Below are 112,859 nucleotides of genomic sequence, written 5' to 3'. Positions count from 1 at the left end.
GTGCACCATGGCAATCACCACGCCCGTGCGGTTGAACAGTAGCGCCAACGGCTCCTCGATCAGGCCCAGGCCCATCAACCCCCGGTTGACGAGGCCTTCGGACTGCAGCAGCACGATCCATGCGGCAACCCGCACCAGGATCGACGTCCAGAACGGCACCAGCACCAGAATCATGAGCACATTGGCCTGGCGTGCGGGCAGCGAGGCCAGCCACCAGGCCAGCGGGTAGCCCAGCAGCAGGCACAGCACCGTAACCACAAAGCTGATGTGAAAGGTGCGCAGCAGGATGCCGCCAAACGCGCGCTGCTCCTCGGGCATGCGTTCGACCTGGCCCAGCGCATCGCGCTGCAGGTCCACCGAGGCGAGCAGGTAGTCGGGCGTCCAGCGCGCCCCGTTTTTGGCAATGGCACGCCAGAAAGGCGCTTCGCCCCAGCGTGCATCCTTGTCGATCAGCTGGTCGCGGATGGACTCGGGCGTGCCCTGCAGGGGCAGGGCGCGGAAAGCGCCCATCACCATCGAACGTGCTCCAGGCACTTCCGAGTTCAGCCGGCGCGCCAGGGCGCCTGCATCAGAGCTGTCGGGCAGGCGGGCCAGGTCTTTGATCAGCGCGGCATAGGCAGCGGGGTTTGGTGCCTCGTGGCGGTCCCAGCCATGCAAGGCCTCGATGGTCGCGGGCAGCGTGTTGGCGACCTCGGGGTTCTCCACGCCGCGCTGCAGCAGCGCGGCAATGGGGACCAGCAGCGTGAGCAGCAAGAACACCAGCAAGGGCAGGGTCAGGGCAAAGGCCCGCCATTTGCGCCGCGCTTCGGCACGCGACAGCGCCTTGCGCAGTGCGCCGGGTGCGTGGGCGTCCAGCGCAAGCGCGGCGGGGGCGATGGCAGAAGAGGCTTGCATGGTGTCTTGTGCTCCGAGGGTGCGGTTTACTGACTTATTGGGTGGCCCAGGCGGCGAAGCGTTTCTCCAGCGCCTCGCCCTGGTCGGCCCAGAAGCTCACGCCGAACTGGATGGCTTCCTTGGCGTTGCTCGCCGAGGTAGGCAGGTCGTCGAGCACCTTCTTGTCCAGCTTGGCGAGGGCCGTGGTGTTGGCCGGGCCATAGGCGATGTTCTGCGCGTAAGCAGCCTGGTTGGCCGTCTGCATGGTGTAGGCAATGAACTTCACCGCCGCGTCCTTGTTCGGCGTGCCCTTGGGGATGGCCCAGTAGTCCAGGTCATAGATGCCGCCGGGCCAGTAGATCTTGAGATTGCGGCCTTCGCGGTTGGCCGCGTCGATGCGGCCGTTGAACACGGTGGTCAGCACCACGTCGCCCGCCACCAGGAACTGCGGCGCCTGGGCACCTGCTTCCCACCATTGAATGTTGGGCTTGAGTTCGGTCAGCTTCTTGAAGGCGCGGTCGGCACCGTCCTTCGTGGCCAGCACCTTGTAAACATCGGCGGGCTTCACGCCATCGGCCATCAGCGCGAATTCGAGGTTGTAGCGCGCACCCTTGCGCATGCCGCGCTTGCCAGGGATCTTCTTGGTGTCCCAGAAGTCGGCCCAGCTCGTGGGGGCGGTCTTGAGCTTGTCGCCGTTGTAGGCCATGACGGTGGACCACACGAAGATGCCCACGGCGCAGTCGGACACCGCAGCGGGAAGCAGGTCGGCCTTGTTCACGATCTTGCTGTAGTCGAGTTTTTCATACAGGCCCTCGTCGCAGCCGCGTGCAGCGTCTGGCGACTCCAGCTCCACCACGTCCCAGGTCACCTTCTTGGCCTCGACCATGGCCTTGACCTTGGCCTGCTCGCCGTTGTATTCCACGGCCACGATCTTGTTGCCCAGCTTTTCATAAGGCTCGTAGAACGCCTTTTTCTGCGCGTTGGCGTTGGCGCCACCAAAGTTCACGACGGTGAGTTGCTGCTGCGCGAAGCTGGGAAGTGCCAGGCAGGCGGCCAGAGAGGCGCAGGCGATAAGGCTCTTTTTCATGGTGCAGTTTTTCCTTAGGGTTATGGAGGAACAGGGGACGGGAAAAGGGTGTGGCTGTGCCGGTGGTCAGACCGCGTAAATGCGCGTGGAGACCGGGGGGAACTCCAGCAGCACGGCATCACCCGGCTGTGGATGGGGGTTGCTAGCGGACGAAGCCAGCGCCACCTTCACCGTGGCGGGCTCTTGGCCATGGCCCAGGTCGCACATCAGGCGCAGGTGGTCGCCGTAGTAGATGGCGCGCGCCACCGTGGCGGGAATCGCCGAGGTTTTGGGGTACTCGGAAGGCGCATGCAGCACGATGCGTTCGGGCCGAACACAGGCGTGCACGGCAGAGCCCAGTGCGGCCTGGTTCACGTTCACACCCGGCAACAGGTAGCCGCCTGGCAGCTGGATGGCGGTGTCGGCGCCCGCGCCTTGCAGGGTGCCCGAAAGCACCGTGTTGTCGCCCACAAAGCCGGCCACGAATCGGTTGGATGGCGCTTCGTACAGGGTTTCCACATCGGCGAGTTGCTGAATGACCCCTTCGTTGAACACCGCCACGCGGTCGCTCATGGTCAGGGCCTCGCCCTGGTCGTGGGTCACGTAGACAAAGGTCACGCCCAGCTGGCGGTGCAGTTCTTTCAGCTCGATCTGCATATGCTCGCGCAGCTGCTTGTCCAACGCGCCCAGGGGCTCGTCCATCAGCACCAGCTGGGGGTTGAACACCAGGGCGCGGGCCAGCGCCACGCGCTGCTGCTGGCCGCCCGACAGGCGCGTGGGCAAGCGGTCGGCCATGCCGGTCAGGCGAACCATGTCCAGCGCCTTCTTCACACGCTCGGCCTGTTCGGCCTTGGGCACCTTGCGCACGGTGAGCGGGTAAGCCACGTTCTGACCCACGGTGAGGTGGGGGAACAGCGCGTAGTTCTGGAACACCATGCCAAAGTTGCGCTTGTGGGGCGGCGTGCCGGTGATCTGCTTGCCATCGAGCAGGATGTCGCCCGCAGTAGGGGACTCAAACCCCGCCAGCATCATCAGTGTGGTGGTCTTGCCCGAGCCCGAGGGACCGAGCAGGCTCAGGAATTCACCGCGCTGGATGTCCAGGTCCAGCGAGCGCACCACCAGTTGTTCACCGTCGTACGTCTTTTGCACACCGCTGAAGCGGACCAGGGGCTCTGCTGATGGGTTCATGGTTGGGGGCACCTTGTAAGCAGAATGAAGGTCGGGTCGCATGTCAGCCCAGCGCGGCAAAGCTGTCGGCCAGGATGGCCAGGCCCTCTTCGAGCAACTCGTTGGAGGCGGTCAGCGGCACCAAGATGCGGATCACGTTGCCATACGTGCCGCACGACAGCAGGATGAGCCCGCGCTTGGCGGCTTCGGCGACGACTTTCTTGGTCAGTGCGGCGTCGGGGCGGTGGACATCACCGTCTTCGAACAGCTCGATCGCCACCATGGCACCCAGGCCGCGCACATCGCCGATGGCGGGGACTGTGGCGGCCATTTCTTTCAGTGCCCTGACCAGCAGCGCACCCATGTCCTGGCTGCGGGCCAGCAGGTTTTCCTTTTCAAACGCATCGATCACCGCCAGCGCTGCGGCACAGGCCACGGGGCTGCCCGCATAGGTGCCACCCAGGCCACCGGCTGCAGGGGCGTCGATGACGTCGGCGCGGCCCACCACGCCAGACAAGGGGAAGCCGCCTGCCAGTGATTTGGCAGTGGTGATGAGGTCGGGTGCCACGGGCCATTGCTCGCATGCAAACCAGGTGCCGGTGCGGCCAGCGCCGGTCTGCACTTCGTCAGCGATCAGCAGGATGCCGTAGCGGTCTGCCAGGGCCTTGAGGCCGGTGACGAATTCGGGTGGCGCCACGTAGAAGCCGCCTTCGCCCTGCACGGGCTCAAGGATGAAGGCTGCCACACGCTCGGGCTCGATGTCGTTCTTGAAGATCAGCTCCACTGAATGCAGGGCCTGCTCCACGCTGACGCCATGCAGCGCGTTGGGGAACAGGGCGTGGTACATCTCGCCAGGGAAGGGGCCGAACCCGATCTTGTAAGGCGCGACCTTGCCGGTAAGGCCCAGCGTGAGGTTGGTGCGGCCGTGGTAGCCGCCCGTGAAGGCGATCACGCCGGGGCGTTTGGTGTAGGCGCGGGCGATCTTGATGGCGTTTTCCACGGCCTCGGCGCCCGTGGTGAGCAGCAGGCTCTTCTTGGCAAACGCGCCGGGGGCCAGGGTGTTCAGGCGCTCGCACACTTCCACGTAGGGCTCGTACGCCACCACCTGGAAGCAGGTGTGGGTGTACAGCTCCAGCTGGGCTTTGACTGCAGAGATCACTCCGGCGTGCAGGTGGCCGGTGTTGAGCACGGCGATGCCACCGGCAAAGTCGATGAAGCGGCGGCCCTCCACATCCCACAGCTCGGCGTTAAGCGCCTTCTGGACGAAGAGTTCATGGGCCTGACCCACGCCCCGGGCCACAGCGGCATGGCGGCGGGTTAGGAGGGCGGCGTTGGTGAAGTGGCGGTCTTGCTGCATGGCGGTGGGCGGGTGGGTTGAACACGAAATGAAGGAATGGGCGAATTCTGGAATTCGCGCCACGGCCCGTCCATGTACACCGGCATGCTGTTTTGCGCGCACTGTGCAGGTCCTCGATCCTGTACAGGCAATCCCTGATTTGGTGTGCGCCAACACGGTGCACAATGCAGACCCTTTTGCGTAGCCGTAGCGCAATCCCCCACGCTGATCTGCAGGAAAACCGGGCACTCGGGGGATTGAAGGGTCTTGTATCGGTATGCCGCGGCAGGCCGCTTGCCATCTTCCAAAACGGTGCGTAAAAACGAAAAAAGGCCTCGCAGCGTGCTGCGAGGCCTCTGCCGGCCGAAACTTGAACGCTCTGCTACCGGGCGCACACCCCGGTCGTTGCAGCCGCCCCGGTCACCATGGAGTTGTTCGTGACCACACTGTTCGGTGCAATCACGCGCACCACCGTGCTGCCCGCGTGGGGTGTGGGGAAACACGCAATGTTGTTACGCACCACAGCGTTTCCATCGGGTACATCGCCATTCTGGAATTCGGTGTGGCCCACATTGATGGCTGTCTGAAACGTCGTCTGCGTGTTGATGATGACGTTGCCTTCAATCACGATACCGGGTGCCGACTGCACTGCCATGCCCGTGTTGCCGGCGTTGATGAGTGTGTTGTTGCGCACCACGAAGTTGCGGAACCATTCGGCCGAGTCATACCCCTGCGTGATCGACATCTCCCAGCAGCCATCCGTCGCAGCATCCTGCTCAATCCGGTTGCCCTCAATCAGTACGCCGTCCATCTGGCCGTGGAAGGTCATGTTGCCCCCTTGGCAGATGCCATTGACCACCGAGTTGCGGATGTAGCGGTTGTTGCGCAAGGTGACGTTGGTTCCACTCAGTCCATGGCTGCCCGACAGGTAGGTGCCATGGTTGAAGCCGCTGCCGCTGAAGTTGTTGGCCTCGATCAGGTTGCCTTCGATCACGCTGTTGCGGAACTGGCCCAGGATGCCCATGCTCCCGTTGTGATGGATGTGGTTGTTGCGGATCAGCACGTTGTTCACGCCATGCGGTGCGCGCGCCTGCGAGTGGATGGCAATCTGGAAGCCGGATATCTCCACGTTCTCAATCACGATGTCGCGGACATTGCCACTCAGCCAGAAGCCCCATGCCGAGTTGTTGGAGCCGTGGATCCGCAAATTGCGGAACACGTAGCCGCCGTCGTTGGAGGTGTTGGCGTAACGCCCTCCCAGCTCAAAGGGCGCGATGGCATTGTTGTTGGTGTTGAGGAGGGGGGCGGGCCCTGCGCCATACGCATCGAGGGTGAGGGGCGCGTCTGCGCGGACGTTCATGTTCTCGAACGTGGTGACACCCACTACCCAGGCACCGCCGCGCGCAAAAAGCAGTGCTGTGCCCGCAGGCAGTGTGTTGACATTGATCCCCGTGAGGTTCTGCTTGGGTGCCGCCTGCGTGCCGGGGTTGGAATTGCTCCCTGGCACGCAACCGGTGGCGGCGCCCGCCTGGCAGTCCGAGAAGTAGTACGTTACGGAGCCACCGGGCGTCGGTGCTGGCGGAGGCGCCGGTGGAGCCGGCGGTGCCGGAGGCGTTGGCGGTGGGGCGGGCGGGGCGGGCGTTGGGACGGGGCTGCTGACGTAGCACGCCTTTTTCACCTGCCGCAGGGGGTCGCCAAAGGTGGCGTTGTTGCACATCACGTTGTTGGTGAATGCGCGCGCGGCAGTCCAGGTGGTGCCAGCCCCATAGACCACCTTGGCCGTACCGGTAAAGCTGCATTGCTGCCCCTCGACGGCACACAAGGTGTAGCCCGGTGGCGGTGCTGTCAGCACGGGATCGGGCGCAGGAGCTGGCGACGGTGCGCTGGCATAACAAGCCTTTTGCACACCCCACAGGGGGTCGCCAAAGGTGGCGTTGCTGCAACTGACACCGTTGGTGAAACTGCGGGGGCTGGTCCAGGTCGTGCCTGCTCCATAGACCACGTTGGCTGCGCCGCTGAAGCTGCATTTCTGTCCCTCGACGGCGCACGGCTTGTAGCCTGCCGGTGGGGTGTGGGCCGCCTGCGCCAGTGCAGGGCCTGTGGCTGTGCCCAGGCATAGACCCAAGGCAATGGCCCATGGCCTGGGTTGAAAAATCCGTGAAGAGTTGAGTTCAGATGTTCGTTTCAGCATGGGTGTCCCTCGGTGTGTTGGGTATTGGTTTTCAAACCCGATTTGCGGTCACCGATGCCAATCGAGTTGGGGGGCAAGCCTATCGCTGGGGCATGGGTGTGTGCGCATTGCGGCGGCGGAAAAGGGACGGGCGGTGGATGCAATCCGACAGCCGCTGCATCGGACAAAAGACTGAATACCGCCCATCGGTTGGGCACTACCGTTCACGGTCTGCGGGCCTTTTCGAGCGCGGCATCATCAACGCGCAAGACATCCCACAGCCCTGCAAATCGCTGGAGACCGCTGCCCCAGGGTAGGTGGGGCTGACGGACAATAGGGGCATCCCGGCCGGACCGGATGCGGGCTCAGCGGTGGTACCTCCAGGCACGCGTCGCTGTTGACGGGAGCACACTGTGCAGGTGTCCCGTCCTGTACAAGCAATCCCTGAGTTCGCGGGTGTTGGCCCGGTGCACAATTTGGCCCCTTTCCCTGTTCTTTTGATGCTCACTCTCAGCCCGGATCTTCAGACACCGCTGGTCAGCCAGATCGTTGATGGCCTGCGGGGTCTCATCGCTGGCCAGGTGCTCAAACCTGGTGCCAAGCTCCCCTCCATCCGCGCCTTTGCGGCAGCCCACGGCGTGAGCGTGTTCACCGTGGTCGAGGCCTACGACCGCCTGGTGGCGCAGGGCTGGCTGGTGTCGCGCGCCAATGCAGGTTTTTTTGTGAAGCGACGGGGCGATGAGGGCGCGTCGCCCGGTACTGGTGCGCCCGAGCGGCCGGTGCCCCGTTTTGATGCGCGCTGGTACCTCAAACAAATTTTTGAAAACCGCAACCTGCCCATGAAACCCGGCTGCGGCTGGTTACCTCACGACTGGCTGTTTGGCGATGCGGTCAAACGCAGCATGCGTCAGCTGTCGTCCGACGGGCCCGAGCTGGATGGCTATGGCCTGCCCCACGGCCACATGGCGCTGCGCATGGTGGTGGCCGAGTCGCTGGCCGAACACCATCTGGCGGTGGACGCCGACCAGGTGCTGCTGACCCAGGGCTCCAGCCAGGCACTGGACCTGGTGGCGCGCCGCATGGTCAAGCCTGGTGACGTGGTGCTGGTGGACGACCCGGGTTACCCCAACCTGCTGTTCATGCTGCGCTTTGCAGGAGCCCAGGTGGTGGGTGTGCCGCGCACCGCCACCGGCTACGACCTGCCGGCGCTAGAGACCCTGCTGGCCGAGCACAAACCCACGGTGTTTTTCACCCAACCGCGCCTGCAAAGCCCGACCTGCTCGGTGGCATCGGTGGCGCACCTGCACCGGCTGCTGCAACTGGCCGAGCAGCACCACTTCATGCTCGTGGAGAACGACATCTATGCCGACATGGACCCCGGTGTGCGCCCCTCGCTGGCCAGCCTGGACCAGCTCAACCGTGTGATCTACCTGGGCAGTTTCTCCAAGACGATTTCGCCCAACCTGCGCACCGGATTTCTGGCGGCGCGGCGCGATCTGCTCGATGAGCTGGTGCAGCTCAAGATGATCTCGGGCCTGACCTCGTCAGAGATCACCGAGCGCATCACCTTTGGCGTGGTGACCGACGGGCGCTGGCGCAAGCACCTCAAGTCCCTGCGCGAGCGGCTGGCCGAGGCGCACCGCACGGTGGGGCGGCGCTTGCTGAACCTGGGGTTCGAGCTGTTTCACGAGCCCGAGGCGGGCATGTACCTGTGGGCGCGCCATCCTGATCTGCCCGACAGTGCCGAGCTGTCGAAGGAAGCCACGGGTGCGGGCATCATGCTCGGCCCCGGTCAGCTGTTTCTGGTGGAGCCGCGCCCCACGGGCTGGCTGCGGTTTAACGTGGCGTTCAGCCAGGACGAGCGTCTGTGGCGCTTTCTGGAGCAGCGCATTCTGCTGGGCCAGCAAGTGTCGGAATAGGCCTGTTGTTGCCGCTGCTGGGGTGAAAAATTTAGGCCATTTTGGTCGCTAGCGCCTATTGGTAAAGCGCAATAAGCTATAAAAATTAGAGCAATTGCCCTTTGGAACTGAGGCTGTCCATGCGGTTGCAGGCGCTGTGTGCATGGTGGCGCGTGCTACCGGTCAATGATGCGCCGCGCAAACCGCTCCAGATACTCCATCAACTGCTCCGCGCCGGCAATGGCCTGGGCTTCGTCGCCACTGGCAATGCCCTGCGCCAGTTGCATGTGCGCGCGGGCGCCTTCTGACACTTCGCCTTCGTGCTGGTAGGCGTACCAGAAGCGGCGGCACTGCACGATGAGCGGTTGCACGCATTTGACGGCCGAGTGGTTCTGGCTGGCCTGGTGGGTGACGAGGTCCAGTTCATGGTCGGCCAGCATGTAGTCGTCGAGGTGGCCGCGCGCTGCGGCTTGCACCATGTTTTCCGCACAACGCACGATGGCCTGGCGCTGCGGCGCCGTGGCGCGGCGTGCGGCGTTGGAGGCCAGCAGGCGCTCCAGCACGCGGCGGGTCTGGATCACGTCCAGGTGATCGGCCAGGTCGATGTGCGACACCAGCAGCCCGCGCCGGGGCTGCTGCACGATGAGCCCGATGGACACCATGCGCAGCAGCGCCTCGCGCACCGGCGTGCGGCCCAGGCCTGTGCTTTCGGCGATCTCGGCCTCCACCACGGGGCTGCCGGGCTGCAGCTGCAGCGTGGAGATCATGGTCTCGATGGCGTCGTAGGCCACGTCCGCCGCGCGCCGCTTGGGCGCGGGGTCTTGCTGGGGGGAGGGGCGGCGGAGTGTCATCGGGCGTGAAGGACGTTGCGGGAGGCCGCATCTTATGGGATGCGGCCCCGGTGACCCTTGCGGACTGTCAGAGACTTGCGCCCGCCTTGCGCAGCTCGGCAATCTGCGGCGCCTTGGGCAGCCACAGCTTGTCGAACTCCTGGATGATGCCGTCGGGGTTGAACGACGATGCCGTCTTGAAGGCGATGGACGTGCCCTTGAACTTCTCGATCAGCCCTGCCTCGGTGGTCACGATGTCATTGATCTGCGCATCCAGCGACTGGGCCACCAGCTTGCGGATGATGTCCTTGTCCTTGGCGTCCAGCCCTTGCCAGATGCGGCCGGAGACCAGCGGCGCGAACGGCATGAACAGGGCGTTCATCTGCAGCAGGGTCTTGGCTACCTTGTCGAAGCGCTGGTTCCACGAGAACTCGATGTCCGCCTCCAGCCCGTCGACCTGGCCGTTGCTCATGGCATCAAACACCTGCGGCGTGGGGATGGGTGTGGGCGCGGCGCCGAGCATTTGGTAGAAGTCGCGGTACACCGGCGTGGGGTTGATGCGCAGCTTCATGCCCTTGATGTCGGTGGGCACGGCGATGTCCTTGGTGGAGAACACGGCGCGCATGCCGGTGATGCCCCAGCCCAGGCCGATGGTGCCGGTCTCGCGCGGCAGCACTTCGAGCAGTTTGGTGGCAGATGGGTGTTTGACGAGTTTGGCCACGGCAGGCGTGGAGCGCACCAGGTACGGAGCATTGATCGCCGCGATGCTGGACACGCGCGAGCCCAGCTCGGCCGCCTGGATCCAGCCCATGTCGAGCGCGCCAGACTGCAGCTGCTGCATCATCGCAGCCTCGTTGCCCAGCTGGCCCGAGTGGAAGACCGTGACGCTCAGTCGGCCATCAGTTTCCTTCTTGAGTGCCTCGCCAAACTGCAGCGCGGCGCGGTTCCAGGAGTGGCCCGCAGGCGTGATCAGCCCCAGGCGAAACTCCTTGGCATCGGCTGCACGTACCAGCGCGGGAAAGCCCAGCCCCGTGACGGTGGCAGCGGCCACGGCGTGGCGCTGGATGAAATGGCGGCGGGTGACAGTGTGGGCGGGCGTGGTCGTCATGGTGAACTCCGTGTGAAAGAACCTTGGGAGGGGGACGGGGGATCTGTTGCTCGACGGGCTACTTGAGCAAACCGAGCGACAGGCTGGGGAACAGCGACAACATCACCAGCGCCACGCAGCTGATGATGAAAAACGGCAGCGTGACGATGAACATCTTTCCGGGCTTGGCCCCGGTGACGGCCGACGCGACAAAGAAGCTCAGGCCCACGGGCGGAGTCATCAGCCCCAGCACCAGGTTGACGACGATCACCACACCAAAGTGGCGCGGGTCAATGTGATAAACCTCGGTGGCAATCGGCAGCAGGATGGGCGCAGTCATGATGAGACCGGGGATGCCGTCGATCACCGTGCCGATGACCAGCAGGATCACGTTGGTGAGCAGCAAAAAGGTGACCGGATCGTGTGCCACGGTCTGCACCCAGGCGGCCACCATCTGCGGCACCTTGCCGTAGATCAGCAGCCACGAGAACACGGCCGCCGCCGCCACCAGAAACAGCACGATGGCCGAGTAAATGGCTGAGCGCAGCAGGATGGCGGGCATCGCGTTGAAGCGGAACTCCTTGGTCACATAGCGACCCACCAGCGCCGATACCAGCGCACCCACGGCGGCAGATTCGGTCGGGTTGGCCAGGCCACTGAGGATGGAGCCCACGATGATGATGGGGATCAGCAGCGTGGGGCTGGCCTGCACCACGGTGCGCGCGCGCTGGGCCAGCGTGCGCTTTTCGCTGCGCGGGTAGTTGTAGACAAAGCCCATGAGCGCGATCACGACAAAGAACAGCACGGTGAGCAGCACGCCGGGCAGGATGCCTGCAATCAGCATGTCGCCCACGGCCACCTGGGCCAGCACGCTGTAGACCACAAACATCACCGAGGGCGGAATGATGGGCCCCAGCATGCCGCCATACACCGTGAGGCCGGCTGCAAAGGTCTTGTCGTAGCCCTGCTTTTCCATCTCGGGCACCATCACCTGCGACATGATGGCCACCTGCGCCGTGGCGGAGCCGATGATGGACGACACCAGCATGTTGGCCAGGATGTTCACGTAGGCCAGCCCGCCTTTGACCGAGCCAACAAAGGCCATGGCCAGGTCTACCAGCCGCCGCGTGATGCCGCCGCTGTTCATGATCTCGCCGATCAGGATGAACAGCGGAATCGCGATGAGCCCGTAGCTGTCCACTCCGCCGAACATCTGCATCGGAAACGACTGGAACAGCACCGGGCTTCCGATGCTGACGATGTAGACCATGCCTGCCAGACACAGGCAGACCCCGATGGGCACACCCACCAGCAACGCGGCAAGGAAAAACAGGGTGGTGATCATGGTGGGGTCCTGGTGTAGAGGTCAGTCAGTTCACGGCGTCGGCGCTGACCACGTCGAAACCTGCGTGCGTCACACGCTCTGCAACACCCATGTCTTCGAGCAGGTTGGCCAGTGCATGCAAACTGAAGGTGGCGGAGAAGATCGGCAGGATGAGTTGCAGCACCCAGGTGGGCCAGTTCAGCGTCTGGGTGCGCTCGGTGTAGATGAAGTTGAAGCTCTCGGCCGCAAACTCTTTGGCATCAAAGCCGTAGCGCGCAATGCCGATGGGGTCCATCCACATCCAGCACATCACCAGCATGGCCAGGCCAAACAGCAGCACGCCGCAGGTGGCTACCACCTTGAACGCCTGGGCACCCCGCGCGCCGAGGTGGTCGGTCAGCATGGTCACGGCAAAGTCCATGCGCAGCCGCGTCATGACCGAAGCGCCCACAAAGGTCAGCCAGACCACGGTGTAGACCGCCGCCTCGTCCACCCAGTAGATCGGCATGCCGGTGTAGCGCGTGACCACGTTGAGCAGGATCAGCAGCACCAGCAACGTCATGAGTGCGGTGAGCAGATGCCGCTCCATGCGCAGAACCTGCGTGGACAGCGCCAGCACCCAGCGGACGGGAGCGCGCGGCGCCGGAGATTGCGGGGCGGGTGGACTGTTGGGCGTGGGCATGATGGGGTTCCTGGGGAGGAGAGCGCGGCGATGAAAGAAAAAGCCTTGTACTTTTTAATATCTAATAAATATATTTAAAAGCAAGATGGATGCCTGCTGGGTGCGGGTAAGCCCTGAAAGGAAGGACCGGGGAAAACGGCCGCGCGCCTGTCAGCCCGAGGGAGCTGCGGGCCCGCGCTGAGCGCTGGTGGTGGGCGCGGGCGTGCAGGCGGCCAGCGTGCCAATGCGTGTGGGCGCCAGCAGATGCCGTGGGGGCGCAGGCGTCCAGCCAAACAGGTGCTGTGCGGCCGCGCCGCAAATGCGGCCCTGGCACGCGCCCATGCCACAGCGGGTGTGGAGCTTGGCATCGATCCAGCCATCGCGATCGGCCAGTGCAGCGTAGGGCACGTCTTCGCAGCGGCACACCAGGGTGCCGGGTTGCGCCAGGGTTTTGAGTGCTTTGTTCAGTGGAAAAGAAGCGTGCAACGCCTGCGCAAAGCCCTCCCAGCGTGCCAGTTGCGGGCGCAGCGCCTGGGCCTGTTGCACCTTTCCCGCTGCCACATGTCCTGCCATGGCGCCCTGAACCAGTGCACGTTCGCTGCCGCCAAAGCCGGTGGCTTCACCCGCGGCGAACACACCGGCCACGCTGGTGCGCATCTGTGCATCGACAGCCAGGCCCTGGCCACCGCTGAGCGGTCCGCCCAGGGGGCAGCCCAGCATCTGCCCCAGGTGGGTGTTGGGCACCAGCCCGAACCCGCAGGCCACGCGGTCGCAGGCCATGGTTTCTTCGGCGTGTTGGCCTTTGCGCAGCCTCACTGCTTGCACCTGCGTGGTGCCTTGGACTTCCAGCATATGGCTGCTGGCGCGCAACTGCGGGTGAAGCAGCGTGAGGGCTTGCAGCGCCTTGGCAGGCCAGCGCGGCAGTTGCGCTGCAAAGCCAGCGAGCGCGCTCCACGGCGCCTGCTCGGCCACGCGCACCACGGTGGCACCCGCTTTGTTGGCGGTGGCGGCAGCGGCCAGCAGCAGAGGGCCTGTGCCTGCAATGACGATGCGCTGGCCGCGCACGTCGAGCCCTGCCTTGATGAGGGCCTGCAAGGCGCCTGCACCCGTCACACCGGGCAACGTCCAGCCCGGGAAGGGCAGCAGCAGCTCGCGGGCTCCGGTGCACAGGATGATGCGGTGGCTATGCTGGGTCCAGCCCCGGTCTGCGTCTTCCAGCAGCAGGGCCGGGGCCTTGTCGCCGGGTTGGGAATCACCCAGGCCCACCACGCGGGTGCCAGGCAGCAGGCGGATGTTGGTGTGCCGGGCCAGCGCCGCACGGTGCTGCTGCGCCAGGGCGGGCAAGACCACCTGGGGGCCATCGCGCCAGATTTGCCCACCGGGCTGCGGGTTGTCGTCCACGATGGTGATCGCTGCCCCGCTGGGCGCGGCAGCGAGGGCAGCCGCCAAACCTGCGGGGCCCGCGCCGATGATGAGGATGTCGCAGCGCTCGTGCGCCGAGTGTTGCTCGGTCATGGGTGGGGTCACGGGCTGGTTCATGGTGTGGCGCTCCCGGGTGCTGTGCCGACATCGGTGTGAATCGACATGCCCTCGGTGCAGACCGTCTGGCACGCCAGGCGGGTGCGGCCGTGGATGCGGACCCTGCATTCGTGGCACACCCCCATGCCACACAGTGGTGCCCGCGCCGCGCCGGTGACCGAGGTGCGTGTGGTGCCGGGTGTTTGCTGCGCCAGCGCGGCGGCGACGCTGGTCCCTGCGGGCACCTGCAGGGGGGTGCCATTCACCACGATGTGCACCAGGGCGGGTGTTCTGGATGCGGTCATGGTGCGCTCAGGCCTGCAAAGCGGGCAGGTGCAAAGGGCGTGGGGTCGATCGCTGGGGTGCCCCCAGCGATCTGGGCCGCCAGCAACTGCGCGGTGGCCGGGGCGGTGGTCACCCCCAATCCTTCATGTCCCAAGGCCAGCCACAGGTGCGGGTGTTCGGGGTGCGCGCCAATCAGCGGCAGGCTGTCTGGCGTGGCGGCGCGAAAGCCGGTCCAGGTGCGGATGGCGTTGAGGTCGGCCAGGCCTGGCAGGTAGTCGAGTGCCCGTTGCAGCATGCGCGCCATCACGGCGTTGTTGACGGCGGGGTCGGTGGTGTCGAACTCGCGCGACGAGCCGATCAGCAACTGCCCTGTGGGCCGGGGCTGCACGTTGAAGGCTACCGAGGTACCGTCGCTGTGGTGCGCGCTGGTGATGTAGCCCAGCTCCACCAGCTGGTGGTGCACGGTGCCTGGGTAGCGGTCGGTGATGACGAGGTGGCCCTTTTTGGGGCGCAGCGGCAGGCCGGGGCACAGCTGCGGGGCGTGGATGCCGCTGGCCAGCACGATGGCGCCTGCGCTGCGCTGGCTTCCGTCGCGCAGGGTGATGGTGTGGCCGTCGATCTGCATCGCTTCAGCCTGCTCCAACACAAGGTGTCCGTGGGCTGCGGCCTGGTCCAGCAGCCACTGGGCTGCGCGCGGGGCGTAGACCACGCTGTCCCCCTGCACCTTGAGCGCGCCCGCCAGACCGGTGCGCAGTGCGGGTTCTGCGCGGGACAGGGCGGCCGCGTCGAGCATGTCGCAGGCGATTCCGTGTGCTTGCAGGGTGCTGCGTTTGTCATGGGCCGCCTGCAGCTCTGCATCGTTGGCGGCCAGCCAGAGCGTGCCGCAGGGCGTGAAAGCACAGCCCGCATCCATGTGGGGTGCCCAGGTGTGCCAGAGGTCCAGCGACGTCTGGCTCAGCGCCAGCTCGGCCGGGTTGTCATCCATCACCACCAGATGGCCCATGCCCGCTGCCGTGGCACCGCCGAGGCGCGCATCGATGACGTGTACGGACAGCCCGGCCAACACCAGCGCATGGGCGCAGGCGGCACCCACGATGCCAGCGCCAATCACAAGGACATCGGTGTGTTGCATGGGGCGCGGGTGCAGCAGCAGGGTCGGGTTAAAGCCGGATGCCCCAGCCAAAGGGGTCCTTGTCTTCAATCAGCAAAGTAGCGTCGGCGCTCATGTGCGCGCGGCCCCGCAAGGTGGGGATGGCCTTGCCATCGTCCTGCAGCGTGTAGCTGGCCTCGAACTGGCTGCCGATGATGCTGGCCTGGCGCCAGAGTGCGCCCGGTGCCAGCTTGCCGTCAGCCGCCAGGCAGGCCACCTTGGCGCTGGTGCCCGTGCCACAGGGCGAGCGGTCATAGGCCTTGCCGGGACACAGCACATAGTTACGGCTGTCGGCCTGGTCATCGTCGGCAAACAGCTCGATGTGGTCAATCTCGCCGCCGTCGTCGCCCCGAATGCCCTGGTCTTTGAGGGCTTGCTGCACGGCGCAGCTGTAGGCCATCAACGCCTCCAGGTTGTCACTGGCTACACGCTGGCCGTGGTCGGAGATCAGGAAGAACCAGTTGCCGCCCCAGGCCACATCGCCCACCACGCGGCCATAGCCGGGCACGTCCACCGCCAGCTCATGGTGCAGGCGGTAGGCCGGCACGTTGCGCACGCTGACAGAGCCATCGGTGTGCAGGGTGGTGGTGACGGTGCCCACCGGGGTTTCGATGCGGTGCTCGCCAGGGGTGATGCGGCCCAGGTAGGCGAGCGATGCGATCAGCCCGATGGTGCCGTGGCCACACATGCCCAGGTAGCCGCTGTTGTTGAAGAAGATCACGCCCGCTGCATTGGCCGGGTCCTGCGGCGCGCAGAGCAGCGCCCCCACCACCACGTCGCTGCCACGCGGTTCCAGCACGGTGGCGGCCCGCCAGGCATCGTGGCGCTCGGCCAGCAGCGCACGCCGTTCGGCCATGGTGCCGGTGCCCAGGTCCGGAAAACCGTCGATGACAAGCCGGGTCGGCTCGCCGCCCGTGTGGGAGTCGATCACGTGGATGCGTTGCATGGTGCTGTGGTGGTGGTGGAGTAGGGCGCTCAGTGTCTCAGGCGGCAGACTGGTATTTTGTAGGGCGCGTGGCCAGGGCCTTGCGCACCACACTCTCGACAAATGCGCGTTCGTCGCCCACCAGGGGCAGGCGGGGGCGGCGCATGTGTTCGGTGCCTACACCCACCAGCGCATCGATGAGCTTGAGGTTCTGCACGAGCTTGTTGGACACATCCAGGTGCAGCATGGGCGTCATCCACTGGTAGAGCGGCAGCGCCTCGGCAAACTTGCCCGCTTTCATCAGGTCGTACAGCGCCACGGTTTCGCGCGGGAAGGCGCAGCCCACGCCGGCCAGCAGGCCGTCGCATCCCAGGGCCAGGCCTTCGTAGGCCAGGTCGTCCACGCCGAGGAAGAGCTGGTAGCGGTCACCCACGGTGTTGCGCAGGTCGGTGATGCGGCGGATGTCGCCGGTGCTTTCCTTGATGGCGGCGATCCACTCGCAGTCGGCCAGCTCCACCATGTGCTCGGGTTTCAGGTCCACGCGGTAGGCCACAGGGTTGTTGTAGACCATCAGGGGGCGCTGGGCGGCACCCGCCATGGCGCGCACATTGGCCATGGCCTCGCGGGCGTCGGCCACGTAGATCACCGAGGGCATGACCATGTAGCCGGCCACGCCGAGCTTGTTGCCGCCGTCGATGTACCGCAGGGCTTCGCGGGTGCTGGTTTCGGACACGTTGGCGAGTACGGGCACGCGGCCATCGGCGGCTTCGAGGGCGATCTTGGCGACCTGGAGCTTTTCCTCCAGCGTGAGGGTGCTGGCCTCGCCGAGAGAACCGCAGGTGACCAGCCCGTGGATGCCGTTGCGGATCTGGAAGTCGATGTGGCGGGCTGTGCCTTCGGCGTCGATGGACTCGTCGGCGTGGAACTTGGTGGTGATGGCGGGGAAGATGCCTTGCCAGCGGGGTTGTGGGTTCACGAGGGGCTCCTTGGATGAGTGGGAGGGTTGTAATTATTAATATATTAACAAGATATTTAAAGCGCGCAAGCGGATTTTTCCGCATCCGTTGGCGCATGGAGTGGAGGCGTCTATCCCCGCCCTGTCGCCCTCCCGCCACGGACCGCCAGACTGCAAACCTATAATGAAAGGTTGGTCCCCATAGGGGCAGCGACAGGCAGCGCGCAGGCGTGGGTCCTGCGGCCTGCCTGCTGCGTGCAACCACTCCACAACACCATGAGCACTCCCACTTTTTCTGTCGCTGACATCCGCAAGTCCTTCCTGGACTTCTTCGTCTCCAAGGGCCACACCGTGGTGCCGTCGAGCCCTCTGGTGCCTGGCAACGACCCCACGCTGATGTTCACCAACTCGGGCATGGTGCAGTTCAAGGACGTGTTCCTGGGCACCGACAAGCGCTCGTACAACCGGGCGGTGTCGGTTCAGGCCTGCCTGCGTGCGGGTGGCAAGCACAACGACCTGGAAAACGTGGGCTACACCGCGCGCCACCACACCTTCTTTGAGATGCTGGGCAACTGGTCGTTTGGCGACTACTTCAAGCGCGAATCGCTCAAGTGGGCCTGGGAGCTGCTGACCGAGGTCTACAAGTTGCCGCCAGAGCGCCTGCTGGCCACGGTCTACCAGGAAGACGACGAGGCCTACGACATCTGGACCAAGGAAATCGGCTTGCCACCCGAGCGCGTGATCCGCATCGGCGACAACAAGGGCGGCCGCTACAAGTCCGACAACTTCTGGATGATGGCCGACACCGGCCCTTGCGGCCCCTGCAGCGAAATCTTCTACGACCATGGCCCGCACATTGCGGGTGGCCCTCCCGGCAGCCCCGATGAAGACGGCGACCGCTTCATCGAGATCTGGAACAACGTGTTCATGCAGTTCAACATGGACGAAACCGGCGCCGTCACGCCGCTGCCCGCGCCCTGCGTGGACACGGGCATGGGCCTGGAGCGCCTGGCCGCCATCCTGCAGCACGTGCACAGCAACTACGAGATCGACCTGTTCGACGCGCTCATCAAGGCCGCTGGCCGTGAGACCGGCGTGACGGACCTGAACAACAAGAGCCTGCGCGTGATCGCTGACCACATCCGCGCCACAGCGTTTTTGGTGAGCGACGGTGTGATCCCCAGCAACGAAGGCCGTGGCTACGTGCAGCGCCGCATCGTGCGCCGCGCCATCCGCCACGGCTACAAGCTGGGCAAGAAGACGCCGTTCTTCCACAAGCTGGTGGCCGACCTGGTGCGCCTGATGGGCGATGCCTACCCATCCCTGCGCGAGCAGGAACAGCGCATCACCGAGGTGCTCAAGGTGGAAGAAGAGCGCTTCTTCGAGACGCTGGCCAACGGCATGGAAATCCTGGACGCTACCCTGGACGGCGGTGCCAAGGTGCTGCCCGGCGACGTGGCCTTCAAGCTGCACGACACCTACGGCTTCCCGCTCGACCTGACCAATGACGTCTGCCGCGAGCGCGACGTGGAAGTGGACGAGGCCGGCTTCAAGACCGCCATGGAAAAGCAGAAGGCCCAGGCCCGCGCGGCCGGCAAGTTCAAGATGGACAAGGCGCTGGAGTACACCGGTGCCGCCAACCAGTTCACGGGCTACGAACAGCTCGCAGAGACTGCAAAAATCGTAGCAATCTATGTAGATGGAACAAGCGCTGCGGCCCTGAAAGCCGGCCAAAACGGCGTGGTGGTGCTGGACACCACCCCGTTCTATGCCGAAAGCGGCGGCCAGGTGGGTGACGAAGGTGTCATCACCAGCGGCTCGGCACGCTTTGCGGTGGGTGACACGCTCAAGATCAAGGCCGATGTGTTTGGCCACCACGGCACGCTCGAAGAGGGCACGCTGAACGTGGGCGACACCGTGCAGGCCCAGGTCAACACCGCCGTGCGCGCTGCCACCATGCGCAACCACTCGGTCACGCATATCATGCACAAGGCCCTGCGCGAAGTGCTGGGCAGCCATGTGCAGCAAAAGGGCAGCTTGGTCAATGCCGACCGCACGCGTTTTGACTTCACGCACAACGGAGCCGTGACGGCGGACGAGATCCGCGAGATCGAGCGCCGCGTCAACGAAGAAATCCTGGCCAACCAGCCCACCCAGGCCCGTGTGATGGACATCGAATCGGCCCAGAAGACTGGCGCCATGATGTTGTTTGGCGAGAAGTACGGCGAAACCGTGCGCGTGCTCGACATCGGCACCAGCCGTGAACTGTGCGGCGGCACGCACGTGCAGCGCACGGGCGACATCGGCCTGTTCAAGGTGGTGGGCGAGGGCGGGGTGGCTGCTGGCATCCGCCGTATCGAGGCGGTGACGGGCGCCAACGCGCTGGCCTATCTGCAGAACCTGGAAGACACCGTTAACCAAGCCGCCAGCACCCTCAAGGCGCCCGTGGCCGAACTCAACGGCCGCATCAGCCAGGCACTGGACAATGCGCGTGCACTGGAAAAGGAAGTGGCGGCCCTCAAGGGCAAGCTGGCCTCCAGCCAGGGCGACGAACTGGTGAACCAGGCTGTGGATGTGAAGGGCCTCAAGGTTCTGGCTGCCGCGCTGCCGGGTGCAGACGCCAAGACCCTGCGCGACACCATGGACAAGCTCAAGGACAAGCTCAAGACCGCTGCCATCGTGCTGGCCGCCGTGGATGGCGACAAGGTGCAGATCGCTGCAGGCGTGACGGCCGACAGCGTGGGCAAGGTCAAGGCCGGCGAGCTGGTCAACTTTGTGGCCCAGCAAGTGGGTGGCAAAGGCGGCGGCAAGCCCGACATGGCCATGGCCGGCGGCACCGATGCCTCCAAGCTGCCCGCAGCACTGGCTTCGGTGACAGGCTGGGTCACGCAGCAACTGGGCTGATGTACCGGTCACCACAGCGGCACCAGCCGCTGTGGTGTGGCAGCCATTTCTGCCAAAAATAGGGTGACGGAAAACCGGCTTTCCCCCTACATTCAAGCGCATGGACCCCCTGCGCGAAAGTCCGCAAGAGCCGGTGCCCGCCCACGGCATCCGTTCCGGTTCGCCTGATTCAGGAGGGGCCGAACTGCCCTGGTGGCGGCGCATCACCGTTCCGTTCGAGGTGGTGATTGCCTCGGTGGTGGTATCTGCCATGCTGCTGCTCACGGTGCTTTTGGTCTACCAGGTAGGCACCAGCGCGCGGCAGGCCATCATCGCGGCGTCGGACGACAGTGCGCAGCACATCAGCTTGTTGATCAGCGAGCGGGTGCACCATATCGTGGACCCGGCGGATGCCACGCTGCGGTTGCTGGCGTTTGATCCCATTGCTTCGGCCACCACCCTCCAGGCGCGGCTGCGCCGCCTGCCGGTGTTTGTGCGCCTGCTGGAGCAAAACGCTTTGCTGTCGGCGGTCTTCATCGGGTATTCCGACGGGCAGTTTTTGCTCATGCGTCCGCTGCGCAACGCGGCGCTGCGGGCACGGCTTCAGGCGCCTGCGGAGGCTGTATTCCTGGTGCAGTCGATGGCGCGGGAGCGCAGCGCGGCGGGTCTGATGGGCCTGGTGGGTCGCTGGAACTATTACGACGCACAGCTGCGTCTCATCGATTCCTCCGTGCGCCCCGGCTACCGCTATGACCCCCGGTCCCGCCCGTGGTATGCCGAGGCGGCTGAAAAGAACACGCAGGTCCTCACTGCCCCCTATGTGTTCTTCACCACGCAGGAGGTCGGCGTTACGCTGAGCCAGCCCAGCGAAGACGGCCGTGCTGTGATCGGCCTGGATGTGGCGCTCACCGACCTGGGCCGCGAGATCGGCGAGCTGCGGCTGATGCCGCGCACCGAGATCGCTGTGGTGGACCAGGACCAGCGCGTGCTGGCCTACCCGGACATGTCCCGCGTGCTGGTGCGTGAGGACGGCGACCAGCCCAGCCTCAAGCTGCGCACACTCGACGGCCTGGGGGTGCCAAGCCTGCAGGCCCTGCACAGCTTGGACATGAAAGAGGGGCCTTCGCGTCGCTTTGTGGCAGGTGGCGAGGAGTGGCTGGCCAAGGTCATGTCACTCAAGTCGCAGCGCTGGGAGGGGCTGCACATCCTGATGGCCATTCCCACCCGGGAGCTGCTGGCGGATGTGAACCAAAACCTGCAGCGCCAGGTATGGCTGTCCCTGGGGCTCATCGCGCTGATGCTGCCTTTTGGGTGGCTGGCCGGGAGGCGTGTGGGGCGCAGCCTGTCGGGGCTGGCCACGCAGGCGCAGGCCTTGGCACGGTTTGATTTCCGGCGGCCGACACAACACCACATGTCGCGCGTGCGCGAGGTGCGCGCACTGGGTCAGGTGATGGACCGCATGTCCGACACCATCCAGGAGTTCCTGCACATCACGCACCACATCAGCGCCGAGTCGCGCCTGGACCTCATGCTGTCGAGCGTGCTCTACGAGCTGGTGCGCGCCACCAGCTGCACCGGCGGTGCGGTGTACCTGGTAGAGGCACAGCGCGCGGGCTTGCTGCGCACGGCAAGGTATTGCGAAGATCCTGAGCACCAGTCGCTCTACCCGGAGCACCTGCCCATGGTGTTTTTCATCAACCCTGCCGAGCCGCAGGACGGCGACCAGCACCCTGATGACGACCAGGCCACGCCCCAGCGCGTGCTGCGCGTGCAGCTACGCACGCGCGACGGCCAACCGCTGGGCCTGCTGGTGCTGCGCTACCGTGCGGACCAGCAGCAGGACGATGTCCACTTCCGGGCGTTTGTCGAGAAACTCTCGGGCACGTTGTCGGTCGCCATCGAGACGCGCAGTTTGATCGAAGGGCAAAAGAAGCTGTTCGATGCCGTCATCCGCCTGCTGGCCGACGCGATCGACGCCAAGAGCCCTTACACCGGCGGCCATTGCGAGCGGGTGCCCCAGTTGGCGGAATCCCTGATGCAGCGCCTGTGCGAGGCCGAGGAAGGTCCATTTGCCCATGTCGCCATGACGGATGCCGAGCGCTACGAATTCCGCCTGGGCGCGTGGCTGCACGACTGTGGCAAGGTCACCAGCCCCGAGCACATCATTGACAAGGCGACCAAGCTGGAGGCGCTCTACAACCGCATCCATGAGGTGCGCATGCGCTTTGAGGTGCTGTGGCGCGACGCGGAACTGGACTACTGGAAGCAGCACGTGTCCGGCGTGGACCCGGTGCGGCTGCAGCGCGAGCTTTTGCAGCGGCGTGACCGCCTGCAGGAAGAGTTTGCCTTTGTGGCCCGCAGCAATGTGGGCGGTGAGTTCATGGCCGATGCCGACATCAAGCGGCTGGCCACCATCGGGCGCCAGGTGTGGCAGCGGCATTTTGATGACCGGCTGGGCTTGTCAGCAGCCGAATTGGGGCGGCTGGCGAATGTGCCGACGCGCCCCTTGCCCGCCAATGAGCCCCTGCTGGCAGATCGGCCTGAACACATCGTGCCCTGGGGTGCCCGCAAACCGCCGGTGGAGGTTGGCAACCCGGCCAACCTGTGGAGCTTTGACATGGTGCTGCCACCGCAACAAGCCCACCTCGGCGAGCTGCACAATCTGTCGATCCAGCGCGGCACGCTCACTGCAGAAGACCGTTTCAAGATCAACGATCACATCGTGCAGACCATCGTCATGCTCAGCGGCCTGCCGTTCCCGCCGCATCTGGCGCGCGTACCGTCGATTGCGGGCTCGCACCATGAAAAACTGGACGGTACGGGCTACCCCCGGCGCCTGAAGGCTTCAGAGCTGACGCTGGCAGACAGGGTGATGACACTGGCCGATATCTTCGAGGCCTTGACGGCGGCAGACCGGCCCTACAAGCCGCCCAAGACTTTGTCGGAATCGCTCAAGATCATGGGCCACATGGTGCGTGAACGCCATATCGATGCCGAGGTGTTCTGCTTCTTCCTGCGCAGCGGGGTCTGGCGTGAGTATGCGGAGCAGTTCTTGCCTGCTGCGCAGCGGGACGCAGTGGATGTGGAGGCGATCCTGGAGTCGTTGAGCCAATGAGCCAATGAGCCAATGAGCCAATGCGCTGAAGGCGGGCATTGGTGCCCTTTCGCTGCGCCTGGGTAGCTTCAGAACAGCTCGACGTCGTCGTTGGCCACCTTGGCGGCCAGCTGGCCGCTGGCCACCAGGTCGTCATAAAAGCAGACTTGGTTGCGTCCGTGCTCTTTGGCGTAATACAGCGCCTGGTCGGCCTGCCCCAGTATCTCCACGGGCGAACCCTGCATGGTGCTCACAAAACCCAGGCTCACCGTGACCTGGCCCACCTGAGGGAAGTTGTATTCCTGCACCGCAAGCCGGAAGCGGTTGAACACCTTGTGGGCGGTGCTGAGCGTCGTGGAGCGCAGCAGCACCACGAATTCTTCGCCGCCAAATCGGAAGATGCGGTCGTGGCTGCGAAACGAGCTGCGCAGGATGTTGGCAATCAGGATCAGCACTTCGTCGCCATACAGGTGGCCAAAGCGGTCGTTGACCTGCTTGAAGTGATCGATATCCACCACCGCCAGCCATTGCTGAACGGGCTCGCCGGGCTGTGAGCCTTCTTCGGGGGGAAGAGATTCGGTAACAGTGCCCGGGCGGCCACTGGAAAGGCCATTGAGCGCATGGCGCGAGAACTGCTCGTCGAAGGTCTTGCGGTTGAACAGGCCGGTGAGGGCGTCGCGTTCGCTGTAGTCCAGCAGGCTCTGGTAGTTCTGGTAGACCTGGAATACGCCCTTGAGCACTTCCAGCTTGTGCGCCGAGAACGCGCGCGACTGCGTGATCTCCAGACAGGTGGTGACCTTGTCATGCATCCACACCGGTAGCCAGAGCACATGGCGCCCCCTGCGGGGCGATGCGAGGGCGCTGTCCCCCTGGCTGGCTACGCAATCGCGAAGTGCGGGGTATTTTTCCAGCGTTTCGCGGCGAGGGTCTGCGGCGGCTTCGGAATCGGTCGAGACGAGCTGTCCGTCCTCAACCCAGGAACGGGGGCGTACATGGGCCACGCCGTCAACGGTGAAAAGCTCCAGCGCGCGCACTTCAACGATGCCACTGAGCGTTTGCAGCGTGGACAGCACCGACACCTCCAACCGCAAGTGGTCGCGGTGGCCAGTCATTTCCACCAGGTTCTGGAGAATGGGCTTCATTGGGATGTACGGTGGAGCACTAGGCACAGCTTGTCAATGTCGTCGCACGAACACAACATCCCACACGCCATGCCCCAGCCGCAGGCCCCGGTTCTCGAACTTGGTCAGGGGCCGGTAGTCGGGCTGCGGGGCAAAGTCCGTGGCGGTGTTCTGCAACAGGGGTTCGGCGCTCAGCACCTGCAGCATCTGCTCGGCATAGGGCTGCCAGTCGGTTGCGCAGTGCAGGTAGCCACCGGGCTTGAGGCGGGCCGCCAGCTTGGCCACCAGCGGGCCCTGAATCAGGCGGCGCTTGTTGTGTTTGGTCTTGTGCCAGGGGTCGGGAAAGAAGATGTGCACACCGTCCAGGCTGCCCTCGGGCAGCATGTGGTCGATGACCTCCACGGCGTCGTGCTGCAGGATGCGGATGTTGGTCAGCTCCTGTTCGCCAATGCGCTTGAGCAGTGCGCCCACCCCCGGCTCGTGCACCTCGCAGCACAGGAAGTTGTCATCGGGGCGCACGCGGGCGATGTGGGCCGTGGCCTCGCCCATGCCAAAGCCAATTTCGAGAATCAGCGGTGCCGTGCGGCCAAAGGCCGAAGCGGCGTCGAGCGGCGCCGGGGCATACGGCAGGACAAAGCGGGGGCCGAAGTCTTCAAAGGCCTTGGCCTGGCCCGTGGTGGTGCGGCCAGCACGGCGCACAAAGCTTTTGATGGTCTTGGGGTGGGTCACGCCAGCGGGAACCCCGCCAGATGTCGTCGCGGGGGCTGCAGCGGGCGCAGCGGTGGGGGCGGAAGCGGTAGGGGTCAGTTCGGTCACGGTGCGCCATTGTAGTTTCGTCGCCACGCGGCGACCCACAGGGTCAGTGCGTCAGAGATGCCAGGGCTGTGCGGGGCAGGCAGCGATGGCAGGCCCAGCACCCGCGCGGCATCGTTTAGAGCCTGCAGCGGGTGGGACAGGTCCAGCGCGCGGGCGCCGTTCTGCTTGGAGAGTTTTTCGCCGTTGTCGCCACACACCAGCGGGGTGTGCAGGTAGCGGGGCGTGGGCACGCCCAGGGCCTGCTGCAGCAGGATCTGGCGCGGGGTGTTGTCGGCCAGGTCTTCGCCGCGCACCACATCGGTGACGCCCTGGTCGGCGTCGTCCACCACCACGGCGAGCTGATAGGCCCAGAGCCCGTCGGCCCGGCGCAGGATGAAATCACCCACCGCTTGTTCCACGTCCTGCTGCTGCAGACCCAGGCGGCGGTCCTCCCACTGCAGGAGATGATTTGCTATGATTTTTGCAGCTACTGGCGCTTTGCCGTCAAGCGCCAGGGCCTGTTTTTGCTTGAAATCTGTGACATTGAACCGCCATGCGCGCCCGGCGCGGCCCTGCAGCCCGTGGCGGCAGGTGCCTGGGTAAGGCAGCGCGGCATGGCGCTCACGCGTGTGGCCCTGGGCGGCATGGGCGTCTTCGATGTCCTTGCGCGAGCAGGCGCAGGGGTAGGCGTGGCCTTGGGCTACCAATTGGTCCAGCGCCCGCTGGTAGAGCGGGCTGCGGGTGGACTGCCATTGGGGGGGAGCGTCGGGCACCATGCCGCAGCTGGCCAGCTGTTGCAGGATGAGCCGATCCGCCCCCGGCACGCAGCGGGGTGTGTCCACATCTTCAATGCGAACAAGCCACTGGCCCCGGTGCGCCCGCGCGTCCAGCCAGCTGGCGAGGGCCGCTACCAGGGAGCCCGCATGCAACGGCCCCGTGGGCGAAGGGGCAAACCGGCCCACGTAGCGCCGTGCAGCGCCCACCTCGGCCGTCATGCCACGGCAAGTGCCAGTTCCAGTCCCGACACGAAGGCGTCTTCAACCCGGTGCCCCAGGCACCAGTCACCGCATGCACCCAGGCCCATGGATTTGTCCCACAGGTGGCTCTTGCCCAGCGGGTGGGTGGTCTGGGCATAGCGCCAGCGGCGTGTGTCCGCATGGGCGGGGGCGGCACGAATGCCCGTGACTTCGGCAAAGGCCTTGATGAGCTTGGCCTGCACGCGGGCTTCGTCGTCTTCGAGGTGTTCGGCAGACCAGGCGGGGCTGGCCTGCACCGTCCAGCGTTCGACCACATTGCGGCCGGGCTTGGACGACTCGCGCGCCAGCCAGGCGATGCGGTGGTGTGTGCTGCGTGCCGCATTCCACTGCGGGCCCAGCGTGGTCAGGCCGGGGCGCACGGCCTGCGGGTAGGCCAGCATCAGTGTCCAGCAGGGGGCAATGGCCACCTTGGACAGGGCGTCGGTCAGCGGGGTGTCCACCGCCGAGCTGGCCAGCAGGGCCTGGGCGGGCACCGAAGGCTGGGCCAGCAGCACAGCGTCGAAACCGGCATAGACGTGCTGGCTGCCCGCAGGCCCTTCGGTGCGCAGTTGCCAGCCAGGGGCGTTCAACGAATCGGGCTCGATGGAGGTGACGCGGGTGTGGGTGATGAGCTGGCCGGCCTTGAGCAGCGGCTCGGCCCAGGCGCCCACCAGGGACTGCATGCCTGGGCTGGCCACCCAGTGTGCTTCGCGGTGGGGCAGGCCCGCAGCGGCCACGCGGCCTGCGGCGTCCAGCACCTGCACCGAATTGGCGCTCCAGCGCTTGCAGGTGCCGGGCACGGTGTCGATGGCGCGGGCAAAACGCGGGTCGCGCACGGTGAAGTACTGGGCACCCGCATCAAAGTTGCCAAAAGGGGTGTCGATGGTGGCAGTGCGGCCGCCCGCCTGGGAGGATTTCTCGAACACCGTCACGCGGTGCCCGGCCTGCACCAGGGTGCGTGCACAGGCAATACCAGCCATGCCAGCGCCGATGATGGCGAAGTGGCGCTGGGGTTTGCCAGAGAACGTGGTGGGGGCTGCGGGGGCTGCAACGGGGGGGGTTGCCAGTGCAGTGTTGCGTCGGAGCCGTTTGGCGGGAAGAGGATCGGGTTTGCTCATGGGAGGCCTTTCGGTGACGGTCGGCAAGCGAGATGCAATACAAAACCAACAGGAACCACTCTACACGCGGTATCACCCTGTCGGGACTTGATCGGGATCAGAAATGATGGTGGTTTTCCAGCAGAGCGCGGCGTGTGGTGGGGCTTTGCAGCTGGTTCAGCCACCATTGCAGCGCGCGGCCTGGTGCGGTGAAGCCCGGGCCGCCCCAGGCGTAGTGCACACGCACGTTGCGTTCCGGGCGGGCCACGCGGCGCTCGACCAGGCGGCCGGCCTCCAGGTAGGGGCGCACCATGGGCTCGGGCAGAAAACCGCCGCCCAGGCCACGCAGCTGCACGCGCACCTTGGCCTGCATGGTGTCCACCGTCAGCACGTCCTGCCCACCGAGCAGGCCCATGGTGGCGCCGCCACGTGTGGCCGAATCAGCCACGGCCACGGCCCGGTGTTCCAGCAAGGTGGCGTCTGAGATCGGTTCGGCAGCCGCCGCAAGCGGGTGGTGGGGCGCTACTACGTAGATGAACAAGACATCGCCCAGCGTGCCCTGCTGCAGGCCCGCCACGTTGTTGCCCGCCACGGATACGCCGATGGCCAAGTCTGCCCGGCCGGAGGTCAGCGCCTCCAGCGTGCCGGTCATGATGCCGTCGCGCAACTTCAGCCGCGTCGGGGGTTTCATGGCGTAAAACGCATCCACCAGCTCCAGCATGGTGTGGGGCGAAATGATGCCGTCGATGGACAGCGTGAGCTGCGGCTCCCAGCCCGTGGCCACGCGGCGCACGCGGTGGGCCACGGCGTCAATGTCCTGCAACAGGCGCGCGCCTTCGCGCAACAGCTCCACTCCGGCCTCCGTGGGGCGGGCCTGGCGTGCGCTGCGGTCAAACAGCAGCACGTCGAGCGCGTCTTCAATCTGCCGCACGCGGTAGGTGAGGGCGCTGGGCACCAGGCCCAATTGCCGGGCGGCGGCGGCAAAGCTGCCCGCCTCGGCAATCACCTGCAGCATGGTCAGCGCATCGGGGGTCAGGACATCGCGTGCGTTTTGCATGGTGGTGCCATGTTAATTCAGATTATTTGAACATTGCCATCAATTCATCTGCCCCTGCAGGGCGCACTGCAGTCCTACAGTCGAGTCTTGAAAGGAGCACTCACATGCTGACTGTTCGTAAATCGCAAGACCGGGGCCACGCCGACCATGGCTGGCTCAATTCCTTCCACAGCTTCTCGTTTGCCGGGTACTACGACCCTGCCCACATGGGCTTTGGCAACCTGCGGGTCATCAACGAAGACCGCATCGCCCCGGGCACCGGGTTTGGCACCCATGGCCACCGCGACATGGAAATCATCAGCTATGTGCTGTCGGGCGAACTGGCCCACAAGGACAGCATGGGCAACATCAAGGGCATTCCGCCCGGTGATGTGCAGCGCATGAGTGCAGGCACGGGCGTGCAGCACAGCGAGTTCAACCACGCTGCAGGCCAGACCACGCACTTCCTGCAGATATGGATCGAGCCCAACGTGCGCGGCATCCCGCCGAGCTACGAGCAAAAGACCTTTGCCGAGGCGGAAAAGCGCGGCGCCCTGCGCCTGGTGGCATCGCCCGACGGCGCCCAGGGCTCGGTCAAGATCCATGCCGATGCGGCCCTGTACGCAGGCTTGCTGGATGGCGCTGAATCCGCCACGCTGGCGCTGAACCCCGCCCGCAAGGCCTATGTGCACCTGGTGCGCGGTGCACTCAGCGCCAATGGGCAAGCCCTGTCGGGCGGCGATGCGCTGCTGATGGAAAAGGAAACCACCTTGTCGTTGACCGATGGCCACGACGCCGAGGTGCTGGTGTTTGATCTGGCCGCCTGACATTCGACGTTCATTCTTCAACCCACTTTCACCCGGAGTTCTTCACCATGTTCACATCCCTGCAACACCCCCTGGCTCTCGCATCGCGCCTGTTGCTGGCCGCCCTGTTTCTGCCTGCGGGCATCAGCAAGCTCACCGGCTTTGCTGGCACTGTCGGTTACATCACGTCGGTAGGGTTGCCTATGCCCACCGTGGCCGCCGCCGTGGCCGCTGCGGTTGAAGTGCTGGGCAGCCTGGCGCTGATCTTCGGCTTTGGCACGCGTCTGGCAGCGCTCGCGCTGGCATTCTTCACGCTGGCGGCCAGCTTCTTCTTTCATGCGTTCTGGGACCTGCCCGCTGACAAGCAAATGATGCAGCAGCTCATGTTCTTCAAGAACGTGGGCGTGACCGGCGGCCTGCTGGCGCTGGCAGCATTTGGTGCAGGCGGCTGGAGCCTGGATGCGCGCCAGTCGGGCCGCTGAGCGATTCCCTCAAAAGGCCTGCTGACCGCAGGGCTGTGGTTTCAAGCATTCAATCCGTTCTTCCGCCGTTCTCGCTTTCCTTGTCCCCCCCTCGTTTCAACAGGAGTTTTCTCATGGCACACATCGCAGTTGTTTACCACTCGGGTTACGGTCACACACAGCGCCTGGCGCAGGCCGTGGCAGAGGGTGCTGGCGCCCAGTTGATCGCCATCGATGCCGAGGGCAACCTGCCCGAAGGCGGCTGGGAAACGCTGGCCGCTGCCAGCGCCATCATCTTTGGCTCGCCCACCTACATGGCCGGCCCCAGCTGGCAGTTCAAGAAGTTTGCCGACGCCTCGTCCAAGCCCTGGTTCAGCCAGGCGTGGAAGAACAAGCTGTTCGCAGGCTTTACCAACAGCGCCAGCACCAATGGCGACAAGCAGATCACACTGGACTACATGTTCCACTTGGCCATGCAGCACGGCGGCCTGTGGGTGGGCAACGGCATGATGCCCGCCAACTCCAAGGCCGCCACGCGCAACGATGTGAACTGGATCGGCTCGTTCAGTGGCGCCATGGCGCAGTCGCCATCGGACGCCTCGGCCGCCGAGATGTTCCCTGGCGACCTGGAAACGGGCAAGCAGTTTGGCCAGCGTGTGGCAGAGATGGCTGCCAAGCTGGGCAGCTGAACCGCTGAAGCTGGTAGGCTGGTGGCGTTGTTGTCCAGCCCTCAAGGAGCCACCCGATGAATCACCTTTTTGACCTTGTCTCTGTCGTTGAAGCGATGGGAGTGCTGTCATGAACGCTTCCCTGCGTCTGTCGGGCCAAGCCAAGGACCTGGGTGGTGGCTTCACGGTACGGCGCCTGCTGCCCGCCGTGCAGCGCCAGGCGGTGGGGCCTTTCCTGTTTTTTGACCACTTCGGCCCGGTGACGGTGGAGCCCGATGCGGGCCACGATGTGCGGCCTCACCCCCATATCGGCCTGGCCACCGTGACCTACCTGTTCTCTGGCGCCATCATGCACCGCGACAGCCTGGGCTATGTGCAGCAGATTGAGCCCGGTGCCATCAACTGGATGACGGCGGGGCGCGGCATCGTGCATTCCGAGCGCCGCCCGGAGAGTCTCGCAAACCAGGCCTACGTGAACCATGGCATTCAGCTGTGGGCTGCTTTGCCGGTGGCCCATGAAGAAGCAGAGCCTTCGTTTGTGCACACGCCTGCCGCTGCCATTCCGCAAGTGCAGGTGGGAGATGCCACGGTACGGGTGCTGATTGGAGAAGCCTTCGGGCAGACTTCTCCGGTCGCCACCTATTCGCGCACGCTGTACCTTGATGTCCAGTTGCCCGCCGGTGCCACGTTGAAGATTCCGGCGCTGGTGCCAGAGATGGCGGTCTATACCGTGGATGCTCCGGTCCAGCTCAACGGAGACACCGTGGCTGCGCAACTTCTGGCAGTGGCGGAGCCCGGGCAGGCCACACACCTTGCTGCAGTTGATACCCCGGTGCGGTTGATGGTGATCGGTGGCGACGCGCTGGATGCGCCGCGCCACATGTGGTGGAACTTTGTCTCCAGCCGCAAGGACCGCATCGTGCAGGCAGCCTCTGACTGGGATGCCCAGGCCATGGGGCAGGTGCCGGGGGAGGTGGAGTGGATTCCGCTGCCAGAGCGCCGCTTCAAGGCCTGACTTGGCCAAATTGTTGGCTTTGAATGCCTGAAATTTCAAGCAAAATTGGCATCTAGCGCTTGATGGATGAGCGCTATAAGCTCACTTATTGATAGCGTTTTCGTTGTTGGTGGGTAAGGGGTCGGTAGACAGGTCTGCCGCCAGCACCCTGCGTTCATCGAACACAAAACAGCCGCCGTGGTAGTGCGCGCCATCGGTCAGTTCAAAGTATTTGAGGATGCCGCCTTCGAGCTGGTAGACATGCGAGAGGCCTTCTTCGCGCATCAGGATCGCGGCCTTCTCGCACCGGATGCCTCCGGTGCAGAAGCTCACCACGGTCTTGTCCTGCAGCTCGGTCTTGTGCGCGCGCAGGGCTGGCGGGAATTCGGTGAACTTGTCGATGCGCCAGTCGATGGCGTTGTCGAAGGTGCCAGCGTCCACCTCGAAGGCGTTGCGGGTATCCAGTGTGACCACTTCGCGCCCCTCATCGTCATGGCCTTGCGCCAGCCAGCGTCGCAGGGTGGCCGGGTCCACCGAGGGCGCGCGGCCCTGGGCGGGGCGGATGGTGGGGTGGTCCATGCGGATGATCTCGCGCTTGACCTTGACCAGCATCTTGCGAAACGGCACCGTGGCCGACCAGCTTTCCTTGGGCTCCAGATCAGCAAAACGGGCATCGGCGCGCAGTGCATCGACAAACCCGCGCACGGCCTCGGCCACGCCCGCCAGAAAGAAGTTGATGCCTTCCTCGGCCAGCAGGATGGTGCCCTTGAGGCCCGCCGCCGTGGCGCGTGCATGCAGCAGCTCGCGCAGGGCCGCCGCATCGGGCAAAGGCACGAACTTGTAGCAGGAGATGTTCAGGACGGTGTCGATGGGGTTCACGGTAAATCAAATGAGCGCAGCGAGGGGCGCGCTTTCACTTCGGTCAAGGCAACTCGCTGAGGCCAGCGGGAGCACCGCGCTGCTGCCGGGCTGTGGCGCCTGCGGGCGTCTCAGGCGGCCGGGGTCAGCAGCGTGGTTTCGATCTTGTTGGCCAACTGGGCAATCGCCAGGGCCGCAGGGCAGCCCGGGGTTTGCAGCAGCAGCAACTGGCGGCGCATGACGGCGTCGCGTACCGAGGGATCGGCCGGGATGTCGCCCATGTGGATCAAGCGCATCGGGCGACCGGATTCAGTGGTGACAAAGCGGTCCAGCACCTGCTGCAGCTGGCTGGTGATGGCGCGGCCGTCGCCTGGACGCGCGGCCTGGTTGATGACCATGCGCACATGCTGGCGCTTTTGCTGCATGGCCAGCACCTTGATGGCGGCGTAGGCATCGGTCAGCGAGGTGGGCTCGGGCGTGGCCACGATGAGCACCTCGGAGGCCAGCGAAATGGAAAACAGCACCACGTCGGAAATGCCGGCGCCGGTGTCCAGCAGCACCACGTCGTACTGGGGCGTGAGCGCCTGGATCACGCTCAGGAATTGATTGCGCACCTCGGGCGTGAGGCGCGAATACTCGACCATGCCCGAGCCTGCCAGCAGCACGTTGAAGCCACCCGGGGCCTGGATCACGGCCTCTTCGAGCGTGGCCTTGCCGGTGAAGACGTCGTGCAGGGTGATCTTGGGGTGCAGGTTCAGCACCACGTCCAGGTTGGCCAGGCCCAGGTCGGCGTCGAGCACCAGCACGCGCTGGCCACGGCGGGTGAGGGCCGCAGCCAGGTTGGCCGACACAAAGGTCTTGCCAACCCCGCCTTTGCCGCTGGTGATGGCAATGATGCGGGCACCCGTTGCAGAGTGCGAGGGTGAGGCGGCGCCAGCAGGAGCCGCTGGCGATGTGGGTGGGGGAGGGGACAGCGCGTCGCTCATCTTCTAACTTTCAGTAGGCGCTGCCTGTTGGGTTGGGGTCCACCGGAGGCAGGTCGCCCCAACCCGAGGGGGTGTAGAGCGGGCCAAACAACAGGCTTTTCTCTTCGGCACTGACAGTGCTGTCGGGTTGCTCCTCAATGCTGACGCGGTTGCGGCCTGCCGCCTTGGCCTGGTAGAGCTGGTGGTCGGCACGGTCGGTCCACAGCAAGGTGGTGGAGCGGATCCACTGCAGGGCAAAGGCGCCGCCAATGCTCACCGTGACGTGGAGTTCCACCGAGCCCGAGACCTTGATGGGCGTGTTGGCAACGGCACGCCGGATACGTTCGGCCACCACGCTGCCAAAGCCGGCCTGGCATGCGGGGAGCACCACGGCGAACTCCTCGCCACCGTAGCGCGCCAGCGTGTCCATGGGGCGCACGCAGGCACTGAGCGTGCGCGCCACCGACTGCAGCACGATGTCGCCAGCCAGATGGCCATGCGTGTCGTTGACCTTCTTGAAATGGTCAATGTCGAGCATCAGCAGCAATGCTGCCTCTCCCGAGCGGGTGACGCGGTCGATTTCGCGTTCCAGCACGGCGCGGAAGTGCCGGCGGTTGGCCAGACCGGTGAGCGGGTCTTTGAGGGAGAGTTCACACAGTCCGTCGATCAGGCCCTGCAGGTAGCGCGAGGGCACCTCGCGGTGCAACGCTGCTTCGCTGCCGCCAGCCTGAGCCACCAGCGCGTGGGCAGTATCCAGGCGAAGGTCGCGCAGATCTACCAGATGAGAGGCCGCAGAGTCAGACACAAATGGAGCAAAAAGAGTTTGTGCAGTGTACCAGTGCGCCAGCGGGAGGGCCCCCTGCCTCAGGTCTAGGTGAAACCCGCAGCGGTACTCGGAAAAGGGGGGTGAAAGGCTCCAGCATCACACCCGTTCCACCGGCTGCGGAAGCTGCTGCAGCGCTACCAGTGCTTCTGCGTCGGTGCGGTACATCGCCAGGCCCGTTCCGGGCTCCAGCAAACCGGCTTGGCGCAGAACCTGCTCTACGGGAAGCTTGAGGCCGCTGAGGTGCAATGTGCCCCCCCGTGATTGCAGCAGGGCCAACAGCTGCGCGAAGGTCTCTACGCCCGTCACGTCGATCCGGTTGATGGGCTGGGCCATCAGGCACAGGTGCACCACGTCGGGATGGGCGGCCAGGTGTTCGATAACGCGCCGCTCCAGGGCGCTGGCCGAGGCAAAGTCCAGCTCGGCATCCATGCGCAGGGCCAGCAGCCGGGGAGCCAGAGCGGGCAGGTGCCACAGGTGCCGGTCTCGCAGGCTGCCATCCGGGTGCAGGCCCACTTCAATGATGCGGGGGTGCAGCCGCTGGTACAGAAAGTGGCTCAGGTTCATCAGCAAGCCCACCAGCACGCCCCAGTACATGCGCGGGGCCGTGGCCAGCGTCAGTGCGAAGGTGATGCCGCCGATCACGGCCTCTACCCTTGACACCCGCCACAGGCGCAGCAGCATGCCGGGCTTGATGAGGCTGGTCACGGCGGTTACCACCACGGCAGCCAGCACCGACTGCGGCACGTGGTAAAGCGCCGGAGTGAGCCACAGCAACACCACGAGTACCAGGGCAATGGCAAACAGCGTGGCCCAGCCGCTTTTGGCGCCCGCATACAGGTTGATGGCCGAGCGTGAGAACGAGGCACTGGTCGCAAAGCTGCCAAACAGTCCGCTGCTGATTTTGGCCAAGCCCTGGCCGATAAGGTCCTGGTTCTCATTCCAGCGCTCGCCGGACCGCTGGCTTTCTACCTTGGCGCTGGATGCCGTCTCCAGAAAACTCACCAGCGTGACGACCAGCACCGGCATCACCAGCGCAGAAAAGCTGGACCATGGCAGCGCACCAGGCCAGTACGGGGCCGGCAAGCCCGAGGGCAACGCCCCCACCACGGCTCCGCCAGCTTCGGCATAGTCCAGCGCCCAGCTCAGGGCGCCGGCCGCGCCCACCACCACAATGGCAGCAGGAAAGTTCGGCCGCCAGCGGCGGGCCAGTATCAGCAGCGCCAGACTGCCCAGGCCAAACGCCGCCGCCGTGAGGTCAAACAGCCCGGGCGAAGGTGTTGACAGCAGCGCACCCCAGTCTGACCGCAACCCGGTGAGTGCGGCCAGCTGCGAGCCCAAAATCAGCAGCGCCGCTGCCTGGGTAAACCCGCTTAATACGGGGGAAGTCACAAGATTGAGCAGCCAGCCAAACCGCGCCATCCCCATGACCAGCTGCAGCAGGCCCGACAGCAAAGCGATCCACGCTGCCATGGCCACCCATTGCGCGCTGCCCGGCTCGGCCAGGCCTGTGAGTGACGCGCCGATCAGCAGACTGGTAAGCGCCGTCGGCCCCACGCCGAGCCGCGTCGATGCGCTGAACAACACCGCCACCAGTGCAGGAATCAGCGAGGCATAGATACCCGTCACCAGCGGCATGCCAGCCAGCGCTGCATAGGCGACCCCCTGCGGTACCAGCATCAGTCCGACCGTCATGCCAGCCCAGAACTCGCCTTTGATCAGGGTGCGGTTTGGCCGGGGCCAGGACAAAAAGGGGAACCAACGGGTGAGTGACGCAGCAGAAAAAGCCATGGGTACATTGTCGCGCCTTGGGAACGGGGGCAGTTTTGCGCAATTGGCGGCATCGTCCTACAGGTGCCTAGGCTGCATCCGACCTAGTGCGCACCTGCCTGCGTTTACAGTCTCGCCATGTTTCAACTGCAAGGAGTTTCCGCATGAACAACCTGAAGATTTCCCAGCGTCCTGCACACCGTATTGCAACCATCCTGGCCGTAAGCGCCCTGGCTTTGGGCCTGTCTGCCTGCGGCAAGAAGGAAGAGCCGACTGTGGGCCAGCGCCTGGATTCCGCCGTCGAAAAGACCGAGCAGGCCGCCGCCGAAGCCCGCGCCAAGGCCGAAAGTGCCATGGAGAACGCTCAGGCGAAGGTGGAGCAGGGTGCTGCAAATGCAGAATCTTCGGCCAAGGAGGCCGCCAACAAAGGCATGGTTTTTCTGAGTGACGCAGAAATCACCGCACAGATCAGCGCCAGCCTCGCCAAGGACCCCGACCTGAGCGCAGTGAAGATTGATGTCGATACAGCCAATGGCCGTGTGACGCTGAAGGGCCCCGCACCCTCCGCCGTGGCCCGTGAGCGCGCCGAAGGCATTGCCAAGGCCGTGAGTGGCGTTAGTTCTGTGAACAATCAGCTGGTGGTCAGCGCGAGCTAAAGCGCGCGGGCTGGCATCAGCCCCGTCGCCGCTACCAGCGCTTCACACCACGCGCCGCCCGGGTTCACGCCCTGGCGGCGCGCTACCATGGTCGGCATGAAAGAGCACGACACCGACCTCGCCACCCGCATCGTCCACCACGACTACGTTCCTCCTGCTGGTTTTGTAGCGCCCCAGCCGGGGATCTACAAGGCCTCCACCGTCATCTTTCCCAACGTCGCAGCCATGCGCTCGCGCGAATGGAAGGACAAAAGCGGCTACACCTATGGGCTGCACGGCACGCCCACCACCTTCATCCTGGAAGAGCGCCTGTGTGCGCTGGAGGGCGGCCTGCAGTGCGTGCTCGTGCCCAGCGGTCTGGCTGCTATTGCCAACGTGGCCTTGGCCCTGCTCCAGCCCGGCGACGAAGTGCTGATCCCGGACAACGCCTACGGCCCTGGCAAAGACCTTGCCAATGGTGAACTGGCGCGTTTTGGCATCACCCATGGGTTTTACGATCCGCTCGACCCAGCCGATCTGGCCGCCCGCATCACCCCTGCAACCCGGCTGGTGTGGCTGGAGGCTCCGGGCTCGGTCAGCATGGAGTTTCCCGACCTGTGCGAGCAGGTGCGCATCTGCCGCGCACACGGCGTGATCACCGCGCTGGACAACACCTGGGGCGCGGGTCTCGCGTTTGCGCCGTTTGACCTCACAGGTGATGGCAGCCTGGGAGTGGATGTTTCGGCCCACGCGCTCACCAAGTACCCCAGTGGCGGTGGCGATGTGCTGATGGGCAGCGTCATGACGCGGGACCCGGGCCTGCACATGAAGATCAAGCTCACCCACATGCGGCTGGGCTTGGGGGTGGGGGCCAACGACGCAGAGGCTGTGCTGCGCGCACTGCCCAGCATCGGCCTGCGCTACCGCGCCCATGACGAAGCGGCCCGCACTCTGGCGCGGTGGCTGCAGCAACAACCCGCCATCGCGCAGGTGTTGCACCCCGCGCTGGAAGGCGCGCCCGGCCACGCACACTGGAAGGCACTGTGTGGCGCAGGGCAGGGCGGGGCGGGGCAGGCAGCGGGCCTGTTCAGCGTGATGATTGATGCCCGCTACACCCAGAAGCAGGTGGATGCGTTCTGCGACGGCCTGCGGCTGTTCAAGCTGGGCTACAGCTGGGGCGGCCCCATGAGCCTGGTAGTGCCCTACAACATCGCGAGCATGCGCAGCCGCCCGCCCGCACACTTGAAGCCGGGCACGCTGGTGCGGTTTTCGATCGGGCTGGAGGCGGTGGAAGACCTGCGGCGCGATCTGCAGCAGGCCCTGGAGCACGCCTTCCCGGCAGGCTGAGGCCTGTCTTTTTTGCGCGGGGTGGTAGTTTCCTCAGTGGCGCACCGCCGAGGGCTGGCTTAGTGTGAGTGTTCGCGGGTGTCCCGCTGCCACTTCCACGAACTGCCCGAATGACCGCCACCCCATCGGATTCCTCCAACCCCCTCCCTGCGTCTGCCGATCCGGCCCAGCAACCGGCGCCAGGCACCTCGGTGGCCCAGCCCGTGACCCTGCAGCGCCTGGGGTTGGCGGACCCGTTCCGTTGGCTGGCCAGGGGCTTGCAGGATGTGCGCGCGGCTCCCGGCATTGCCCTGTTTTATGGCGTTTGCTTCTGGTGCATGGCGCTGGTGCTGGGCTGGGTGTTCCGCACCCGGCCTGAATACACCATGTCCCTGGCGAGTGGCTGCCTGCTGGTAGGCCCCTTCTTGGCGATGGGGCTGTACGACACCAGCCGTCGGCGCGAGGCGGGGCTCAAGCCCGAGCTGAGCGAATCGCTCACCTGCTGGGACAGCCACATGGGCAGCATGGGCATGCTGGTGCTGGTGCTTGTGGTGCTGGAGCTGCTGTGGGGGCGTGCATCGCTGGTGGTGTTTGCCGTGTTCTTCAACACCGGCATGCCGTCCACCACGGGCGTGCTGCAGGCGGTCTTCAGCCCGCAGAACTGGAGCTTTGTGGCGGTGTATCTGGTGGTGGGCGGCGTATTTGCAGCGCTGGTGTTCTCCACCTCCGTGGTGTCCATTCCCATGATTCTGGACCGAGACACCGATGCGCTTACGGCCGGTATCACCAGCATGCGCGTGGTGCTGGAGAACCCCCTGGTCATGCTGCTCTGGGGCGCACTCATCACCACCATCGTGGTGTTTTCCCTCTGGTTCTGGGGCATCGGGCTGCTGGTGGCCGGGCCGGTTCTGGGCTTTGCCAGCTGGCATGCGTACCGCGCATCGGTCATCCCGCTCCAACGCCCCCCAGCGGGGGCTTGAAAAACCCATGCTGTTACAGTGAGTCTCAACTTCAGGAAGCAATTACCTTGGCAACACCCAACTACGGATACGAAAAACGCCAGCGCGAACTCGCCAAAAAGAAAAAAAAGGAAGAGAAGCTGAGGTCCAAAACACAGCGCAGGCCGGACGATCCGCAAGGCGACGACCAGCCCGCTGACGGCCAGCCCAGCGGCGATGCTGCGGCCCCGGACCAGCCCACAGGCGCTCCCGGCGCCTGAGCCCTCAGCGCAAGAGTTTTTTCAGTTCCGGCCACACATTGGCCAGCATCTGCGGATGCGCCTCGGCGCGCGGGTGGATGCGGTCAGGCTGGAACAGGCGGGTCGGATCGGGCCCGTCGGCCACCCCCTTCAGGAAGAAAGGCACCACGGCCACCTTCTGGGCCTTGGCCACTGTGGTGAACAGGCCCGCGAACTTGTTGGCGTAGTCGGTGCCATAGTTGGGTGGCACCTGCATGCCCACCAGCAGCACCTTGGCCCCGGCCTTTTGCGCCGCCTGCGTCATAGCGGTCAGATTCTCTTCCGTGTTCTTGAGCGGCAATCCCCGCAGGGCATCGTTGCCGCCCAGTTCAATCACCACATGGCTGGGCTTGTGTTGCGCCAGCAGCGCCGCCAGGCGCGAACGGCCGCCCGAGGTGGTCTCTCCACTCACGCTGGCGTTGACCACCGTAGCGGCCAGCTTTTCCTGGGTCAGCTGTTTTTCGAGCAAGGCCACCCAGCCAGTGCCGCGTGCCAGGCCATATTCGGCGCTCAGAGAGTCTCCCAGCACCAGGATCACGGGCTGGCGAATCGGCGCGGCCGCTGTCTTGGACGTTGCCTGGGCCATGGCGCAGGGCGCCGAAAGCCCCACCAGAAGCCCGATAGAGGCGCGCAGGATAAAGTGGCGCCGTTGCTGATATCGAATCAAAGTAAAGAGCCTTTCATGTCCGAATCCTCTCCATTGCCCAAGACAGCTGCTGCCACACCCATCATTGCCGTGGAGCATGTCTTCAAATCGGTCACGGATTCCACCGGAACCCTCGACATTCTGCGGGATATCGATTTCCGCCTGGCCGCCAGGGAAACCGCCGCCATCGTGGGCGCGTCGGGCTCGGGCAAGAGCACCTTGCTGTCCATCATCGCGGGGCTGGACACCCCCAGCCGTGGCACGGTGCGGCTCGATGGCCACGACCTCTTTGCCATCGACGAGGATGAGCGCGCTGCGCTGCGGGCCCAGAAGGTGGGTTTCGTGTTCCAGAGCTTTCAGCTCATGGGCAACCTCACCGCGCTGGAGAACGTGATGCTGCCGCTGGAGTTGGCCAACCGCCCTGAAGTTCGCAAAAATGCCCGCAAGGTAGCCGCCGACATGCTGGCCCGCGTGGGGCTGGGCCAGCGCCTCTCTCACTACCCCAAGGTGCTCTCGGGTGGCGAACAGCAGCGCGTGGCGCTGGCGCGAGCGTTTGTGGTGCAACCTGCCGTGCTGCTGGCCGATGAGCCTACGGGCAGCCTCGACTTTGCCACCGGCGAAACCATCATGAAGCTCATGTTCGACCTGAACCGCGAGCAGGGCACCACGCTGGTGTTGGTCACCCATGACCGCGCCATCGCCGAGCAGTGCGAGCGGCGCATCACCATCGAAGCCGGGCGGGTCGTGTAAGCGCTATTTGCCGCGCTGAGAGGGAGGCGGAAACCAGGTTTTTGAGTGTTTTTGGCCTCTAGCGCTTATTCATAAAGCGGTAGCAGCTATCAAATTGATAGTTTTCCAAAGCCGGTGCCCTGCGCCAGCAGATAATCCCCCCATGTCCAGCCCCAAAGTTCTCTTCGGCTTTCACGCCGTGGGCGTGCGTCTGAAGACCGCGCCGAAATCCATCATCGAGATTTACTACGAGGCCACGCGGCGCGATGCCCGCATGCGCCAGTTTCTTGACCGCGCCCGCGAGGCCGGTGCCCGCCTGATCGAAGCCGACAGCGTGCGCATCGCCAAGCTGGCCGGCAGCCATGGCCACCAGGGCGTGGCTGCGCGGGTTGAGCACGTGAAGGTTGCCACCTCGTTGGATGAACTGCTGGAAGACCTGGAAGCCGCCGGCATTGAGCAGCCCCTGCTGCTCGTGCTGGACGGCGTGACCGACCCGCACAACCTGGGCGCCTGCCTGCGAGTGGCCGATGGAGCGGGCGCGCATGCCGTCATCGCCCCCAAGGACCACGCCGTGGGCATCAACGCCACCGTGGCCAAGGTGGCCAGCGGCGCAGCCGAAACCATGCCGTACTTCATGGTGACCAACCTCGCGCGCACCTTGAACGAACTCAAGGAGCGCAACATCTGGTGCATCGGTACCAGCGACGACGCCCCCAAGACCATTTACCAGGTCGACCTGAAAGGCCCCGTGGCCCTGGTGCTGGGCGCCGAAGGCGACGGTATGCGCCAGCTCACGCGCAAGACCTGCGACGAGCTGGTCAGCATCCCGATGAAGGGCGCTGTGGAGAGCTTGAACGTATCGGTGGCCAGCGGCGTATGCCTGTACGAGGCGCTGCGCCAGCGCACCTGAAATGCTCTCAGGCGCTCAAGTGCGCCGGCGGGGGGCCGTTCCTGCGGGACACGCCGATCAGCCCGCCCGGCGCCGGGGCCGCAAGCGCGCAGCCATCAGAAAAAGCAGCGCAGCCAGTGCCACGGTCGCAGGCTGTGTGAGCGTGGGGATGGTTTGCAAGGGCACCACCGCCAAGCCCTGGGTGGCGGTGTTGTCAGACAGGATGGTCTCGCCCACGGCGGCGGTGCTGGCCACAATCACTATCTGCCCGATGGTGACAGGCGTACCGGCCACACTGCAGATGACGGTGGCGCCTGCTGGCACGGTGTCTCCCGCCGACCAGGCCGCATTTGTACTGTCCAGCACGCAGCCGGTCTGGCTCAGGCCCGGGGGGAGTCCTGAGTCGATGGCGCAGCGCGTGCCACCGACGGCGTCCAGCAGTCCCGCATTGGTGCAGGAAAACGTCCCGGAATAGGGGTGCCCGGAGATCGCTTGCAGCGGCATGCCCGACAGGCTGATGACCATGTTCACCACCGCGATGGTGGTGGTGGCCGTGGCGCTGTTGTTGGCGGTGCGCGCGTCCCCCGGGGTTGCCACCGTGGTGGTGATGGGCACCTGACCCAGGGTGGGCGCCTGGTAGCGGAAGCTCAACGACAGGATCTGCCCGTCGGCCAGCGTGGGGGGCAGGCCCGAGAGGGCCACCGCACAGGTGGCAGCGTCGAAGCCGACCGTGGTCACCCCGGGCGGGGCGCTCACCAGTTGCACGGCAGAGGGGCAGTTCAGCGCCGCCCCGATGGCAATGCTGGGTGTCCAGGGTGTCGCTGCGGTACCGCTCAGGTTGGCAAACGATGCCAGGACGGTCACCGATTCACCAGCCAGCGCCGTCAGGGGCGCGCTGGCGGTGGTTTGCAGATCCACCGGGCTGATCACCGTGGTGCCGGTGGCGGAGTTGTTGGCGGGCAGGTCATCGGGCACGGGGCCGGAAATCGTGGCGGCTGCAGTCACGGTTCCGGCCGCTGGTGCGGTGTACGAGAACGCCATGGGCGCCGCGGGATCTGCGCCGAGCACCGACGCGCCGCCCGCCAGCGTGGCCGGGAAGCCCGAGAACACGTAGCGGCCTTGGCCCAGCGTGTCCACGCAGGATGCGGACGCACCGGTGGGCAGATTGGAGAAGCTCACTGCCGTATCGGCACAGCTGTGATCCAGGGTCAGGGTGTACTGCAGCCCCGTGGCTGTGTCTACACCACGGTTCGCAAAAGTCAGGCGCCCCTGCACCCCGCTGCCCGGCCTTGCTGCAGCAGGCACAAAGATGGACGCCGCTGTATCCCGCAGGAGCGGGTCAATCCAGAGCACGCCATTGCCAGCCGGGGATGTGATGTAGGTCCAGAGGTCCAGCCCCTTCGCATCGCCCCACCCGCCGGTGGCTGCACAGTCGGCGTTGGCATTGGCGCCGGGCGGCCACCAGCGGTACAGCTGTGGCGAAGCGCCATAGACCAGTGTGGAATCCGCGCCGCCCAGGGCCTGCGCAGGGTCGGAGGCGGGTGGCGGTGAGCCGGGGCAGAGGGTTCCGTTCAGCTGACCCACCAGGGTGCCACTCTGGGTGACATAACCCCGGTCATCAAAATACACGGTGGTATTGCCAGCCTGCGGCCCGTTGAGCTTGGTGATGGTGGGGCCACCGCCAAAGGTCGCCGTGGCGGTGCTGGTGCCATTGCCGTTGTTCTCGGTATCGATCATGGGCAGGTGAATCTCGCCAGCACGCGCGAATGCCCGGTAGGCGTAGGGCGTGGCGCTGGCGGGAAAGGCGGTGCCCGCGGCATCGTTGCCATCCCACGGCACATCCTGTGTGCCCGTGGCGGCGATACCCGTGATGACCGCGTTGGCCGTATTGGAGGGGCTGAAATCCACACCGTCGCGGCTCACGACGATCTGGAAGGTGGAGGCACCGGTGATCGAAAGCCGGAACGTGCCGCCCGCACCCGGCAGGGTGCGTGAACCCACGCTGGGCGGGCGCCCGGTGAATGTGGCGGCCGACAGCGAAGGTGGCTGGGGCGTGAGCGGAATGCGCAGCGCTGTGAGCACCTTGTCCACCTCGGCCGAGTGGGGGGCTGCGGGGGCGATGCTGCTGAAAAAAATCGGAAACTCCGGCCGCTGGGCCGACAGGCCCGCCGCCAGGTTCGTCACAAACGAGTCGCTGCCGCGCACGCCCTTGTACAGGGGCTGCCCGTTGTCCAGAAACCCCAGCCGGTTGGCATACAGCGCAAAGCCATTGGGATCGAGCCCCGCCAGTGCCTGCGAGTAGCGGTAGCCATCAAGCGTCACGTAGTCGTGGCGCGAATAGACAGGGCGGTTGTTCACCCCCGTGAAGCCCAGCCAAGCGTAGGTGAACAGGCGGCCATTGAGATCGCTGAGACTGCTGGCCGATGCGCGCACCGTGACGTCCCACGCGGCCACGGTGGAGGTGCTGGGCAGCGGATTGAAGATGTCGGCATTCAGATTGGTGTTGCCACTGGTGGCGGGCATGAACTGCACGCCATAGATCCCGGTGGCGGGAACACGGTAGGCGCAGGGCGCGAACCCGTTGGTGACGGTGGCGCTGCCGTCGGCGCTGTGGGGGCCCGCGAGTTCCTGGTCGCGGGAGTTCAGTTCCCCCAGAGTGCTGCCGCCAAGGCTCCCCGGCGGCGGCGTGTTGGATGCGCACGAGAAGTCGGCGCTGGCCGGCAGGGTCTCGTCGCCCGGTGTGCCGAAATCCTGCGGGTTGTAGACCAGGATGTCGCCGCCCGTCGTGCGGTTGCGGGAGCCCAGCAGCACATACTCGCCCGCCTCTGCGTAGACGTACAGGAAGGTGCGGCGCTGGACCTTGCCCACATAGCGGTTGCCTGGCTGCAGGTCCAGGTTGGCGCGGCATCCCCGGTCGAGCGTGTTGGCACAGGTGCCGCCGCTGGTAGGGTAGGTGGAGGGGTACAGCGTACGGCTGCCTTCCGCCGAGGCCTGCGGAGCCGCGCACAGCCCAACGAATGCGCTCAATGCCATGGCTGCAAAGGTGCTGTGGCGGCGACAAGCGGGTGGTCCGTCGGACATGTGTGGGTCTCCCTGGTTCATTGTCTGGATGCCGGAAGTTCGGACCCCTGGCGATTCATGAGGCTGGGTGGCTGCGCGGCACAGTCCCCAGGCCGCTGTTCAAAAATTCCCTCAGACATCGCGCCGGGGTGTATTCGGCATGGGTAGGCACTTTAGATACACCGCATGGGTCCGCAGCCCGTCAATCAGCCTGTTCTTTCGCAAGCATGATCAACGGCTGATCCCTCAAAGGGGCATGCCTCAAGTCTCTGGCTTTGCATGCACATTTTGCTGATGTTGGGCGGCAAGCCGCAAGTGCGTTGGATAGTGGTAGCCGCTTGGCGTTAAACCGTATTGCATTTTGAACAAGCGACAGACGCGCGCACTGCCTTTGGCCCTCATGTAGAAGCTATCTCTGCAACGGAGCGACGCTGGAATGCGAGTGGCAGGTGAGCATGCAAGGGGTCAATAGGGGTCAATAGGGGGCAATGACCCTTGCGCACCCCTCTGCACAAGAAGCACTGCGCATGCCCAATGCCCAATGGCGCAAAGTGAGCGCTGTTCTGGTTCAGGCATCGCCGTGGCACAACCAGGGCCGATTCGTGGAAGGCTTGCCCAAGGGGGCGCCCATGTGTAACGCGACGGGGTCATGGGTGTAGGCCAACTGCCCGACTAATGGCCGCCGTGGACATAAGTCGCGCAAATCGCACCGCTGGGCAGACAAGCGCAGTACTGTGGGTCACACAAGATAAGTTTTTGTTTGATTAATGACTTTTAAGTCACCACAGAAGGTTTAACACCATGCCATCCGACAGCACAACCACCCTGACCAAATCAGGATACGCCACACGCGATGCTGCCCCGCTGCTGTCCAAGTTCGGTCGAAAAAATCCCGCCTTGCTGCTGAGCCTGGGGCTTGTTTCCCTGCTGTCCCTGACATACAGCTGTGGCGCATTGGCGGCGACGGCTCCGCCGCTGGGTAGTGCCAGCAACTTCGCCATCGTTTCCGACACTTTTACCAACAGTGGAAATCCGACCACGATCAACGGCTCGGTTTGCTACACCACCCCCCCGTCCACTGCGCCCACCACAGTGACCGGGATCATCAAAACGCCGTGTGATACCGAGATTGCCGACCAAGGCATTGCATTGGCGGATCTGGATTCCCAACTGGGCACCTGCATTCCCCTCGGCTCCGCCGTTGATCTCAGTGCCGTCGTTGTGAGCGGCGGCACGCCTGGAGTGATCCCGCCTGGCTGTTATTCCAGCACGGGAGCCATGAGTGTTGGCTCGACGGTAACCCTGAACGGTTCTGGAATCTACGTCTTTCGCCCCGGCGCCGGGGCGACGACTGCGGCGCTCAACACCGCCGCCGACTCCATCGTTTCCCTCAATGGTGGTGCTTGCGCCGGCAACGTGTTTTGGGCGCCCACTGCCGCGACCACGCTGGGTGCCAACTCCACTTTCATCGGAACGGTCATTGGAAACGCCGGTATGTCCATGGGCGCCGGTGCCACCTTGTCCGGCCGAGCCTTGACGTCGGGCGGAACCGTCACAACGAGCGCCAATGCGATTTCGCTCCCTGGCGTGTGTGCAGCCCCCACCGTGCCTTCGATCACGGTATCCAAAATCTCCAATGGTGGCGTGGGTACGTTTGGCTTCAGCGGCAGCAACGGCTTTGCCAACCAGTCCATCACGACCCTGGCATCCGGCTCGGCCGTGGCTGGGGCGACGCAGACGCTGACCGCAGCGGGTGTCAGCACTTCCATCACTGAAGTAGCGCCACCCTTGGGTTACACCCTGGCTTCCATCAGTTGCACCGGCCTGGGTTCAGGTGGAACGCAGACAAACGACCTCTTGACGCGCACCGTCACGCTGGATGCAGCGGCCACTGCAGCAGGGGCGGCCATCGCGTGCACCTTCACCAACAACTTGGATGGATTCGTTCCGCCCTCGACCATCCCCTCCCTTTCCGAGTGGGCGATGCTGTTCCTCGCCGGACTTCTGGCCATTGCGGGATTTGCTGCAATTCGGCGCAAGGGCCTGTAGGTCGAGAAACCATGGGCGCAGCGACGCAGACAGACGCCGCCGTTGTGCGGTGATCTGCTGATCCACAACGTGCCCCGGTGAGTTTCACGGAGTGCGGCGTTGGCTCGCACGATGTCGGGGTGTCGTGCGGTTCGGCACCCTGTGCACTGCAGGCTGCCGTCGCCAAGTGCTGCATCCCCCGGAGAGAGCCGGTCCTTTCTGGGTATGTTCTGTCGCGAAACTGACAGCAAGTTTCCCCAGCTGCCGCTAGGCTGCTCCACCTTTGCTTTCTTCGGGATCTCCCACACCATGAGCCGTCGTCAATTTCTCTTGCGCGCCACCCAGGCCGTTGCTGCCACTGGCCTGCCCGCATGGGCCCACACGGCCCAGGCCGCCGAAGAAGCACTGACCGCCCGCACCATCAACCTGGGTTGCTCCATCGCACTGACCGGCCCCTTGGGCCAGGCTGGCATCGAGCAGGTGGCAGGCATGAAGGCCGCGTTTGCTGAAGTGAATGCTGCTGGCGGCGTGCATGGCCGCGAGATCCGCATGGACCCCAAGGACGATGGCTATGTGGCTGCACGCACCCTCAAGAACGTGACCGAGATGGTCGAGGCCCAGTCGGTGTTCGCGCTGATCTCGCCGCTGGGCACGGCCAACACGGCATCCATCCTGCCGTTGATCGAATCCAAGGGCATTCCCACCGTGGGCCCGGTGACGGGCGCGACCTCGCTGCGTGCGCCTGAGAACCGCCATGTATTCTTCCTGCGCCCCACCTACCGCGAAGAGACGCAGCGCCTGGTCAAGCAGATCGTGGACATGGGCCTCAAACGCATTGCCGTGGTGTACCTGGACAACCCGTTTGGCAAGGAAGTGCTCAAGGACATGTCCCGCGCGCTGGACGAGATCAAGGTCGAGCGCGGTGGCGAGTTTGCACTGGCCGTGGACGGCAAGAACGGCGCTGAGCTGGCCGACAAGGTGGCTGCAGAGCGCCCGGGTGCCGTCCTGCTGGCCACCACGGGCACAGCCAACACCGCGTTTGTGCAGGCCTTCCGTGCCAAGGCACAGGGCGTGCCGCTGGCGGGGCTGTCGGTCACGGTTATCTCGTCCGAGCTGCCCAAGCTGGCTGCGTCCACACGGGGTCTTGCGCTGGTGCAGGTGTTTCCGGACGCGAATTCGCAAAAATCGGTGGTGGTTCGCAAGTTTCAGAGCACCATGAAGGCTACCGGGGCTGACCCGGCCTTCTTGAACAGCGGCAGCGCGCTTGAAGGCTGGCTCAACGGCCAGATCATGATCGAGGGTCTCAAAAACGCGGGCAAGGACCTCACACGCGACCGCCTTCGCGCGGGCTTGGCCAGCATCCGTGCGCTGTCTTTTGGGGACTTCAACGTTGGCTTTGGCAACAAGGCGCCCTACATCGGCTCCGACGCGATCTACCTTGCCGTGTACGCGGAAAACGGGCGCCGGATCAGCTGACCCAGCCCCGTGTCACGCAGGGGTGCCAAGCGCGGCACCTCTGCCATCGGCTACACCCAGCCGATAGCCCCCAGCACCGCCCCGGCGCCCAGCATCCACAGCAAGTGCAGCCTGGTGCGCCACACCAGCACCACGGTCACGGCGCTGAGCAGCCACAGGGGCCAAGCGGTGTCGAAGTTGCCGTGTGCGCGTGTCAGCACCCACGAGGTGGCCAGCAGCAGGCCAATGACTACCGGCGCCATGCCTTGTTTGAAGGCGCGCACGCCGCGCCGCTCGCGGTTGCGGTGGCCCCAGCGGGTGGCTGTCCAGGTCAGCAGGCTGCTGGGCAGCATCACGCCCAGCATGCACACCGCCATGCCCAGGGCGCCCAGCAGCCAGCCTGCAAGGCCTGGGCCGCCTGCGTTGATGCCCACGTTCCAGCCCAGCAGCGCGATAAACAGCACGTTGGGGCCGGGTGCCGCCTGGGCAATGGCGATGGATGCGTTGAACTGCGGGTCGGTGAGCCAGGCGTTGCGCTCCACCAGGTAGCGGTGCATGTCGGGCGCGGTGGCAATGGCGCCGCCCACGGCCAGCAGTGACAGCGACAGGTAGTACAGGAACAGGTGGAACCAGTCGCCCGCGCTCAGGGCCGTCAAGGATGTGGTGAGGGTGGTGGCTGCATTCATGGCGCGAGCTTTCTCCACGTCAGCACGCAGGCCGCGCCACCGATCACCGGCAAAATCCAGAACAGCGGCCAGCGCAGCCACGCCATGGCCACGATGGTCAGCCCTGCAAACGCCACACACAACGGGCGGCCCAAGGGGTGGTTTTTGATCGACACAAACAGCTTGATGCCCACCCCCGCAATCAGCCCTGCCGCCACGGCGCCCATGCCGCGCAGCGCACCGGCCACGGCCGGGTGGCTGGCAAACTGCGCATAGACCACGGCCAGAGCCAGCACCAGGATCAGCGGAAAGGTCAGCATGCCCGCCAGCGCCGCCAACGCGCCGCGCAGACCAAAGTAGCGGTCGCCAATCATGATGCTGAGGTTGACCACGTTGGGGCCCGGCATGATCTGTGCCACGGCCCAGTCCTCGACAAACTCCTCGTTCGTCATCCAGCGCTTTTTCTCCACCAGCTCGCGCTGCACCACGGCCAGCACGCCGCCAAAACCTTGCAGGGCCAGCCAGGTGAAAGACCAGAACAGATCGGACGGGTTGCGGGGTTGGGGCCGGGGTGGGGATTCCGGGGGCGGGGAGGGCAGATCGGTGGCAGTGGCCATGGAAAATTGAGTAAAAATGGCTGCTAGCGCTTATCTGGTAAGCGTTGGAAGCTATTAAATCAGGAGTATTTGGGGTGCGCGGCTGGCGCTGCGGTGCACCCCGCACCATGTTACGCGCGCCACACGGGCTGCGCAGGGGATGTGGCCCTCGTCTTGCGGCAAGGCAGGGCCGGTGATTGGCGTACACGCTGGGGGTTGCGTGCCGCTATGCTGCGTGTCGGCGCAGCGCGGCTCCTTGCTGCGACTGCCACCTTTCGCCGACCCCACCAGGATTTCCCGCCATGAAACTCATCCGTTACGGCCAGCCCGGCGCAGAACGCCCCGGCCTGATCGACGCCACCGGCACGCTGCGCGACCTGTCCATGCTGCTGCCCGACATGGGCCCGGCCCAGCTCAACCCGCGCACGCTTTCTGCCCTGGCCGCCATCGACGCAAGCCGCCTGCCGCCCGTCTATGGCACACCGCGCCTGGGCAGCCCGGTGGCTGGGGTGGGCAAGATCGTGTGCGTGGGGCTCAACTATGCCGACCACGCGCGCGAGGCGGGCCTGCAGCCGCCCGCCGAGCCTGTGTTGTTCATGAAGGCCGTGACGGCGCTCAGCGGCCCCAACGACGATGTGCGCATTCCGCCCGGCGCCGTCAAGACCGACTGGGAGGTCGAGCTGGGCATCGTCATCGGCACCCGTGCGCGCCAGGTGGCCGAGGCCGATGCGCTGCAGCATGTGGCGGGCTATGTGCTGGCCAACGATGTGTCTGAACGCGCATGGCAGATGGAGCGCGGCGGCCAGTGGGACAAGGGCAAGAGCTACGACACATTTGCCCCGATCGGCCCGTGGCTGGCCACGGTTGACGAGGTCCCCGACCCGCACGCCATCGACCTGTGGCTGGAGGTCAACGGCCAGCGCGTGCAAAACGGCAGCACCCGCAACTTCATCTTTGGCGTGCCCACCTTGGTGTCGTACATCAGCCAGTTCATGACGCTGGAGCCCGGCGACGTGGTGCTGACCGGCACGCCCGCCGGTGTGGGGCTGGGGCAAAAGCCCGACCCCTGGTTCCTCAAGCCCGGTGATGTGATGCGCCTGGGCGCCACGGGCCTGGGTGAACAGGTGCAAAAGTGCGTGGGGGGATGAGTCGGGCGGTGGGCCTGGTGCGGTTTACACGGCGTAGCGCTCTTGGGGCCGGACCTATTTGCCCAGCTTGCCGATCAGCAGATGGTCCTTGGTTCGCCAGCCAGCCTGCTCCGGGGTGCTGACCCTGAAGATTTTCAGGTCCGCCTGGCTGGCGTGCTTGACGCGGTAGACCTTGAAGCTGGCCTGGTTGGCATAGGCCACAAAGAACCAGATCGCATCGCCGCTGGCCTGGGTGGCGTAGTGCACCTCGTGCCAGCACAGGTCGGCCTGGCTTTCATGCGCCACCTCGCAAATGTGGGCGTCGGCTTGGTTTTCGTATTTCACTTCCAGGATCTTGGCCATGGGCATCCTTTCGGGCGGTGGTTCGGGTGGGGGCTTGTCCTTCCAAGGGTATCCAGACTTTGGGCGCGCCAGCCCCCGGGTTGCCCTGTAGAGATGTAAGATTTTGAGTAAAAACAGGGCCTGGCGCTTTATGGGAAAGCGCAAGCAGCTATCAAATTGGGAGTGCGAGGAGCAACCAGGGCCCGGTGGCGGGTCAGTTCTCCACCTGCACCGACTCTACAAACACCAGCTCGCAGGAATTGGCCCCGGAATCCGACCGTGTGAGCGAACTCGTCCAGCGCCAGCCGCTGGGGTGTGTCACCTCCACCAGCCTGCCGGTGATGCGGATGTAGGCCCCCGCACGGGCCTTTTTGAGCGCCCGCTCCACCACGGGCGTGGCGGCAATCATGTGCATGTTGGCTGACGATTCGATGATCTCCTGCAGCGGGATGGGCGGTTGGTCGCGCCAGGTGTAGCGGTACCAGCGGCCGCCCTGGGTGATGTTCAAGGCTTCGTACACCGCAGGGTCGGCCATGCGCTTCCAGCCCAGGGCCAGGTCCAGCGGGGACAGCTCGGCCTCCTTGCCCACGTAATAGTCTTCGCGCGACAACACCCGTGCGCGCACGGCAAACGTGGCCAGTGGCTTGACCTGGTACCCCCGGAACTCGAAAGCCGCCTGGCTGGTGGCCTCCTGCGCGGGGCTGTCGGCCATTGGCTGAGAGACAGCGGCCAGCCCGTGGTTTTGCAGCCGCTGGTCGGCGTAGTGCACCCTGAGCTTCTCGACGGCAAAAAACGCCACCAGCAGGGCCATGGCGAGCTTGAGGAGGGTGGAGACGTTCATGGGCATACACAAGAGTCACGGAATTGTGCACAGATGCAACCTCAGGTAACGCCGAAAGGGGCTCCACCGATTGGCGACATCCGCTGACAGCCCGGGGGGCCGCACCCCCGCAGCGGTGGGCCCGGGTGGCGTGCACAGTGGCCGGATGCGCGCGCAACCTTTTCCCCCTCAAGTCTGTGTGTTCCATGACCGCTGAGCTGCTTCCCGCCCTGGGCTTTGTGCTGGTCGGCCTGCTGCTGGTGGTGATGACGCTGACCAGCTCCTTCATCGCGCGTGTGCCACTCAGCTCGGCCATCCTGTACCTGGCCGTGGGCGTCGGCATTGGGCCCTGGGGGCTGGGCCTGCTGGTATTGGACCCGGTGGGTGATGCCCCGCTGCTGGAGCGGCTGACCGAGATTGCCGTGCTCATCTCGCTGTTTACCGTGGGCCTGAAGCTGGATCTGCCCCTGCGCGACCGGCGCTGGCGCATTCCGGTGCAGCTGGCCACCGTGTCGATGCTGATCACCGTGGGCGCCATCACCGCCGTGGGCGTGTGGCTGCTGCACCTGCCGCTGGGCGCTGCCGTGCTGCTGGGGGCCATCCTGGCGCCCACCGATCCGGTGCTTGCGTCCGATGTGCAGGTGTCCGACCCGCAAGACCGTGATCGCTTGCGTTTTGGCCTGACGGGCGAGGGCGGGCTGAACGATGGGGCGGCGTTTCCGCTGGTGATGCTGGGTCTGGGCCTGATGTCGCTGCACGACCTGGGCGAGAGTGGCTGGCGCTGGTGGGCGGTGGACGTGCTCTGGGCCGTGGTGGGTGGACTGTTGATTGGCTACCTGCTGGGCGTGGTTGTGGGCCGGGCCATTTTGTACCTGCGCATCCGCCACCGCGAGGCGCTGGGCCCGGACGAGTTCATGGTGCTGGGGCTCATCGCGCTGGCTTATGGCGTGGCCTTGTTGTGCCATACCTACGGCTTTCTGGCGGTGTTTGCTGCCGGGTTGGCGCTGCGGCGCGCGGCGGCGGAGCCAGCTGCGTCCGTGGCATCGCCTGCGCAAGGCGACAACAACGATGGTGAAGCCCCCGTGGCCGCTCAGGCGCCGGGCCACATGATGGAGTCGGTCGAACGCTTCAACGCCCAGCTGGAACGCCTGGCCGAAGTGACTGTGGTGCTGGTGGTGGGCGCGCTGCTCTCGGTGGTGGACTTTGGCACCGAGGTGTTGTGGTTTGTGCCCGTGCTGCTGCTGGTGATCCGCCCGCTGGCGGTGTATGCAGGGCTGGTGGGCGCCAAGGTAGAGCGCTCGCAGCGCCGCCTGATCGCATGGTTTGGCATCCGGGGCATTGGCTCCATCTACTACCTCATGTACGCCATCACACACGACCTGCATCCGGTGATTGCGCAGCGCCTGCTGGCGATCACGCTGGCGGTGGTGGTGGCGTCGGTGCTGCTGCACGGTGTGTCGGTGACGCCGCTGATGCGGCGCTATGAGACCCGCAGGAAGACCAAAGCGCAGCGGCCACGGTGAGTTAGCAAGACCGGTTCAATCGAAAATGACCGCTAGCGCTTTATCCGTATGGTTTTATTGCTATGAGTTTTGCGGTTTTTGAGGGAGGTGCGCCCCCCGCTCGCCGCACCTCAGAGGCTGAGAGTTTTCGCGTGCAAGGCGGGCATGGATAAAAAACTCTCAGCCTCTCAGACCCAGGTGTCGTGGCAAGGCACATGGGCGGGGGCCAGGTTGATGTACTGCACCAGCCGGGGCTGCGTGCCCCGATTGGGGCTGGGGCCATGGGGCAGGGCCTGGTGCCAGATCACCAGATCGCCCGCGCCCGCGCCGATGGGTGTGGCACCCAGCGCATGCAGGTCTTGCTGGCGGGGCTCGACCCCAGCGGGTAGCTGGGCCAGCCAGTCGCCCACCCGGCGGTGAAAACCTGGCACCAGGGTAAGGGCACCTTGTTCGGGGGGCGTGTCGGTCAGGTACAGGATGCCCTGGGTGGCAAAGGGAATAGGCTGGTGCAGGCTCACATCCCAGTGCATGCCCTGGCCGCCGTAGGGGTAGCCGGGGCGTTCTGGAGGGTTGAAGCCACAGCGGTCGGTGCTGCGCCACAGGTCTGCCGTGCCCCACAGCTGCGCAAATGCCTTGTGGATGCGCAGGGAACGTCGGTTGACGTCGAATGCCGGGTGCTGAAACATCTGCACCATGGTGTTGCGCGGGGCGTGGGCGTACCACGACTCCACATCTGCCGGGTCGGCGCGCACGGCCTCCCACACCGCCTGTGCGGCGGCGGCGCAGTGCTCTGGCGTGGTGGCCTGGCGTACCACCACATAGCCATGCTCGTCCCAATGCGCCAGTTCGTCCGCATCCAGCACGGGCTCCATCGCATCGATCCGGGCCTGCAGCTGCAAGGCCGCTTCGGGCGCCGGGCCGCCATCCACAAGGGCTTGAATCCGCGCCACGGTGGCAGCATCGGGCGCGCCCGCCGTGCGCACGATCCAGTCCTCAAAGGCAGCGAACTCCGGGGCCTCGCGCAGCACGTATTGCATGGTCTGCTCCAGCCCCACACCCAGCGCGGCCAGCACGATCTGTGTGCGGTGGGCCTCCGCTTCGGCGCCCCTCAAACCCTGGCCCTGGCGTGCGGTCATCCAGCGTGACCAACAGCGTTTGAGGTGTGGGACCTGCAGGGCGCCCCTGTCCGCATCGGGCGGCAAGGAGCCAGACGCTGTTGGGGGCGTGGTGGTTGCGATCGGGGAGTGCATGGATGGAGCAAATCAAAAACGGTTCGGGGTCACAAGGCAGCGCCCGCGCCGAACCCTGCGCGCAGGCCTGCCGATTTTGCCGCGTGGCCCGCCATCACCGGGCTAGGGCCACATCGCCTGCAAGCCGCTGCGCCACCACATTGCGCACAGACGCCGGGGCGCTCTCCAGCAGGCTGGGCCATTCCGTTTTGGCCCGCGCCACCGTGTCGCGCAACAAGGCCAGGTGCCGGGGTACGCGCAGCAGCCCGGCCGATTTCATCAGGCCTTCCATGTCGTCCCAGGTCAGCGCCCGCAGGGTGTTGTCGATGGCGCGGTTCACGGCATATTGCTGGTCCGGCACGCCCTCAAAAAACGCGGCCACACACACCGGGTCGTACACCGGGGCCAGCTGCGGCACGCGGCCGTCGGGGTAGACCAGGGCCCAGTTTTTCAGGTGCGCGTCGGTGTTGCCCATCAGGATGAAGGCCACCATGCGCGCCAGAAACTCGCGCGTGTCCAGCACGGGCTGGCGGCTCAGGCGGTTGAGCACGCGCAGCATGGTGGCCCAATCCTGCAGCGCGCCCTTGCCATGGGTTTTGCCGTATTTCTGGCGCGGCGTGTAGCCCAGCACCTGGTTGAACTCTTCCATGTGCACGCGGGCGCCGCCGGGCAGGTGGTCAAAACGCTGCACGGCCAGAATTTCGTTGAAGGGCACGGCATCGGGCAGGTCGGCCTCGGCCCGGGTGATGACGCGCACATCGGCGCAATGCAGGCCCAGCGCCTTGCACAACTGGTAGCCGGTGAACTCGTTGGCCACCAGGTCGGGGTGGGCGGTGGTGGGCAGCTTCAAGATCACGCTGCCCGCCGCGCCCTTGCGATGCACCGTGTAGCGGCGGCCGTCCTGCACCGCGCTGAACTTGGTCACCACGCCGGGCAGCGATGCCGCGTCTTCCACCGGGTATTCCACAAACCCCGGCTCCAGCACATCGAGCCCCTGGGTCGTGTGCCAGTGCCGCACCACGTCCGGGATGCCGTCTTGCGCAGGCACGGGCTCCACCTCCAGCGCGCCCATCAGGTCGTGGCCTGCGGCGGCCAGCAGCTCGAACTCGTCATCGGGGCTACAGCCACGCTCGTGCGCAAGCCGCTCGCGGTTGTGGCCCTCGGGCAGCAGGTTCTGAAAATACACCGGCCAGCGCCCATCGGTGCGCACCAGCCGCGCATCCCGCGCCGACGCGAGGATCTGCTGCGTCGCGGCCTCGTCGGCACCCTGAAAGCTCAGCGACAGGGTGGGGCGCTGCGGGTTGCGGATGTAGCTCTCGTCAAACGACACGCGCAGGATGTCGCCGTATTGCGAGAGGTAGCCAATCGGCTCGCGACCGCCCGCCGCCCCGTCCGCCTTTGCCGGGCGGTGCAGGTACAGGCGCAGGTAGCGGATGGAGGTGCTCATGGAGTGTTGGCGGAATGGGTGCGCACGTGGTGACCGCTATTGGTCAGCGTCGCATGTCGTCCACCACGGATGGCGGGGCATCCACGCCCTCGGGCTGCCCCAGAAACTTGCCCCCCGACTGGATGAACGCCTCCAGGCTGGGCCGCAGGCTGCTGGGCACGGCAATGATGTCCATGCCCAGCACGCGGGCCATTTCAGCCAGGGTGGAATAGCGCGGGTCCAGGTCGCCGCCTTCGGTGCGCTGCACCGTCATGCGGCTAAGGCCTGCACGCTCGGCAAGCTGGGCCTGGGTCATCTGGTGGGCCTTGCGGGCGGCGGCAAGGGTAGGTACGAGGTCAGTAGGCATGATGCTATTTATACTCTTAATATTTAAAAAGAGTATAAATTTTATCTTTTCGCAAAGTTTTTTGACCCAACGGGGGCGAGAAGTGGCGGGTGTGCCGCTACAGGTCAGGCCGAGTCTGTGCCACTGTTCCGGCGGGACTGCCCGGAACGGGCGCATTGCAGCGGTTGCTGTCGGTGATGTCGGCCCTCTGAGTTCACGGTCTGGGCCACTCAGCGCTCATTCACGCGCATGGACATCTCGGACCCAGTGGCCTGGTTCAAAGTTCGGCTGACCTTGCCAGCCAGCCAGCCGGTACGTTCACCACGCCCGAACCTCTATTGACATCGGCCCATTCGGCGTGGACTTGCATGCAGCTCAATGAACCCGCAGCACCTCAAATTGCTGTCTGATTGAAGCGACCTGTATCGACACCTCGTCACCCTCGCATTTACCCAGCATGGCCCCGCCCAAAGGGGCCTCGCTGCTGATGACCTGAACGAGCTGTGCGCCGCTGACCAACTTCATGCTGCCCCCATCCGGGCCGAGGAAGAGCTGCTGCTGCTTGTCGTCAGAATCAACCAGGCAGACCAGCGCGCCGAGCTGGATACCTTTGCTGGCGTCGTAGGGGCGCGGGCGGAATTGGCGCCAATTGGCTATCGCCTGGCGGATGGCTTCGGCGCGCCGAGCTTGGCCGGTGGCCAGGTAGGCGGCTTCGAGTCCTAATGTGTCGTATTTGTTTTCGGCGATGTTTTCTTCGTGAGTGGCCGTTTCATGGGCCGCCCGCATTGCCTGTTCTGCTTGCAGCAGGTCTTCGGCGAGCCGTTCCAGCACCTGCTTCTGCAGCAAAAATTTATCCATGATGAAGGGTCGGCATCTCGAACAAGCGGGGGTAAGTCTTGATTGTGAAGGGCTCCACCAGCCCTCGACGCTCTTGTTGGCTGCCGTGACCTTCAGCTAAGTGCACGCTGCTACCGATGAGATCATTGATGGAGCCCATTGCCAGGTACGAAGGGATAGACTGAGCTATGCAAAGATCTCCCCTCAGCGTTGTTGCAGCCGTTCGTTGGTTGGCTTTGGCAATTTTTTGCTTCGGCATTGTCACTGTCGGCCAAATGCTGATTTTTTATCAGGTCACGCGTTGGGGGAGGTTTGTCTGTCCAGAAGGGTGGTGGCGTTCGTCGCCCGGACTATGTGCTTTTCCACCCGTATCAATTTCGATCTGGTCGATTAGCTACGCTGCAGTTTCGATACTTCTTGTTTGCACTGGCGTGTTGCTCGCGCCCTCACATAAGCTGAAAGCTTGCGCGACCATGCTGATCGCGTTGATGAGTTGGCAAGCCTACATCCTCATCGCCAAATCGTTTTCTTGGGTGGCTCTCGGGTCGCTGTGTGCAGTGGTTGGCATAGCAACATGCTTTGGCCTTGGCGCACTGGCTTCGCGTAGCCCATCATTGCGGCGAACGTACGCAAATATTCCCGCTCCTCAGTAGATCAAGCATCCGTTGCCGGTAGCCCTGGACGGCTCCTACTGGTCAATAGCCACAGTCGTTGCAACGGCCGCAACGGGCCCTGAGCAGACGGTGGGCACCATTTCCCTAAACAGTCATCTATTCACAATCCGGCTTGCTCACAGTTCGAGCGATGCTGTTGGAGATCCTATATCGCAGGTTTCTCGGTCTAATTTACGTTGGGGGGCTATCAAGGCCTCCGCGCTCTATAACGGTATTCACCTGGGTATTAATGCCACTCTCGAAGCCAATGACCAGCCCGCTAGCTCGCGCGGCGGTCCTCACCGCATTCTTCTTTGTCTCGCTGGGCGCCTTCCTGGACCTTGTTCAAGGGGGCCGCTTCGTTTTTTTCTACGGCGCTCAGTACACGCAAGCGGCGTTGGTGGCCTTTCTCTTCCTCCTCCCTGCCTGCGCCGGTCTGTTGCTCACCCAACCGCGTTTCACTGCCCATATGCAATGGCGCTATCCAACTCGTTGGGTGCGCTGGCTGTTCATCAACCCTCTCATCACTGTCATCACTGCAGGAGCCATAGTCGTTGCGCCTCGTGGCTGGCTCGCGGCAGGCACTTGGGCCTTCGGCACACCGCAAGCTCCTCTCGTCGCTAAGGTCATTTCGGTGGAACAGTTCAGAGCTCGCAAGGGGTGCGACCAGCATGCCACCCTCAGCCTCCTATCGGTTCAAGCAACTATCTGCCTCGCCGATCACTACGTCGGCGCCCCGCTCAGGACGGATCAGGAAGTTTTCGTTTCCGGGAAGGCCTCTTTTACTGGGTTTTTTATTGGCAACTTTGCAGCCAAATGAGTATCTTCCAGCGGCCGCCTAACGCCTCCACCAAGAGGACCAGTCGCGCTTACATGGTGGTGCGTTGAGTGTCCGCTCTTACTTGTCGCCACCGGCTGCTCCTGGCCGGACTCAGTCGGTCAAAGGACGGTTCGAGCCGACGCTCACCCATCACGTTGAAGCTGCTTGCGCATCAAGGCATTTGGGACGGTCACACCGCGAAGCATTGGTAGTCGTCGCTCTACGATATTAAACCCGTGGAGAGCAAAGAACGGCTCGGCAGTCTTGCTCACATCCGACGTCAGCTCGCTCAGTCCAAGAGACTTGGCTTCTTCATGGATACGAGCCATCAGCAGTGTGCCAATTCCCTGTCGCGGATGAGCGCCTGACACGAAAAAATGGTCGATGTAGCCGTGCGGCTGAACGTCCGCATAGCCAACGATTTCGCCGTCAAGCTCAACCAAGAAGGGGCGAATTTCTTGAACCTTATTTGCCCACAGGTCCATGTCAAGGTCCGCCGGTGCCCATGCACCAATTTGCTCAGGTGTGTAGTTGCGGCAGGCGACTTCATGGATTGCCGTGAAATACACACGGAACAACGCAGCTTCATCACCAAGCCGGAACCGACGAACTTCCATGAGAGTCTCCACTACATCACAAATTGACCACGAGTCTGTCACATATAGGTTGCATCGCGATCGACCGCTCTTGGCCGAAAGCCGCAAAGTAGCCACGCAACTAGTCTAAAAAGTCCTGTGGAATTTCCTTCTTGAAGGTGGCAATTGCCTCCTCAAGAAGTTCCAGTGAGACCTCTTGTTTGTGCAGGGTTACCTCACGGGTCATCTTTGTATCGTCGCGGAAAATCTCTAAAACTAGAGTTTCATCGACATAAAGTTCGATGCCAATTCCATCTCGATTTCGAACATCGCTGGCGACAACCCATTTTTTGTTTGCTATGTCAGCAGCTGGTCGATTCATATTTTGTACAGACAGGGTGTGAATGTCCGCAGTTGGCCGGAACCAGTCGTCCTCGTTATCTCAGACATTGCCGTCGCGACTGCTCGCGAGTGACATGCTGGGGCCTCCTGTCTCAAACTTTCGCCGTGAATGAGTGGGCCGCGTCACAGGACCAGTTGTCTCAGGATTCATTGGCCATGAACAGTCAAGAACCTGTCAAAAATAATAGCTGCTAGCGCTTGCTCAATAAGCGCTAGGGGCCCAAAACACCGAATATTTAGCCGTAGTATTCGCCTCGACTCACTGGGCACCACCTGACACCTAGTTGCTGGGTAGTGCGCCGGTTGGGCGTCGTTACCTGACCTACCCAGCTACCTCGCATCCTGCGGCTCTGGCAGCACCTGCGCCCGCTCCCCACAAAACCGCTGCGCCTCATCCCCCAACCAATCCCGCACCAGCTGCATCGCCGGGCTGGGGTGGGCGGTGGTCACAAACGAATACGCCGCCCGTGACAACACGCTACGCCCCAGCAGCGGAACCAAACGCCCGGCCTTCACGTCCTGCAGCACCAGCGCCGCGCGGCCCATGGCGATGCCTTGACCAGCCAGGGCGGCGCCCAGGGCCAGTTGCGACAGGTTGAACTGCTGGCCGCCTGCCCAGGGCGGGGGTGTGGTGCCCACCTGCGCAAACCAGTGTTGCCACTCTTCATAGGTGTCGGCGCCGTCCCAGGCGCTGCCGTCGTGCAGCAGCCAGTCGCCGTGCAGGTCTTGCGGCTGGGTGATGGGCGGGTGGCGGGCCAGGAACTCTGGGCTGGCCACGGGGATGAGCCATTCGTCCAGGAACACGGTGGCGTTCAGGTCGCGGTAGCCGCCCAGGTCAAAGCGCACGGCGGCCTCGATGCCGTCGCGCACCATGCGGGTGCGGTCCAGCGTGTGGAATTCGCCAAACACGCGCAGGCCGGTGTGCGGGTGCTGGCGAAAGAAGTCGCCCAAGCGGGGCGTGAGCCAGCTCATGGCAAACGAGGGTGAGCAACTCAAGGTGGCGGTGGCGGACTCGGGCGGCTGGCGCATTTGGGCCAGGGTGCTTTCGATGGCGTCAAAGCTCTCGCGCAGCACCACGGCCAGCCATTTGCCCTCGGGCGTGGGCACCAGCGCGCGCGGGGTCCGCAAGAAAAGCGGGCGGCGCAGCCAGTCTTCGAGTTGCTTGACCTGCTGGCTGACGGCGCCCTGGGTAATGCACAGCTCGGCCGCCGCCTTGGTAAAGCTGCCATGGCGGGCTGCTGCATCAAAACTGCGCAGCCAGGCCAGCAGGGAGGGGGAGAGGCGAATATCCATTATTAATACTAATGCTGCGCTCACTATAAATGGCTTGTGACGGCGGCGTGACCGGCGAAGAATGCAGTCAAGACTTCAACGACTGAATGAATCTGTATGACGCCTGCTGAACGAACGCCTGCTGTGGATGCGCTGCTGGCCACCCGCTTGCGCAATGCCCAGCCCGCGCTGTGGACCAACCCGGCCCGGCAGGCGCAACCCCCGGCTGCTTTGCAGGCGCTGGGGCAAAGCATTAGTCTGGATGATACGCAGGCCGCCGCCGACCGATTGGCCCGTTTTGCGGGCCTGCTGGCGCAGGTGTTCCCGGAGCTGGCTGCCACCGGGGGCGTAGTGGAGTCGCCTCTGCTGCCCGCCTCCGCGTTGCAACCTGCGCTCGGTTTGGCCGAGGGGCAGGGGCGCCTGTTCATCAAGGCCGATCACAGCCTGCCCGTGGCGGGCTCCATCAAGGCCCGGGGCGGCATGCACGAGGTGCTTGAGTTTGCCGAGCGGCTGGCGCTGGAGCATGGGCTGGTACAGCCCGGCGGGGATTACCGTGCGCTGGCCACTCCGGCAGCGCGCGAGGTGCTGGGCCGCTACCAGGTGGCGGTGGGCTCCACCGGCAACCTGGGGATGAGCATTGGCGTGGTGGCGTCGGCCCTGGGTTTCCAGGCCACGGTGCACATGTCGGCCGATGCGAAGGAGTGGAAGAAGGACCGCCTGCGCCAGCGCGGCGTGCAGGTGGTGGAGCACACCGGCGACTACGAACGCGCCGTGGCCGCAGGCCGTGCCGAGGCGGCCAGCAACCCGATGTGCCACTTTGTGGACGACGAGCAATCGTTCTCGCTGCTGCTGGGCTACAGCGCGGCGGCGCTGCATTTACAGAACCAATTGGTGGAGCAGGGCGTGGCGGTGGATGCCGAGCACCCGCTCATCGTGTACCTGCCTTGCGGGGTGGGTGGCGCGCCAGCGGGCATCGCGTTTGGCCTGCGGCAGTTGCTGGGGCCGCATGTGTTTTGTTTTTTTGCCGAGCCGGTGCAGTCGCCATGCTTCATGGTGCAGATGCTGGCCGACACCACACCAGGGATGGACGACCACCCCTCGGTGTACGACTGGGGTCTGACCAACCGCACCGAGGCAGATGGCCTGGCCGTGCCGCGTGCGTCGCTGCTGGCCGCGGAGCTGATGCAGCCGCTGCTGTCGGGCGTGTTTACCGTGGCCGATGACACCTTGTTTGCGCAGCTGGTGCTGGTGCTGGATGCCCTGGGCGAGCGCATCGAGCCCTCGGCTGCGGCAGGCTTCAGCGGCCCGGCCATGCTGACGGGCACTACCGCCGGGCAGGCCTGGCTGCGCAGCACGGGCATCGACGCGGTGCTGCACAACGCCACACACCTGGTGTGGACCACGGGCGGCCTGCTGGTGCCCGATGCGCAGTACCAGGGCTTTGTGCAGCGTGGGCGGGCCGTGCTCGCGGCACAAGGCTGATTGTTGTCATTCCCTGATTCGTCTATCCCCCAACCTTTGTCACCTTTGGAGAGCTCCCCATGAACCGCAAGCAACTGCTTTTGTCGTCCGCCATCCTCTGTGCTTTGGGGGGCGCTGCATGGGGCCCTGCCGTGGCGCAAGAGGCTACGTTCCCTTCCAAGCCCATCACGCTGGTGATTCCGTTCCCGCCCGGTGGAGCCACTGACGTGCTGGGTCGCCTCATTGGCAAGAAACTGGGCGACAAGCTGGGCCAGAGCGTGGTGATCGACAATCGCGCGGGGGCGGGCACCACCATCGGCGCGGCCTATGTGGCCAAGGCCGCGCCGGACGGCTACACGCTGCTGATGAGCTCGGGCACCACCTTCACAGTGAACCCCGCCGTGCGCGCCAAGCTGCCGTACGACCCGGTCAAGAGTTTTGAGCCCATTGGCATCGCAGGGCGCACCAGCCTGATCCTGCTGGCCAACAAGGACGTGCCGGTCAGCGACGTGAAGCAGTTTGTGACCATGGTGAAGGCCGCGCCCGACAAGTATTCGTATGGCTCGTATGGTGCCGGCACCACGTCGCAGTTTGCGGGCGAGATGTTCTTTCACGCGGCGGGCCTCAAGATCCAGCATGTGCCCTACAAGGGCAGCTCCCCCGCCATGGTGGACCTGATGGGCGGGCAGATTCCGTTCACGGTCGATACCGTGTCGGCCGCGCTGCCGCAGCTGAAAGACGGCAAGATCAAGGCGATTGCCGTGACGGCGGGCAAACGCTCGGCCCTGTTGCCCAAGGTGCCCACGCTGGCCGAAAGTGGCTACCCCGGCGTGGAGATGGACACCTGGCTGGCCATGGTGGCCCCACGCGGCTTGCCGCCCGCCGTCAAGGCTCGTCTGGAACTGACGCTGGCGCAGGTGGTGGCAGACCCCGAAACCCGCGACAAGCTGATCGCCGTGGGGTTTGAACCGACCTATGCTTCTGCCAAGGCGGTAAGCGAGCTGATCGACAAGGAACTGCCGCTGATGCGCGCCGTGGCGCAGCGGGCGGCCATTACGGCAGACTGATCGGGCCCCAAAAGGCTGAGAAAAAGAGGAGACACATTCGATATGACGACTTCACACAGCACCCTGGTCGAGCTGACCGCCAACGAACTGCGCTACCGCATCGGCACGCGGGAAGTCTCACCCGTCGAGCTGCTCGACGCTTGCATTGAGCGCATCGCGGCCGTCAACCCGCATGTGAACGCCATCACCGCCACCTGCTATGACCGCGCGCGCACCGAGGCCAAGGCGGCCGAGCAGGCGGTGTTGCGTGGCGAGCCGTTGGGTCTGCTGCATGGTCTGCCCATGGGCGTAAAGGACCTGGAGGCCACGGCCGGGCTGTTGACCACCTATGGCTCGGAGATCTACCGCAGCAACATCCCGGCGGAGGACAACGTGCTGGTGGTACGCCTGCGTGCGGCGGGTGCCATCGTCACCGGCAAGACCAACATCCCCGAGATGGGTGCAGGCGCCAATTCGCGCAATACCGTGTGGGGCGCCACGGGCAATCCGTTCAACCCCAATCTGAACGCCGGGGGCTCGTCGGGCGGATCGGCCGCTGCGCTGGCGTGCGACATGCTGCCGGTGTGCACGGGGTCGGACACGGGCGGGTCGCTGCGCATACCGGCGTCCATTTGCGGCGTGGTGGGCTTCCGGCCATCGCCTGGGGTGGTACCCAGCTCGCGCAAGCTGCTGGGCTGGACTCCTATTTCGGTGGTGGGGCCCATGGGCCGTACGGTGGAAGAGGCCTGCTTGCAGCTGGCCGCCACGGCGGGCATGTCGGCAGGCGACCCGCTGAGCTACCCGCTGGACCCGATGAGTTTTCTGTTGCCCGAAACGGTGGACCTGAGCCGCCTGCGGGTGGCCTATACCGAAGACTTCGGCGCCTGCGCGGTGGACAACGGCATTCGCACTGTGTTCCGCCAGAAGGTGCAGGCCATGAAGCACCTGTTTGCCAGCTGCGATGCCATCGACATCGACCTGGGTGACGTGCACCGCTGCTTTGACGTGCTGCGCGCCGAAGCCTTTGTGGCCAGCACGCGCGAAGCCTATGAGCGCGACCCCACCAGCCTGGGCCCCAACACCCGCGCCAACTACGAAATGGGCGCTGCGATGACCCTGCTGGACAGCGCCTGGGCGCAGGCCGAGCAGACGCGCATCCTGGCGCGGTTCCAGAAGTTGTATGAGCAGTACGACGTGATCCTGGCGCCCACCACGCCCGTGTCGCCTTTTGCGTGGACGCAGCTGTTCGCCAGCCACATCAACGGCGAGCCGCAGGCCAACTACTACCGATGGCTGGCGCTGACCTATGTGACCACGTTGACCACGCACCCAGCGCTCAGTTTGCCGTGCGGGCTGGATGACGTGGGGATGCCGTTTGGTTTGCAGATCGTGGGGCGCTTTCGCGCCGACCGCCACACGCTGGGCGTGGGCCATGCGCTGGAGCAGGCATTCAAGGGCATCGCCGGGCTGGCCCGCCCACGGCCTGACATCGCCAAGCTGATGCAAACAAACGCCGAGCCCGCGCTGACCTCCATCGTGACCGGCGCGCCCGATCCGCGTGATGCGCGCAGCCTGCCGCGTGATGACCGTGCCACCTCGGTGGCGCAAGTGTCAGCGGTGTAATTCGAGCCAGGAGACAAAACCATGCAATCAGCGGACACCATCGTCATTGGCGCGGGCATTGCAGGTGCCTCGGTGGCTTGGCAGTTGGTACAGGACAAAGCCGATGGGGAGGGCGCCAGCGTGCTGCTGCTGGAGCGCGAATCGCAGCCCGGTTACCACACCACCGGCCGCTCGGCTGCCCTGTACATGGCCACCTACGGCACGCCCAACATCCAGGCGCTGACGCGGGCGAGCCGTGCGTTTTACGATGCACCCCCGCCGGAGTTCGGGTCCGACCCCATCCTCTCGCCCCGTGGCGTGGTCTACGTGGCCGGGCCGGACCAGCTCGACATGCTGAAACAGGCCTATGCAGAAGCCCACGCCATCTCCCCCAATGTGGAATGGGTGGAGCAGGCCGCACTGCTGGCCCAGCTGCCGTGCCTGAAGCCCGAAGCCGTGGCCGCAGGCATGAGCGAGCCCGAGGCGGCCGACATCGATGTGCACGCGCTGCACCAGGGCTACCTGCGTGGCCTGCGCCAGCGCGGCGGCCAGGTGCTGACGAATGCGGAAGTCACGGCCCTGCAGCGCGTTGGCGATAGCTGGCAGGCGACCCTGGCCGATGGCCGGGTGCTGCAGGCCAAAACCATTGTGAATGCCGCAGGCGCCTGGGCTGACGTGGTAGCGGGCCTGGCAGGCGTGCCGCCCATCGGCCTGGAGCCGCGCCGCCGCACCGCCTTCACCTTTGCCGTGCCCGAGGGCATGGACGCCACGCACTGGCCTGCGGTGATCGGCATCGACGAGAGTTTTTACTTCAAGCCCGATGCGGGCCAGCTGCTGGGCTCGCCCGCCAACGCGGACCCTACGTACCCGCACGACGTGGTGCCCGAAGAACTGGACGTGGCCACGGGGATTTATCACATCGAGGAAAAAACCACCTTCCAGATCCGCCGCCCCTCCCACATCTGGGCGGGCCTGCGCTCGTTCGTGCCCGATGGCGACATGGTGATTGGCTGGGACAACCATGTGCCCGGCTTCTTCTGGTTGGCCGGGCAGGGTGGGTATGGGATTCAAAGCGCTGCAGGTGCCTCGCTGCTGGCCCGGCAGTTGTTGCGCGGCGAATCGCTGGCCGATGAGCTGGTGCGCGAGAAGGTGGATATGGCAGGGCTGTCGCCTGCGCGGCTGAGGTAGTTCCGCGCCCCTTGATTTGGGTGGCCGAGCGGCTCAGGCGAACGTGTTGACCTGGGTGCCCAGCGCGCCAGAAGTTGCCAGCGCAGGCTGGGGCATGGACTGCTGCATGGCGTCCAGCATCGTGGCGGCCGACACGGCCTGCATGTCCAGCGCCTTCTTCAAGACCACCATGTTCAGCGCGTCCGACGTCTTGGCACTGGCCAGCGCGGTGGCGGTGTTGACGATGCTGTTGGTGAGGGCGACGTCCATGGTGGTTCCTTGGGGTAATGGGTGGATATCGGTAATTTGGGAAGTGCGCTTGAGGGGTGTTACATCTCTGCCCTGTTAAGGATGACCTGCATAACCCTCGCGAGGCGGTGGTAGTGCGGATCGGGATGGGGCACAAGGCGTCTTTTTGCAGCGAATAGCCGCGCTATTGGCAAGAAAAGCAACGCAGTGGACCGCCCGAGACCGCGCTATCACAGACCGCAGGGAGTTGTGCAGGTCATCCTTAAGAGCCTGTTTACGATCTCCCAGGGGTCGCGTTGGAGCGCAATCGGGATGAGTGGATGCTTCGGGTGCGCCGCGTGGGCTCATGCCCATGCAAGCAGCCGAGGCGTTCAATCGCCCGATTTCGCTCCAACCCTTCGGGCAGCGGTCTTTGCGGGCGGTCTGCGGCGTGGCGGCGCTTGCCGATAGCCGAGCTATTGGCTGCGCACCGCGCCTTGCATACCATCCCGCAAAGACCGCTGCGCGACTCCTGGGAGATCGTAAACAGGCTCTAAGGCTCCTACTCCAGCGCCGCCACCCCAATGGCCGTGCACGTCGCCAAATCAGACTCGCGCCCCTGGGGCAATTGCCGTGCTGTATCCCGCAGCGCAGTGCGCAAGCCTTCTTCCAGCGTAGGGTGGTAGAACGGCATACCCAGCAGATCGTGCACGGTGAGTTTTTGCTGAATGGCCAGCGCGAGCAGGTGGGCCATGTGTTCGCCTTGTGGGGCGCACATTTCAGCGCCCAGCAGGCGGCCGGTGGCCTGGTCGGCGTGGATGCAGATGCGCCCGTGGTTTTGCTGCGCGGTGCGGGCGCGGCCCTGGTTGTCAAAGCTGGCTGTGCCGGTGACGGTGTGGGCGGGGTCCATGTCGGCAAAGCGCTGGCCCACGGTGGCGATGTTGGGGTCGCAGAACACGATGCCCAGCGGGGTGCGGCGCTGAAAGCGTGTGGGGGTGTCAGCCAGCGCGTTCATGCCCGCAATGTGGCCTTCGTCGGCGGCCTCGTGCAACAGGGGGGCATGGGTGTTTGCGTCTCCGGCCAGAAACACGGGCAAATCGCCTATTTGCTGGGTTTGTGGATTGACGGTGGGCATGCCGCGCGGGTCCAGGGGCACCCCCAGCGTCTCCAGGCCCAGGTACTGGATGTTGGGCACCCGGCCCATGGCCGCGATGACCTGGTCCACCACCACGCGGTTGTTGCCACTGGTGACTTCAATGCCGCCGGGTACTTCACGCAGCTGCGCTTCGGCCCCCATGTGCAGCACCATTTCCTGCTTGAGCAGCGCTGTCAGTTCGGCGTTGAGCACTGGGTCGCTCAGGCCCGCCAGCGTATCGCCCGTGGTGAATGCGGCCACCTGCAAGCCCAGCCGCGCAAGGGCTTGCGAAATCTCCACCCCAATGGGGCCCATGCCAATCACGGCAATGCGGGGGCCGAGGGCGCTTTGCTCGAACAAGGTGTCGGTGGTGAGCATGCGGTCGCCAAACGCGAGCCATTCTTCCGGCACGCTGGGGCGTGACCCGGTGGCGATGATGATGCTGCGGGTGGCGTAGGCGGTGCCGTCAATGTCCACCGAGTGGGGGCCCAGCAGGGTGGCGCGCCCCGACATATGTGCGCTGCCCAGTTCGCTGGTGGCTTTGAGGGCGCCGGCCACAAAGTCGTCGCGCAGATCGCGCACGCGCTGCAGCACGGCGGGCAGGTCGGCGGTCAGCGCGCTGGCGCCCCGCAGGCCGAATTCTTCAAACGTATGGCGGCGGTGGAAGGCGTTGGCCGCCTCGATCAGTGCCTTGGAGGGCATGCAACCCACGCGGGCGCAGGTGGTGCCCCAGGGGCCTTCGTTGACGATGAGGTAGCGTTCCGTGCGCTTGCGCACTTCGCGCAGGGCGGCCAGACCGGCGGTGCCTGCGCCGATGATGATGGTGTCGAGCGGTTGGCTCATAGCGTCTCCTTAGCAGCCCGGTAAAGCTCTGAGTGTGGCGGCCTGCCGCTACAGCGCTTGTAGGCGTAAAGGCATTTGTTCCGAGTCGGCGCCAGGTCCGGCTGGGCTGCCCCTAGGAGGGTGGGCGGCAGAAGGCATCGAAGCGAAACGCGCAAGACCGGTTTATCGCGCGTTGCAGCCGATGCTCCCTCTGCAGCCCACACTCCCAGCTCAGGCGTCGGGCTCGGTCCAGCCCACGCGGCCTTGGCCGCTGTTGTTGATGCGCAGCACAAAGGCGGCGGCCTGGGCCTCGGGCAAGCGCAACTGCAGCGTGACGAGCGTGCCGTGCTGCACGTTGATCAGCTCCGCACCCGCGGCCTCGATCTCGCGGCGCAGCAGCCCCTCCAGCGCATAGGGCACATGGCACTGCAGGGTTTTCATGCGTTGCAGCGTGACCTTGGGCGCGGTCAGCAGGGCCTGGGCAATGGTGTCGGTGTAGGCGCGCACCAGTCCGCCTGCGCCCAGCTTGACGCCACCAAAGTAGCGCACCACGGTGGCCAGCACGCCTTCCAGGTCCTGGTGGCGCAGCACGTCGAGCATGGGGCGGCCTGCCGTGCCACCAGGCTCGCCGTCGTCCACCGCCGCCGACTGTCCGCCCGCCAGCAGCGCCCAGCAGATGTGGGCGGCGCCGGGGTGCTGCTTCCACAGGGCATCCACCGTCGCCTGCGCACTGGCACGGTCGGCCATGGGTTGCACACAGCCGATGAAGCGGCTTTTCTTGATGATGATTTCGCTGTGCGCGGGCGCAGCCAGGGTCTGTGACATGGGGCGAAGAGTTTACGGCGTGGCGGATTCGGCCGATTTGTGGCGTGCACCGTGCCGTTTGTCGCGATAAGCGCGCCCTTCGTGACAAAACCGTGTTGTTTGTGCGTTCTGTCACACCTGCAAAAGGCGCTCGTTCCTACACTTGAGGCTTGTTGCTGTGGCCTAACCTGCTGCTACCGATTTGAAAGCACTCAGGCCATCAGAAAAGGAACTGCCATGTTTGCCGCACCATTTACCGCTCCCCTGCATGAAACCCTCGCCAGCCACGTTTTTGGTCGGTTGATGCCCCAGCGCGCGCAGCCAAGTGTGGCGGAGGCGGTCATGGCCCCAGTGCAGGCAGCACCCGTTGTGGAGGACGATGCGATCCCGGACTTGGCCCAGCGGGTGCGCGAAGTGGGGGAGTGGTAGCTGTCTCGCCTGCTGCCGGTGGTGGTATTGCCACCGCGTCATAAAAAAATGGTCCTGAGGGACCATTTTTTTATGGGGTGTTTTCAGAGCCCGATCAGCGCTTTGGCGATATGCCCTGCGATTCGGGGAGACTCCTTCAGCCTCCGTGTGCTGTAGCCATACCAGTCCTTGCCAAAGGGCACATAGATGCGCACGTTGAAGCCCATGTCCCGCAGTTTGTCGCGCAGGGGTTCGCACACGCCCAGCAGCATCTGAAATTCAAATTGGCTTCGATCGATGTCATCGCGGCGCGCCCGTTCGACGATGCGCGCGATCAATGCAGCATCGTGCGTGGCAATGCCGACGAAGCTACCTGCTTCGAAACAACGCTCAACATGCTTCAGGAAGTGTTCGTTGATGGCACTGCGGTCGTTCCAGGCCTCGTGCACGAGGTGCGAGCGATCCTCCACGTATATGCCTTTGCAGATGCGCAAGGTGCTGGCTTCGCGCAAGAGCGGCTCAATGTCCTGGTAGGTGCGCAGCAGATACGCCTGTAGTGCCAGGCCGACGTTGTCAAAGCCTTCCCGCAAGCATCCGAACAATTCGATTTCCTTTTGGGTACAGCGCGTGTCCTCCATATCCAGGCAAACGGAGTTCCGGTGGTGCTCTGCGGTGTCGAGAATGCTCAGGATGAGTTGTTCGCACTGCTGCGCATCCAGCAGCAGTCCGAGTGCGGAAGGCTTGATCGAAATGTTGGCCTGCAATCCCTGGGCGTGGACGGCGTGGAGCACTTCGATGTAGATGTTGGCAGTGGCCTGCGCCTGCTGCAGGGTCGAGATGGTTTCGCCCAGTACGTCGAGCGTCACGGAGAAGCCTTGCGCGTTGAGCTGTTGCACGCGCACGAGGGCTTCGGCGAGGGTGTCGCCTGCGATGTAGCGGCGAGAAATTTTGCGGATCAGTGCGCGGGGCACCCAAGGGATGGCGCGCGCCACCAGTGTGTCGAGAAGTTGCATGTCGGTATCCAGGATGAGAACTGACGCCTTTCGTCTTCCGAGCTCCGTCATGGCAACGGAGCACTTGAAAAAGACGAAAAAAGCAAAGCGCTGGCCCGGGCATGGGGCCAGCAAGGGCAGCGGTTGCCACCGTCTGTGCCAAAGGCGCAGTGGAGGCTCACGCTGCGGGCGTTCAGTACATCAATGGAGGCCAGGCGGCGCGTTGCATGCGTTCTTCTCTGGGTAGTTGTCGACGTGAGGTGCCAAGCCGGCGATGTTACAGCTTGAGCTCCCACGTCTCCCCCACCAGCTGCTGGCCAAAACCTTCGTACGGCTCTGACTTGACCAGCTTGAATCCGCGTTTGGCATAAATGCCCCGTGCAGCAGCCAGGCAGCTGTTGGTCCACAGCACCATCTTCTTGTAGCCCTTGGCCCGCGCAAAGGCGATGCACTCGTCAGTCAGGCGCGCACCCAGACCCAGCCCGCGCGCCTTGGGCGACAGGATCAGCATGCGCAGCTGGGCCGTGGTGGCCGATTTGCGCACCACAAACACGGCGCCTACACGTTCGCCGTCCAGCTCGGCCACCCAGCACCGCTCCCACGCTGGCTGGAACTTGCGCAAAAACTGCGCGGCGATGTCGGCCACCAGGGCTTCAAAGCGGCTGTCCCAGCCGTATTCGCGCCAGTAGATCTCGCCGTGCTGTTGCACCACCCAGCCGATATCGCCGGGAACTGGGTCGCGCAGCACGGCCATGCGCGTGGCCTTAGGCGCCGCGTTGGCGGGGTCCAGCAAGGCTTCGATGCGTTCCATGGCGTCCACCAGCTCCTGCTGGCGCGCGGGGGGCAGGGGGGTCAGCAGGGCTGCGGCCTCGTCGCGTGAGCGTTGTTGCAGCGGCTCGAACACCTCGCGCCCCGTGGGGGTGAGGGTGAGCATGCTCTGGCGGGCATCCTTGGCGCTGGCGCTGCGGGTGATCCAGCCGGATGCTTCAAAACGGCGCAGGATGCGGCTCAGGTAGCCGCCGTCCAGGCCCAGGTCGCGCGCCAGTTCGCTGGCAACGGGCGCCTCGCGGTGCGCCAGTTCGTACAGCACACGTACATCGGTGAGCGACAGGTTGCTGCCCAGATACGGGTCGAGCACGCCCACCCGCCGGGTAAAAAAGCGGTTGAAACGCCGCACTGCTTTCACGGCTGCGGAGGTGGGCTGGGATGTAGTGCTGGTCGTGGTCATGAATGCCTTAGTCATGCAATTGATTGACTTTGGCAAGTATATGCCTGATGTTCATCAAGACCTCCAACGCACAAGGGCAACGCGCAAGCAGCGACAAAAAGGGCTTGCCGCCGTAAAATCGCGGGTTAACCACCACAGCCGCGCCCCACGACGCCCTTGACGCACAAGGGCCGGCCGCGAAACTCCTCTGCATGAACGCCCCCGTTGACGTCTCCTTTTTTGCGCGCGCCGCAAAGCCATTGACCAGCTACCGTCCGTACTGGGCCAAGCGCTTTGGCACGGCCCCGTTCCTGCCGATGAGCCGCGCCGAGATGGACAAACTGGGCTGGGACAGCTGCGACATCATCCTGGTGACGGGCGATGCCTATGTGGACCACCCGAGCTTCGGCATGGCCGTGATCGGCCGCACGCTCGAAGCCCAGGGCTTTCGCGTAGGCATCATCGCCCAGCCCGACTGGCAAAGCGCCGAGCCCTTCAAGGTGCTGGGCAAGCCCAACCTGTTCTGGGGCGTGACGGCGGGCAACATGGATTCGATGATCAACCGGTACACCGCCGACCGGAAGATTCGCAGCGACGATGCCTACACCCCTGGCGACGTGGGCGGCAAGCGCCCTGACCGCGCCGCCATCGTCTACAGCCAGCGGTGCCGCGAGGCTTACAAGGACGTGCCCATCATCCTGGGTGGCATCGAAGGCAGCCTGCGCCGCATTGCGCACTACGACTACTGGAGCGACAAGGTGCGCCGCTCCATCGTGGTGGATGCCAAGTGTGACCTGCTGCTGTACGGCAACGCCGAGCGTGCGCTGGTTGAGGTTGCGCACCGCATCGCCGCTCGCGAGCCGGTGGAGCAGATCACCGACGTGCGTGGCACGGCGTTTGTGCGCCGGCCCGACGATGAGACCGGCAAGGGCTGGTTCGAGATTGACTCCACCAGCGTGGACGAGCCTGGCCGCGTGGAGGCGCACGTCAACCCCTACATGACCACCAGTGAGCAGGCCGCCGCCCAGGGTAGCACCTGCAGCAAGGAGGATGCTCCTGATTCCGTAGCAGCTAGCGAAGGTGGAACAGGCGCTGGTGGCCAAAAAGACCCAAAATCTGCCGCGCCCAACCCCGCCATCCAGCCCATGCTGTTCGTGGCGAACCCGGCGCTCAAGGCCAAGCTCAAGGTGCCACCACGCGACAAAAGCGTGATCCGGCTGCCCAGCTACGAGCAGGTCAAAAGCGACCCCGTGCTGTATGCCCATGCCAACCGCGTGCTGCACCTGGAGACCAACCCCGGCAACGCCCGCGCGCTGGTGCAGGCGCATGGCGAGGGCGTGACCGCGCGCGACGTGTGGATCAACCCGCCGCCCATCCCGCTGACCACGGCGGAGATGGACTACGTGTTCGACCTGCCTTACGCCCGTGGCCCGCACCCGAGCTACGCCGACGAGAACGGCAGCCACGACGGCGCGACCAAGATCCCCGCGTGGGAGATGATCCGCTTCTCGATCAACATCATGCGCGGCTGCTTTGGCGGCTGCACCTTCTGCTCGATCACCGAGCACGAGGGCCGCATCATCCAGAGTCGAAGTGAAGATTCGATCATTCAGGAGATCGAGGACATCCGCGACAAGGTCAAAGGCTTTACCGGCACCATCAGCGACCTGGGTGGCCCCACCGCCAACATGTACCGCCTGGGCTGCAAGAGCCCCGAGATCGAAGCCGCCTGCCGCAAACCGAGTTGCGTGTACCCGGGCATCTGCTCCAACCTGGGCACCAACCACGACCCGCTGATCAAGATCTACCGCCGTGGCCGCGCATTGAAGGGCATCAAGAAGATCCTGATCGGCTCGGGCCTGCGCTACGACCTGGCTGTGAAAAGCCCTGAATACGTGAAGGAGCTGGTGCAGCACCACGTAGGCGGGTATCTGAAGATCGCGCCCGAGCACACTGAGCAGGGCCCGCTCACCAAGATGATGAAGCCGGGCATCGGCAGCTATGACAAGTTCAAGCAGATGTTCGAGAAGTTCAGCGAAGAAGCGGGCAAGAAGCAGTTCCTGATCCCGTACTTCATTGCCGCGCACCCGGGCACCAGCGACGAGGACATGATGAACCTCGCCATCTGGCTGAAGAAGAACGGCTTTCGCGCCGACCAGGTGCAGACCTTCTACCCCAGCCCCATGGCCACGGCCACGGCCATGTACCACAGCAACAAGAACCCGCTGCGCAAGATCACGCGCGACAGCGAGGCTGTGGACATCGTGCGCGGCGACAAGCGCCGCCGCCTGCACAAGGCCTTCCTGCGCTACCACGACCCCAACAATTGGCCTCTGCTGCGCGAGGCGCTCAAGGCCATGGGCCGCGCGGATCTGATCGGCAACGGCAAGCACCACCTGATACCGACCTTCCAGCCGCTGACCGACGGCGGATACCAGAGTGCGCGGCGCAAGAACTCGACGCCCGTGGGACAGAAGGCAGAAGCCGCCAAAGTGCTGCCTTCCCGGCCTGCCAAGCCAGGGCAGCCCCAAAAGGGCCGCATGCTGACCCAGCACACCGGCTTGCCGCCGCGTGTGACCGGGGCGGCCAAACCATCGGCACGCAAGCCCCGCTGACCATGCCTGCGCCCAGACGCATCTGTCTGGCCCGTGGGGTTTGCCAGATGTGTCGTGGGAGGCGGATCCACAAGGTACCTCCACCGGCGAATTTGGCGTGCAGATGCGCGCCCGCGACATGGCGCGCCTAGCGCTGCTGTACCTTCCCTGCGTGGATGCGAGTGGAATGGCCGCCAGCTGGTACCGCGCGAGTGGGTCGCCAGGGTGTTTGCGCCCACGGTGTCTATGGGCAAGGGGTCTGCGCGCTACGCCGACCAGTGGTGGAGCATGCCGGTGCGCGGGTTTTCATGGCCATGGGGTTCCACCGGAAAATCCTGCTGGTAATGCCCCGGCACGGCATTGCGGCAGCGTTTACCGGGCGCAAGCACTGGGCCTTTGCGCCCCGGATGGATTTGCTGGATCGCGCGGCCAAAACCCCTTCTGCCGTTTTCAACCAGCGTTGCCAGCCCGGCCGTATCGCTGCTGCGCGATGAATGCAAGCTTCAGCCTTCTGCTGCGTGAGTGCCCACCACCACCGATTGCGGGCCGTCACCGGCGGGCTGTGAGATCAGGTCTTCGATGATGAAGGTACGGTAGTAGAAGGCGGTGACTGCACCTTGGGGGGCAATGGCTTCCACCAGGGTATCGGTGTTGTCTTTGTCGGCCATGGCGATCAGCATGCCGTGGTGGCCAGTGCCCGCCAGGTCGGCAATGCGGCGCACCATGTCGCCCTCGGCGCCCACCGAGGGCATTGGGGCATCTGCCGTGCCCAGGGTGCGGACGATCTCTTGCAGAATGACTTCGGGGCTGGCGTAGGCGGTGTCGCCCTGGTGGCCGGCGGCCTGCAACGCGGTGGCGGCCTGTCGCACGCAGTCCTCGTCGGGGAACAGGGCGAACACATGCCCCGTTGGGTAGAACACGCCGCCCATATTGGTCATGGTGGAGTCAAGAATCATTGGCTTCATGGCCGTCTCCTTTGGAGGGTGGATACGCCTTCCATTGAAGCCGCGGGCCGCTGGAATGCGTGTAGTCCCGGGGGGAGTTCCTGTGTCATCCGCGGGCATCTTTCACCACTTCGCCAGGCGCGGGAGCGCGACGGATTTCACACCATATCGTTCGAAGTTGTATCTGCCGCCACCCATTCGTTGACACCCGGCCTGCGCCAGCGATGATACTCGTGCCCCCTGGCCTGGACGCAGCCATCGCGCTTCCTATCTTCCATTCGTGCACCACGGCGCAGTGGGCGCGGGATATTGCGCAGCTGGGCCAGCAACTTCGATTCAACCTTTGATGGAACTGATAAGGAGAGAGCGGTGCCCACTATTATTTTCGCGTTGAAGCCTTGGTCCTCGTCGACGGCCACCATTTCAAGACATGAGAACTCACTTGGCGGCATTGACAGTACTTCCTGGCCGGTCAATTCGGTAACGGTCGCCGATCCCTACGCCATTGCCGTCGGCCGGATCCTGAATTGGGACGAGGGAACTTTCGATGACCAGGGCGGGATCATCGTGCGCCGTTCCGGGGTGGGGTTCGCCTTTCAAAAGGCATTTGAGCACTACACCAAGGTGACTGGGGAGCCCGCGCCCCATAAATACAAGGTCACGCGCGCGACCTTGTCATTCAGGTACCGCAGCCTGGGCATGACGTTCATGGTGGGCGACGTGCAGCATTCCATCAAGCGCGGCGGGTCGCAGCTCAACCGGTTGTTCTTCTCCAGCAGAATCGGTCCCGACGAGCTTTTTGAGCCGACCGAGCCTGTGCCCATCAAGACCATCGCGCCGTTTGATCCGCGGCACCAGAAGATACCGGCGAGAATCGAGACCAGCCCGCTCGATTATTCAAAGATCAAACCTTTTTACAAGGTTCGTGAGGGAGGCCCGCCACCCATTTCCGTACCAATCGGGTTTGTCACAAATCCGGGTGGGCATGTCCTGAGTGTCGATACCAAAAATGATTACGATGGTGTTTACGTCATTGATTTGACCGGGAAAATAAACCCGCAAAACAGGTTCGGTATCGTTTTTGCGGGTGCACCCCATGGCGAGAGCTTGAGCGATCCCGATATCAGTGTCTTCGATTTTGGTGCGGCGCTTTATTACAATTTTGTTCTGGCGGTCCAAATCGATTTCTGAGGGTTCGGCAGCAGCCGGGTAGCCGTTTGCAAAAGCGATTTCCGCTGCCGACCGTTATTCGGCCCCGCGAAGCAGCCAGGCAGCCAGGCCTGCGCAATGCAGCATGACCGTGGCCCAGTACAGCACGCGGAACGCGGTCTTGCTCGATTTGTGGCGCAGTATCTTCTGGGCGAACCAGGCGCCCGGCCAACCGCCCGCGAGGGCCAGCAGGTGCAGGTGGTTCTCCGCCACGCGCCGTTGGCCGCTTTGCGCAGCGCTCTTGTCCAGGGCGTAGACGATGAAGGTCAGCAGATTGAGCGCCACGGCGGCGCCCAGCAGCCACCAGGGCAATTGGTTGTTCCATGCGCCGAAGGCCAGCATGCCCAGCCACAGCGCCATCAGCAGGAAAGCCAGTCCCTGGAAGGCTGGCGAGGCACCGGATCGACCGGCGCGCGGTGGCTGCGGCCGCCAGGGTGAAGGCGCTTGCGCCTTTTTGCTGCCGCCGGCCGCCGCGCGGGCGGCGGGTGCGGTGACCGCAGGAGTGCCCACGGGCTGCACTGCCATGGCCCGGGGGCCTTTGCCGCGGACATGGATCTCCTGGTAGCTCACCGAATGCCCTTCGAGGGGCGTTCCACCGCCCTCGAAATCCCGCATGTGGAAGAAGACGTCGGCGGGCGTGTCGGGACTGCGGATGAAGCCAAAGGCACGCTCGGCGTTCCAGCGCACCACCGTTCCCTGTTTTTGCATGTCGGTTCTTTGCCTTCAGGCCAGGGTGTGCAGTGGAATGTCCTGCGCCTTTGCCAGCGCATCGAGCTGCGCACGGGTCTGCGTGCGCAAGAAGCCGGCCACGGCCTCGTGTGTGGGCCGGGCGCGCAGCACCTGGGCATCGCCCGTGGCGGGCAGGCCTGCGGCGACGCACAGGCTGGCGGCGAAGTGGGGTTCCAGCGCGGCAACAGCAACACGGCCGTCGGCGCAGGGGTAGATGCGGTAACCCGCGTGGTTGCCGCCCACGTCGCCCTCGGGCGTGGTCAGGCCCCAGTCGCGCGGCTGGGCCAGCCAAGCGGCGGCGTCGGCTAGGGCGACTTCGATGCACACGCCGCTGCCCGTGTGGCCACGCTCCAGCAGGGCCTGCAGCACGGCCTCGCTGGCCATCAGGGCGCCGCCCATGTCGGCGTACAGGGTGGGGGGCATCTCGGTGCCGGTGACCAGCCCGGCATCGGCCAGGTAGGTGAGGTCATGGCCGGGTTCTTCGGCACGCTCGGCCGCAGCGCCCACGATGCGCACCAGCGACAGGCGCGGGTATTTCGATTGCAGCGCCTCCCAGGAGAGGCCCAGCTTGGTGAGCGCCGAGGGGCGAAACGAGGTGATCAGTACATCGGTGCGGGTCAGTTCTTCGTGCAGCGCGGCCTGGCCTTCTGCCGTCTTGAGGTGGGCATGCACCACGCGCACTCCGCTGTGCAGCGTGGCATAGGCCGCTGGGCTGTAGATGCCCATGGGGTCGGCGCTGGGGTGGCCCGGGGCGGGCGGGGGTTCAAGCTTGGTGCAGTCGGCCCCCATGCGCGCGCAGCGCATCAGGGCGGCGGGGCCGGGCAGGTTGAGCGCGAGGCTCAGTACGCGAACGTTGCGCAGGGGCTGGGGCAGGGCGGTTGTCATGGGTGTGGGGTTGTCTCGGTGTTGTGGTTTTGAACGGAAGGAGAAGGCGCGGCGCTGGAACTTCAAGGGGCGCGCGGGCTCACTCCCCGCGTTATACATAATTTGTTACGCTCCCCGACCCATGCAACGCAGAACCTCTTTGGCCGCCCTCACGGGTCTGGCCGCCTTTCCGGGAGCTTTCATGACCTCGTCTTTGAGCAGCGCCGCCACGGCGACCGCGCTGCAGGCGCTCAAGCCCTCGCCCCGCATGCCCGTGCTGTTTGTGGGCCATGGCAGCCCCATGAACGCCATCGAGGACAACGCCTGGCGCCGCAGCTGGCAGGCCATGGGCGCGGAGCTGATGGCACGCGCGGTGCAGCCGCAGCTCATCCTGTGTGTGTCGGCCCACTGGCTCACACGCGGCGGCTGGCAGCTGACGGGCATGGCCAACCCCAAGACGATCCACGACTTCGGCGGCTTTCCGCAGGCACTGTTCGACCAGCGCTACCCCGCGCCCGGTGCGCCGCAGGTGGCGCGCAGCCTGGCCAGCGAACTCAAGTCGCCCGCTACCGGCGGGGCACTGGGCGTGGACGATGGCGAATGGGGTCTGGACCACGGCACCTGGTCGGTGCTCAAGCCCATGTTTCCCAAGGCAGAGATTCCCGTGATGCAGCTCAGCATGGACTACAGCCGTGCCCCGGCGGAGCACTATGCGCTGGGCCAGCAACTCAAGGGCCTGCGCGAGCGGGGTGTGCTCATCGTGGGCAGCGGCAACATCGTGCACAACCTGCGCGCATCCCGCCGTGGCTCGGCCGCCAACGAAGCCTACGACTGGGCGGCCGAGTTCGACACCGTGGTTCAGGAGCAGATCAAGAAGGGCCAGTTGGGCGCCCTGCAGGACTTTCAGAAACTGGGTGCGGTGGCCCAGCAGGCGCACCCCACGCACGAGCACTATCTGCCGCTGCTGTACGCCGCAGGAGCTGTTTTGCCCAGCGAGATGCCGCGTTTCTTCAATACGGGTTACCAGTCGGCGTCGATATCGATGCGGTCGGTGCTGTGGGGGTGATGCAGGATAGCGCCGGCTGCTTCTATTTTGATAGCTGCCAGCGCTTTTGCATCAAGCGCTAGGGATCAAAAAGACGTAAAAATTGGCGGCTTTGCCGATCAGGCGGTGGCCCGGATCGTCAGCCACGGCCAGCGTTCTCGATAGCTTTCAGCCTTGGCCTGGAACAGCGGTAGATGCGGGCATGCGGGGTTGGGTTTGAGCAGTCCTGCGTACAGTTCTTCCAGCCCGTAGGGCGCGTACAGGGTGGACTCGTTGACGCTCAGGTTGTCAGCAGGTTGCAGCCCGACGCAGGTGCAGGGCACCAGAAAACGCTCGATCCCGTTGCGGGCTGATTGCAGTGGCGCATACGGGTAGCCAAACCAGCGTTCGTACCAGAGGTGCACGCGGGCCTGGTTCTTGGCTTCCACGGTGATGGGCAGGTCGGCGAAGAGGGCGGCGACTTGAGCTTGCACCTGCTGCTCTGCCGATTCGGACAAGTCGTTGCCGTCGAAGTAGAACAGGTCGTAGTCCTTGATGTTCGCCGTGGGCGCCACGCCGGAGTGCAGATTCCACACCGTCTGGAACAGGCAACCCGCCACCAGCCACGCATCGGGCAGGCCCAGAAACGGCAAACGCTCCAGAAGGGCCGCGTTGTGCTGGTTCTGGAGCGCTTCGCTCACAAAGCGGCGCTGAAGATCAGAGTGAGGGTTCAAGAGGGCATTCAATGGATTGCGTATCGCCACTGCCCCCCGAACAAGCGCAGCCCATGCGAGGTAGCCGCGCAAGGGCCGCCCCGCCGCGCTGGCTGCGTCCCCCTTCCCGAATTGCGCAGCAATTCGAGAGAAAGGGGGAAGGCGCGCAAGCGCCTCAGGGGGTTAAACCACCTTGGCAATCGCCTGGCAGACGTAGTCGATGTTCTTGCTGTTCAGGGCTGCCACACACATGCGGCCGGTGTCAGTACCGTACACGCCGAACTCATTGCGCAGGCGCACCATCTGGTCCTTGGACAGGCCGGAGTAGCTGAACATGCCTATCTGGGTGGTGATGAAGCTCATGTCTTGCTTCACACCCGCAGCCTTGAGGCCGTCCACCAGCTTCTGGCGCATGGCCTTGATGCGCACGCGCATCTCGCCCAGTTCCTTCTCCCACATCGCGCGCAGCTCAGGATTGTTCAGCACGGCAGCCACCACCGCGCCACCGTGGATGGGTGGGTTGGAGTAGTTGGTGCGGATCACGATCTTGAGCTGGCTCAGCACGCGCGAAGCTTCTTCCTTGTCGGCGCACAGCACGGACAGGCCGCCCACGCGCTCACCGTAGAGGCTGAAGCTCTTGCTGAACGAGGTAGAGACAAAGAAGTTGAGGCCTGCAGCCACGAACTTGCCGATCACGGCACCGTCTTCGGCGATGCCGTGGCCAAAGCCCTGGTAGGCCATGTCGAGGAAGGGCGTCAGGCCCTTGGCCTTGACGGCCGCAATCACTTGGTCCCACTGCTCTGGGGTGATGTCGTAGCCCGTGGGGTTGTGGCAGCAGGCGTGCAGCACAACGATGGTGCCGGGGGCTGCAGCGTTCAGGCTGGCGAGCATGCCTTCGAAGTTCACGCCACGCTTTTCCGCGTCGTAGTACGTGTAGGTATCGACTTCAAAACCGGCGTTGGTGAACAGTGCGCGGTGATTTTCCCAGCTGGGGTCGGAGATCAGCACCTTGGCGTTGGGGCTGAGTTTCTTGAGGAAGTCAGCGCCGATCTTCAGGCCGCCCGTGCCACCCACCGCTTGCACGGTAGCCACGCGGCCCGAGGTGACGGGTTCGCTGTCCGCGCCGAACACCAAAGCCTTCACGGCGTTGTCGTAAGCCACGATGCCGTCGATGGGCAGGTAGCCACGGGCCGTGGGGGTGGACATCATGGTCTTTTCTGCCGCCTGCACGCATTGCAGCAGGGGCAGCTTGCCGTTGTCGTCGAAATAAACGCCGACGCCCAGGTTGACCTTGTTGGGGTTGGTGTCGGCGTTGAATTGCTCGTTGAGGCCCAGGATGGGGTCGCGGGGGGCCATTTCGACGGCGGTGAACAGAGACATGAAAATCCTTGAAAGGTTGTCAGTAGCGAAGAATCCGGGCGTGGTGTACTGTGCCGGGTTCGGCCGATTTTAACGGCCTGCCTCTACCAATCGTTGACCGCACCTATGCCGGATCTCACAGAAGTCATAACGGAAAAGCAAGACGGCGAGTTCGTCCATTTCCCCAACTCTCCCTTCGAACTGTTCCAGCCATACCCACCGGCCGGCGACCAGCCCGAGGCCATCAACAAGCTGGTGGAAGGTTTGAACGATGGGGAAACCTTCCAGACGCTGCTGGGTGTGACGGGCTCTGGAAAGACCTTCACCATGGCCAATGTGATCGCCCGCATGGGGCGCCCGGCCATCGTGTTCGCGCCCAACAAAACCTTGGCCGCGCAGCTGTACAGCGAGTTCCGCGAGTTCTTCCCCAAGAACGCCGTGGAGTATTTCGTGAGCTACTACGACTACTACCAGCCCGAGGCGTATGTGCCGCAGCGCGACCTGTTCATCGAGAAGGACAGCGCCATCAACGAGCACATCGAGCAGATGCGGCTTTCGTGCACCAAGAGCCTCATGGAGCGCACGGATGTGGTCATCGTGGCCACGGTGTCGGCCATCTACGGCATCGGCGAGCCCGAGAGTTACCACCGCATGGTGATGACGCTGCGCACCGGCGACAAGCTGGGCCAGCGCGACGTAATCGCACAGCTGATACGCATGCAATACCAGCGCAATGAGGCTGATTTTTCGCGCGGCAAGTTCCGCGTGCGGGGCGACACCATTGATGTGTTTCCGGCCGAGCATTCCGAGCTGGCCGTGCGCATCGAGCTGTTTGACGACGAGATCGAGAGCCTGCAGCTGTTTGACCCGCTCACGGGCCGGGTTAAGCAGAAGATCCCGCGTTTCACGGTGTACCCGAGCAGCCACTACGTCACGCCACGCGACAAGGTGCTGGCAGCGGTGGAGACCATCAAGGTCGAACTGGCCGAGCGCCTCAAACAGTTGCTGGCCGACGGCAAGCTGGTGGAGGCGCAGCGGCTGGAGCAGCGCACGCGCTTTGACCTGGAGATGCTCAGCGAAGTAGGGCACTGCAAGGGCATCGAGAACTACACGCGCCACCTGTCGGGCGCCGCGCCCGGCGACCCGCCCAGCACGCTGACCGACTACATGCCCAAGAACGCTCTGATGTTCCTGGACGAAAGCCATCAGATGATCGGCCAGCTCAACGCCATGTACAGCGGCGACCGCTCGCGCAAGACCACGCTGGTCGAGTATGGCTTTCGCCTGCCCTCGGCGCTGGACAACAGACCGCTCAAATTCGAGGAGTTCGAACAGCGTATGCGGCAGGTCATCTTTGTCACCGCCACGCCGGCAGACTACGAGCGCACGCACTCCGGTCAGATCGTCGACCAGGTGGTGCGCCCCACCGGACTGGTGGACCCCGAGGTTGAAGTACGTCCCGCCACCCATCAGGTGGATGATGTGCTGCAAGAAATACGCATTCGTGTTGAAAAGCATGAGCGCGTACTCATTACTACACTGACCAAGCGCATGGCTGAACAGTTGACCGACTACCTGACGGACAACGGCGTGAAGGTGCGCTACCTGCACAGCGACGTGGACACGGTGGAGCGGGTGGAGATCATCCGCGACCTGCGCCTGGGCGCCTTTGACGTGCTGGTGGGCATTAACCTGCTGCGCGAAGGCCTGGATATTCCCGAGGTGTCGCTGGTGGCGATTCTGGATGCGGACAAGGAAGGTTTCTTGCGGGCCGAGCGCAGCCTGATTCAGACCATCGGCCGTGCGGCGCGGAACCTCAATGGCCGGGCCATCCTCTATGCGGACCGCATCACCGACTCCATGAAAAAAGCCATGGGCGAGACGGAACGTCGGCGCATCAAGCAGATCGCACACAACGAGGCCCACGGAATCACGCCGCGCAGCATTGTCAAGCGGGTAAGAGACCTGATTGACGGGGTTTACAGCGAAAAGGCCGGTAAGGACGCAGAACGGCTGGAGCAGGAAGCCCTGCAGCGCGCCAAGGTGGAGGACATGTCAGAAAAAGACGTGGCGCGCGAGATCAAGCGGCTGGAAAAACTCATGCTGGAACACGCCCGCAATCTGGAGTTCGAGCAGGCCGCCCGGGTGCGGGACCAGCTCACGCGGCTCAAGGACCAGGCATTTGGTGCACATGGCAATGATTCGGTGGCCTTGTAATGGGCGAAAGAACAATCGGAAATAACTATCGGGTCAATTAAAAACTAGTTGGTTTTTTAACCCGACAGATTCGATAGGGATTTGTGTTATACTCGCACAAAATACTCAAGAAAACAGCCCAGCGATGAAGGGCTCCGTGGCAGGCGACTGTTCGGAGTAAGGGGCGGAGACGGTGCCTTGCTGACCAACAGTCAGTGCAGGCGGTTTCTACAACGAACAAGCCTTAGCACAAGGAGCTTGCGATGCGTCTCACAACCAAAGGCCGTTTTGCGGTCACCGCCATGATTGATCTGGCCCTGCGCCAGAACAATGGCCCAGTCACCCTCGCGGCCATCAGTCAGCGCCAGCAGATATCGCTGTCGTACCTAGAGCAGCTTTTCGGCAAGCTTCGCCGCCATGAACTGGTCGAATCGACCCGTGGCCCCGGTGGCGGCTATACCCTGGCCCGCAAGGCGGGCGACATCACCGTGGCCGACATCATTGTCTCGGTGGATGAGCCCATTGACGCAACGCAGTGCGGTGGCAAGGAAAACTGTCTGGGCGAAGCTGGCCGCTGCATGACGCATGAGCTGTGGGCATCGCTCAACCAACGCATGGTCGAGTTTCTGGATTCCGTCACTCTGCAAAAGCTGGTGGACGAACAGATTGCCAAGGGCGTGCAGATCGAAGACAAGCCGGTGGTACGCCGTGCCATTTCGACGACCCCGGTGGTCAAGCCGATCCGCGTGAATGCTCCGAACTCCGTGTTCGCGCTGGGCAACGTTTTCGCCAAATCCTGATAGCCCAAGGGCTTGTGCCGACCCTGGGGTCGGCACCGCCCTGAACAGTTTTTGAACCCGTTTTTGTTTCTTATTGCGTTTGCCAGCCAGCAACCACTACTGAGCCAGCCATGGACATGACCCCGCACTTCCCCATCTATCTCGACTACGGCGCCACCACCCCCGTGGACCCCCGTGTGGTCGATGCCATGATTCCCTGGTTGCGTGAACACTTCGGCAACCCGGCGTCGCGCAGTCATGCCTGGGGCTGGGAGGCTGAGGAAGCGGTTGAAAAGGCGCGGGTGCAGGTGGCAGACTTGATCGGTGCGGACCCGCGTGAAATCGTGTGGACCAGCGGCGCTACCGAGTCCATCAATCTGGCCTTGAAGGGTGCAGCGCACTTCTACAAAGGCAAGGGCAAGCACCTCATTACGCTCAAGACCGAGCACAAGGCCGTGCTGGACACCATGCGTGAGCTGGAGCGCCAGGGTTTTGAAGCCACTTATCTGGATGTGCAGGAAGACGGTCTGGTCAACATGGATGCCCTGAAGGCCGCCATCCGCCCCGATACGGTACTGATCAGCATCCTGTTCGTGAACAACGAAATCGGCGTGATCCAGGACATCCCTGCTATCGGCGCGCTGTGCCGTGAAAAGGGCATCCTGCTGCACGTGGATGCCGCCCAGGCCACAGGCCGGGTCGAGATCGACATGAACGTGCTGCCCATCGACCTGATGAGCATGACCGCGCACAAGACCTACGGACCCAAGGGCGTTGGCGCGCTGTATGTGCGCCGCAAGCCCCGTGTTCGGCTGGAAGCGCAGATGCACGGCGGTGGTCACGAGCGTGGCATGCGTTCGGGCACCTTGCCCACGCACCAGATCGTGGGCATGGGTGAAGCCTTTCGCATCGCCAAAGAAGAAATGGCCGAGAGCAATGCCAAGGCCCATGCCTTGCAGCAGCGCTTGCTCGATGGCTTGAAGGACATTGAACAGGTGTTCATCAACGGCAGCATGGAGCGCCGCGTGCCGCAGAACCTGAACATGAGCTTCAACTTCGTCGAAGGCGAATCGCTCATCATGGGCATCAAGGGCCTGGCGGTGTCGTCGGGTTCTGCCTGCACATCCGCCAGTCTGGAGCCCAGCTACGTGTTGCGCGCCCTGGGCCGCAGCGATGAGCTGGCGCACAGCAGCCTGCGGATGACCATCGGCCGTTTCACGACCGAAGAAGAGATCGACTACGCCATCTCCACCATCCGCGAGAACGTGGCCCGCCTGCGCGAATTGAGCCCACTGTGGGAGATGTACAAGGACGGCATCGACATCAGCACCATCCAGTGGGCTGCGCACTGATTTCCTGAAGATTTTGGAAGAATTGAAGAGGTACACATCATGGCTTACTCAGAAAAAGTGGTTGACCATTACGAAAACCCCCGCAATGTGGGTTCGTTCGACAAGGGCGACGATTCGGTGGGCACCGGTATGGTGGGCGCGCCCGCCTGCGGCGACGTGATGAAGCTGCAGATCAAGGTGAACCCCGAGACCGGCGTGATTGAAGACGCGCGCTTCAAGACCTACGGCTGTGGCTCGGCCATCGCCTCGTCTTCGCTGGTGACTGAATGGGTCAAGGGCAAGACGCTGGACGAAGCGGCAGCCCTCAAGAACAGCGAGATCGCTGAAGAGCTGGCCCTGCCGCCCGTCAAGATCCATTGCTCCATCCTGGCTGAAGATGCCATCAAGGCTGCTGTGCTCGACTACAAGACCAAGCACGCAGCCACTGCAACTGCCGCTGCCTGATTTGACAGATAAATAGATCGAGAGACATGGCCATTACGCTGACAGAAGCCGCTGCACGGCACGTCAACCGCTACTTGTCCCGCCGAGGCAAGGGCCTGGGAGTGCGCCTGGGAGTCAAGACGACCGGCTGCTCCGGGCTTGCCTACAAGCTCGAATATGTGGACGACAGCGAGCCTGAGGACATCGTGTTCGAGAACCACGGTGTCAAAGTGCTGATTGACCCCAAGAGCCTGGCCTACATCGACGGTACCGAGCTGGACTTTGTGCGCGAGGGTCTCAATGAAGGCTTCAAGTTCAACAACCCCAACGAGCGTGACCGCTGCGGTTGTGGGGAGAGTTTCCGCGTTTGATCACCAGCTGCTTTCGCGCCGTCGAACCGCCATCGCGTCGCGTGCTGGCGGTTTTTTCTTGGATTTCCGCATTCAGCCTACTAGCGCATGAACCTGCAATCTGACGACTTTGAATTGTTTGGCCTTGAGCGCCGCTTTGCCCAGGAGCGCAGCGCCATCGATGCGCGCTGGAAGGAACTGCAGCGCGAAGCCCACCCCGACAAATTCGCGGCGCAGGGTGCGGCGGCGCAACGCGTGGCCATGCAGTGGTCCGTGCGCATCAACGAGGCTTACCAACGCCTGAAAGACCCAATGCGCCGCGCGGCCTACCTGTGTGAACTGCATGCAGCCCCCATCAACGCCGAGGACAACACGGCCATGCCCGCTGCGTTTTTGATGCAGCAGATGGAGTGGCGCGAGGCTTTGGAAGATGCCCGCGAAGAGGGCGAACTCGACACGTTGGACGACGCTGTCGCGCAGGCCCGCAGCGCCGCGCTGGCGCAGTGCGAGCAACTCATCGACCAGCAGCAGGACTACGCGGGCGCGGCCCGCCAGGTCAGAGCCCTCATGTTCATTGCGCGATTTGCCGACGACATTGAACGACGCCGAGAGCAACTGGGACAATAGAGCGGTTTTGCCTTCCCCTTGGGGCCTCTATCGTTTGCTGATCTGACGGTAGGCTCCACCACGTTGAGACCCGAAATTTCATGGCGCTTTTGCAGATTTCCGAACCCGGCCAATCTCCCGACCCACACCAGCGGCGCATTGCCGTGGGCATTGACCTGGGCACGACCCATTCGTTGGTTGCCGCCGTGCGCAATGGCGTGGCAGAGTGCCTGCCCGACGCGCAGGGCAGGGTGCTGCTGCCCTCCGTTGTGCGCTACCTCGAAAACGGTGGTCGCCAGATCGGATATGACGCCGTGGCGGCGCAGGCCCAGGATGCGCGCAACACCATCGCCTCGGCCAAGCGCTTCATGGGGCGTGGCCTGAAAGACGTGGCGGAAGCGGGCAAGTTGCCCTACGACTTCGTGGTTGCTGCCGATAGTGACGAGGGCGGTATGGTCAGTCTCGCTACGGTGGATGGCAACAAGTCGCCCGTTGAGGTCAGCGCTGAGATTCTGGCCACGCTGCGCTACCGGGCCGAAGACACCTTCAACGACGATCTCTATGGCGCCGTCATCACCGTGCCGGCCTACTTTGACGACGCGCAGCGCCAGGCCACCAAGGATGCGGCCAAGCTTGCCGGCATTAACCTGCTGCGCCTGATCAACGAGCCCACCGCTGCCGCGATTGCCTATGGCCTGGACAACGCCAGCGAGGGGGTCTATGCCGTATACGACCTGGGCGGAGGCACCTTTGACATCTCGATCTTGCGCCTGACGCAGGGCGTGTTTGAAGTCATTTCCACGGGGGGTGACTCGGCTTTGGGGGGGGATGACTACGATGCCGCGCTGGCTGACTGGGTCCTGCAACAGCTAGGGCTGCAGGCGACCACTGCAGCCGAAAAATCAGCCGTGCGCATGGCTGCCCGCGCCTGCAAGGAAGCTTTAACCGCTATTAATTCAGTAGCATTCAGCGCTGTACTATCAAGCGCTGAAGCCCGATTTGATGTCAAACGCTCAGACTTTGAAGCGATCACTGCTGAGTTGACGGCCCGTTCCATGGCCGCGGTGCGCCGCGCATTGCGTGACGCCCATTTGACCCGCGACGAGGTGCAAGGCGTGGTGATGGTGGGTGGTTCCACCCGCATGCCGCAAGTGCAGCGTGCCGTGGAGGAGTTCTTCGGCAAGCCGCCGCTGACCAACCTCAATCCCGATGAAGTCGTAGCCTTGGGCGCCGCCATCCAGGCCAACCAGCTGGCGGGCAACAACACCTCAGGTGATCTGCTGCTGCTCGATGTGATTCCGCTGTCGCTGGGCATCGAAACCATGGGCGGGCTGGTGGAACGCATCGTGGCGCGCAACGAGACCATTCCCACCGCCAAGGCGCAGGACTTCACCACGTACAAGGATGGTCAGACCGCCTTGGCGATCCATGTGGTGCAGGGCGAACGCGACCTGGTGCAAGACTGCCGCAGCCTCGCGCGTTTTGAGCTGCGTGGCATCCCGCCCATGGCCGCAGGGGCAGCGCGCATCCGTGTGACCTTTACCGTCGACGCCGATGGACTTTTGAGTGTGAGTGCGAAGGAGCAGGGCAGCGGTGTGGAAGCGCGCATTGATGTGAAGCCGTCGTATGGTCTCTCCGATGACCAGATTGCGCGCATGCTGCAGGACGGCTTTGCCACTGCCGCGCAGGACATGAAGGCTCGCGCCGTGGTCGAGGCGCGCGTGGATGCCGACCGTATGCTGATCGCCACCCAGAGTGCGCTGGATGCGGATGGCGATGTGCTCAACCCCAAGGAGCGCGCCGCCATCGATGCCTTGATGGTGGCCCTGCGCCACCAGCGCGATGCCGATGATGCCGCTGTCATCGAAGCCGCGACCGATGCACTGGCCAAAGGCACCGAAGGTTTTGCGGCCCAGCGCATGAATCGCGGCATCCAGCAGGCATTGGCTGGCAAGAACGTCGCGAGCCTCTGAGCGTGCCCGGCGTATCCCTCTGAACAAGAAAAAGACACCCCATGCCCGTCATCAAAATCCTCCCCCATCCCGAATACTGCCCCGCAGGCACTGAAATCACGGCGCCTGCTGGCACCTCGATCTGCGAAGCGCTGCTGGACAACCACATCAACATCGAGCACGCCTGTGACATGAGCTGCGCCTGCACCACCTGCCACGTTATCGTGCGCCAGGGGCTGAGCTCGCTCAACCAGGCCGAGGAAGAGGAAGAAGACCTGCTGGACCGCGCCTGGGGGCTGGAGCCACAATCGCGCCTGTCGTGCCAGGCCATCCTGGCGCAAACCGATGTGACTGTGGAAATTCCCAAGTACACGATCAACCACGCGAAGGAAAACCACTGATGTCCCGGCAAATTGTTTTGGACACTGAGACGACCGGCCTTTCGGCCGAAGGTGGTGACCGCATCATTGAACTGGGTTGTGTGGAGCTGCTCAACCGCAAGCTGACCGGCAACAACCTGCACCTGTATTTCAACCCGGGCCGCGACAGCCACGAAGACGCGCTGAAGGTGCACGGCATCAGCAATGAGTTTTTGAAGGACAAGCCCAAGTTCGCCGAGGTGGTGGATGACATCCTGCAGTACCTGCAAGGCGCCGAGATCATCATCCACAACGCCGCGTTCGATGTGGGCTTTCTGAACAAGGAGCTGGAACTGGTGGGGCGTCCCGCGTTCCGCACCTATGTGGAGAGCGTGACCGACACGCTGGCCATGGCCAAGGAGATGTACCCGGGCAAGCGCAATTCGCTCGACGCTCTGTGCGACCGCTTGGGTGTGGACAACTCGGGCCGCACGCTGCACGGCGCCTTGCTGGATGCCGAGCTGCTGGCCGATGTATACATCAATCTCACGCGCGGCCAGGATGCCCTGCTGATTTCCGACGATGCGCAGGACAGTGGCGATGGCCTGAAGATCGCAGCCATCGACCTGCGCGGATTGAGCCTGCCCGTCCTGCGTGCCAGTGAGCAGGAACAGGTGGCCCACGCGGAGCTGCTGGCGCAGATCGACAAGGCCAGTGGTGGCAAAACAATTTGGAGAACTGTTCAGGCGGCCTGAAAAGCTGTGCCATAATAGAAGGCTGTCACAGAGACACGGGTGATTAGCTCAGCGGTAGAGCACTGCCTTCACACGGCAGGGGTCACATGTTCGATCCATGTATCACCCACCACGCTTTTTGACTTCTTGCGAATGCACTCTGTTTCAGGGTGCCTACGTCGGGTGATTAGCTCAGCGGTAGAGCACTGCCTTCACACGGCAGGGGTCACATGTTCGATCCATGTATCACCCACCAATTTGAAAACCCCTGCAGATTTTGGTCTGCAGGGGTTTTTTCATGGGCGTTTGCATAGGCGGCTGTTTCGCCTGCTGCACGCCGCAGAGAGGCTAAAGTGTCGGACCGTGATTCCACGGCAGTTGCATTTCCTGGAACCGCACTCGCTGTCCTCTGGCCTCTTTGCCGCTATCGATACGCCCTGACCCATGATCACCTTCCACAATCCGTTTCACCAGGGTCACGCCCCCGTCCATGAATTTTTTCGCGGCGAACGCGTGCCGTGTTTTGAGAAGCCTGCACGCGTGGACTATGTCGAAGAGGCGCTGCGGGCGCGCGGCCATGGCCTGATGGCCCCGGATGTGGATAGCGCCCCCGTGTTGTCTCAGGTGCACGCGCCACGGTATTTGGCCTTTTTGCAGACCGCTTGGCGGCATTGGCTGGCCCTCGATCCTGCCAACGCTGGAGTGCAGCCATTCCCGTCGGTCTGGCCCGTGCGTACCTTGCGCAGTGATCTGGAGCCTGAGAATTTTGTGGCACGCCTGGGCCTGTACTCCATGGACAACGGTACGCCCATGGCGTCGGGTACCTGGGCTGCAGCCAAGGCGGGAGCCGATGCTGCCGCCAGCGCTGCGACCCTTGTGGCGCAAGGGGCCCGCGCGGCGTTTTGCTGCACACGGCCGCCCGGCCACCATGCCGGCCCCGACTTCATGGGCGGCTATTGTTTTCTGAACAATGCTGCCGTGGCCGCACAGGTGCTGCGCAACCAGGGTGCACAGCGTGTGGCGTTGCTGGATGTGGACTACCACCATGGCAACGGCACACAAAGCATCTTCTACGACCGGGCCGATGTGCTGTTCATCAGCATCCATGGCGATCCACGCACCGAGTACCCGTTTTATCTAGGCCATGCGGACGAAACCGGGGTGGGTCAGGGCGCGGGTTTCAATTTGAACCTGCCGCTGCCTGCAGGCACCAGTGCGACGACCTGGTTCGATGCGCTGGAAAGCGCCTGTGCGCGTATTGCCAGCCAGGGTGCTGACGCCCTGGTGGTCTCCCTCGGGCTCGATACCTTTGAGGGCGATCCCATCTCCAAGTTTGCGCTGGCGTCCGCCGATTTCACCCGGGTGGGTGAGCGCCTTGCACGGGCGGGCCTGCCCACCGTCTTTGTGCTGGAAGGTGGCTATGCGGCTACAGAACTGGGCACCAACGCCGTCAATGTGCTCGACGGGTTCGAGCAGGTTTGAGGATGCGGTGCCTATTGGAGGGCTGAGTGATGGCGGATGCTGTTGATTGTGTGGTGGTTGGTGCGGGTGTCGTGGGCCTTGCCGTCGCGCGGGCGCTGGCCCTGCAGGGCCGCGAAGTGATGGTGCTGGAGTCTGCCGATGCCATCGGAACGGGTATCAGCTCGCGCAACAGCGAGGTGATCCATGCCGGGATCTACTACCCTACCGATTCGTTGAAGGCCAAGCTGTGCGTGCGAGGCCGAGACATGCTGTATGCCTACTGCATTGAGCGCAATGTGCCTCACCGCCGCTGCGGCAAACTCCTGGTGGCAACCTCGACGGGCCAGTTGTCAAGTCTTGAGTCCATCCAGGCGCGGGCGCAAGCCAACGGCGTACTGGATTTGCGCTGGCTAGGTCGCCATGAAGCCCAGGCCATGGAACCTGCGCTGGAATGTGTTGCCGCTTTGTTTTCGCCCAGTACCGGCATTGTGGACAGCCATGCCCTGATGCTCGCGCTGCAGGGCGATCTGGAGCATGCGGGGGGACTTGTTGCACTGAATTCGCCCCTGGCGCTTGCGGAATGTGCGCAAGATGCTATAAATTTGGAAGCATTCGACGGTACGCGCTTGCGAGCGCGCACGGTGGTCAATGCAGCAGGGCTGCACGCCCCCGCGCTGGCCCGCCGATTCGCAGGGCTGGGGGTGGATCATGTGCCCCATGCTCGCTGTGCCAAAGGCAGCTATTTCACGCTGTCCGGCAAAGCCCCCTTCAGCCGCTTGATCTACCCCGTGCCCGAGGCCGCAGGCCTGGGCGTGCATCTGACACTGGACCTGGGTGGGCAGGCCAAGTTCGGCCCCGACGTGCAGTGGGTGGATTCGCCAGATGACCTGTTGGTAGACCCCGCACGCGGAGATGCGTTTTACGCCGAGGTCCGCAAGTACTGGCCCGCACTGCGCGACGGGGAGCTGGCACCCGGCTATGCGGGCATGCGGCCCAAGATCCACGGACCGGATGAGCCGGCAGCGGACTTTGTGATCCAGGGACCATCAGTCCATGGCATCCCCGGTCTCGTGAACCTGTTTGGCATTGAGTCCCCGGGGTTGACAAGTTCTCTGGCGATTGCAGAACATGTGGCCGCACTCGTTTGATCTGGGGCAAGCCATTTGCAATCGGTAACCTCTTGAGACCCCGTCCTACGAAGGGGAACAGAGCGGATGACTAAGATGAACTGGTGTTTTGCACGGCTCTGCCGACAGGGCTGACTGATTTTTTTGTTGCTTAAAGAAAGGCTTGTATGACTGCTTCCGACACCACCACGACCCAGGGCGAACTGGAAAAGCTGGTTTCTGATCTGCGGGGGCTACTGGCCAACAAAGATCTCGACGCGGTTCCGGAAATCAAGCTGCTGCGCCAGCGTCTTGACGATGGCATGCACAACGTGCGCGAGTCTGCCGTGCGTGCGGCGCAAGATGCCGCCCGCCAGGCCAAAGAAGCGGCACTTGCGGCCGACCGCTATGCGCATGATGAACCCTGGCGCGTGGCCGGGGCCGCACTGGCGGTGGGCGCGCTGGTGGGCTTCCTGCTTGCACGCCGCTGATCCGGGCCGTCAGGGCTCGGTTGCACAACACGGGGGCTGCGCATGAACTGGCTTTCTCTTCTGGGGCTGGAGTCGCTGGTGGCCCGGTGGCGCGCCAATGTGATCGAAGGCGCCATTGCGGCCGAAGACCGGATGGACCTCGCCCGTCTGGAATGGCAGGATCAGAAACAACGCCTGCAGCAGATGCTGGTGTTGACCATCGTGGTGGCAGGGCTCACGGTGGTGGCCTTGATCATGCTTTCGTTGGCGGTGCTGGTTCATTTCTGGGATACCCCCCATCGCACGCTGGTGGCCTGGTTGGTCGCGGCCGTGTGGACTGTGGGATGGGCCGCGACGCTGATGTCGCTGGTTTCCGTGGTTCAGAAGGCGGGCAATGGCTTCGCCCTCACGCGCCGCGAACTCGCACAGGACTGGCGTGACATCAAGGAGCGTTTGTAATGGCGACGACCCCTTCATCTCCATCTCCCATGTCGCAGCCTGTGTTTCCCCCGCCGACGGCTGCCCAGCAGCGGGTGCTGGACCGCATTGCCCTGCAACGCGAACGTCTTCGCGCTCGCAGGGCTGCGCGAGCCCAGTCGCTGGCCTTGGCGCAGCGTGACCCTGGGGCAGGCGGCATGGACGAATCCATGGCGCTTCGCGCTGCAGGGTTTGCGCGGGAGCATCCCCTGGCGGTTGCGGCCATGGCAGGGGTTGCCTTGGTGGCAGGGCCGCGCCGCCTGATTCGTTGGGCGGGTGTGCTGCTGCCCATGTTGATGCGGCTGCGGCGCTAGGCCGGTGCTGCACGCACCTGCGCAAGGCGGCCTGCCTCTCGCAAACACAAAGAGCCGCTGATCACAGCGGCTCTTTGTGTTTCCGGTTCAGCGGGGCGACCTGGACTCAACCCATGGCTTTGATGGCCTTTGCGGCCTTCACCACCAAAGCGGGGCCTTCGTAGATCAGTCCGGTATAGATCTGCACCACGTCGGCGCCCGCGCGGACTTTGCTGACGGCATCCTCTGCGCTCATGATGCCGCCCACACCAATGATGGGAAAGCGGCTGCCCAGTGCGGCCCGCAACTGGCGGATGACCTGGTTGCTGGCCTCCAAAACCGGCGCTCCGCTCAGGCCGCCGGTCTCTCCTGCATGGCGCAGGCCTTGCACGGCAGTGCGGCTGATGGTGGTATTGGTCGCGATCACGCCGTCCATCCCGTGGCGTTGCAGTGTGGCGGCGATCACGGACACCTGGGCTTCGTCGAGGTCGGGGGCAATCTTCACAAACACCGGCACGCGGCGGCCATGCTGTGTGGCCAGGGCCTCACGCCTTTCGGCGATGGCACCCAGCAGGGCGTCCAGGGCAGCGTCGCTTTGCAGAGCGCGCAGGTTCTGGGTGTTGGGTGAGCTGATGTTGACTGTGACGTAGTCAGCGTGGGCGTAGACGCCCTCCAGGCAGGTCAGGTAGTCGCTGGTGGCATTCTCGATGGGGGTGGTGGCGTTCTTTCCGATGTTGAGGCCCAGCAGAAGGGGATGTTTGCGGCTTTGGGTGCGAAATTGCGCCTGCTGCACGTTGTGCAGGAAGGCGTCCAGGCCCTCGTTGTTGAAGCCCAGGCGGTTGATCAGCGCCCGGGCTTCGGGCAGGCGGAACATGCGCGGCTTGGGGTTGCCGGGCTGCGCCTTGGGCGTCACCGTGCCCACTTCGACAAAGCCGAAGCCCATGGCACCCAGTGCGTCGATGCAGCGGGCGTTCTTGTCCAGGCCTGCCGCCATACCCACGCGGTTGGGAAAGGTCAGGCCTGCCAGTTCCACGGGGTCGTCCACGGTTTCGTTGCACCAGGCCCACTGCAGCGGAGTGCGCTGCCCGCGTGCCAGCATGTCCATGGTGAGTTCGTGGGCGGTCTCGGCATCCATGCCAAAGAGAAAGGGGCGGGTGAGGGCGTAGGGGATCAGGGACATGGAGGGATAATTCAAGAATTACCCCTGATTTTCTCCCATGACGACCACTCCTTCCCTGACCCAAGACGAACTCAAGACCCTGGTAGGCCAAGCCGCACTGCAATATGTGGTGCCTGGCGAGATTGTGGGCGTAGGCACCGGCTCCACCGTCAACAAGTTCATTGACGCACTGGCTACCATCAAGGACCAGATCAAGGGTGCTGTCTCCAGCTCGGTGGCCAGCACGGAGCGGCTCAAGGCGCTCGGTATTCCAGTGTTTGATGCCAACGAAGTGGCTTCGCTTGCGGTCTACATCGACGGTGCCGACGAGATCGATGGCAAAGGCCATATGGTCAAGGGCGGTGGCGCTGCGCTGACGCGCGAGAAGATCGTCGCGGCACTGGCCACGCGTTTTGTGTGTATTGCCGATGAATCCAAGCTGGTCCAGGCGCTGGGGCAGTTTCCCTTGCCGGTCGAGGTGATCCCCATGGCTGCCAACCACATTGCACGGCGTTTTGCGGCGATGGGGGGGCAGGCGCAGCTGCGGATACGGGATGGGCAACCCCTGGTGACCGACAACGGTCAACACATCCTGGATGTCCGTGGGCTCTCGATCGCGGACCCGTTGGCGTTTGAATCCGACATCAACCAGTGGCCGGGGGTGGTGACGGTGGGGGTTTTTGCCCACCAGAAGGCGTCTGTCTGCCTGTTGGGCACCGCACAGGGTGTGAAAACGCTCACCTACTGAGCATGAACTCCTGAGCAGTTTTTCCGGCAAAGAAAAAGGGGCCTGAATAGGCCCCTTTGTTTTGGCAGTTGGCCGCGCGTTCCCGCACTCCGAGATCAGAACCGGATACCTGCGGGATTGCTGGGTGATGGCCCATCATTGACAGGTGCGGGCGGGCGTGCCCTGGACGGTGCTGCGGGCGCTGGGGCCGAGGCCGCTGCTGCGGGTTCTGCCGCCTTGACGGCCACCAATGGCGTGGGCGCTGGCTGGCGGTAGTTTCGGGGCAGTGCGGATTGTTTCGGGTAACCCGCAGCGTCCAGATACTGTACCCATTCCCCTTCGGAAAAGCCTGCGAGCTGCTGGCCGCCGATGGTGCCGAAGGGCAGGCCGGTACCGCCACTCAACCTTTGAAACGCCGCTATGTCTTCGTTGCTGGACACGGTGCGCTCGGTAAACGGGACACCCCGTGACGTGAGCAGGTTGCGCGCAGAGGTGCAGGGCGGGCAGTCGTTGCCGGTGTAGAGAGTGACCGGAAAGCGGTTGGCAACCTGGCGCAGCTCGTAGGGCAGCGCGCCGTTGGCAATAGCGGGCGCCTCGTTGGCCGTGCGGGCGGGCTGCGCGTTGGCATTGGCGTCGGCGGGAGGTCGGTCCGAAAACGTCACTTTGCCATCCGGGCCGACGATGCGGTAGACGCCTTGTGCTTGCACGCTGGCGCAGGCCAGTGTCATCAGCAAAGTCGCCAACAGGGGGGCGGTCAGTGGCTTGTGCATGTTCATTCTCCTTGCTCCTTCTTTGTCGTCAGGCCTGGGTGCAACGTGTGCATTTCAGACCGTGGGTTCGGTTCGCTCAGGCAGTCGATTCTTCCGCCATGCCCTGGTGGCGCAGCAGGGCTTCCAGGCTGGGCTCGCGGCCCCGGAAGGCCTTGAACGATTCCATCGCAGGGCGGCTGCCACCGGCTTCCAGGATGGCCTGGCGGTAGCGGCGACCCGTTTCTATACTCGGCAGACCGTCGCTTCCAGCGGTTTCCTCGAAGGCTGCGTAGGCGTCTGCACTCAGTACCTCGGCCCATTTGTAGCTGTAGTAGCCAGCGGCATACCCGCCCGCAAAGATATGGCTGAAGGTGTGTGCCGTGCGGCTGAATGCCGGGGGCTGCAGCACGGCCACTTCGCGGCGCACCTGGTCCAGCAGAGGCATGATGTCCTGGGCCGGGTCGTGTTCGGTGTGCAGCAGCATGTCGAACAGCGAGAACTCAATCTGTCGCAGCGTCTGCATGCCGCTCTGGTAGTTCTTGGCGGCAATCATCTTGTCGAACAGCGCGCGGGGCAGGGGCTCGCCCGTGTCCACATGGGCCGTCATGTGCTTGAGCACATCCCATTCCCAGCAGAAGTTCTCCATGAACTGGCTGGGCAGCTCCACCGCGTCCCACTCCACACCGCCAATGCCCGAGACGTCGCGCTCGTTCACCTGGGTGAGCATGTGGTGCAAGCCGTGGCCGAACTCGTGGAAGAGGGTGATCACGTCGTCGTGAGTGAGCAGCGGTGGCTTGCCGTCCACGCCGCTGGCGAAGTTGCACACCAGGTGCGCCACCGGGGTTTGCAGCACGCCCGTGTCGGGGCGCAGCCAGCGTGTGCGCACATCGTCCATCCATGCGCCGCCGCGTTTGCCGGTGCGTGCAGGTTGGTCGAGGTAGAACTGGCCCACCAGCTGGGTGCCCTTATGGGCGCCCTCCGGGTGCGTGCGCTCAATGCGGTAGAACTCAACGGCTGGGTGCCAGACGGCGGCCGTGTCGCGCCGGATGGACACTTCGAACAGGGTTTCGATGATCTTGAACAGGCCCGCCAGCACCTTGGGCGCCGTGAAGTACTTCTTGACCTCCTGCTCGCTGAAGGCGTAGCGCGCTTCCTTGAGTTTTTCGGAAATGTAGGGCCAGTCCCAGGCCTGCGGATTGGCCAGGCCCAGGTGTTCGGCGGCAAACGCGCGCAGGTCGGCGATGTCCTTCTCGGCGTAAGGGCGGGCGCGTCGGGCCAGATCACGCAGGAAGGTGATCACCTGCGCCGGTGATTGGGCCATCTTGGGTACCACGGACACTTCCCCAAAATTGGCGTAGCCCAGCAGTTGGGCCTCTTCGCGGCGCAGTGCCAGGATTTCGCTGATCAGCGCTGTGTTGTCGAATTTGCGTGCATCGCCCTCAGCCTGGTCGGAGGCACGGGTCACATAGGCGCGGTAGAGCTTCTCGCGCAGGTCGCTGCGCGCGGCAAACTGCATGACCGGCAGGTAGCAGGGCATCTTCAAGGTGAGCTTGTAGCCTTCCTTGCCGTCTGCCTGTGCTGCGGCCAGCGCGGCCTGTTGGACATCGTCTGGAATGCCTTCCAGTTCTTCGGCCGTGGCGTAGTAAGCGTAGGCGTCGGTGGCATCGAGGGCGTTTTCACTGAACTTCTGGCTCAGCTCGGCCTGGCGTTCCTGGATCTGCGCAAAACGCTCCTTGGCGGCACCGGTCAGCTCCGCGCCACTCAACACAAAGTTGCGCACCGCGTTCAGGTGTGCCTGCCGCTGCTCTGCAGTCAGGGTGGCGGGGTCGATGGCCTTGTATTTTGCGTACAGGCGTTCATCGGCACCCAGGCGCGTCCAGAACTCGGTGACCTTGGGCAAGGCGGCGTTGTAGGCTGCGCGCAGTTCAGGGGTGTCGGCCACGCTGTTGAGGTGGCTGATGCTGCCCCAGGCGGTGCCCAGCCGTTCGGTGGCCACATCCAGCACTTTCGCAATCGCGTCCCAGCGGGCTGGAAAGTCGGGTGCGGTGACGGTCTCCAGCGCGGCATTGGCACGCTCCAGCAGAACATCCACGGCAGGCGCCACGTCCTGCGGTGTGATGCGGTCGAAATGGGGGAGGTCCGAGAAGTCGAGAAGGGCGTTGCTCATGCGAAATCAGATGGCGCCATATGGCGCAGGTTCAAGTTGCAAAGCCGCCGACATCGACAGCACTGACCCAGGTCAGTGCCCTGCAGTGCGCTCAGCGGCTTCGATGGTGTTCACCAGCAGCATGGTAATGGTCATGGGGCCAACCCCGCCAGGCACGGGGGTGATCCAGCCGGCCACTTCCTTGACGCCGTCAAAGTCCACGTCGCCGCAGAGTTTGCCTTCGTCATTGCGATTCATGCCCACGTCAATCACCACGGCGCCAGGCTTGACCATGTCGGCGGTCAGCACATTGCGTTTGCCGACTGCGGCCACGATCACATCGGCCTGCAGGGTTTGAGCCTTGAGGTCCTGGGTGGCACTGTGGCAAATAGTGACGGTGGCGTTCTGGCCGAGCAGCATCAGCGCCATGGGCTTGCCCACGATGTTGCTGCGGCCGATGACCACGGCGTGTTTGCCCTTGAGCTCGTAGCCGATGCTTTCCAGCATCTTCATGCAGCCATAGGGTGTGCATGGCCAGAAGCCGGGCATGCCGGTCATCAGAGCCCCGGCGCTGGCGATGTGAAAGCCGTCCACATCCTTGGCGGGCGAGATGGCTTCGATCACCTTCTGCGCATCAATGTGTTTGGGCAGGGGCAACTGCACCAGGATGCCGTGAATGGCCGGATCGTTGTTGAGGGCCTCCACACGGGCCAGTAACGCGGCTTCGGTCATGTCGGCCTCGTACTTTTCGAGGACGGAGTACAAGCCGCTGTCTTCGCAAGCCTTGACCTTGTTACGCACATACACCTGGCTGGCAGGGTTGTCGCCCACCAAGACAACGGCCAGCCCGGGGGTGACGCCACGGGTTTTCAGGGAGGCGGCGCGTTGCGCCACGTCGGCGCGCAGTTGGCGGGAAAGGGCGTTGCCGTCGATGAGTTGGGCTGTCATGTCGGAGAATATGAATAAAATTGGTCTCTAGCGCTTTATCAGCAAGCGCGAGCAGCTATCAAAATGTGAGTTTCAACCCTTGGGGGCGTTCTGGCCGAGGGCGATCTTGAGCAGGTCGGCCACGGTGTTGGCGTTGAGCTTCTCCATGATGTTGGCGCGGTGCGCCTCCACCGTCTTGATGCTGATGCCCAGGTCGTCGGCAATCTGCTTGTTCAGGCGACCGGCCACGATGCGTTCGAGCACCTGGGCTTCGCGGCTGGTCAGCTTGGAGAGCAGGGCATCGCGGCTGGCGGCCTGCTGGTAGCCGGCGAAGGCCTCGCGGGCGTGGTCGAGCATGCGCTCGACGAGTCCGACCAGTTCTTCTTCGTCAAAAGGCTTTTGGATGAAATCCAGCGCGCCTTTTTTCATGGTGTTCACAGCCATGGGCACGTCGCCGTGGCCTGTAATGAACACGATTGGCAGGGGGGACTTGCGCTCGATCAGTCGATCCTGAAGCTCCAGGCCCGTCATGCCGCCCATGCGGATGTCCACAATCAGGCAGGCGACTTCGCGGGGGTCGTAGCGTGAGAGAAAGGTCTCGGCCGAATCAAAGCAACGCACCCGGTAGTCCTTGCCTTCCAGCAGCCACTGCAGGGAATCGCGAACTGCCTCGTCGTCGTCCACAACGTAGACAGTGCCTTTTTTCGGAATCAAGCTCATGCAATTGTCCTTGGTTTTTGAATGTTTGCTACAGAATTTGTAGTGGCATCAGCAGGCTTGGCAAGCGGCAGCCAGAAGGAGAACTTGCAGCCCGTGACCTCGGATCCATTGTAGAGGTTCTCCGCAAGCATCCTGCCCTGGTGCGACTCGACGATGCTGCGGCACAGATTGAGGCCCATGCCCATGCCTTCTTCCTTGGTGGAGAAGAAGGCTTCGAAGAGGCGCTCCAGCACTTCGGGGGCCAGGCCCTTGCCGGTGTCCTGCACCGAAAATTCCACCACTTCGCGGTCTTCGACGTGTTTGGGCACCACGCGCAGTTCCACGCTGCGACCCGACGGTGGACGGTTGGCGTGCTGGATGGCTTCGGCGCCGTTCTTCATCAGGTTGACCAGCACCTGCTCAATCAGGATGGTGTCCACCATCACGGGCGGCAGGCGGGCGGCCACATAGTGAGTCAGGCGCACGTTGTGTCGGCGCAGCTCGATGTCGGCCAGCTCCACGGCTTCGTTGACCATCGAATGCACGTCGGCCAGGGTGCGGTTGGGCTCGCTCTTCTTCACAAAGGCCCGGATGCGCTGGATGATCTGGCCCGCGCGCTGGGCCTGGTGGGCGGTCTTTTGCAGTGCCGTGAGCAGGGCTTCTTCGGTCAGCTGGCCACTCTGGATGCGCGAGACCATGCCACTGCAGTAATTGTTGATGGCCGTGAGCGGCTGGTTCAATTCGTGCGCCACGCTGGAGGCCATCTCGCCCATGGTGATGAGGCGGCTGACGGATTGGGCGCGCTCGGCCTGGCGTGCTGCCTGCTCTTCGGCCTGGCGGCGGGGGGTGATGTCGGTGGCAATCACCATCTGGGCCAGTCGGCCGTCCACCCAGTTGAGGTAGCGCGAGCGTACTTCGAGCCACTTTCCCAGGTCGGGCAGGTAGATTTCGGCGTTCTCGGTGCGGGCGCTGGTGAGTGGGTCGGTGGGCAGTCCCATGAGTCCGTCTTCGTCGTCCATGCCCGTGTGCTCCGTGCCCGCTACTGGCACCACGCCCGCCTGCGCCACCAGCTGCAGGTGGCCGCCCGTCTGCGAGCCGAACCATTGGCGGTAGAGCTTGTTGGCGAACAGCAGTTCTTCGCTGCCCAGCGGGGCCACCGACACCGAGGCGTCCAGCGATTCCAGGACGATGGTGAAGCGCTCGTGCGATGCGGAAAGCTGTTCGCGGATGCGGTTGGGCTCGGTGATGTCCGTCATCGAGGTCATCCAGCCCGTCTGCTGGCCGTGTGCATCGATCAGGGGCGACACATACAGTCGCGCATCGAAGAGCGTGCCGCTTTTGCGCCGCACCCGCACCTGAAAGCCGCCGACGATGGTTTTGCCCGACAGTTCGTCGCGCAGCTTGGCGTGCAAGGCTTCGTGGTCGGAGTCGGGCCAATAGGGGAAGGGTGCTTTCAGGCCCACCAATTCGGCCTCGCTCCAGCCAGTCATCTGGCAGAAAGCGGCGTTCACATAGGTAATGCGGCCTTCCATGTCCAGCGCGCGCATGCCCGTCAGGATGGAGTTCTCCATCGCGCGGCGGAAGTTCGTCTCTGCCACCAGGGCCTGCTGGGCCTGCATGCGGCGGCGGGTGTGGCGCCAGGTGGCGATCAGCATCCAGGCCGTCATCGCGCTCAGCGTGCCCACCAGCCAGAACAGCCCGCTGCCCACCACGCCCAGCGAGGTGCGGTAGGCCTGCGCCTTGAGCACCAGCCCGTTGCCCACCGGGGAGACGGGGACCTCGTATTCGTTGGCTCGGGGTGACCAAGGCAGGAGCTGTGTGGCCGTGTTGCGCGGTCCCAGCGGGGTTCCGGCCAGCACCTGGTTCTTGCCATCGAGCAGCGTGACGGCGTAGCGTGCCAGCACCTCGGTCGGCGTGCCGTAGCGCAGCAGGCTGTCGATGGAGTATTCCCCCAGCACCACGCCGCTGAACTTGCCCTGGTTGTTCAAGGGCACTTGCAGCTGGAGCAGCGGGGTTGAATCGCCCGAGGTTGCGGCGGGCTGGGCATACACCGGCTGCTGCAGGTCGCGGGCCAGGCCAAAGGTGTCGGCCGTGTCGCCGGGTTTGAGCACTTCGCCGGCAATGCGCAGCTCGCTGCTGGCCAGCGTCGGTGCCGCATGGCTGGCGCGGATGCGGCGGCGCTCGTCGATCCAGGTGATCGCCTGCAGTTCGGGGTATTGGCTGATCAGGCTTTCGGCGCGGCTCACAAACTCTGTGCGTTCCAGCTCTTGGTTGGACAGGTCACGCGCAATGCGCATGAGCTGTTCCTGCCGCTCCAGCAGCCGCAGGCGCACACGCTGTTGCGCGTATTCCACGTCACGCCGTAGGGCTTCTTGTTCGCGCTCGGCCTCTTCGGCCCGCAAATACCAGAACGCCGCCACGATGGCGGCCAGAAACATCAGCACGGCAGCCAAGGGTGCCAGCGCTGCAAACCGGTCCTGCCGGGTAGGCGACAACCCGCGCCACCACTTGCGCCACCAGCGGGCGGGCGCCGCCACGACCATGGCGGTGGGGGAGGGGTGAGGGGGCAGGGAATCCATCCTTCAAGTGTAGGGGAGCAGCAGCCCGGAATCCGGGGCACGTGCAATGTGCGTTCGCAGCATTTTCTTGCAATATGAAATGCATGGGCACCATTTGAAATTCTAAAAAAATATGCGAAACTAGAGCCAACGTACTAAATTGCTGCCACACCTACAGGAGACAAAGCATGTCAGCTCAGCCCGACCCTCAGGCCGGAAACGGCAACGCGCCCGCCACCGATACCGACCAACAGGAAACCCGTGAGTGGATGGATGCGCTGTCCGCCGTCATCGACAAAGAGGGGGCCGAGCGCGCCCACTACCTGTTGGAGCAATTGCTGGAACACGCCCGCCAGAACAGCGTGGACCTGCCGTTCTCGGCCAATACCGGCTACGTGAACACCATCGAGCCCAGCCAGGAGGCACGCAGCCCCGGCAACCTTGAAATCGAACAGCGCCTGCGCGCCTACATGCGCTGGAACGCCATGGCCATGGTGGTCAAGGCCAACCGCCATCACCCGCCCGAAGGTGGCGATCTGGGTGGCCACATCGGCTCCTTTGCCTCGCTGGCCAGCATGTTTGGGGCGGGCTTCAACCATTTCTGGCACGCCGAGAGCGAAAACCACGGCGGTGACCTGCTTTACATCCAGGGCCACGTATCCCCCGGTATTTATGCCCGCGCCTACCTGGAAGGCCGCCTGAGCGAAGAGCAGTTGCTCAACTTCCGCCAGGAAGTGGACGGCAAGGGCCTGTCGAGCTACCCGCATCCCAAGCTCATGCCCGAGTTCTGGCAGTTCCCCACTGTGTCGATGGGCCTGGGCCCGCTGATGGCCATCTACCAGGCGCGTTTCCTCAAGTACCTGCATGCCCGTGGCATCGCCAATATCGAAAACCGCAAGGTCTGGGTGTTCTGCGGCGACGGTGAAATGGACGAGGTCGAATCCCTGGGCGCCATTGGCCTGGCGGCGCGTGAGAAGCTCGACAACCTTGTGTTTGTCATCAACTGCAACCTGCAGCGCCTGGACGGCCCCGTGCGTGGCAACGGCAAGATCATTCAAGAGCTCGAAGGCGAGTTCCGTGGCGCGGGCTGGAACGTCATCAAACTCATCTGGGGCAAGGGCTGGGACGAGTTGCTCGCCAAAGACCATGATGGTGCGCTGCGCAAGCTCATGATGGAAACCAACGACGGCGACTACCAGGCCATGAAGGCCAACGACGGTGCCTACGTGCGCAAGAACTTCTTCGGTCGCGACCCTCGCACCCTGAAGATGGTCGAGCACATGACCGACGACGAGATCTGGAACCTGCAGCGCGGCGGCCACGATTCGCAAAAGGTCTATGCCGCATTCCATGCCGCTCAAAACCATGGCGGCCAGCCTTCCGTCCTGCTGGTCAAGACCGTCAAGGGCTTTGGCATGGGCAAGATTGGCGAAGCCAAGAACACGGTTCACCAGACCAAGAAGCTCAGCGACGAAGACATCAAGGCCTTCCGTGATCGCTTCAACATCCCGATCCCCGACAGCCAACTTGCCGAACTGCCCTTCTACAAGCCCGCCGACGACACCCCGGAAATGAAGTACCTGCACGAGCGCCGCAAGGCCTTGGGCGGCTACCTGCCACACCGCCGCGTGAAGGCCGACGAGAGCTTCACTGTGCCTGCGCTGGACACCTTCAAGGCCATCCTGGAGGCTACGCCCGAAGGCCGCGAAATCTCCACCACGCAAGCCTACGTGCGCTTTCTCACGCAGCTGCTGCGCGACCAGGCCCTGGGCCCGCGCGTGGTGCCCATCCTGGTGGACGAAGCCCGTACCTTCGGCATGGAAGGCCTGTTCCGCCAGATCGGCATCTACAACCCCGCAGGTCAGCAGTACACCCCGGTCGATAAAGACCAGGTCATGTACTACAAGGAAGACAAGGCCGGCCAGATCCTGCAAGAGGGCATCAACGAAGCCGGCGGCATGAGCAGCTGGATCGCGGCGGCCACCAGCTACAGCACGAACAACCGGATCATGATCCCGTTCTACGTGTACTACTCGATGTTCGGCTTCCAGCGCATTGGCGACCTGGCCTGGGCGGCGGGTGACATGCAAGCCCGTGGCTTCCTGCTGGGCGGCACCTCAGGCCGCACCACGCTCAACGGCGAAGGCCTGCAGCACGAAGATGGCCACAGCCACATCCTGGCCAACACCATCCCCAACTGCGTGAGCTACGACCCGACCTTTGCGCACGAAGTCGCGGTGATCATGCACGACGGCATGAAGCGAATGGTCGAGCGCCAGGAAAACGTCTTCTACTACCTGACGCTGCTGAACGAAAACTACCCCATGCCCGGCCTGCAACCCGGCACCGAAGAGCAGATCATCAAGGGCATGTACCTGTGCAAACAGGCGCCCGCACTGCCCAAGGATGCGCCCACCGTGCAACTGCTGGGCAGCGGCACCATCTTGCGCGAATCGTTCTTTGCGCAAGAACTGCTTGAAAAGGACTGGGGCGTGGCCGCCTCGGTGTGGAGCTGCCCAAGCTTCAACGAACTGACCCGCGACGGCCAGAACGCCGAGCGCTGGAGCCTGCTGCACCCGACCGAAGAAGCGAAGGTGCCTTTCGTCACGCAGCAACTGTCCGCATCGCAAGGTCCCGTGGTCGCGTCCACTGACTACATGAAGGCCTACGCCGAGCAGATTCGTCCGTTCATCCCCAAGGGCCGCACCTACAAGGTGCTGGGCACCGACGGCTTTGGCCGCAGCGACTTCCGCAGCAAGCTGCGCGAGCATTTCGAGATCAACCGCCACTACATCGTGGTCGCTGCGCTCAAGGCGCTGAGCGAAGACGGCATCCTGCCCGCCACCAAGGTGGCTGAGGCGATCGCCAAGTACAACATCCAGGCCGACAAGGTCAACCCGCTGTACGCGTAAACCGAACGGAGACAACAATGGCATTGGTAGACATTCAAGTCCCGGACATCGGGGATTTCGACGAAGTGGGCGTGATCGAACTGCTGGTCAAGGTGGGCGACACGGTCAAGGCCGAGCAGTCGCTCATCACTGTCGAGTCTGACAAGGCATCGATGGAGATTCCGTCCAGCCACGCAGGCGTGGTCAAGGAACTCAAAATCGCCCTGGGCGACAAGGTCAAGCAGGGCTCTGTGATTGCCGTGGTCGAGTCGGCAGACGCGGTTGCCTCAGCCCCGGCTGCTGCGCCAGCCCCTGACGCTGTTGCACCCGCCCCCGTTGCGGCCGCTGCGCCAGCACCGGTTGCACCCGCTGCAGCCCCTGCAACTGCAGGCCCGGTGGAAGTGCGCGTGCCCGACATTGGCGACTTCAAGGACGTGGCCGTCATTGAGTTGCTGGTCAAGGTGGGCGACACCATCAAGCTCGAACAATCGCTGTTCACCGTCGAATCCGACAAGGCCTCCATGGAGATTCCGTCGCCCGCCGCTGGCGTGGTCAAGGAGCTCAAGGTCAAGATTGGGGACACCGTCAACATCGGCGACTTGGTGGCCTTGCTGGAAGGGGTGGCGGGCAGTGCGCCAGCTGCCGCTGCAGCGCCCGCAGCGCCGGCGGCGGCTCCCGCTGCTGCGCCTGTTGCAGCCCCCGCACCGGTTGCAGCAGCCGTTGCACCGGTCGCCGCTACGGCCTCCGTGCCCGCTCACCAGCCTGGCACGCCCACAGCGGGCCTGCCGCACGCATCGCCCTCGGTGCGCAAGTTCGCCCGCGAGCTGGGTGTGCCCATCGATGAAGTCAAGGGCAGTGGCCCCAAGGGCCGTATCACGCAAGACGACGTGCAGTCCTTCACCAAGCAGGTGATGGCGGGTGCCACCCAAACCAAGGCGCAGGCTGCCAAGGCGCCTGCCGCATCCGGTGGCTCTGGCGGTTCCGGTGTGGGCCTGGATCTGCTGCCCTGGCCCAAGGTCGACTTCACCAAGTTCGGCCCCGTCGAGCGCAAGGACCTCTCGCGCATCAAGAAGATCAGTGGCGCCAATCTGCACCGCAACTGGGTCGTCATCCCGCACGTCACCAACCACGACGACGCGGACATCACCGACCTCGAAGCCTTCCGCGTGCAGTTCAACAAAGAGAACGAGAAGAGTGGCGTCAAGGTCACCATGCTCGCCTTCATGATCAAGGCCGCCGTGGCCGCGCTCAAGAAGTTCCCCGAGTTCAACAGCTCGCTCGACGGCGACCAGCTGGTGCTCAAGCAGTACTTCCACATCGGCTTTGCGGCCGACACGCCCAACGGCCTCGTTGTGCCCGTCATCCGCGACGCCGACAAGAAGGGCATCGTCCAGATCTCGCAAGAGATGGGCGACCTGGCAAAGAAGGCGCGCGACGGCAAGCTCGGCCCGGCCGACATGACCGGTGGCTGCTTCTCCATCAGCTCGCTGGGCGGCATTGGCGGGCGCTACTTCACGCCCATCATCAACGCGCCCGAAGTCGCCATCATGGGCGTGTGCAAGAGCAGCATCGAACCGAAATGGGACGGCAAGCAGTTCGCACCGCGCCTGATGCTGCCGCTGTCGCTCAGCTGGGACCACCGCGTGATCGATGGCGCGGCCGCCGCACGCTTCAACGTGTACTTTGCCTCGCTGCTGGCGGACTTCCGCCGCATCGTGATGTAACGAAAGGGCAAGACACACCATGGCAATCATCGACATCAAGGTGCCCGACATCGGCGACTTCGCCGAAGTGGCCATCATCGAAGTGCTGGTCAAACCCGGCGACACCATCAAGGCCGAGCAAAGCCTGATCACCGTGGAGTCCGACAAGGCCTCCATGGAGATCCCGTCCAGCCATGCTGGGGTTGTGAAGGAGCTGAAAGTGAAGCTGGGCGACAAGATCGCCGAAGGCTCGGTGGTGTTGACGCTGGAAGTGCAGGGCGCTGCAGCTCCAGCGCCTGCTACAGCCCCGGCACCCGCAGTTTCTGAGCAAAAACAGGCCCCATCGCCCGCCCCACAAGCGCAAGCAGCTATCAATTTGGTAGCATCCAGCTTTGCAGGCACTGCCGATATGGACTGCGACGTGCTCGTGCTCGGCGGCGGCCCCGGCGGCTACTCGGCTGCCTTCCGCGCGGCCGATCTGGGCCTCAAGGTCATCATCGTCGAGCGCTACGCCACCCTGGGCGGCGTGTGCCTGAACGTGGGTTGCATCCCGTCCAAGGCCCTACTGCACGTGGCAGCCGTCATGGACGAAGTGAGCCATATGGCCGACCTGGGCGTGGACTTTGGCGCCCCTGCCGTCAACATCGACAAGCTGCGCGGCCACAAGGAAAAGGTCATCGGCAAGCTCACCGGTGGCTTGGCCGCCATGGCCAAGATGCGCAAGGTGACCACCGTGCGCGGCTACGGTGCCTTTGTGGGTGCCAACCACCTAGAAGTGGAAGAAACCACCGGCACTGCGCAAGAGAAGACGGGCACCAAGAAGGTCATCGCCTTCAAGAAGGCCATCATCGCCGCCGGAAGTCAGGCCGTGCGCCTGCCCTTCATGCCCGACGATCCACGCGTGGTCGACTCCACCGGCGCCCTGGCGCTCAAGGAAGTGCCCAAGCGCATGCTGATTTTGGGCGGCGGCATCATCGGCCTCGAAATGGGCACCGTGTACAGCACGCTGGGCGCGCGCCTGGATGTGGTCGAGATGATGGACGGCCTGATGCAGGGCGCCGACCGCGACCTCGTCAAGATCTGGCAGAAGATGAATGCCAAGCGCTTCGACAACATCATGTTGAAGACGAAAACGGTGGGCGCCGAAGCGACACCGGAAGGCATCAAGGTCACGTTCGCCCCGGCAGAAGAGGGCGGCACCGCCCCCGAGCCGCAGGTGTATGACCTGGTGCTGCAGGCTGTGGGCCGCACACCCAACGGCAAGAAGATTGCCGCCGAAAAGGCAGGCGTTGCCGTGACGGACCGTGGCTTCATCAACGTCGACATCCAGATGCGCACCAACGTGCCGCACATCTTCGCCATCGGCGACATCGTGGGGCAGCCCATGCTGGCGCACAAGGCGGTGCATGAGGCGCATGTGGCGGCAGAAGTGATTGCTGGTGAACTGCAGGGCAACAAGGAACTGGCCTCCGCCGCCTTCAACGCCCGCGTGATTCCGTCGGTGGCCTACACCGACCCCGAAGTGGCATGGGTGGGCCTTACCGAAGACCAGGCTAAGGCGCAAGGCATCAAGGTCAAGAAGGGCCTGTTCCCCTGGACGGCCTCCGGCCGCGCCATCGCCAACGGCCGCGACGAGGGCGTGACCAAGCTGCTGTTCGACGACTCGCCAGAGGCCCATGGCCACGGCAAGATCCTGGGCGGCGGCATGGTGGGCACGCATGCCGGCGACATGATCGGCGAGATTGCCCTGGCCATCGAGATGGGCGCCGACGCCGTGGACATCGGCAAGACCATCCACCCGCACCCCACGCTGGGAGAAAGCATCGGCATGGCGGCGGAGATTGCGCACGGCAGCTGCACGGATGTTCCGCCGCAGAAGAAATAAGTAGCCAGCTTCTCAGCTTCTAGCTAGTAGACAAAGCCCGAACCGGTAACGGTTCGGGCTTTTGCGCATTGCGCGCCCCTGCAATCGTTGCAAAATGTTGCTGATTGGTATTGACTGAAGCGATCGCCGGTCTCCCAGGCGGGCGTACGACGACCACCAGCAGATTGTTGATCTGGAAGCAGGATGCCCGTAACGCCAACCATCGCCGCTCAGCCTGACGATGACCCGAACCTTGCCTGGGTGCTGCTGGGTAAGGGGCTGGACCTGTATCAGGATGCCGTACTTATACTGGGCGAAGAGGGCCGCTTCGTCTATGTGAACGATGCCGCCACCCGCGCCCTGGAATACAGCCGCGAGGCGCTGCTGACGATGGGGCCGCCGGACATCGATCCGAACATTTCCAGGGAGCGGTGCCAGGAAATACTGCAAAGCCCGGAGGGCCAGGCTTTTGTCATCGACACGGTGCACAAGACCCAGAGCGGCAAACAGATTGCCGTGCAGGTGCACGGTGTGACGCTGCGGCGGGAGGGGCGCTTGTTTGCCGTCTCCATCGTTCGCGACATGTCGGAAGCCCAACGAATGCAGGAGGCCCTTCAGCAGCGCCAGCAGTATTGGCGCACCCTGCTGGACGAGTTCCCATTTTTTGTCTGGCTCAAGGACGAGCACAGCCGTTTGCTGGCAGCCAATATCGCGTACGCCAGAGTGGCGCGGGTGGCCTCCACGGCGGAACTGGAGGGCCGGACTGAATTCGATTTCTTCCCCAAGGATTTGGCGGAAACGTATGTGGCCGACGACAAGGCTGTCATGGCGGCGGGCGTGGCCCACTACGTGGAAGAGCTGTACGTCGATGAGCACGGGCAGCGGCGCTGGATGGAGGTGTGGAAGTCTCCGCTGCACCAGCATGGCAAGGTGGTGGGCACGGTGGGATATTCCAGAGATATCACGGACCGCAAGCACACCGAGAGTGAACTTCAGAAAGCGCTGGCCTTTGCCCAGGGGGTGATTGATGCCTTTCCGGATTTGTTGTTCGAAACCGACCGGGAAGGCCGTTACCTGAATATCTGGACGCGCAACCCCGAGTTATTGGCGGCCAGCCGGGAGGCTTTGCTGGGGCGGACGCTGCAGGAAGTGCTGTCTCCTGAAAGTGTGGCGATTGCCGAGATGGCGTTTGCGGAGGCAGAGCACAAAGGCGTGTCGTTGGGCCATGTCATATCGGTTGCGACCTCTCTGGGCCCGCGCTGGTTTGAACTGTCGGTATCGCAAATGCGCACCAGCGTGGATGCGCGCCCACATTTCATTACGGTCTCCCGCGATGTAACGCAACGGCTGGAACTGCAGGATGAGCTGACCTTGCGGGAGCGTGAGTACCGTACCCTGGTCGAAAACTCTCCCGATGTGATTGCCCGTTTTGATCTTCAGTTCGGCTGCCGGTATGCCAACCCGGTGTTGCTGAAGGCGGTGGGGCGGCTTGACACCGGCGCGCTGGGATGCTCGCCCCATGCGCTCTGGGGGCAAGAGGTTGGGGCAAAGTTGGCGCAACATTTGGTGCAGGTGGTGGACAGCAAGACGCCTGTCGAGTTGGAGCTGCAATGGTCCGATGCGCTGGGGCGCCGAATCTGCAGTTTGGTGAGTTTGACCCCCGAGTTGGACGACGACGCCAGCGTCTCGAGCGTGTTGCTGGTGGGGCGGGATATCGGTGAACTGAAGGCCTACCAGGACAAGGTCCACCAGATGGCTTTCTACGACGCGCTGACGGGGATGCCCAACCGCGTGCTGTTCCATGACCGGCTGGCGCAAATGCTGAAGGATGCGGCCTACCACCGCGCTCAGGCGGGTGTGATGGTGGTGGACCTGGACCGCTTCAAGCAGATCAACGACACCATGGGCCATGCGGCGGGAGACGCGTTGCTCAAGGAGGTCTCCCTGCGCCTGCGCGCCAGTGTGCGCACTTATGACACCGTAGCCAGGCTGGGAGGGGACGAGTTCGGCATGCTGTTGCCAAAGATCCATACCGGCAGCCATCTGGCGCGTGTGGCGGGGAAGGTGAAGACCGCCTTCAACCAGAGCTTTTGGCTGGAGGGGCAGGAAATTTTCGTCTCCTGCAGTGTCGGTATTGCGGTGTACCCGACGGACAGCGAGACGGCAGAAGAGCTGCTCAAGTACGCAGATTCGGCGATGTACTCCGCCAAACGCTCCGGGCGAAACAGCTTCCGGTTTTACTCCAGGGATATGACCGAGCATGCCCAGCAGCGGCTGACCCTGGAGTTCGACCTGCGCCGAGCGCTCCAGCGCGGTGAACTGGCGCTGCACTACCAGCCCAAGGTGCTGCTGGCGTCCGGCGCAACGGTCGGCTGTGAGGCGCTTTTGCGCTGGACGCATCCTCGCCTGGGCCAGGTGTCTCCGGAGTTGTTCATCCCGGTGGCAGAAGACGCTGGCTTGATCAACCAGCTGGGCGCCTGGGTGTTGCGCGAATCCTGCTCGACCGCCGTCGCCTGGAATGCCGGGGCCACACAGCCACGCAAGGTGGCGGTCAATCTGTCGGCCCGCCAGATCCAGGCCTCCGGCCTGGTGGCGCAGGTGAAGGAAATCGTGTCCCAAACGCGTTGCAAGCCCCAGTGGCTGGAGTTTGAGATTACCGAGAGCCTGCTCCTTGACGAGGACGGTGTTGCAGTCAAGGCTCTGCAGGCCCTGCGCGACATGGGGGCCACCATCGCGATCGATGACTTCGGCACCGGGTATTCGGCGCTGTCCTATCTGGCCCGCTTCCCCATCGATACGCTCAAAATCGACAAATCGTTCATCCACTCCGCGACCACTGACCATTTCAGGGCCGAGCTCATCAAGGCCATCTTGTCGATCGCGCGCTGCTTGAACCAGGAGGTGGTGGCGGAAGGCGTGGAAACGCCCGAGCAGGCAGACTTCCTGGCGGCGGAAGGATGCCAGTTGGCTCAGGGCTTTCTGTTCAGCAAAGCGGTGCCACGAGAGCAGTTGCTGGGCATGTTTGGCGCCTGACAGGAGCCCGCTGGGCTGGCCACGATCCGCCCGCACCGCGCAGCTCTGCATGGGCTGCTGCAGGGGGCTTTTTTCGCCTGGAAGATTATCAAAGGCGCATTGGGCTCATTGTTACAGGTGGAAACTGACATGGGGTCGGGCCATTCAATCCAGTATTCTCGACAACACACTTGCTCCGGACTGGGCTCCCACGCCCAGTTGCCGTGAATACAGTGAAGAAGGCGCAAGCCAATTTTGGCTTGGCGCCCACAAACCAGGGAGTCGACTTTGAAATGGATGAACTTGGCCCGCTTCACCGGGCACGCGGTAACGTTTGCGAGTCTCGTAGCTTTGCAGGCCTGTGGCGGTTCCGGCGGAGGAGACAACGTCAGCCCACCACCGGCAGTGGCTGGAAAAATCGCCCTGTTTGCGGGTGACGTGGGGGGTGTTGGAAACCTGGATGGAGCTCGCGGCAACGCAACCTTCTATGGCATCCAAAGTCTGACGGTGGACCCCGCGGGCAATCTCATGGTGGCCGAGGTTGGCAACCACGCGGTGCGCAAAATTTCTTCTGACGGCACCGTGAGTACCGCTGCCGGTGGCGATATGGTCGCGGCATTCGCTGACGGGCAAGGGGTAGCCGCCAAGTTTCTGAATCCGCAATTTATTGCGGCGGACACCAAGGGCAACTGGTACGTTTCTGACAACGGAGAATACATACGCAAGGTGACGCCTCAAGGCGCGGTTACCACGCTGGCAAACGTCTCGACCAATGGGAACTGCCAGAGTTCATCGATGGTTTTCTGCCATGTTGGCAAACCTTTGGCGGTGGACGTTGCGGGTACGGTGTATTTCACCGCCAATAACCAGCTGCGCAAGCTGGGGGCAAACGGCCAAATGGAGACTTTGGTCAATGCCATCAGTTCGCGGGGGCTACCCACTCCGGCGTTTTCGTTTGTCTACCTGGCCTCTGGCTTGGTGGTGGATGCACAGGGGACGATCTATATCGCTGACCGTAACCAGCCTGTGATTCGCAAAGTCTCGCCTGCGGGCGAGATGACGATACTGGCCGGCTCGGAAGAGTCAAGCCAGGCTGTGGACGGGCAGGGTAGCGCTGCGCGTTTTGTGGAACTTCAAGCCATCACGATGGATGCCGTGGGCAACTTGTACGTGTTGGAAGGCAACGGTGCTATCCGTAAAGTTACGCCTGCTGGTTTGGTCTCCACTGTTCGGCAGCCAACACAGACATGGAGTTCAGGCTGGTCGTACAGCTTTACCGGGTTTGCACGGGATGCAGCTGGAAACTTCT

General features: G+C 64.0%; 99 protein-coding genes and 2 tRNA genes (2 of these 101 only partly in view). 48 read left to right on the top strand and 53 right to left on the bottom strand.

Annotated features, from left to right (window positions below; genetic code table 11):
- The 5 genes from ACQ4MJ_RS09405 to ACQ4MJ_RS09385 form a co-directional block, all read right to left on the bottom strand.
- Nucleotides 1-894, bottom strand: partial view of an ABC transporter permease gene (locus tag ACQ4MJ_RS09405; protein WP_431152887.1) — the 5' portion only. 372 nt of this gene lie to the left of the window's left edge; the window shows 894 of its 1,266 coding nt (coding positions 1-894); its start codon is at nt 892-894; its stop codon lies off the left edge, out of view.
- Between the two features lie 34 nt (nt 895-928).
- Entirely contained in the window at nt 929-1,960 is a 1,032-nt protein-coding gene (locus tag ACQ4MJ_RS09400) for an ABC transporter substrate-binding protein (protein ID WP_218300987.1), read from the bottom strand.
- A gap of 66 nt (nt 1,961-2,026) precedes the next feature.
- On the bottom strand, nt 2,027-3,127 hold the full coding sequence (locus ACQ4MJ_RS09395) for an ABC transporter ATP-binding protein (protein ID WP_431152888.1): 1,101 nt from the start codon (nt 3,125-3,127) through the stop codon (nt 2,027-2,029).
- 43 nt (nt 3,128-3,170) lie between these two features.
- Nucleotides 3,171-4,463: a 4-aminobutyrate--2-oxoglutarate transaminase gene (gabT, locus tag ACQ4MJ_RS09390; protein ID WP_431152889.1), complete on the bottom strand. Its 1,293-nt coding sequence runs from the start codon at nt 4,461-4,463 to the stop codon at nt 3,171-3,173.
- A gap of 361 nt (nt 4,464-4,824) precedes the next feature.
- Complete coding sequence (locus ACQ4MJ_RS09385) at nt 4,825-6,567, bottom strand: right-handed parallel beta-helix repeat-containing protein (RefSeq protein ID WP_431152890.1); 1,743 nt, start codon at nt 6,565-6,567, stop codon at nt 4,825-4,827.
- Nucleotides 6,568-7,112: 545 nt separating this feature from the next.
- On the opposite strand from ACQ4MJ_RS09385, the gene ACQ4MJ_RS09380 reads away from it, so the two are divergent.
- On the top strand, nt 7,113-8,531 hold the full coding sequence (locus ACQ4MJ_RS09380) for a PLP-dependent aminotransferase family protein (RefSeq protein WP_218300990.1): 1,419 nt from the start codon (nt 7,113-7,115) through the stop codon (nt 8,529-8,531).
- A gap of 155 nt (nt 8,532-8,686) precedes the next feature.
- Here the strand turns inward: ACQ4MJ_RS09380 and ACQ4MJ_RS09375 are convergent, their stop codons facing one another.
- From ACQ4MJ_RS09375 to ACQ4MJ_RS09335, 9 genes are all read right to left on the bottom strand, one after another.
- Nucleotides 8,687-9,361: a GntR family transcriptional regulator gene (locus ACQ4MJ_RS09375; protein WP_055398092.1), complete on the bottom strand. Its 675-nt coding sequence runs from the start codon at nt 9,359-9,361 to the stop codon at nt 8,687-8,689.
- Between the two features lie 67 nt (nt 9,362-9,428).
- Nucleotides 9,429-10,448 carry a TRAP transporter substrate-binding protein gene (locus ACQ4MJ_RS09370; protein WP_108498414.1) on the bottom strand — a complete coding sequence of 340 codons (1,020 nt, stop codon included), beginning with the start codon at nt 10,446-10,448 and terminating at the stop codon, nt 9,429-9,431.
- 58 nt (nt 10,449-10,506) lie between these two features.
- The gene (locus ACQ4MJ_RS09365; protein ID WP_121419988.1) at nt 10,507-11,772 is read right to left on the bottom strand and encodes a TRAP transporter large permease; all 1,266 of its coding nucleotides are present in this window, start codon (nt 11,770-11,772) and stop codon (nt 10,507-10,509) included.
- A 25-nt stretch (nt 11,773-11,797) separates the two neighbouring features.
- Nucleotides 11,798-12,433, bottom strand: coding sequence for a TRAP transporter small permease (locus ACQ4MJ_RS09360; protein WP_431152891.1), 636 nt, complete (start codon nt 12,431-12,433; stop codon nt 11,798-11,800).
- 150 nt (nt 12,434-12,583) lie between these two features.
- Nucleotides 12,584-13,951 (bottom strand): FAD-dependent oxidoreductase, encoded by a 1,368-nt coding sequence (locus ACQ4MJ_RS09355; RefSeq protein WP_431152892.1) that lies wholly within the window; start codon nt 13,949-13,951, stop codon nt 12,584-12,586.
- Nucleotides 13,948-14,208, bottom strand: a complete 261-nt coding sequence (locus tag ACQ4MJ_RS09350; protein ID WP_207780658.1) for a 2Fe-2S iron-sulfur cluster-binding protein — start codon at nt 14,206-14,208, stop codon at nt 13,948-13,950. The genes ACQ4MJ_RS09355 and ACQ4MJ_RS09350 overlap by 4 nt, the downstream gene beginning before the upstream one ends.
- A 23-nt stretch (nt 14,209-14,231) precedes the next feature.
- Nucleotides 14,232-15,347, bottom strand: a complete 1,116-nt coding sequence (locus ACQ4MJ_RS09345) for an NAD(P)/FAD-dependent oxidoreductase (protein WP_431152893.1) — start codon at nt 15,345-15,347, stop codon at nt 14,232-14,234.
- 28 nt (nt 15,348-15,375) lie between these two features.
- Complete coding sequence (locus ACQ4MJ_RS09340) at nt 15,376-16,311, bottom strand: 4-hydroxyproline epimerase (RefSeq protein ID WP_431152894.1); 936 nt, start codon at nt 16,309-16,311, stop codon at nt 15,376-15,378.
- 37 nt (nt 16,312-16,348) lie between these two features.
- Nucleotides 16,349-17,266 (bottom strand): dihydrodipicolinate synthase family protein, encoded by a 918-nt coding sequence (locus ACQ4MJ_RS09335; RefSeq protein ID WP_431152896.1) that lies wholly within the window; start codon nt 17,264-17,266, stop codon nt 16,349-16,351.
- Between the two features lie 255 nt (nt 17,267-17,521).
- Between ACQ4MJ_RS09335 and alaS the strand changes: the two genes are divergently transcribed.
- Both alaS and ACQ4MJ_RS09325 read left to right on the top strand, forming a co-directional pair.
- Complete coding sequence (alaS, locus tag ACQ4MJ_RS09330; protein WP_431152897.1) at nt 17,522-20,149, top strand: alanine--tRNA ligase; 2,628 nt, start codon at nt 17,522-17,524, stop codon at nt 20,147-20,149.
- Between the two features lie 100 nt (nt 20,150-20,249).
- Nucleotides 20,250-23,243, top strand: coding sequence for an HD domain-containing phosphohydrolase (locus ACQ4MJ_RS09325; protein ID WP_431152899.1), 2,994 nt, complete (start codon nt 20,250-20,252; stop codon nt 23,241-23,243).
- A 68-nt stretch (nt 23,244-23,311) separates the two neighbouring features.
- On the opposite strand, the gene ACQ4MJ_RS09320 is transcribed toward ACQ4MJ_RS09325, so the two are convergent.
- The 5 genes from ACQ4MJ_RS09320 to ACQ4MJ_RS09300 form a co-directional block, all read right to left on the bottom strand.
- A complete protein-coding gene (locus ACQ4MJ_RS09320; protein ID WP_055398103.1) occupies nt 23,312-24,364 on the bottom strand; it encodes a GGDEF domain-containing protein in 1,053 nt (350 codons plus the stop codon).
- Nucleotides 24,365-24,397: 33 nt separating this feature from the next.
- On the bottom strand, nt 24,398-25,159 hold the full coding sequence (gene trmB, locus ACQ4MJ_RS09315; protein WP_431152900.1) for a tRNA (guanosine(46)-N7)-methyltransferase TrmB: 762 nt from the start codon (nt 25,157-25,159) through the stop codon (nt 24,398-24,400).
- On the bottom strand, nt 25,156-26,133 hold the full coding sequence (gene gluQRS, locus ACQ4MJ_RS09310) for a tRNA glutamyl-Q(34) synthetase GluQRS (RefSeq protein WP_431152901.1): 978 nt from the start codon (nt 26,131-26,133) through the stop codon (nt 25,156-25,158). Before gluQRS ends, trmB begins: the two co-directional genes overlap by 4 nt.
- Entirely contained in the window at nt 26,130-27,272 is a 1,143-nt protein-coding gene (locus ACQ4MJ_RS09305; protein ID WP_431152902.1) for an NAD(P)/FAD-dependent oxidoreductase, read from the bottom strand. Before ACQ4MJ_RS09305 ends, gluQRS begins: the two co-directional genes overlap by 4 nt.
- Nucleotides 27,273-27,369: 97 nt before the next feature.
- A complete protein-coding gene (locus ACQ4MJ_RS09300) occupies nt 27,370-28,308 on the bottom strand; it encodes a LysR substrate-binding domain-containing protein (RefSeq protein WP_055398106.1) in 939 nt (312 codons plus the stop codon).
- Between the two features lie 104 nt (nt 28,309-28,412).
- Here ACQ4MJ_RS09300 and ACQ4MJ_RS09295 point away from each other — a divergent pair, with 104 nt between their 5' ends.
- The 4 genes from ACQ4MJ_RS09295 (at nt 28,413) to ACQ4MJ_RS09280 (ending at nt 31,237) form a co-directional block, all read left to right on the top strand.
- Nucleotides 28,413-29,114 carry a pirin family protein gene (locus ACQ4MJ_RS09295; protein ID WP_431152903.1) on the top strand — a complete coding sequence of 234 codons (702 nt, stop codon included), beginning with the start codon at nt 28,413-28,415 and terminating at the stop codon, nt 29,112-29,114.
- A 47-nt stretch (nt 29,115-29,161) separates the two neighbouring features.
- Nucleotides 29,162-29,575 (top strand): DoxX family protein, encoded by a 414-nt coding sequence (locus ACQ4MJ_RS09290; protein ID WP_431152904.1) that lies wholly within the window; start codon nt 29,162-29,164, stop codon nt 29,573-29,575.
- Between the two features lie 113 nt (nt 29,576-29,688).
- Nucleotides 29,689-30,243: a flavodoxin family protein gene (locus ACQ4MJ_RS09285; RefSeq protein ID WP_431152905.1), complete on the top strand. Its 555-nt coding sequence runs from the start codon at nt 29,689-29,691 to the stop codon at nt 30,241-30,243.
- A gap of 109 nt (nt 30,244-30,352) precedes the next feature.
- Nucleotides 30,353-31,237: a pirin family protein gene (locus ACQ4MJ_RS09280; RefSeq protein WP_431152906.1), complete on the top strand. Its 885-nt coding sequence runs from the start codon at nt 30,353-30,355 to the stop codon at nt 31,235-31,237.
- Between the two features lie 81 nt (nt 31,238-31,318).
- Here ACQ4MJ_RS09280 and ACQ4MJ_RS09275 read toward each other — a convergent pair whose 3' ends face one another.
- The 4 genes from ACQ4MJ_RS09275 to ACQ4MJ_RS09260 all read right to left on the bottom strand — a co-directional run bounded on the left by ACQ4MJ_RS09275 (nt 31,319) and on the right by ACQ4MJ_RS09260 (nt 35,653).
- Nucleotides 31,319-32,086 (bottom strand): sulfurtransferase, encoded by a 768-nt coding sequence (locus ACQ4MJ_RS09275; protein ID WP_431153090.1) that lies wholly within the window; start codon nt 32,084-32,086, stop codon nt 31,319-31,321.
- Nucleotides 32,087-32,205: 119 nt separating this feature from the next.
- On the bottom strand, nt 32,206-33,060 hold the full coding sequence (locus tag ACQ4MJ_RS09270; protein WP_121506525.1) for a MinD/ParA family protein: 855 nt from the start codon (nt 33,058-33,060) through the stop codon (nt 32,206-32,208).
- Between the two features lie 10 nt (nt 33,061-33,070).
- On the bottom strand, nt 33,071-33,844 hold the full coding sequence (locus ACQ4MJ_RS09265; protein WP_055398112.1) for a GGDEF domain-containing protein: 774 nt from the start codon (nt 33,842-33,844) through the stop codon (nt 33,071-33,073).
- Between the two features lie 117 nt (nt 33,845-33,961).
- A complete protein-coding gene (locus ACQ4MJ_RS09260; protein ID WP_431152907.1) occupies nt 33,962-35,653 on the bottom strand; it encodes a SulP family inorganic anion transporter in 1,692 nt (563 codons plus the stop codon).
- A gap of 143 nt (nt 35,654-35,796) precedes the next feature.
- Here ACQ4MJ_RS09260 and ACQ4MJ_RS09255 point away from each other — a divergent pair, with 143 nt between their 5' ends.
- The 4 genes from ACQ4MJ_RS09255 (at nt 35,797) to ACQ4MJ_RS09240 (ending at nt 38,812) form a co-directional block, all read left to right on the top strand.
- Nucleotides 35,797-36,288, top strand: coding sequence for a BON domain-containing protein (locus tag ACQ4MJ_RS09255; RefSeq protein ID WP_431152908.1), 492 nt, complete (start codon nt 35,797-35,799; stop codon nt 36,286-36,288).
- 87 nt (nt 36,289-36,375) lie between these two features.
- Nucleotides 36,376-37,614, top strand: coding sequence for a PLP-dependent transferase (locus ACQ4MJ_RS09250; protein ID WP_431152909.1), 1,239 nt, complete (start codon nt 36,376-36,378; stop codon nt 37,612-37,614).
- A gap of 110 nt (nt 37,615-37,724) precedes the next feature.
- Nucleotides 37,725-38,573 carry a DUF2189 domain-containing protein gene (locus tag ACQ4MJ_RS09245; protein ID WP_431152910.1) on the top strand — a complete coding sequence of 283 codons (849 nt, stop codon included), beginning with the start codon at nt 37,725-37,727 and terminating at the stop codon, nt 38,571-38,573.
- A gap of 47 nt (nt 38,574-38,620) precedes the next feature.
- The gene (locus ACQ4MJ_RS09240; protein WP_218301002.1) at nt 38,621-38,812 is read left to right on the top strand and encodes a hypothetical protein; all 192 of its coding nucleotides are present in this window, start codon (nt 38,621-38,623) and stop codon (nt 38,810-38,812) included.
- A gap of 4 nt (nt 38,813-38,816) precedes the next feature.
- On the opposite strand, the gene ACQ4MJ_RS09235 is transcribed toward ACQ4MJ_RS09240, so the two are convergent.
- Nucleotides 38,817-39,497 carry an arylesterase gene (locus tag ACQ4MJ_RS09235; RefSeq protein ID WP_218301003.1) on the bottom strand — a complete coding sequence of 227 codons (681 nt, stop codon included), beginning with the start codon at nt 39,495-39,497 and terminating at the stop codon, nt 38,817-38,819.
- Nucleotides 39,498-39,512: 15 nt separating this feature from the next.
- Here ACQ4MJ_RS09235 and ACQ4MJ_RS09230 point away from each other — a divergent pair, with 15 nt between their 5' ends.
- Both ACQ4MJ_RS09230 and rlmB read left to right on the top strand, forming a co-directional pair.
- Nucleotides 39,513-40,226: an ABC transporter ATP-binding protein gene (locus tag ACQ4MJ_RS09230; RefSeq protein ID WP_055398119.1), complete on the top strand. Its 714-nt coding sequence runs from the start codon at nt 39,513-39,515 to the stop codon at nt 40,224-40,226.
- A 142-nt stretch (nt 40,227-40,368) separates the two neighbouring features.
- Complete coding sequence (gene rlmB / locus ACQ4MJ_RS09225) at nt 40,369-41,115, top strand: 23S rRNA (guanosine(2251)-2'-O)-methyltransferase RlmB (protein ID WP_228895168.1); 747 nt, start codon at nt 40,369-40,371, stop codon at nt 41,113-41,115.
- Between the two features lie 57 nt (nt 41,116-41,172).
- On the opposite strand, the gene ACQ4MJ_RS09220 is transcribed toward rlmB, so the two are convergent.
- Nucleotides 41,173-44,175 (bottom strand): hypothetical protein, encoded by a 3,003-nt coding sequence (locus tag ACQ4MJ_RS09220; RefSeq protein ID WP_431152911.1) that lies wholly within the window; start codon nt 44,173-44,175, stop codon nt 41,173-41,175.
- Between the two features lie 780 nt (nt 44,176-44,955).
- On the opposite strand from ACQ4MJ_RS09220, the gene ACQ4MJ_RS09215 reads away from it, so the two are divergent.
- Nucleotides 44,956-46,203, top strand: coding sequence for an IPTL-CTERM sorting domain-containing protein (locus ACQ4MJ_RS09215; RefSeq protein WP_431152912.1), 1,248 nt, complete (start codon nt 44,956-44,958; stop codon nt 46,201-46,203).
- Between the two features lie 288 nt (nt 46,204-46,491).
- Nucleotides 46,492-47,658, top strand: coding sequence for an ABC transporter substrate-binding protein (locus ACQ4MJ_RS09210; protein WP_218301006.1), 1,167 nt, complete (start codon nt 46,492-46,494; stop codon nt 47,656-47,658).
- 50 nt (nt 47,659-47,708) lie between these two features.
- On the opposite strand, the gene ACQ4MJ_RS09205 is transcribed toward ACQ4MJ_RS09210, so the two are convergent.
- Entirely contained in the window at nt 47,709-48,323 is a 615-nt protein-coding gene (locus ACQ4MJ_RS09205; protein WP_431152913.1) for a chromate transporter, read from the bottom strand.
- Nucleotides 48,320-48,919, bottom strand: coding sequence for a chromate transporter (locus ACQ4MJ_RS09200; RefSeq protein ID WP_431152914.1), 600 nt, complete (start codon nt 48,917-48,919; stop codon nt 48,320-48,322). Before ACQ4MJ_RS09200 ends, ACQ4MJ_RS09205 begins: the two co-directional genes overlap by 4 nt.
- Nucleotides 48,920-49,200: 281 nt before the next feature.
- On the opposite strand from ACQ4MJ_RS09200, the gene ACQ4MJ_RS09195 reads away from it, so the two are divergent.
- Nucleotides 49,201-50,046: a fumarylacetoacetate hydrolase family protein gene (locus ACQ4MJ_RS09195; protein ID WP_431152915.1), complete on the top strand. Its 846-nt coding sequence runs from the start codon at nt 49,201-49,203 to the stop codon at nt 50,044-50,046.
- Nucleotides 50,047-50,100: 54 nt separating this feature from the next.
- Here the strand turns inward: ACQ4MJ_RS09195 and ACQ4MJ_RS09190 are convergent, their stop codons facing one another.
- A complete protein-coding gene (locus ACQ4MJ_RS09190; RefSeq protein WP_055401176.1) occupies nt 50,101-50,388 on the bottom strand; it encodes a DUF6150 family protein in 288 nt (95 codons plus the stop codon).
- 193 nt (nt 50,389-50,581) lie between these two features.
- Nucleotides 50,582-51,208: a hypothetical protein gene (locus ACQ4MJ_RS09185; RefSeq protein WP_431152916.1), complete on the bottom strand. Its 627-nt coding sequence runs from the start codon at nt 51,206-51,208 to the stop codon at nt 50,582-50,584.
- Between the two features lie 185 nt (nt 51,209-51,393).
- Here ACQ4MJ_RS09185 and ACQ4MJ_RS09180 point away from each other — a divergent pair, with 185 nt between their 5' ends.
- Nucleotides 51,394-52,710, top strand: a complete 1,317-nt coding sequence (locus ACQ4MJ_RS09180) for a cation:proton antiporter (RefSeq protein ID WP_176885879.1) — start codon at nt 51,394-51,396, stop codon at nt 52,708-52,710.
- A 167-nt stretch (nt 52,711-52,877) separates the two neighbouring features.
- On the opposite strand, the gene ACQ4MJ_RS09175 is transcribed toward ACQ4MJ_RS09180, so the two are convergent.
- The 4 genes from ACQ4MJ_RS09175 to ACQ4MJ_RS09160 form a co-directional block, all read right to left on the bottom strand.
- Nucleotides 52,878-53,825, bottom strand: a complete 948-nt coding sequence (locus ACQ4MJ_RS09175) for a phytanoyl-CoA dioxygenase family protein (protein ID WP_431152917.1) — start codon at nt 53,823-53,825, stop codon at nt 52,878-52,880.
- Between the two features lie 208 nt (nt 53,826-54,033).
- Nucleotides 54,034-55,365, bottom strand: coding sequence for a type II toxin-antitoxin system HipA family toxin (locus ACQ4MJ_RS09170; protein WP_431152918.1), 1,332 nt, complete (start codon nt 55,363-55,365; stop codon nt 54,034-54,036).
- A gap of 43 nt (nt 55,366-55,408) precedes the next feature.
- Nucleotides 55,409-55,711 (bottom strand): helix-turn-helix transcriptional regulator, encoded by a 303-nt coding sequence (locus ACQ4MJ_RS09165; protein WP_431152919.1) that lies wholly within the window; start codon nt 55,709-55,711, stop codon nt 55,409-55,411.
- A 354-nt stretch (nt 55,712-56,065) separates the two neighbouring features.
- Nucleotides 56,066-56,548, bottom strand: a complete 483-nt coding sequence (locus tag ACQ4MJ_RS09160) for a GreA/GreB family elongation factor (RefSeq protein ID WP_431152920.1) — start codon at nt 56,546-56,548, stop codon at nt 56,066-56,068.
- 900 nt (nt 56,549-57,448) lie between these two features.
- On the opposite strand from ACQ4MJ_RS09160, the gene ACQ4MJ_RS09155 reads away from it, so the two are divergent.
- Nucleotides 57,449-58,000, top strand: a complete 552-nt coding sequence (locus tag ACQ4MJ_RS09155) for a hypothetical protein (protein ID WP_431152485.1) — start codon at nt 57,449-57,451, stop codon at nt 57,998-58,000.
- Between the two features lie 143 nt (nt 58,001-58,143).
- Here the strand turns inward: ACQ4MJ_RS09155 and ACQ4MJ_RS09150 are convergent, their stop codons facing one another.
- The 3 genes from ACQ4MJ_RS09150 to ACQ4MJ_RS09140 form a co-directional block, all read right to left on the bottom strand.
- A complete protein-coding gene (locus tag ACQ4MJ_RS09150; protein ID WP_431152921.1) occupies nt 58,144-58,617 on the bottom strand; it encodes a GNAT family N-acetyltransferase in 474 nt (157 codons plus the stop codon).
- Nucleotides 58,618-58,717: 100 nt separating this feature from the next.
- Nucleotides 58,718-58,957, bottom strand: a complete 240-nt coding sequence (locus tag ACQ4MJ_RS09145) for a hypothetical protein (protein WP_306556239.1) — start codon at nt 58,955-58,957, stop codon at nt 58,718-58,720.
- Between the two features lie 350 nt (nt 58,958-59,307).
- Nucleotides 59,308-60,270 (bottom strand): LysR substrate-binding domain-containing protein, encoded by a 963-nt coding sequence (locus ACQ4MJ_RS09140; protein ID WP_431152922.1) that lies wholly within the window; start codon nt 60,268-60,270, stop codon nt 59,308-59,310.
- Between the two features lie 96 nt (nt 60,271-60,366).
- Between ACQ4MJ_RS09140 and ACQ4MJ_RS09135 the strand changes: the two genes are divergently transcribed.
- From ACQ4MJ_RS09135 to ACQ4MJ_RS09120, 4 genes are read left to right on the top strand one after another with little or no spacing between them, the layout of a single operon-like run.
- Nucleotides 60,367-61,731, top strand: coding sequence for a D-serine ammonia-lyase (locus tag ACQ4MJ_RS09135; protein ID WP_431152923.1), 1,365 nt, complete (start codon nt 60,367-60,369; stop codon nt 61,729-61,731).
- Between the two features lie 59 nt (nt 61,732-61,790).
- On the top strand, nt 61,791-62,777 hold the full coding sequence (locus ACQ4MJ_RS09130; protein ID WP_431152924.1) for a Bug family tripartite tricarboxylate transporter substrate binding protein: 987 nt from the start codon (nt 61,791-61,793) through the stop codon (nt 62,775-62,777).
- Between the two features lie 42 nt (nt 62,778-62,819).
- Nucleotides 62,820-64,379: an amidase gene (locus ACQ4MJ_RS09125; protein ID WP_431152925.1), complete on the top strand. Its 1,560-nt coding sequence runs from the start codon at nt 62,820-62,822 to the stop codon at nt 64,377-64,379.
- Between the two features lie 21 nt (nt 64,380-64,400).
- Nucleotides 64,401-65,546, top strand: coding sequence for an NAD(P)/FAD-dependent oxidoreductase (locus ACQ4MJ_RS09120; RefSeq protein ID WP_431152926.1), 1,146 nt, complete (start codon nt 64,401-64,403; stop codon nt 65,544-65,546).
- A 33-nt stretch (nt 65,547-65,579) separates the two neighbouring features.
- Here ACQ4MJ_RS09120 and ACQ4MJ_RS09115 read toward each other — a convergent pair whose 3' ends face one another.
- The 3 genes from ACQ4MJ_RS09115 to ACQ4MJ_RS09105 all read right to left on the bottom strand — a co-directional run bounded on the left by ACQ4MJ_RS09115 (nt 65,580) and on the right by ACQ4MJ_RS09105 (nt 68,535).
- Nucleotides 65,580-65,795, bottom strand: coding sequence for a putative motility protein (locus ACQ4MJ_RS09115; RefSeq protein WP_431152927.1), 216 nt, complete (start codon nt 65,793-65,795; stop codon nt 65,580-65,582).
- Between the two features lie 520 nt (nt 65,796-66,315).
- Nucleotides 66,316-67,731 (bottom strand): dihydrolipoyl dehydrogenase, encoded by a 1,416-nt coding sequence (locus ACQ4MJ_RS09110; RefSeq protein ID WP_228895201.1) that lies wholly within the window; start codon nt 67,729-67,731, stop codon nt 66,316-66,318.
- 210 nt (nt 67,732-67,941) lie between these two features.
- A complete protein-coding gene (locus tag ACQ4MJ_RS09105) occupies nt 67,942-68,535 on the bottom strand; it encodes an IMPACT family protein (protein ID WP_121506494.1) in 594 nt (197 codons plus the stop codon).
- A gap of 216 nt (nt 68,536-68,751) precedes the next feature.
- Between ACQ4MJ_RS09105 and ACQ4MJ_RS09100 the strand changes: the two genes are divergently transcribed.
- Nucleotides 68,752-68,943, top strand: coding sequence for a hypothetical protein (locus tag ACQ4MJ_RS09100; RefSeq protein ID WP_218301018.1), 192 nt, complete (start codon nt 68,752-68,754; stop codon nt 68,941-68,943).
- An 83-nt stretch (nt 68,944-69,026) separates the two neighbouring features.
- Here ACQ4MJ_RS09100 and ACQ4MJ_RS09095 read toward each other — a convergent pair whose 3' ends face one another.
- Nucleotides 69,027-70,049 carry a proline dehydrogenase family protein gene (locus tag ACQ4MJ_RS09095; protein WP_431152928.1) on the bottom strand — a complete coding sequence of 341 codons (1,023 nt, stop codon included), beginning with the start codon at nt 70,047-70,049 and terminating at the stop codon, nt 69,027-69,029.
- A 142-nt stretch (nt 70,050-70,191) separates the two neighbouring features.
- Entirely contained in the window at nt 70,192-71,142 is a 951-nt protein-coding gene (locus tag ACQ4MJ_RS09090; RefSeq protein WP_431152929.1) for a bifunctional helix-turn-helix transcriptional regulator/GNAT family N-acetyltransferase, read from the bottom strand.
- 191 nt (nt 71,143-71,333) lie between these two features.
- Between ACQ4MJ_RS09090 and ACQ4MJ_RS09085 the strand changes: the two genes are divergently transcribed.
- Nucleotides 71,334-73,736, top strand: coding sequence for a YgiQ family radical SAM protein (locus ACQ4MJ_RS09085; protein WP_431152930.1), 2,403 nt, complete (start codon nt 71,334-71,336; stop codon nt 73,734-73,736).
- Between the two features lie 245 nt (nt 73,737-73,981).
- Here ACQ4MJ_RS09085 and ACQ4MJ_RS09080 read toward each other — a convergent pair whose 3' ends face one another.
- Entirely contained in the window at nt 73,982-74,215 is a 234-nt protein-coding gene (locus ACQ4MJ_RS09080; protein WP_431152931.1) for a hypothetical protein, read from the bottom strand.
- Between the two features lie 3 nt (nt 74,216-74,218).
- Nucleotides 74,219-74,680, bottom strand: a complete 462-nt coding sequence (locus tag ACQ4MJ_RS09075) for a hypothetical protein (protein ID WP_431152932.1) — start codon at nt 74,678-74,680, stop codon at nt 74,219-74,221.
- Nucleotides 74,681-75,028: 348 nt separating this feature from the next.
- On the opposite strand from ACQ4MJ_RS09075, the gene ACQ4MJ_RS09070 reads away from it, so the two are divergent.
- The gene (locus ACQ4MJ_RS09070; protein ID WP_431152933.1) at nt 75,029-75,850 is read left to right on the top strand and encodes a hypothetical protein; all 822 of its coding nucleotides are present in this window, start codon (nt 75,029-75,031) and stop codon (nt 75,848-75,850) included.
- A gap of 54 nt (nt 75,851-75,904) precedes the next feature.
- Here ACQ4MJ_RS09070 and ACQ4MJ_RS09065 read toward each other — a convergent pair whose 3' ends face one another.
- Nucleotides 75,905-76,576, bottom strand: coding sequence for a DUF1294 domain-containing protein (locus ACQ4MJ_RS09065; RefSeq protein ID WP_431152934.1), 672 nt, complete (start codon nt 76,574-76,576; stop codon nt 75,905-75,907).
- A gap of 15 nt (nt 76,577-76,591) precedes the next feature.
- Nucleotides 76,592-77,482: a CoA transferase gene (locus ACQ4MJ_RS09060; protein WP_431152935.1), complete on the bottom strand. Its 891-nt coding sequence runs from the start codon at nt 77,480-77,482 to the stop codon at nt 76,592-76,594.
- A 139-nt stretch (nt 77,483-77,621) separates the two neighbouring features.
- Here ACQ4MJ_RS09060 and ygiD point away from each other — a divergent pair, with 139 nt between their 5' ends.
- Entirely contained in the window at nt 77,622-78,527 is a 906-nt protein-coding gene (gene ygiD, locus ACQ4MJ_RS09055; RefSeq protein ID WP_431153091.1) for a 4,5-DOPA dioxygenase extradiol, read from the top strand.
- A gap of 98 nt (nt 78,528-78,625) precedes the next feature.
- Here the strand turns inward: ygiD and ACQ4MJ_RS09050 are convergent, their stop codons facing one another.
- Both ACQ4MJ_RS09050 and ACQ4MJ_RS09045 read right to left on the bottom strand, forming a co-directional pair.
- The gene (locus tag ACQ4MJ_RS09050) at nt 78,626-79,219 is read right to left on the bottom strand and encodes a nucleotidyltransferase family protein (RefSeq protein WP_431152936.1); all 594 of its coding nucleotides are present in this window, start codon (nt 79,217-79,219) and stop codon (nt 78,626-78,628) included.
- 162 nt (nt 79,220-79,381) lie between these two features.
- Nucleotides 79,382-80,578 (bottom strand): amino acid aminotransferase, encoded by a 1,197-nt coding sequence (locus tag ACQ4MJ_RS09045; RefSeq protein WP_055395858.1) that lies wholly within the window; start codon nt 80,576-80,578, stop codon nt 79,382-79,384.
- 105 nt (nt 80,579-80,683) lie between these two features.
- Here ACQ4MJ_RS09045 and uvrB point away from each other — a divergent pair, with 105 nt between their 5' ends.
- From uvrB to ACQ4MJ_RS08965, 16 genes are all read left to right on the top strand, one after another.
- A complete protein-coding gene (gene uvrB, locus ACQ4MJ_RS09040) occupies nt 80,684-82,774 on the top strand; it encodes an excinuclease ABC subunit UvrB (RefSeq protein WP_121506484.1) in 2,091 nt (696 codons plus the stop codon).
- Between the two features lie 242 nt (nt 82,775-83,016).
- Entirely contained in the window at nt 83,017-83,553 is a 537-nt protein-coding gene (gene iscR / locus ACQ4MJ_RS09035; protein ID WP_008904778.1) for a Fe-S cluster assembly transcriptional regulator IscR, read from the top strand.
- A 110-nt stretch (nt 83,554-83,663) separates the two neighbouring features.
- A complete protein-coding gene (locus ACQ4MJ_RS09030; RefSeq protein WP_121420095.1) occupies nt 83,664-84,884 on the top strand; it encodes an IscS subfamily cysteine desulfurase in 1,221 nt (406 codons plus the stop codon).
- A gap of 39 nt (nt 84,885-84,923) precedes the next feature.
- Complete coding sequence (gene iscU, locus ACQ4MJ_RS09025; RefSeq protein ID WP_121420096.1) at nt 84,924-85,328, top strand: Fe-S cluster assembly scaffold IscU; 405 nt, start codon at nt 84,924-84,926, stop codon at nt 85,326-85,328.
- Between the two features lie 26 nt (nt 85,329-85,354).
- Complete coding sequence (iscA, locus tag ACQ4MJ_RS09020) at nt 85,355-85,678, top strand: iron-sulfur cluster assembly protein IscA (RefSeq protein WP_008904781.1); 324 nt, start codon at nt 85,355-85,357, stop codon at nt 85,676-85,678.
- An 87-nt stretch (nt 85,679-85,765) separates the two neighbouring features.
- The gene (gene hscB, locus ACQ4MJ_RS09015) at nt 85,766-86,284 is read left to right on the top strand and encodes a Fe-S protein assembly co-chaperone HscB (protein WP_218301025.1); all 519 of its coding nucleotides are present in this window, start codon (nt 85,766-85,768) and stop codon (nt 86,282-86,284) included.
- An 80-nt stretch (nt 86,285-86,364) separates the two neighbouring features.
- Nucleotides 86,365-88,236, top strand: a complete 1,872-nt coding sequence (gene hscA / locus ACQ4MJ_RS09010; protein ID WP_431152937.1) for a Fe-S protein assembly chaperone HscA — start codon at nt 86,365-86,367, stop codon at nt 88,234-88,236.
- Between the two features lie 41 nt (nt 88,237-88,277).
- A complete protein-coding gene (gene fdx, locus ACQ4MJ_RS09005; RefSeq protein WP_055395870.1) occupies nt 88,278-88,616 on the top strand; it encodes an ISC system 2Fe-2S type ferredoxin in 339 nt (112 codons plus the stop codon).
- Nucleotides 88,616-89,329 carry a DNA polymerase III subunit epsilon gene (gene dnaQ, locus ACQ4MJ_RS09000; protein ID WP_431152938.1) on the top strand — a complete coding sequence of 238 codons (714 nt, stop codon included), beginning with the start codon at nt 88,616-88,618 and terminating at the stop codon, nt 89,327-89,329. Before fdx ends, dnaQ begins: the two co-directional genes overlap by 1 nt.
- 37 nt (nt 89,330-89,366) lie before the next feature.
- A tRNA-Val gene (locus tag ACQ4MJ_RS08995) sits at nt 89,367-89,441 on the top strand.
- Nucleotides 89,442-89,489: 48 nt separating this feature from the next.
- A tRNA-Val gene (locus ACQ4MJ_RS08990) sits at nt 89,490-89,564 on the top strand.
- Between the two features lie 188 nt (nt 89,565-89,752).
- A complete protein-coding gene (locus tag ACQ4MJ_RS08985; RefSeq protein ID WP_431152939.1) occupies nt 89,753-90,790 on the top strand; it encodes a histone deacetylase family protein in 1,038 nt (345 codons plus the stop codon).
- A 29-nt stretch (nt 90,791-90,819) separates the two neighbouring features.
- Nucleotides 90,820-91,917, top strand: coding sequence for an NAD(P)/FAD-dependent oxidoreductase (locus ACQ4MJ_RS08980; protein ID WP_431152940.1), 1,098 nt, complete (start codon nt 90,820-90,822; stop codon nt 91,915-91,917).
- 146 nt (nt 91,918-92,063) lie between these two features.
- Nucleotides 92,064-92,366: a DUF883 family protein gene (locus ACQ4MJ_RS08975; protein ID WP_008904788.1), complete on the top strand. Its 303-nt coding sequence runs from the start codon at nt 92,064-92,066 to the stop codon at nt 92,364-92,366.
- Nucleotides 92,367-92,408: 42 nt separating this feature from the next.
- Nucleotides 92,409-92,804, top strand: a complete 396-nt coding sequence (locus ACQ4MJ_RS08970) for a phage holin family protein (protein ID WP_055395878.1) — start codon at nt 92,409-92,411, stop codon at nt 92,802-92,804.
- Nucleotides 92,804-93,136, top strand: a complete 333-nt coding sequence (locus tag ACQ4MJ_RS08965; protein WP_121420102.1) for a hypothetical protein — start codon at nt 92,804-92,806, stop codon at nt 93,134-93,136. The genes ACQ4MJ_RS08970 and ACQ4MJ_RS08965 overlap by 1 nt, the downstream gene beginning before the upstream one ends.
- Before the next feature lie 106 nt (nt 93,137-93,242).
- Here the strand turns inward: ACQ4MJ_RS08965 and ACQ4MJ_RS08960 are convergent, their stop codons facing one another.
- Nucleotides 93,243-94,295, bottom strand: a complete 1,053-nt coding sequence (locus tag ACQ4MJ_RS08960; RefSeq protein WP_121506479.1) for a quinone-dependent dihydroorotate dehydrogenase — start codon at nt 94,293-94,295, stop codon at nt 93,243-93,245.
- A 37-nt stretch (nt 94,296-94,332) separates the two neighbouring features.
- Here ACQ4MJ_RS08960 and rpiA point away from each other — a divergent pair, with 37 nt between their 5' ends.
- The gene (gene rpiA / locus ACQ4MJ_RS08955; protein ID WP_431152941.1) at nt 94,333-95,022 is read left to right on the top strand and encodes a ribose-5-phosphate isomerase RpiA; all 690 of its coding nucleotides are present in this window, start codon (nt 94,333-94,335) and stop codon (nt 95,020-95,022) included.
- A gap of 95 nt (nt 95,023-95,117) precedes the next feature.
- Here rpiA and ACQ4MJ_RS08950 read toward each other — a convergent pair whose 3' ends face one another.
- From ACQ4MJ_RS08950 to ACQ4MJ_RS08930, 5 genes are all read right to left on the bottom strand, one after another.
- A complete protein-coding gene (locus ACQ4MJ_RS08950; RefSeq protein WP_370108469.1) occupies nt 95,118-95,771 on the bottom strand; it encodes a DUF4124 domain-containing protein in 654 nt (217 codons plus the stop codon).
- Between the two features lie 76 nt (nt 95,772-95,847).
- Nucleotides 95,848-97,917, bottom strand: coding sequence for a M3 family metallopeptidase (locus tag ACQ4MJ_RS08945; protein ID WP_431152942.1), 2,070 nt, complete (start codon nt 97,915-97,917; stop codon nt 95,848-95,850).
- A 72-nt stretch (nt 97,918-97,989) separates the two neighbouring features.
- Nucleotides 97,990-98,844 carry a bifunctional methylenetetrahydrofolate dehydrogenase/methenyltetrahydrofolate cyclohydrolase FolD gene (gene folD, locus ACQ4MJ_RS08940; RefSeq protein WP_228895231.1) on the bottom strand — a complete coding sequence of 285 codons (855 nt, stop codon included), beginning with the start codon at nt 98,842-98,844 and terminating at the stop codon, nt 97,990-97,992.
- A gap of 72 nt (nt 98,845-98,916) precedes the next feature.
- The gene (locus ACQ4MJ_RS08935) at nt 98,917-99,543 is read right to left on the bottom strand and encodes a response regulator transcription factor (protein ID WP_007848524.1); all 627 of its coding nucleotides are present in this window, start codon (nt 99,541-99,543) and stop codon (nt 98,917-98,919) included.
- On the bottom strand, nt 99,540-102,101 hold the full coding sequence (locus ACQ4MJ_RS08930; protein WP_055395892.1) for a PAS domain S-box protein: 2,562 nt from the start codon (nt 102,099-102,101) through the stop codon (nt 99,540-99,542). The genes ACQ4MJ_RS08935 and ACQ4MJ_RS08930 overlap by 4 nt, the downstream gene beginning before the upstream one ends.
- 167 nt (nt 102,102-102,268) lie before the next feature.
- On the opposite strand from ACQ4MJ_RS08930, the gene aceE reads away from it, so the two are divergent.
- From aceE to ACQ4MJ_RS08905, 5 genes are all read left to right on the top strand, one after another.
- Entirely contained in the window at nt 102,269-104,992 is a 2,724-nt protein-coding gene (aceE, locus tag ACQ4MJ_RS08925) for a pyruvate dehydrogenase (acetyl-transferring), homodimeric type (protein WP_431152943.1), read from the top strand.
- 17 nt (nt 104,993-105,009) lie between these two features.
- Nucleotides 105,010-106,695 (top strand): dihydrolipoyllysine-residue acetyltransferase, encoded by a 1,686-nt coding sequence (gene aceF, locus ACQ4MJ_RS08920; RefSeq protein ID WP_431152944.1) that lies wholly within the window; start codon nt 105,010-105,012, stop codon nt 106,693-106,695.
- 19 nt (nt 106,696-106,714) lie between these two features.
- On the top strand, nt 106,715-108,559 hold the full coding sequence (gene lpdA / locus ACQ4MJ_RS08915; protein ID WP_431152945.1) for a dihydrolipoyl dehydrogenase: 1,845 nt from the start codon (nt 106,715-106,717) through the stop codon (nt 108,557-108,559).
- A gap of 183 nt (nt 108,560-108,742) precedes the next feature.
- On the top strand, nt 108,743-111,571 hold the full coding sequence (locus ACQ4MJ_RS08910; RefSeq protein ID WP_431152946.1) for an EAL domain-containing protein: 2,829 nt from the start codon (nt 108,743-108,745) through the stop codon (nt 111,569-111,571).
- Nucleotides 111,572-111,838: 267 nt separating this feature from the next.
- A protein-coding gene (locus tag ACQ4MJ_RS08905) for a hypothetical protein (protein WP_431152947.1) crosses the window boundary here: on the top strand, nt 111,839-112,859 show its beginning. Its footprint extends 1,058 nt past the window's final position; the window shows 1,021 of its 2,079 coding nt (coding positions 1-1,021); it begins with the start codon at nt 111,839-111,841; the stop codon falls past the right edge of the window.

The organism is Acidovorax facilis, assembly GCF_050626955.1.
Taxonomy (GTDB): domain Bacteria; phylum Pseudomonadota; class Gammaproteobacteria; order Burkholderiales; family Burkholderiaceae_C; genus Acidovorax; species Acidovorax facilis.
The sequence above is the reverse complement of the archived record's forward strand: the minus strand, read 5'-3'. Positions and strand labels throughout refer to the sequence as shown.

Bases quoted from the DNA above. Each gene is read 5' to 3' on its own strand.
- ACQ4MJ_RS09400 (WP_218300987.1), bottom strand. From the start codon at position 1,960: ATGAAAAAGAGCCTTATCGCCTGCGCCTCTCTGGCCGCCTGCCTGGCA.
- ACQ4MJ_RS09395 (WP_431152888.1), bottom strand. From the start codon at position 3,127: ATGAACCCATCAGCAGAGCCCCTGGTCCGCTTCAGCGGTGTGCAAAAG.
- gabT (WP_431152889.1), bottom strand. From the start codon at position 4,463: ATGCAGCAAGACCGCCACTTCACCAACGCCGCCCTCCTAACCCGCCGC.
- ACQ4MJ_RS09380 (WP_218300990.1), top strand. From the start codon at position 7,113: ATGCTCACTCTCAGCCCGGATCTTCAGACACCGCTGGTCAGCCAGATC.
- ACQ4MJ_RS09375 (WP_055398092.1), bottom strand. From the start codon at position 9,361: ATGACACTCCGCCGCCCCTCCCCCCAGCAAGACCCCGCGCCCAAGCGG.
- ACQ4MJ_RS09370 (WP_108498414.1), bottom strand. From the start codon at position 10,448: ATGACGACCACGCCCGCCCACACTGTCACCCGCCGCCATTTCATCCAG.
- ACQ4MJ_RS09365 (WP_121419988.1), bottom strand. From the start codon at position 11,772: ATGATCACCACCCTGTTTTTCCTTGCCGCGTTGCTGGTGGGTGTGCCC.
- ACQ4MJ_RS09360 (WP_431152891.1), bottom strand. From the start codon at position 12,433: ATGCCCACGCCCAACAGTCCACCCGCCCCGCAATCTCCGGCGCCGCGC.
- ACQ4MJ_RS09355 (WP_431152892.1), bottom strand. From the start codon at position 13,951: ATGAACCAGCCCGTGACCCCACCCATGACCGAGCAACACTCGGCGCAC.
- ACQ4MJ_RS09345 (WP_431152893.1), bottom strand. From the start codon at position 15,347: ATGCAACACACCGATGTCCTTGTGATTGGCGCTGGCATCGTGGGTGCC.
- ACQ4MJ_RS09340 (WP_431152894.1), bottom strand. From the start codon at position 16,311: ATGCAACGCATCCACGTGATCGACTCCCACACGGGCGGCGAGCCGACC.
- alaS (WP_431152897.1), top strand. From the start codon at position 17,522: ATGAGCACTCCCACTTTTTCTGTCGCTGACATCCGCAAGTCCTTCCTG.
- ACQ4MJ_RS09325 (WP_431152899.1), top strand. From the start codon at position 20,250: ATGGACCCCCTGCGCGAAAGTCCGCAAGAGCCGGTGCCCGCCCACGGC.
- ACQ4MJ_RS09320 (WP_055398103.1), bottom strand. From the start codon at position 24,364: ATGAAGCCCATTCTCCAGAACCTGGTGGAAATGACTGGCCACCGCGAC.
- gluQRS (WP_431152901.1), bottom strand. From the start codon at position 26,133: ATGACGGCCGAGGTGGGCGCTGCACGGCGCTACGTGGGCCGGTTTGCC.
- ACQ4MJ_RS09305 (WP_431152902.1), bottom strand. From the start codon at position 27,272: ATGAGCAAACCCGATCCTCTTCCCGCCAAACGGCTCCGACGCAACACT.
- ACQ4MJ_RS09300 (WP_055398106.1), bottom strand. From the start codon at position 28,308: ATGCAAAACGCACGCGATGTCCTGACCCCCGATGCGCTGACCATGCTG.
- ACQ4MJ_RS09295 (WP_431152903.1), top strand. From the start codon at position 28,413: ATGCTGACTGTTCGTAAATCGCAAGACCGGGGCCACGCCGACCATGGC.
- ACQ4MJ_RS09290 (WP_431152904.1), top strand. From the start codon at position 29,162: ATGTTCACATCCCTGCAACACCCCCTGGCTCTCGCATCGCGCCTGTTG.
- ACQ4MJ_RS09285 (WP_431152905.1), top strand. From the start codon at position 29,689: ATGGCACACATCGCAGTTGTTTACCACTCGGGTTACGGTCACACACAG.
- ACQ4MJ_RS09280 (WP_431152906.1), top strand. From the start codon at position 30,353: ATGAACGCTTCCCTGCGTCTGTCGGGCCAAGCCAAGGACCTGGGTGGT.
- ACQ4MJ_RS09270 (WP_121506525.1), bottom strand. From the start codon at position 33,060: ATGAGCGACGCGCTGTCCCCTCCCCCACCCACATCGCCAGCGGCTCCT.
- ACQ4MJ_RS09260 (WP_431152907.1), bottom strand. From the start codon at position 35,653: ATGGCTTTTTCTGCTGCGTCACTCACCCGTTGGTTCCCCTTTTTGTCC.
- ACQ4MJ_RS09255 (WP_431152908.1), top strand. From the start codon at position 35,797: ATGAACAACCTGAAGATTTCCCAGCGTCCTGCACACCGTATTGCAACC.
- ACQ4MJ_RS09250 (WP_431152909.1), top strand. From the start codon at position 36,376: ATGGTCGGCATGAAAGAGCACGACACCGACCTCGCCACCCGCATCGTC.
- ACQ4MJ_RS09245 (WP_431152910.1), top strand. From the start codon at position 37,725: ATGACCGCCACCCCATCGGATTCCTCCAACCCCCTCCCTGCGTCTGCC.
- ACQ4MJ_RS09230 (WP_055398119.1), top strand. From the start codon at position 39,513: ATGTCCGAATCCTCTCCATTGCCCAAGACAGCTGCTGCCACACCCATC.
- rlmB (WP_228895168.1), top strand. From the start codon at position 40,369: ATGTCCAGCCCCAAAGTTCTCTTCGGCTTTCACGCCGTGGGCGTGCGT.
- ACQ4MJ_RS09220 (WP_431152911.1), bottom strand. From the start codon at position 44,175: ATGTCCGACGGACCACCCGCTTGTCGCCGCCACAGCACCTTTGCAGCC.
- ACQ4MJ_RS09215 (WP_431152912.1), top strand. From the start codon at position 44,956: ATGCCATCCGACAGCACAACCACCCTGACCAAATCAGGATACGCCACA.
- ACQ4MJ_RS09210 (WP_218301006.1), top strand. From the start codon at position 46,492: ATGAGCCGTCGTCAATTTCTCTTGCGCGCCACCCAGGCCGTTGCTGCC.
- ACQ4MJ_RS09205 (WP_431152913.1), bottom strand. From the start codon at position 48,323: ATGAATGCAGCCACCACCCTCACCACATCCTTGACGGCCCTGAGCGCG.
- ACQ4MJ_RS09200 (WP_431152914.1), bottom strand. From the start codon at position 48,919: ATGGCCACTGCCACCGATCTGCCCTCCCCGCCCCCGGAATCCCCACCC.
- ACQ4MJ_RS09195 (WP_431152915.1), top strand. From the start codon at position 49,201: ATGAAACTCATCCGTTACGGCCAGCCCGGCGCAGAACGCCCCGGCCTG.
- ACQ4MJ_RS09190 (WP_055401176.1), bottom strand. From the start codon at position 50,388: ATGGCCAAGATCCTGGAAGTGAAATACGAAAACCAAGCCGACGCCCAC.
- ACQ4MJ_RS09185 (WP_431152916.1), bottom strand. From the start codon at position 51,208: ATGAACGTCTCCACCCTCCTCAAGCTCGCCATGGCCCTGCTGGTGGCG.
- ACQ4MJ_RS09180 (WP_176885879.1), top strand. From the start codon at position 51,394: ATGACCGCTGAGCTGCTTCCCGCCCTGGGCTTTGTGCTGGTCGGCCTG.
- ACQ4MJ_RS09175 (WP_431152917.1), bottom strand. From the start codon at position 53,825: ATGACCGCACGCCAGGGCCAGGGTTTGAGGGGCGCCGAAGCGGAGGCC.
- ACQ4MJ_RS09170 (WP_431152918.1), bottom strand. From the start codon at position 55,365: ATGAGCACCTCCATCCGCTACCTGCGCCTGTACCTGCACCGCCCGGCA.
- ACQ4MJ_RS09165 (WP_431152919.1), bottom strand. From the start codon at position 55,711: ATGCCTACTGACCTCGTACCTACCCTTGCCGCCGCCCGCAAGGCCCAC.
- ACQ4MJ_RS09160 (WP_431152920.1), bottom strand. From the start codon at position 56,548: ATGGATAAATTTTTGCTGCAGAAGCAGGTGCTGGAACGGCTCGCCGAA.
- ACQ4MJ_RS09155 (WP_431152485.1), top strand. From the start codon at position 57,449: ATGACCAGCCCGCTAGCTCGCGCGGCGGTCCTCACCGCATTCTTCTTT.
- ACQ4MJ_RS09150 (WP_431152921.1), bottom strand. From the start codon at position 58,617: ATGGAAGTTCGTCGGTTCCGGCTTGGTGATGAAGCTGCGTTGTTCCGT.
- ACQ4MJ_RS09145 (WP_306556239.1), bottom strand. From the start codon at position 58,957: ATGAATCGACCAGCTGCTGACATAGCAAACAAAAAATGGGTTGTCGCC.
- ACQ4MJ_RS09140 (WP_431152922.1), bottom strand. From the start codon at position 60,270: ATGGATATTCGCCTCTCCCCCTCCCTGCTGGCCTGGCTGCGCAGTTTT.
- ACQ4MJ_RS09135 (WP_431152923.1), top strand. From the start codon at position 60,367: ATGACGCCTGCTGAACGAACGCCTGCTGTGGATGCGCTGCTGGCCACC.
- ACQ4MJ_RS09130 (WP_431152924.1), top strand. From the start codon at position 61,791: ATGAACCGCAAGCAACTGCTTTTGTCGTCCGCCATCCTCTGTGCTTTG.
- ACQ4MJ_RS09125 (WP_431152925.1), top strand. From the start codon at position 62,820: ATGACGACTTCACACAGCACCCTGGTCGAGCTGACCGCCAACGAACTG.
- ACQ4MJ_RS09120 (WP_431152926.1), top strand. From the start codon at position 64,401: ATGCAATCAGCGGACACCATCGTCATTGGCGCGGGCATTGCAGGTGCC.
- ACQ4MJ_RS09115 (WP_431152927.1), bottom strand. From the start codon at position 65,795: ATGGACGTCGCCCTCACCAACAGCATCGTCAACACCGCCACCGCGCTG.
- ACQ4MJ_RS09110 (WP_228895201.1), bottom strand. From the start codon at position 67,731: ATGAGCCAACCGCTCGACACCATCATCATCGGCGCAGGCACCGCCGGT.
- ACQ4MJ_RS09105 (WP_121506494.1), bottom strand. From the start codon at position 68,535: ATGTCACAGACCCTGGCTGCGCCCGCGCACAGCGAAATCATCATCAAG.
- ACQ4MJ_RS09100 (WP_218301018.1), top strand. From the start codon at position 68,752: ATGTTTGCCGCACCATTTACCGCTCCCCTGCATGAAACCCTCGCCAGC.
- ACQ4MJ_RS09090 (WP_431152929.1), bottom strand. From the start codon at position 71,142: ATGACCACGACCAGCACTACATCCCAGCCCACCTCCGCAGCCGTGAAA.
- ACQ4MJ_RS09085 (WP_431152930.1), top strand. From the start codon at position 71,334: ATGAACGCCCCCGTTGACGTCTCCTTTTTTGCGCGCGCCGCAAAGCCA.
- ACQ4MJ_RS09075 (WP_431152932.1), bottom strand. From the start codon at position 74,680: ATGAAGCCAATGATTCTTGACTCCACCATGACCAATATGGGCGGCGTG.
- ACQ4MJ_RS09065 (WP_431152934.1), bottom strand. From the start codon at position 76,576: ATGCAAAAACAGGGAACGGTGGTGCGCTGGAACGCCGAGCGTGCCTTT.
- ACQ4MJ_RS09060 (WP_431152935.1), bottom strand. From the start codon at position 77,482: ATGACAACCGCCCTGCCCCAGCCCCTGCGCAACGTTCGCGTACTGAGC.
- ACQ4MJ_RS09045 (WP_055395858.1), bottom strand. From the start codon at position 80,578: ATGTCTCTGTTCACCGCCGTCGAAATGGCCCCCCGCGACCCCATCCTG.
- uvrB (WP_121506484.1), top strand. From the start codon at position 80,684: ATGCCGGATCTCACAGAAGTCATAACGGAAAAGCAAGACGGCGAGTTC.
- iscR (WP_008904778.1), top strand. From the start codon at position 83,017: ATGCGTCTCACAACCAAAGGCCGTTTTGCGGTCACCGCCATGATTGAT.
- ACQ4MJ_RS09030 (WP_121420095.1), top strand. From the start codon at position 83,664: ATGGACATGACCCCGCACTTCCCCATCTATCTCGACTACGGCGCCACC.
- iscU (WP_121420096.1), top strand. From the start codon at position 84,924: ATGGCTTACTCAGAAAAAGTGGTTGACCATTACGAAAACCCCCGCAAT.
- iscA (WP_008904781.1), top strand. From the start codon at position 85,355: ATGGCCATTACGCTGACAGAAGCCGCTGCACGGCACGTCAACCGCTAC.
- hscB (WP_218301025.1), top strand. From the start codon at position 85,766: ATGAACCTGCAATCTGACGACTTTGAATTGTTTGGCCTTGAGCGCCGC.
- hscA (WP_431152937.1), top strand. From the start codon at position 86,365: ATGGCGCTTTTGCAGATTTCCGAACCCGGCCAATCTCCCGACCCACAC.
- fdx (WP_055395870.1), top strand. From the start codon at position 88,278: ATGCCCGTCATCAAAATCCTCCCCCATCCCGAATACTGCCCCGCAGGC.
- dnaQ (WP_431152938.1), top strand. From the start codon at position 88,616: ATGTCCCGGCAAATTGTTTTGGACACTGAGACGACCGGCCTTTCGGCC.
- ACQ4MJ_RS08985 (WP_431152939.1), top strand. From the start codon at position 89,753: ATGATCACCTTCCACAATCCGTTTCACCAGGGTCACGCCCCCGTCCAT.
- ACQ4MJ_RS08980 (WP_431152940.1), top strand. From the start codon at position 90,820: ATGGCGGATGCTGTTGATTGTGTGGTGGTTGGTGCGGGTGTCGTGGGC.
- ACQ4MJ_RS08975 (WP_008904788.1), top strand. From the start codon at position 92,064: ATGACTGCTTCCGACACCACCACGACCCAGGGCGAACTGGAAAAGCTG.
- ACQ4MJ_RS08970 (WP_055395878.1), top strand. From the start codon at position 92,409: ATGAACTGGCTTTCTCTTCTGGGGCTGGAGTCGCTGGTGGCCCGGTGG.
- ACQ4MJ_RS08965 (WP_121420102.1), top strand. From the start codon at position 92,804: ATGGCGACGACCCCTTCATCTCCATCTCCCATGTCGCAGCCTGTGTTT.
- ACQ4MJ_RS08960 (WP_121506479.1), bottom strand. From the start codon at position 94,295: ATGTCCCTGATCCCCTACGCCCTCACCCGCCCCTTTCTCTTTGGCATG.
- rpiA (WP_431152941.1), top strand. From the start codon at position 94,333: ATGACGACCACTCCTTCCCTGACCCAAGACGAACTCAAGACCCTGGTA.
- ACQ4MJ_RS08950 (WP_370108469.1), bottom strand. From the start codon at position 95,771: ATGCACAAGCCACTGACCGCCCCCCTGTTGGCGACTTTGCTGATGACA.
- ACQ4MJ_RS08945 (WP_431152942.1), bottom strand. From the start codon at position 97,917: ATGAGCAACGCCCTTCTCGACTTCTCGGACCTCCCCCATTTCGACCGC.
- folD (WP_228895231.1), bottom strand. From the start codon at position 98,844: ATGACAGCCCAACTCATCGACGGCAACGCCCTTTCCCGCCAACTGCGC.
- ACQ4MJ_RS08935 (WP_007848524.1), bottom strand. From the start codon at position 99,543: ATGAGCTTGATTCCGAAAAAAGGCACTGTCTACGTTGTGGACGACGAC.
- ACQ4MJ_RS08930 (WP_055395892.1), bottom strand. From the start codon at position 102,101: ATGGATTCCCTGCCCCCTCACCCCTCCCCCACCGCCATGGTCGTGGCG.
- aceE (WP_431152943.1), top strand. From the start codon at position 102,269: ATGTCAGCTCAGCCCGACCCTCAGGCCGGAAACGGCAACGCGCCCGCC.
- aceF (WP_431152944.1), top strand. From the start codon at position 105,010: ATGGCATTGGTAGACATTCAAGTCCCGGACATCGGGGATTTCGACGAA.
- lpdA (WP_431152945.1), top strand. From the start codon at position 106,715: ATGGCAATCATCGACATCAAGGTGCCCGACATCGGCGACTTCGCCGAA.
- ACQ4MJ_RS08910 (WP_431152946.1), top strand. From the start codon at position 108,743: ATGCCCGTAACGCCAACCATCGCCGCTCAGCCTGACGATGACCCGAAC.